General features: G+C 62.5%; 106 protein-coding genes and 1 pseudogene (2 of these 107 cut by a window edge). 62 read left to right on the forward strand and 45 right to left on the reverse strand.

Features of this window, described 5'->3' with window-relative positions:
* The 6 genes from YU3_RS0102170 to YU3_RS0102195 all read right to left on the reverse strand — a co-directional run.
* Positions 1-73 carry the 5' portion of a DegT/DnrJ/EryC1/StrS aminotransferase family protein gene (locus tag YU3_RS0102170; RefSeq protein ID WP_027164693.1) on the reverse strand. The gene continues 1028 nt to the left of window position 1, outside the view, so the window shows 73 of its 1101 coding nt (coding positions 1-73); it begins with the start codon at positions 71-73; its stop codon lies off the left edge, out of view.
* Positions 74-75: 2 nt separating this feature from the next.
* The gene (gene gmd, locus YU3_RS0102175) at positions 76-1164 is read right to left on the reverse strand and encodes a GDP-mannose 4,6-dehydratase (RefSeq protein ID WP_027164694.1); all 1089 of its coding nucleotides are present in this window, start codon (positions 1162-1164) and stop codon (positions 76-78) included.
* A 47-nt stretch (positions 1165-1211) separates the two neighbouring features.
* Positions 1212-2186: a GDP-mannose 4,6-dehydratase gene (gene gmd, locus YU3_RS0102180; RefSeq protein WP_027164695.1), complete on the reverse strand. Its 975-nt coding sequence runs from the start codon at positions 2184-2186 to the stop codon at positions 1212-1214.
* 86 nt (positions 2187-2272) lie between these two features.
* A complete protein-coding gene (locus tag YU3_RS0102185) occupies positions 2273-3685 on the reverse strand; it encodes a mannose-1-phosphate guanylyltransferase/mannose-6-phosphate isomerase (protein ID WP_027164696.1) in 1413 nt (470 codons plus the stop codon).
* Complete coding sequence (locus YU3_RS0102190) at positions 3682-5103, reverse strand: phosphomannomutase (protein ID WP_027164697.1); 1422 nt, start codon at positions 5101-5103, stop codon at positions 3682-3684. Before YU3_RS0102190 ends, YU3_RS0102185 begins: the two co-directional genes overlap by 4 nt.
* Positions 5104-5194: 91 nt before the next feature.
* Complete coding sequence (locus YU3_RS0102195) at positions 5195-5539, reverse strand: VOC family protein (RefSeq protein ID WP_027164698.1); 345 nt, start codon at positions 5537-5539, stop codon at positions 5195-5197.
* 216 nt (positions 5540-5755) lie between these two features.
* On the opposite strand from YU3_RS0102195, the gene ppdK reads away from it, so the two are divergent.
* The 4 genes from ppdK to YU3_RS0102220 all read left to right on the forward strand — a co-directional run bounded on the left by ppdK (position 5756) and on the right by YU3_RS0102220 (position 11913).
* Positions 5756-8440 carry a pyruvate, phosphate dikinase gene (gene ppdK, locus YU3_RS0102205; protein WP_027164700.1) on the forward strand — a complete coding sequence of 895 codons (2685 nt, stop codon included), beginning with the start codon at positions 5756-5758 and terminating at the stop codon, positions 8438-8440.
* Between the two features lie 135 nt (positions 8441-8575).
* Positions 8576-9679 (forward strand): glycosyltransferase family 9 protein, encoded by a 1104-nt coding sequence (locus YU3_RS0102210; protein ID WP_027164701.1) that lies wholly within the window; start codon positions 8576-8578, stop codon positions 9677-9679.
* A 242-nt stretch (positions 9680-9921) separates the two neighbouring features.
* The gene (locus YU3_RS0102215; protein ID WP_027164702.1) at positions 9922-11025 is read left to right on the forward strand and encodes a glycosyltransferase family 9 protein; all 1104 of its coding nucleotides are present in this window, start codon (positions 9922-9924) and stop codon (positions 11023-11025) included.
* A gap of 144 nt (positions 11026-11169) precedes the next feature.
* Positions 11170-11913 (forward strand): polysaccharide deacetylase family protein, encoded by a 744-nt coding sequence (locus YU3_RS0102220; RefSeq protein ID WP_027164703.1) that lies wholly within the window; start codon positions 11170-11172, stop codon positions 11911-11913.
* Positions 11914-12088: 175 nt separating this feature from the next.
* Here the strand turns inward: YU3_RS0102220 and YU3_RS0102225 are convergent, their stop codons facing one another.
* Together YU3_RS0102225 and YU3_RS0102230 are read right to left on the reverse strand one after the other, a co-directional pair.
* A complete protein-coding gene (locus YU3_RS0102225) occupies positions 12089-12478 on the reverse strand; it encodes a DUF427 domain-containing protein (RefSeq protein ID WP_027164704.1) in 390 nt (129 codons plus the stop codon).
* A gap of 202 nt (positions 12479-12680) precedes the next feature.
* Positions 12681-13037: a hypothetical protein gene (locus tag YU3_RS0102230; protein ID WP_027164705.1), complete on the reverse strand. Its 357-nt coding sequence runs from the start codon at positions 13035-13037 to the stop codon at positions 12681-12683.
* Positions 13038-13227: 190 nt separating this feature from the next.
* On the opposite strand from YU3_RS0102230, the gene YU3_RS0102235 reads away from it, so the two are divergent.
* Entirely contained in the window at positions 13228-14856 is a 1629-nt protein-coding gene (locus YU3_RS0102235; protein WP_027164706.1) for a fatty-acid--CoA ligase, read from the forward strand.
* A gap of 82 nt (positions 14857-14938) precedes the next feature.
* Entirely contained in the window at positions 14939-15724 is a 786-nt protein-coding gene (locus YU3_RS0102240; protein ID WP_027164707.1) for a DUF1499 domain-containing protein, read from the forward strand.
* A gap of 2 nt (positions 15725-15726) precedes the next feature.
* Here YU3_RS0102240 and YU3_RS0102245 read toward each other — a convergent pair whose 3' ends face one another.
* A complete protein-coding gene (locus YU3_RS0102245) occupies positions 15727-16635 on the reverse strand; it encodes an MBL fold metallo-hydrolase (RefSeq protein WP_027164708.1) in 909 nt (302 codons plus the stop codon).
* Positions 16636-16838: 203 nt separating this feature from the next.
* Here YU3_RS0102245 and YU3_RS0102250 point away from each other — a divergent pair, with 203 nt between their 5' ends.
* The 7 genes from YU3_RS0102250 to YU3_RS0102280 all read left to right on the forward strand — a co-directional run bounded on the left by YU3_RS0102250 (position 16839) and on the right by YU3_RS0102280 (position 24082).
* Entirely contained in the window at positions 16839-17429 is a 591-nt protein-coding gene (locus YU3_RS0102250; RefSeq protein WP_027164709.1) for a biotin transporter BioY, read from the forward strand.
* Between the two features lie 245 nt (positions 17430-17674).
* The gene (gene rfbA, locus YU3_RS0102255) at positions 17675-18565 is read left to right on the forward strand and encodes a glucose-1-phosphate thymidylyltransferase RfbA (RefSeq protein WP_027164710.1); all 891 of its coding nucleotides are present in this window, start codon (positions 17675-17677) and stop codon (positions 18563-18565) included.
* Positions 18558-19112: a dTDP-4-dehydrorhamnose 3,5-epimerase gene (gene rfbC / locus YU3_RS0102260; protein ID WP_027164711.1), complete on the forward strand. Its 555-nt coding sequence runs from the start codon at positions 18558-18560 to the stop codon at positions 19110-19112. Before rfbA ends, rfbC begins: the two co-directional genes overlap by 8 nt.
* A gap of 14 nt (positions 19113-19126) precedes the next feature.
* Complete coding sequence (rfbB, locus tag YU3_RS0102265; RefSeq protein WP_027164712.1) at positions 19127-20209, forward strand: dTDP-glucose 4,6-dehydratase; 1083 nt, start codon at positions 19127-19129, stop codon at positions 20207-20209.
* Positions 20206-21090, forward strand: coding sequence for a dTDP-4-dehydrorhamnose reductase (gene rfbD, locus YU3_RS0102270; protein WP_027164713.1), 885 nt, complete (start codon positions 20206-20208; stop codon positions 21088-21090). The genes rfbB and rfbD overlap by 4 nt, the downstream gene beginning before the upstream one ends.
* A gap of 340 nt (positions 21091-21430) precedes the next feature.
* Positions 21431-23452 (forward strand): nucleoside-diphosphate sugar epimerase/dehydratase, encoded by a 2022-nt coding sequence (locus YU3_RS35865; RefSeq protein ID WP_051333818.1) that lies wholly within the window; start codon positions 21431-21433, stop codon positions 23450-23452.
* A 93-nt stretch (positions 23453-23545) separates the two neighbouring features.
* A complete protein-coding gene (locus YU3_RS0102280) occupies positions 23546-24082 on the forward strand; it encodes a lipid carrier--UDP-N-acetylgalactosaminyltransferase (RefSeq protein ID WP_036257802.1) in 537 nt (178 codons plus the stop codon).
* Between the two features lie 67 nt (positions 24083-24149).
* On the opposite strand, the gene YU3_RS0102285 is transcribed toward YU3_RS0102280, so the two are convergent.
* A complete protein-coding gene (locus tag YU3_RS0102285) occupies positions 24150-25079 on the reverse strand; it encodes an NAD-dependent epimerase/dehydratase family protein (RefSeq protein WP_027164715.1) in 930 nt (309 codons plus the stop codon).
* Positions 25076-26368 (reverse strand): O-antigen ligase family protein, encoded by a 1293-nt coding sequence (locus tag YU3_RS0102290; RefSeq protein ID WP_036257682.1) that lies wholly within the window; start codon positions 26366-26368, stop codon positions 25076-25078. The genes YU3_RS0102285 and YU3_RS0102290 overlap by 4 nt, the downstream gene beginning before the upstream one ends.
* Positions 26369-26825: 457 nt before the next feature.
* On the opposite strand from YU3_RS0102290, the gene cysD reads away from it, so the two are divergent.
* Genes cysD through cysQ form a run of 3 tightly spaced genes read left to right on the forward strand, consistent with a single transcriptional unit; the run spans position 26826 to position 30461 of the window.
* A complete protein-coding gene (gene cysD, locus YU3_RS0102295) occupies positions 26826-27731 on the forward strand; it encodes a sulfate adenylyltransferase subunit CysD (protein WP_027164717.1) in 906 nt (301 codons plus the stop codon).
* Positions 27732-27733: 2 nt separating this feature from the next.
* Entirely contained in the window at positions 27734-29671 is a 1938-nt protein-coding gene (cysN, locus tag YU3_RS0102300) for a sulfate adenylyltransferase subunit CysN (RefSeq protein WP_027164718.1), read from the forward strand.
* 10 nt (positions 29672-29681) lie between these two features.
* Positions 29682-30461: a 3'(2'),5'-bisphosphate nucleotidase CysQ gene (gene cysQ / locus YU3_RS0102305; protein WP_027164719.1), complete on the forward strand. Its 780-nt coding sequence runs from the start codon at positions 29682-29684 to the stop codon at positions 30459-30461.
* A 216-nt stretch (positions 30462-30677) separates the two neighbouring features.
* Here the strand turns inward: cysQ and YU3_RS0102310 are convergent, their stop codons facing one another.
* The 4 genes from YU3_RS0102310 to YU3_RS0102325 form a co-directional block, all read right to left on the reverse strand.
* Positions 30678-31847 (reverse strand): DegT/DnrJ/EryC1/StrS aminotransferase family protein, encoded by a 1170-nt coding sequence (locus tag YU3_RS0102310; protein WP_027164720.1) that lies wholly within the window; start codon positions 31845-31847, stop codon positions 30678-30680.
* Between the two features lie 305 nt (positions 31848-32152).
* The gene (locus YU3_RS0102315; protein WP_027164721.1) at positions 32153-33076 is read right to left on the reverse strand and encodes a carbohydrate kinase; all 924 of its coding nucleotides are present in this window, start codon (positions 33074-33076) and stop codon (positions 32153-32155) included.
* Complete coding sequence (locus YU3_RS0102320) at positions 33073-33519, reverse strand: RbsD/FucU domain-containing protein (protein WP_027164722.1); 447 nt, start codon at positions 33517-33519, stop codon at positions 33073-33075. The genes YU3_RS0102315 and YU3_RS0102320 overlap by 4 nt, the downstream gene beginning before the upstream one ends.
* Positions 33520-33521: 2 nt before the next feature.
* Positions 33522-34745: an ROK family transcriptional regulator gene (locus YU3_RS0102325; protein WP_027164723.1), complete on the reverse strand. Its 1224-nt coding sequence runs from the start codon at positions 34743-34745 to the stop codon at positions 33522-33524.
* A 246-nt stretch (positions 34746-34991) separates the two neighbouring features.
* Between YU3_RS0102325 and YU3_RS0102330 the strand changes: the two genes are divergently transcribed.
* From YU3_RS0102330 to YU3_RS0102385, 12 genes are all read left to right on the forward strand, one after another.
* Entirely contained in the window at positions 34992-35990 is a 999-nt protein-coding gene (locus YU3_RS0102330) for a sugar ABC transporter substrate-binding protein (RefSeq protein WP_036257683.1), read from the forward strand.
* An 85-nt stretch (positions 35991-36075) separates the two neighbouring features.
* A complete protein-coding gene (locus YU3_RS0102335) occupies positions 36076-37161 on the forward strand; it encodes an ABC transporter permease (RefSeq protein WP_027164725.1) in 1086 nt (361 codons plus the stop codon).
* Complete coding sequence (locus tag YU3_RS0102340; RefSeq protein WP_036257686.1) at positions 37158-37946, forward strand: ATP-binding cassette domain-containing protein; 789 nt, start codon at positions 37158-37160, stop codon at positions 37944-37946. Before YU3_RS0102335 ends, YU3_RS0102340 begins: the two co-directional genes overlap by 4 nt.
* 142 nt (positions 37947-38088) lie before the next feature.
* Positions 38089-40551: a glycogen/starch/alpha-glucan phosphorylase gene (locus YU3_RS0102345; RefSeq protein WP_027164727.1), complete on the forward strand. Its 2463-nt coding sequence runs from the start codon at positions 38089-38091 to the stop codon at positions 40549-40551.
* 104 nt (positions 40552-40655) lie between these two features.
* A complete protein-coding gene (gene glgB / locus YU3_RS0102350; RefSeq protein WP_027164728.1) occupies positions 40656-42869 on the forward strand; it encodes a 1,4-alpha-glucan branching protein GlgB in 2214 nt (737 codons plus the stop codon).
* 64 nt (positions 42870-42933) lie between these two features.
* Positions 42934-44202, forward strand: coding sequence for a glucose-1-phosphate adenylyltransferase (glgC, locus tag YU3_RS0102355; RefSeq protein WP_027164729.1), 1269 nt, complete (start codon positions 42934-42936; stop codon positions 44200-44202).
* Positions 44203-44360: 158 nt separating this feature from the next.
* The gene (glgA, locus tag YU3_RS0102360; protein WP_027164730.1) at positions 44361-45806 is read left to right on the forward strand and encodes a glycogen synthase GlgA; all 1446 of its coding nucleotides are present in this window, start codon (positions 44361-44363) and stop codon (positions 45804-45806) included.
* 3 nt (positions 45807-45809) lie between these two features.
* Entirely contained in the window at positions 45810-47438 is a 1629-nt protein-coding gene (locus tag YU3_RS0102365) for an alpha-D-glucose phosphate-specific phosphoglucomutase (protein WP_027164731.1), read from the forward strand.
* Between the two features lie 267 nt (positions 47439-47705).
* A complete protein-coding gene (locus YU3_RS0102370) occupies positions 47706-48311 on the forward strand; it encodes a nucleotidyltransferase domain-containing protein (RefSeq protein WP_245273396.1) in 606 nt (201 codons plus the stop codon).
* Complete coding sequence (locus YU3_RS0102375; protein ID WP_027164733.1) at positions 48304-48720, forward strand: hypothetical protein; 417 nt, start codon at positions 48304-48306, stop codon at positions 48718-48720. Before YU3_RS0102370 ends, YU3_RS0102375 begins: the two co-directional genes overlap by 8 nt.
* A 175-nt stretch (positions 48721-48895) precedes the next feature.
* On the forward strand, positions 48896-50896 hold the full coding sequence (glgX, locus tag YU3_RS0102380) for a glycogen debranching protein GlgX (RefSeq protein WP_027164734.1): 2001 nt from the start codon (positions 48896-48898) through the stop codon (positions 50894-50896).
* A complete protein-coding gene (locus YU3_RS0102385) occupies positions 50896-52539 on the forward strand; it encodes an alpha-glucosidase family protein (RefSeq protein ID WP_036257688.1) in 1644 nt (547 codons plus the stop codon). Before glgX ends, YU3_RS0102385 begins: the two co-directional genes overlap by 1 nt.
* Before the next feature lie 7 nt (positions 52540-52546).
* Here YU3_RS0102385 and YU3_RS0102390 read toward each other — a convergent pair whose 3' ends face one another.
* Together YU3_RS0102390 and YU3_RS35870 are read right to left on the reverse strand one after the other, a co-directional pair.
* A complete protein-coding gene (locus tag YU3_RS0102390) occupies positions 52547-54289 on the reverse strand; it encodes a pilus assembly protein TadG-related protein (RefSeq protein WP_027164736.1) in 1743 nt (580 codons plus the stop codon).
* A gap of 146 nt (positions 54290-54435) precedes the next feature.
* The gene (locus YU3_RS35870; protein WP_245273397.1) at positions 54436-55005 is read right to left on the reverse strand and encodes a TadE/TadG family type IV pilus assembly protein; all 570 of its coding nucleotides are present in this window, start codon (positions 55003-55005) and stop codon (positions 54436-54438) included.
* A gap of 169 nt (positions 55006-55174) precedes the next feature.
* On the opposite strand from YU3_RS35870, the gene YU3_RS0102400 reads away from it, so the two are divergent.
* The 4 genes from YU3_RS0102400 (at position 55175) to YU3_RS0102415 (ending at position 60606) form a co-directional block, all read left to right on the forward strand.
* On the forward strand, positions 55175-56767 hold the full coding sequence (locus tag YU3_RS0102400) for a peptide ABC transporter substrate-binding protein (protein ID WP_027164738.1): 1593 nt from the start codon (positions 55175-55177) through the stop codon (positions 56765-56767).
* Positions 56768-56944: 177 nt separating this feature from the next.
* Complete coding sequence (locus tag YU3_RS0102405) at positions 56945-57868, forward strand: ABC transporter permease subunit (protein ID WP_027164739.1); 924 nt, start codon at positions 56945-56947, stop codon at positions 57866-57868.
* The gene (locus YU3_RS0102410) at positions 57861-58985 is read left to right on the forward strand and encodes an ABC transporter permease subunit (RefSeq protein ID WP_027164740.1); all 1125 of its coding nucleotides are present in this window, start codon (positions 57861-57863) and stop codon (positions 58983-58985) included. The genes YU3_RS0102405 and YU3_RS0102410 overlap by 8 nt, the downstream gene beginning before the upstream one ends.
* 1 nt (position 58986) lies before the next feature.
* Complete coding sequence (locus tag YU3_RS0102415; RefSeq protein ID WP_027164741.1) at positions 58987-60606, forward strand: ABC transporter ATP-binding protein; 1620 nt, start codon at positions 58987-58989, stop codon at positions 60604-60606.
* 25 nt (positions 60607-60631) lie between these two features.
* On the opposite strand, the gene YU3_RS0102420 is transcribed toward YU3_RS0102415, so the two are convergent.
* The 16 genes from YU3_RS0102420 to YU3_RS0102495 form a co-directional block, all read right to left on the reverse strand.
* Positions 60632-60967 carry a hypothetical protein gene (locus tag YU3_RS0102420; protein ID WP_027164742.1) on the reverse strand — a complete coding sequence of 112 codons (336 nt, stop codon included), beginning with the start codon at positions 60965-60967 and terminating at the stop codon, positions 60632-60634.
* A 273-nt stretch (positions 60968-61240) separates the two neighbouring features.
* Entirely contained in the window at positions 61241-61696 is a 456-nt protein-coding gene (locus YU3_RS35875) for a hypothetical protein (RefSeq protein WP_051333819.1), read from the reverse strand.
* Positions 61697-61701: 5 nt separating this feature from the next.
* On the reverse strand, positions 61702-63690 hold the full coding sequence (locus YU3_RS0102430; RefSeq protein ID WP_027164743.1) for a conjugal transfer protein TraG: 1989 nt from the start codon (positions 63688-63690) through the stop codon (positions 61702-61704).
* A 23-nt stretch (positions 63691-63713) separates the two neighbouring features.
* The gene (locus YU3_RS0102435; RefSeq protein ID WP_027164744.1) at positions 63714-65453 is read right to left on the reverse strand and encodes a VirD2 family relaxase/mobilization nuclease; all 1740 of its coding nucleotides are present in this window, start codon (positions 65451-65453) and stop codon (positions 63714-63716) included.
* Positions 65454-65696: 243 nt separating this feature from the next.
* A complete protein-coding gene (locus YU3_RS42070; RefSeq protein WP_280794774.1) occupies positions 65697-66323 on the reverse strand; it encodes a lytic transglycosylase domain-containing protein in 627 nt (208 codons plus the stop codon).
* A gap of 150 nt (positions 66324-66473) precedes the next feature.
* Positions 66474-66809 carry a DUF736 domain-containing protein gene (locus YU3_RS0102445; protein ID WP_027164746.1) on the reverse strand — a complete coding sequence of 112 codons (336 nt, stop codon included), beginning with the start codon at positions 66807-66809 and terminating at the stop codon, positions 66474-66476.
* A gap of 69 nt (positions 66810-66878) precedes the next feature.
* Entirely contained in the window at positions 66879-67424 is a 546-nt protein-coding gene (locus YU3_RS0102450) for a S26 family signal peptidase (RefSeq protein ID WP_027164747.1), read from the reverse strand.
* Complete coding sequence (locus tag YU3_RS0102455; RefSeq protein ID WP_027164748.1) at positions 67421-67939, reverse strand: DUF2840 domain-containing protein; 519 nt, start codon at positions 67937-67939, stop codon at positions 67421-67423. Before YU3_RS0102455 ends, YU3_RS0102450 begins: the two co-directional genes overlap by 4 nt.
* Before the next feature lie 99 nt (positions 67940-68038).
* A complete protein-coding gene (locus YU3_RS0102460) occupies positions 68039-68320 on the reverse strand; it encodes a helix-turn-helix domain-containing protein (protein WP_027164749.1) in 282 nt (93 codons plus the stop codon).
* 128 nt (positions 68321-68448) lie between these two features.
* Positions 68449-68991, reverse strand: coding sequence for a DUF2285 domain-containing protein (locus YU3_RS39020; RefSeq protein ID WP_084507892.1), 543 nt, complete (start codon positions 68989-68991; stop codon positions 68449-68451).
* Positions 68891-69214 (reverse strand): DUF6499 domain-containing protein, encoded by a 324-nt coding sequence (locus tag YU3_RS39025; RefSeq protein ID WP_198021632.1) that lies wholly within the window; start codon positions 69212-69214, stop codon positions 68891-68893. The genes YU3_RS39020 and YU3_RS39025 overlap by 101 nt, the downstream gene beginning before the upstream one ends.
* A gap of 121 nt (positions 69215-69335) precedes the next feature.
* A complete protein-coding gene (locus YU3_RS0102470) occupies positions 69336-69596 on the reverse strand; it encodes a DUF2285 domain-containing protein (protein ID WP_027164751.1) in 261 nt (86 codons plus the stop codon).
* A 185-nt stretch (positions 69597-69781) separates the two neighbouring features.
* Positions 69782-70108, reverse strand: coding sequence for a DUF736 domain-containing protein (locus tag YU3_RS0102475; RefSeq protein ID WP_027164752.1), 327 nt, complete (start codon positions 70106-70108; stop codon positions 69782-69784).
* A gap of 518 nt (positions 70109-70626) precedes the next feature.
* Positions 70627-71562: a DUF2493 domain-containing protein gene (locus tag YU3_RS0102485; RefSeq protein WP_027164754.1), complete on the reverse strand. Its 936-nt coding sequence runs from the start codon at positions 71560-71562 to the stop codon at positions 70627-70629.
* Between the two features lie 352 nt (positions 71563-71914).
* Positions 71915-72979: a toprim domain-containing protein gene (locus YU3_RS0102490; protein ID WP_027164755.1), complete on the reverse strand. Its 1065-nt coding sequence runs from the start codon at positions 72977-72979 to the stop codon at positions 71915-71917.
* Positions 72979-73938, reverse strand: coding sequence for a zincin-like metallopeptidase domain-containing protein (locus YU3_RS0102495; RefSeq protein WP_027164756.1), 960 nt, complete (start codon positions 73936-73938; stop codon positions 72979-72981). The genes YU3_RS0102490 and YU3_RS0102495 overlap by 1 nt, the downstream gene beginning before the upstream one ends.
* A 695-nt stretch (positions 73939-74633) precedes the next feature.
* Between YU3_RS0102495 and YU3_RS35890 the strand changes: the two genes are divergently transcribed.
* The 13 genes from YU3_RS35890 to YU3_RS0102560 all read left to right on the forward strand — a co-directional run bounded on the left by YU3_RS35890 (position 74634) and on the right by YU3_RS0102560 (position 86528).
* Positions 74634-75947 carry a tyrosine-type recombinase/integrase gene (locus YU3_RS35890; RefSeq protein ID WP_051333820.1) on the forward strand — a complete coding sequence of 438 codons (1314 nt, stop codon included), beginning with the start codon at positions 74634-74636 and terminating at the stop codon, positions 75945-75947.
* Positions 75948-76138: 191 nt separating this feature from the next.
* Entirely contained in the window at positions 76139-76336 is a 198-nt protein-coding gene (locus tag YU3_RS0102505) for a DUF680 domain-containing protein (protein ID WP_027164757.1), read from the forward strand.
* Between the two features lie 554 nt (positions 76337-76890).
* Complete coding sequence (gene trbB, locus YU3_RS0102510; RefSeq protein WP_027164758.1) at positions 76891-77874, forward strand: P-type conjugative transfer ATPase TrbB; 984 nt, start codon at positions 76891-76893, stop codon at positions 77872-77874.
* Positions 77871-78203: a TrbC/VirB2 family protein gene (locus YU3_RS0102515; RefSeq protein ID WP_027164759.1), complete on the forward strand. Its 333-nt coding sequence runs from the start codon at positions 77871-77873 to the stop codon at positions 78201-78203. Before trbB ends, YU3_RS0102515 begins: the two co-directional genes overlap by 4 nt.
* A complete protein-coding gene (locus YU3_RS0102520; RefSeq protein WP_027164760.1) occupies positions 78203-78484 on the forward strand; it encodes a VirB3 family type IV secretion system protein in 282 nt (93 codons plus the stop codon). The genes YU3_RS0102515 and YU3_RS0102520 overlap by 1 nt, the downstream gene beginning before the upstream one ends.
* Before the next feature lie 10 nt (positions 78485-78494).
* On the forward strand, positions 78495-80951 hold the full coding sequence (gene trbE, locus YU3_RS0102525) for a conjugal transfer protein TrbE (protein WP_027164761.1): 2457 nt from the start codon (positions 78495-78497) through the stop codon (positions 80949-80951).
* A complete protein-coding gene (gene trbJ / locus YU3_RS0102530) occupies positions 80948-81706 on the forward strand; it encodes a P-type conjugative transfer protein TrbJ (RefSeq protein WP_027164762.1) in 759 nt (252 codons plus the stop codon). Before trbE ends, trbJ begins: the two co-directional genes overlap by 4 nt.
* Before the next feature lie 11 nt (positions 81707-81717).
* A complete protein-coding gene (gene trbK-alt, locus YU3_RS35895; protein ID WP_051333821.1) occupies positions 81718-82041 on the forward strand; it encodes a putative entry exclusion protein TrbK-alt in 324 nt (107 codons plus the stop codon).
* Positions 82042-82043: 2 nt separating this feature from the next.
* A complete protein-coding gene (gene trbL / locus YU3_RS0102540) occupies positions 82044-83420 on the forward strand; it encodes a P-type conjugative transfer protein TrbL (RefSeq protein ID WP_027164763.1) in 1377 nt (458 codons plus the stop codon).
* A 3-nt stretch (positions 83421-83423) separates the two neighbouring features.
* The gene (gene trbF, locus YU3_RS0102545; RefSeq protein WP_027164764.1) at positions 83424-84113 is read left to right on the forward strand and encodes a conjugal transfer protein TrbF; all 690 of its coding nucleotides are present in this window, start codon (positions 83424-83426) and stop codon (positions 84111-84113) included.
* Complete coding sequence (gene trbG / locus YU3_RS0102550; RefSeq protein ID WP_027164765.1) at positions 84110-85171, forward strand: P-type conjugative transfer protein TrbG; 1062 nt, start codon at positions 84110-84112, stop codon at positions 85169-85171. Before trbF ends, trbG begins: the two co-directional genes overlap by 4 nt.
* A complete protein-coding gene (locus YU3_RS0102555; RefSeq protein WP_027164766.1) occupies positions 85168-86313 on the forward strand; it encodes a TrbI/VirB10 family protein in 1146 nt (381 codons plus the stop codon). The genes trbG and YU3_RS0102555 overlap by 4 nt, the downstream gene beginning before the upstream one ends.
* Positions 86314-86315: 2 nt before the next feature.
* Entirely contained in the window at positions 86316-86528 is a 213-nt protein-coding gene (locus YU3_RS0102560) for a DUF2274 domain-containing protein (RefSeq protein WP_027164767.1), read from the forward strand.
* Positions 86529-86537: 9 nt separating this feature from the next.
* Here YU3_RS0102560 and YU3_RS35900 read toward each other — a convergent pair whose 3' ends face one another.
* Positions 86538-87497, reverse strand: a complete 960-nt coding sequence (locus tag YU3_RS35900; protein ID WP_051333822.1) for a LysR family transcriptional regulator — start codon at positions 87495-87497, stop codon at positions 86538-86540.
* Between the two features lie 142 nt (positions 87498-87639).
* Here YU3_RS35900 and YU3_RS39030 point away from each other — a divergent pair, with 142 nt between their 5' ends.
* The 7 genes and pseudogenes from YU3_RS39030 to YU3_RS39040 form a co-directional block, all read left to right on the forward strand.
* Positions 87640-87888: a helix-turn-helix transcriptional regulator gene (locus YU3_RS39030; protein ID WP_027164768.1), complete on the forward strand. Its 249-nt coding sequence runs from the start codon at positions 87640-87642 to the stop codon at positions 87886-87888.
* A gap of 299 nt (positions 87889-88187) precedes the next feature.
* On the forward strand, positions 88188-88847 hold the full coding sequence (locus YU3_RS0102575) for an ABC transporter permease subunit (protein WP_027164769.1): 660 nt from the start codon (positions 88188-88190) through the stop codon (positions 88845-88847).
* Between the two features lie 12 nt (positions 88848-88859).
* Entirely contained in the window at positions 88860-89609 is a 750-nt protein-coding gene (locus tag YU3_RS0102580) for an ABC transporter permease subunit (protein ID WP_027164770.1), read from the forward strand.
* 52 nt (positions 89610-89661) lie between these two features.
* Positions 89662-90510 (forward strand): transporter substrate-binding domain-containing protein, encoded by an 849-nt coding sequence (locus YU3_RS0102585; RefSeq protein ID WP_027164771.1) that lies wholly within the window; start codon positions 89662-89664, stop codon positions 90508-90510.
* 78 nt (positions 90511-90588) lie between these two features.
* Complete coding sequence (locus YU3_RS0102590; protein WP_027164772.1) at positions 90589-91839, forward strand: CapA family protein; 1251 nt, start codon at positions 90589-90591, stop codon at positions 91837-91839.
* Between the two features lie 167 nt (positions 91840-92006).
* Complete coding sequence (locus YU3_RS41585; protein ID WP_280794777.1) at positions 92007-92390, forward strand: helix-turn-helix transcriptional regulator; 384 nt, start codon at positions 92007-92009, stop codon at positions 92388-92390.
* Positions 92391-92471: 81 nt separating this feature from the next.
* Positions 92472-92708 (forward strand): annotated as a pseudogene (locus tag YU3_RS39040) (acetyl-CoA C-acyltransferase); the annotation flags it as partial.
* A 692-nt stretch (positions 92709-93400) separates the two neighbouring features.
* Here the strand turns inward: YU3_RS39040 and YU3_RS0102600 are convergent.
* The 3 genes from YU3_RS0102600 to YU3_RS0102610 are packed head-to-tail and all read right to left on the reverse strand — an operon-like array spanning position 93401 to position 96286.
* A complete protein-coding gene (locus tag YU3_RS0102600) occupies positions 93401-94339 on the reverse strand; it encodes a dihydrodipicolinate synthase family protein (protein WP_051333824.1) in 939 nt (312 codons plus the stop codon).
* Entirely contained in the window at positions 94332-95318 is a 987-nt protein-coding gene (locus tag YU3_RS0102605) for a Gfo/Idh/MocA family oxidoreductase (RefSeq protein ID WP_027164775.1), read from the reverse strand. Before YU3_RS0102605 ends, YU3_RS0102600 begins: the two co-directional genes overlap by 8 nt.
* Complete coding sequence (locus YU3_RS0102610) at positions 95315-96286, reverse strand: Gfo/Idh/MocA family oxidoreductase (RefSeq protein ID WP_027164776.1); 972 nt, start codon at positions 96284-96286, stop codon at positions 95315-95317. Before YU3_RS0102610 ends, YU3_RS0102605 begins: the two co-directional genes overlap by 4 nt.
* Before the next feature lie 91 nt (positions 96287-96377).
* Between YU3_RS0102610 and YU3_RS0102615 the strand changes: the two genes are divergently transcribed.
* The 8 genes from YU3_RS0102615 (at position 96378) to YU3_RS0102650 (ending at position 105222) form a co-directional block, all read left to right on the forward strand.
* Positions 96378-97115 (forward strand): FadR/GntR family transcriptional regulator, encoded by a 738-nt coding sequence (locus tag YU3_RS0102615; protein WP_084507894.1) that lies wholly within the window; start codon positions 96378-96380, stop codon positions 97113-97115.
* Positions 97116-97135: 20 nt separating this feature from the next.
* Positions 97136-98722, forward strand: a complete 1587-nt coding sequence (locus YU3_RS0102620) for an ABC transporter substrate-binding protein (protein WP_027164778.1) — start codon at positions 97136-97138, stop codon at positions 98720-98722.
* A 76-nt stretch (positions 98723-98798) separates the two neighbouring features.
* The gene (locus YU3_RS0102625) at positions 98799-99758 is read left to right on the forward strand and encodes an ABC transporter permease (protein WP_027164779.1); all 960 of its coding nucleotides are present in this window, start codon (positions 98799-98801) and stop codon (positions 99756-99758) included.
* A gap of 17 nt (positions 99759-99775) precedes the next feature.
* The gene (locus YU3_RS0102630) at positions 99776-100648 is read left to right on the forward strand and encodes an ABC transporter permease (protein WP_027164780.1); all 873 of its coding nucleotides are present in this window, start codon (positions 99776-99778) and stop codon (positions 100646-100648) included.
* 14 nt (positions 100649-100662) lie between these two features.
* On the forward strand, positions 100663-101580 hold the full coding sequence (locus tag YU3_RS0102635) for a dihydrodipicolinate synthase family protein (protein ID WP_036257699.1): 918 nt from the start codon (positions 100663-100665) through the stop codon (positions 101578-101580).
* Positions 101522-102592: an ABC transporter ATP-binding protein gene (locus YU3_RS0102640; protein ID WP_084507895.1), complete on the forward strand. Its 1071-nt coding sequence runs from the start codon at positions 101522-101524 to the stop codon at positions 102590-102592. Before YU3_RS0102635 ends, YU3_RS0102640 begins: the two co-directional genes overlap by 59 nt.
* 2 nt (positions 102593-102594) lie before the next feature.
* Positions 102595-103560 (forward strand): ABC transporter ATP-binding protein, encoded by a 966-nt coding sequence (locus YU3_RS0102645; protein ID WP_027164783.1) that lies wholly within the window; start codon positions 102595-102597, stop codon positions 103558-103560.
* Between the two features lie 660 nt (positions 103561-104220).
* Complete coding sequence (locus tag YU3_RS0102650; protein WP_036257702.1) at positions 104221-105222, forward strand: hypothetical protein; 1002 nt, start codon at positions 104221-104223, stop codon at positions 105220-105222.
* Here the strand turns inward: YU3_RS0102650 and YU3_RS41155 are convergent.
* From YU3_RS41155 to YU3_RS0102685, 7 genes are all read right to left on the reverse strand, one after another.
* Positions 105209-105409: a LodA/GoxA family CTQ-dependent oxidase gene (locus tag YU3_RS41155; protein ID WP_027164785.1), complete on the reverse strand. Its 201-nt coding sequence runs from the start codon at positions 105407-105409 to the stop codon at positions 105209-105211. The two genes, YU3_RS0102650 and YU3_RS41155, sit on opposite strands and share 14 nt — an antisense overlap.
* Entirely contained in the window at positions 105406-105672 is a 267-nt protein-coding gene (locus YU3_RS41590) for a hypothetical protein (RefSeq protein WP_027164786.1), read from the reverse strand. The genes YU3_RS41155 and YU3_RS41590 overlap by 4 nt, the downstream gene beginning before the upstream one ends.
* 371 nt (positions 105673-106043) lie before the next feature.
* Positions 106044-106538 carry an RES family NAD+ phosphorylase gene (locus YU3_RS0102665; RefSeq protein ID WP_027164787.1) on the reverse strand — a complete coding sequence of 165 codons (495 nt, stop codon included), beginning with the start codon at positions 106536-106538 and terminating at the stop codon, positions 106044-106046.
* 11 nt (positions 106539-106549) lie between these two features.
* Complete coding sequence (locus YU3_RS0102670) at positions 106550-106900, reverse strand: antitoxin Xre/MbcA/ParS toxin-binding domain-containing protein (protein ID WP_027164788.1); 351 nt, start codon at positions 106898-106900, stop codon at positions 106550-106552.
* A 205-nt stretch (positions 106901-107105) separates the two neighbouring features.
* Positions 107106-108524 (reverse strand): hypothetical protein, encoded by a 1419-nt coding sequence (locus tag YU3_RS0102675; protein ID WP_036257705.1) that lies wholly within the window; start codon positions 108522-108524, stop codon positions 107106-107108.
* Positions 108514-109713 carry an MFS transporter gene (locus YU3_RS0102680; protein ID WP_084507896.1) on the reverse strand — a complete coding sequence of 400 codons (1200 nt, stop codon included), beginning with the start codon at positions 109711-109713 and terminating at the stop codon, positions 108514-108516. The genes YU3_RS0102675 and YU3_RS0102680 overlap by 11 nt, the downstream gene beginning before the upstream one ends.
* 112 nt (positions 109714-109825) lie before the next feature.
* Positions 109826-110716, reverse strand: coding sequence for an AraC family transcriptional regulator (locus YU3_RS0102685; protein WP_027164791.1), 891 nt, complete (start codon positions 110714-110716; stop codon positions 109826-109828).
* A gap of 266 nt (positions 110717-110982) precedes the next feature.
* Here YU3_RS0102685 and YU3_RS35905 point away from each other — a divergent pair, with 266 nt between their 5' ends.
* Entirely contained in the window at positions 110983-111981 is a 999-nt protein-coding gene (locus tag YU3_RS35905; RefSeq protein ID WP_051333825.1) for a class I SAM-dependent methyltransferase, read from the forward strand.
* 138 nt (positions 111982-112119) lie between these two features.
* A complete protein-coding gene (locus YU3_RS0102695) occupies positions 112120-113055 on the forward strand; it encodes a LysR family transcriptional regulator (protein WP_027164792.1) in 936 nt (311 codons plus the stop codon).
* A gap of 395 nt (positions 113056-113450) precedes the next feature.
* On the opposite strand, the gene YU3_RS0102700 is transcribed toward YU3_RS0102695, so the two are convergent.
* Positions 113451-114617 carry the 3' portion of a tyrosine-type recombinase/integrase gene (locus tag YU3_RS0102700; RefSeq protein ID WP_245273399.1) on the reverse strand. The gene runs 246 nt beyond the window's last position, so 1167 of the gene's 1413 nt are visible here — the last part of the coding sequence; its start codon lies off the right edge, out of view; the stop codon is at positions 113451-113453.

The following is a 114617-nucleotide window of genomic DNA, read 5'->3' on the forward strand; positions in this document are numbered from 1 at the left end:
TCGTCAGGCACTCATTGACATACGCCGATACGTTTCCGCCAAGGAAGGGCTCATATACTGGAATTCGTGCCATGACTATTCTGCGCGATCAAAGCGCTGATACCCGTGCTCTGCCAGCAGTTGTTCCCGCCGCGCATCCTTGAGGTCCTCGCGAGCCATCTCTTTGACAAGATCGACGAATTTGATCTTGGGTTCCCAGCCAAGCTTACTCCGCGCTTTACTGGCATCACCAAGGAGTGTTTCGACTTCCGTTGGTCGGAAGTAGCGAGGGTCGACCTCCACAATGCATTTCCCGGTTCTGGCGTCGTAGCCTTTTTCGTCGACGCCATTTCCCTCCCATCGCATATCGAGGTCAAGCTCCGTGGCCGCCAGCGTCACAAACTCACGCACCGAGTGCTGCTCGCCGGTTGCGATGACAAAATCCTCAGCGATCTGCTGCTGAAGCATGAGCCACTGCATTTCGACGTAGTCCTTGGCGTGGCCCCAATCGCGTAGGGAGTCGAGATTTCCCAAGTAAAGCCTTTCCTGAATTCCCAGTTTTACGCGCGCAAGAGCGCGTGTAATTTTGCGCGTGACGAAATTCTCTCCTCGCATGGGAGACTCGTGATTGAATAGTATTCCATTGCATGCATATACGCCGTAAGCCTCTCGATAATTTACTGTAATCCAATACGCATACAATTTGGCCACGGCGTATGGAGATCTTGGATAGAATGGCGTGGTCTCTTTTTGGGGTGTTTCTTGCACAAGCCCGTACAGCTCGGACGTAGAAGCCTGATAGAAGCGGACCTTCTTCTCCATGCCAAGAATGCGAATGGCTTCCAAAATTCTCAAGGCCCCGAGAGCATCGGAATTTGCGGTGTATTCGGGTTCCTCAAATGAAACGGCTACGTGGCTCTGTGCCGCCAGATTGTAAATCTCATCCGGCTGCACGAGCTGAATGATGCGCATAAGACTTGACGAGTCGGTCAGATCGCCGTGGTGCAATGTCAAGTCCACACCCTTCTCATGCGGGTCGTGATACAAATGATCGATGCGGTCCGTGTTAAAAAGGGAGGTGCGGCGCCTTAGGCCATGCACCGAATATCCCTTTTTTAGCAGAAACTCCGCCAGATAAGCGCCGTCCTGCCCCGTAATGCCGGTTATCAATGCTGTCTTTTTCATCGCCGCTCTCGATATGTCCTGATAGTTGCTCCCCCGAGCCCTGCGTCTTAGTCACCGATCCTAACTAGGTCCGCATTCACCATCTCGCGGATCATCTCTTCCAGCGAGATCGTGGCTTCCCAGCCCAGCTTCGCTTTTGCTTTGGCCGGATTGCCAAGCAAAATCGGGACGTCCGCCGGCCTGAACAGATCGGCATCGATGACAAGATGGTCGTCCATCTTCAGCCCTACGTGCTCAAACGCGATCCGGCACATGTCGCGCACCGTCGTCGTCCTGCCCGTGGCGACGACATAGTCGTCGGGCTGATCCTGCTGCAGCATCAGCCACATGGCGCGGACATAGTCTTTGGAGTGGCCCCAGTCGCGCTCGGCGTCGATGTTGCCCAGGCGCAGTTCCCTTGCCAGGCTCTTCTTGATGCGCGCGACGGCGTCCGTGACCTTGCGTGTCACGAATTCGATGCCGCGAAGTGGCGATTCGTGATTGAACAGGATGCCGCTCGAAGCGTGCAGGCCGAAGCTTTCGCGATAATTGACGGTGATCCAGTGACCGTAGACCTTCGCCACCGCATAGGGGGAGCGGGGATGGAAGGGCGTGGTCTCCGACTGCATCGGCTCCTGGATAAGGCCGAACATTTCCGACGACGAAGCCTGGTAGAAACGCGCCGCGGGGGTTTCGAGGCGCAGCGCCTCGAGCACATTGGTGACGCCGATGCCGGTGACGTTGCCCGTCAGAACCGGGTGCTGCCATGAGGATTTGACGAAAGACTGCGCGGCAAGATTGTAGACCTCGTCCGGCCTTACGTCGCGCATGGTTCGAGCCAGGCCCGACAGGTCGGTCAGGTTGCCGTCCACGATCCGCACGTCTTTCTCGATGCCGAGCCACTTCAGGCGCGTGGTGTTGACGTCGGCCGTGCTCGAACGCCGCGCAAGCCCGTGGACCTCATAGCCTTTCGCGAGCAGGAGCTCGGCCAGATAGGCGCCGTCCTGCCCGGTAATGCCGGTTATCAATGCTGTCTTGGTCACCAATGCTCTCAGTATGTTTTGATAATTTCTCCCCAAGCCCCGGTTTGCGTAATTGCCCGCCCCAGCCCTGCGGACCAAATCAATCGCTATGCGCGACCATATACGTCGTCGAAGCGCACGATGTCATCCTCGCCGAGATAGTCGCCGCTCTGAACTTCAATGATCACCAGATCGATCTTGCCCGGGTTCTCCAGCCGATGCTTGTGGCCGCAAGGAATGTAGGTCGACTGGTTTGTCGCCAGGAACAGTTCCCGATCGCCGTTGACCACTTTCGCCGAGCCGCTGACCACCACCCAGTGTTCCGACCGGTGATGATGCATCTGAAGGCTCAGCCGCCGCCCGGGCTTCACCTCGATACGCTTGATCTTGAAGCGGTCGCCTTCCTCCAGAACCGTGTAGGTTCCCCACGGCCGGTGCACGGTCGAGTGAAGCAGATGCGCCTCATGCCCTGAAGCCTTGAGCCCTTCGAACAGTTTCTTGACGTCCTGGACGCGGTCGCGGGATGCCACCAGCAACGCGTCCGGTGTATCTACGATCACCAGATCGCTCACGCCGACAGTGCCGATAACGCGCTTGTCCGAACTGATGTAGCTGCCGGAAGTGTCCACCATGTGGACATCCCCGCGTATCCTGTTCCCGCCACCGTCCGCCGGGGTCAATTCCGCCATGGCGTTCCACGATCCGATGTCGTTCCATTCCATCTGGCACGGAACCACCGCAAGATTGCGCGCCTGCTCCATCACCGCGTGATCGAGCGAGATGCGAGGCGCGAGCGCGAAATGTTCGGATGAGAGCTCGACCTTGTTGGTATCCCCGTTGCTGAACAGGCCGTGTTCGTAACTTGCGGCAACCGCCTCAAGGACGGCAGGGCAGTGCGCGGCCATCGCATCGAGCATCGTCTGAGCCTTGAAGCAGAAAATGCCGGCGTTCCAGAAGAAACGCCCCGATGCAAGATATGTCTTGGCCGCGTCGAGGTCCGGCTTCTCCACGAAACGGATGACCTTCTCGCCATCGGCCTCGATGTAGCCGAAAGCGGTGTCCGGCCGGCTGGGCAGTATGCCGAGCGTGGCGATCAATCCTTGTTGCGCATGTTCGATTGCCCTGCCCATGACTTGTGTGAATGCGGGCAGGTCGCCGATCATGTGGTCCGCCGGGAAAACGCACAAAATTGCGTCCGGACCCTGTGTCGCGTTGGCGTGGATGACAGAAGCGGCAACCGCGGCGGCCGTGTCCCGCCCCTCTGGCTCAAGCAGGAAAGTATGCGGCGGCACCGCCGGATAAAGTTCGTCGAAATCGTCTTTTGTCAGGAAAAGATGATCCCTTGACGTTACCGCGACAAGCTCAGCGACATCCTTCAGCGAAGCGGCGCGCAGCACGGTATGCTGGATCAGCGAATGTCCATCCCCAACCTTGAGGAAGGGCTTCGGATGCGACTGCCGCGACGCCGGCCAGAGCCGCGATCCGGCTCCGCCGCTGATGATGACAGGAACCACCTTCATTGCACGGCCTCTGATTCATTTGTGGTGTCCCGCGCCCGTTCGAGGGCTATTGCCACAATTTCAGTCGCCCTGTCATGGCTGGCGGCCTCGGCATAGCAACGAAATTCGGGAGCGTTGCCGGAAGGCCGCAGGTGGATGATCTCGCCGCTGGCCATTCGCGCCCTGAGACCGTCCGTCTCATCGACATCCGCGACGGAGCCAAAGGGGGCAAGGAATAGCTGCAACGCATTGCGGTCGGCGAGCCTTCGCATCAAGCCGCGCGATGTCTCGACCGGGAAGTTCTCGAGCCGCTCGCTGGCGCAGACCGGAAGGTTCCAGGTTTCGCGCAGGTTGGACAGCGACTTTCCGGTCGATGCCATCGTGCCCAGCACGGCCAGGATCGGCAAAAATGAATCCCGTGTCGGCAGCGCGGACAAAACCCTGCCGTTCACCGGGCAGTCCGATCCCAGAAGAACCCCGCCATTGGCTTCGAAGCCGACGACGATGCCACCCGCCTGCCGCGCGGCGTCCATTCCCTCTATGACGAAAGGCGACCCCACCTTCGTTCTCTTGACGCTGAATCCGAAAGCCTCGGAGATGCCTGAGTTGGAGGTGACCGGCGTCACCACGACGTCGGCCTTAAGGAACAGGGCCGTCGCCAGCCCGATCAGGTCGCCGCGGAACAACTCGCCATTTTCGTCGATGACAAGAGGACGATCCGCGTCGGCGTCGGCCGAGAGCATGGCGTCGAATTTGAACTCGCGCACCCAGTCTTTCACCTTCGCCATCGTTTCCTGGCCGACGGCCTCCGTATCGACCGGCACGAAAATCTCTGTTTTCCCGACCGGGATCACCTCCGCGCCATAGGATCGCAGGACCTCGACCAGCAGGTCCGCCGCGACGGTGCTGTGCTGGTAGACGCCGAGCCTCATCCCGGAGAGGGCGCGTGGGGCAAGAATAGCGTCGACACGGTCTCGAAAAGCCGCGAGCGCCTGTTGATGGTCGGTCGGCCAGTCCGCATGGGCCGGTGGCCACGGATATTGGTCCGACAGTTCAGCGACATGAAAGGTGATCGCGGCCTCGTCCGCCTTGTCGATCTCGCCCTTCGGCCCATAGAACTTGATGCCGTTGCGGTCGGCGGGAATATGCGATCCCGTCACCATGAGCGCTGCGGCGCCGTGCCGGCGGGCGTAAAAGGCAAGCGCGGGTGTGGGGATGGCGCCGCAATCGACCGGCTGGAACCCGGCTGCGGCCAGCGCCGCCATGCAATCGTGGGCGATTGCCGGACTGCTGTCGCGCAAGTCGCGCCCTACGAAGACCTTGCCTTGCTCAAATCCGATCGACCGCAAGCGCCGGGCAAAGCCTTCAGTATAAAGCCCGCTTGGCCTTCCAACCAATTCGGAAGCCAAACCCCGAACGCCGCTTGACCCGAATTTCATCAGTCTGCTTCTGCTGTTGGAAGATCGCCGCTACTTATTGGAGTGAGCCCGCCTGTCAACAGCAAAAAATAGCTCGAAATCTGCGTCTTTTCTAATATCCCCAGACGGCCAGTTCGTTGCCGGCCGGATCGGTGAAATGAAATCGCCTGCCGCCGGGAAAGGAAAAGATCGGCTTGACGATGGTGCCGCCGGCGTTCTCGACGGCTTGAAGCGTTTCCTCGAGATTTTCGCAGTAGAGCACCGGTAGCGGCTTGGCCGGCGCCTCGCCGGCATCGGCCTGGAAGCCACCGTCGAGCCCTTCGGCAAAGGCGGAATAGGTCGGGCCGTAATCGGTGAGCGACCATGAAAAGGCGGCGCTGTAGAAGGATTTGACACCGTCCAGCGTGCCGCCTGTCGCCGGCAGTTCCAGATAGTCGAGTTTTCCGTTGAGTTTCATCACGCTACTCCACTATGTTCCCTTTATGTTCTATATCGCGCCACGCCCTCCGGCAAGTCTTTTTGACGCAGCTTTTGCTTAATCGATTGTAGCGGCGGCGCTTGCCTGCCGGTGCCTTGCCTTTCGCACTGCAGCATCCTATCGCTCGGATAGGAGAAGGCGGGGAACCGGGCTGCGGTCCGGATGTTTCTATCTTCCACGAACTGGAGGGCAAGCATGACCAAGTGGGTTTACACCTTCGGCGACGGCGCCGCCGAAGGCCGTGCCGGCGACCGCAACCTTCTCGGCGGCAAGGGTGCCAATCTGGCCGAGATGTGCAGCCTCGGGCTGCCGGTGCCGCCCGGTTTCACCATCACCACCGAAGTCTGCAACGCCTATTACGCCAACGGGCGCACCTATCCCGGCACGCTGGAAGCCGATGTCGTCTCTGCGCTCGACCATATCGGCCGGATTACCGGCCGCCGTTTCGGCGATCCCTCGAAGCTGCTTCTGGTCTCCGTGCGCTCCGGTGCCCGCGCGTCGATGCCGGGCATGATGGATACCGTGCTCAATCTTGGCCTCAACGACGAGACGGTCGAGGCCCTGGCCGCCGATTCCGGCGATGCCCGCTTCGCCTATGACAGTTACCGCCGCTTCATCCAGATGTATTCCGACGTCGTCATGGGCCTCGACCATGAGGTGTTCGAGGAAATCCTCGAGGACCGGAAGGCGAGCCTCGGTCATGAGCTCGATACCGAGATTTCGGCCGGAGAATGGCAGGACGTGATCGGGCTCTACAAGGCCAAGGTCGAGGAAGAGCTCGGCAAGCCGTTCCCGCAGGATCCCCAGGAGCAGCTCTGGGGTGCCATCGGCGCCGTGTTCTCAAGCTGGATGAACAGCCGCGCCATCACCTATCGGCGCCTGCACGACATTCCGGAAAGCTGGGGCACGGCCGTCAATGTCCAGGCCATGGTGTTCGGCAATATGGGCGACACATCCGCAACCGGCGTCGCTTTCACGCGCAATCCCTCGACCGGCGACAGGCAGCTCTACGGCGAGTTCCTGGTCAACGCCCAGGGCGAGGACGTGGTTGCCGGCATCCGCACGCCGCAGAACATCACCGAGGCGGCGCGCATCGCCGCCGGTTCCGACAAGCCGTCGCTGCAAAAGCTGATGCCCGACGCCTTCCGGGCCTTCGTCGACATCTCCGACCGGCTGGAAAAGCACTACCGCGACATGCAGGACCTCGAATTCACCATCGAGCGCGGCAAATTGTGGATGCTGCAGACCCGCTCCGGCAAGCGCACCGCCAAGGCGGCGCTGAAGATCGCCGTCGAGATGGCGAAGGACGGGCTGATCACCAAGGAGGAGGCGGTCGCGCGCATCGATGCGGCCTCGCTCGACCAGCTCCTGCATCCGACCATCGATCCGAAGGCCGCACGTGATGTCATCGGCATGGGCCTGCCGGCCTCGCCCGGTGCTGCCACCGGCGAGATCGTCTTTTCCTCCAGCGATGCCGAGGACGCCAAGGCGCAAGGTCGCAAGGTGATCCTGGTGCGTATCGAGACCAGCCCGGAAGACATCCACGGCATGCATGCAGCCGAAGGCATCCTCACCACGCGCGGCGGCATGACCAGCCATGCCGCGGTGGTGGCGCGCGGCATGGGCAAGCCTTGCGTGTCGGGCGCCGGCTCGTTGCGCGTCGACTACAAGGCCGGCACGCTGCTCTCGATGGGCCAGACCTTCCGCAAGGGCGACATCATCACCATCGACGGCGGCAACGGCCAGGTGCTCAAGGGGGCGGTCGCCATGCTGCAGCCGGAGCTGTCGGGCGACTTTGCCGCCATCATGGAATGGGCGGACGCCGCGCGCCGCATGAAGGTGCGCACCAATGCCGAAACGCCCCTTGATGCGCGCATGGCGCGGTCTTTCGGCGCCGAGGGCATCGGCCTTTGCCGCACCGAGCACATGTTCTTCGAAGGCGACCGCATCGTCGCCATGCGGGAGATGATCCTGGCCGACACCGAGAAGGACAGGCGCGCGGCACTCGACAAGCTCCTGCCGATGCAGCGCTCGGATTTCCTCGAGCTGTTCGAGATCATGGCCGGCCTGCCGGTGACGATCCGCCTGCTCGACCCGCCGCTGCATGAATTCCTGCCTAAGACCGAGGCGGAGCTCGCCGAAGTCGCGACCGCCATGAATGTTTCGGCGGACAAGCTGAGGCAGCGCACTGAAGCGCTGCACGAATTCAACCCCATGCTCGGCCATCGAGGCTGCCGTCTCGCCATCTCCTACCCCGAGATCGCCGAGATGCAGGCGCGCGCCATTTTCGAGGCCGCTGTCGAGGCTGGCAAGAAGGCCGGCGCGCTGGTGGTCCCCGAGATCATGGTGCCGCTGGTCGGCTTGGTGAAGGAACTCGACTATGTGAAGGCGCGCATCGACGCGGTCGCGCAAAGCGTCATGCAGGAGACTGGCGTCAAGATCGACTACCTCACCGGCACGATGATCGAACTGCCGCGTGCCGCGATCCGCGCCCATGTCATCGCCGAATCGGCCGAATTCTTCTCCTTCGGCACCAACGACCTCACCCAGACCACTTTCGGCATCTCGCGCGACGATGCAGCCTCGTTCCTGGAGACCTACCGCCAGAAAGGCATCATCGAGCAGGATCCATTCGTCTCGCTCGACATTGACGGCGTCGGCGAACTGGTGCGCATGGCTGCGCAAAAGGGCAGGGCAACCCGGCCGGGCATCAAGCTCGGCATCTGCGGCGAGCATGGCGGCGATCCGGCATCGATCCGCTTCTGCGAGGAAGTCGGCCTCGACTACGTCTCGTGCTCGCCCTACCGTGTGCCGATCGCCAGGCTGGCGGCCGCGCAGGCGGCCGTGGCGGCGGCGAAGGGCACCGCAAAACGCGCCTGAGGGTCGTTCCGAGAGCGGCTCGGGGTACCTTACGGTTTTGTATGGAATGTCACGCGAACGTGCGTGTGACGGCCCCGAATCTCGACATCGTTCCAAGGAAGTATCCGACACCGAATTTATTGGTGTCGGATACCCATGTTGCAGATTTCCCCAACCGCATTCCGGTCGATCCTGATCCTGCAGACCAAGTTCATCGGCGACATCGTGCTTGCCTCGGCGCTGGCGAAGAACCTGCAGCTTCAATATCCGGGTGTCAGGATCGTGTTTCTTTGCGAAGCGCATTTCGCCGGCTTCCTGACGGCTCACGGCATTGCTGCCGAGGTCGTCCCCTTCAGCCGCGCCAAGATGCGTGGCTCGCCGCTCGAGCGGGGACGCGAGCTCTTCCGCATGGTGCGCACATTGCGGCGGCATCGGTTCGACATGACCATCGACATTGCCGACTCCAAGACCTCGCGGATCATTTCCGAACTGGTCAACGCTCCGGTCAGGGTCGGCTATTCTCCGACGGAGCGGCCTCTGCGCTGGCATGAGCGCCAGCCCGCCAATGTCAGGATGAAGCCCTTCGGATTCGGCAAGAAGCATCACCTCTACCGCTATCTGTCTCCGTTGGAGGCGCTTGGCGTCGACTTGCGCGTCACGGCGCCGGCCATTCGACCGCTGCCCTTCGAGACGACGCGCGCCCTGGCTTTGCTGGCCAGGCACCATATCCGGCCGAACGCCTTTGTCGCGGTTCATGCCGGAGCAAGTTTCGCCGGGCGACGCTGGCAGCCGGAGCGCTTTGCCGAGGCCATCGACAGGATCGCCGGCGAAACAGGCCTGCGTGTGGTTCTGGTCGGTGGCCCGGACGAAAACGAGGCGACCGAAAGGATCATGGCGCTGGCGAAGACGCCTGTCGTCAATCTGGTGGGCACGCTGCGGCTGGAAACGCTGCTGGCGCTGCTCAAGGAGGCGCGGCTGTTTCTCGGCAACGAAAGCGGGCCGATGCATATGGCCGCCGCCGCCGGCACGCCCGTCGTCGGCCTGTTCGGCCTGACCAACCCGATCCGCTGGGCGCCGGTCGGCGTGCCCAGCATCTCGTTGCGGCCATCCATGCCTTGCGACTGCGTCGGCGGCGATCTGTGCCGGCGGACCGACCCGAGCAAGGCATGCTGCGTCTGGCGCCTGGAGGTCGATCCGGTGGTAGACGCGGCGCTGGAGCTCCTGGCGCGCACCGAGATGGTTCTGGAAGCCGCGGTCTGATTTCGCGGGAAATTCCGTGCCGCCCGTCGACCGCGTCGCGCCTGTTGAGGCAATTCCATGAAAATACAGCGTTTTCGCCGTTTCCATGACACGGTGGAAACGCTCTATCGGCACGCGAGAGTCGCTATGGTCCGCGACCTTGCCGTCTTGTATATAAGGTCACGCGAATGGGCGCGTGATGGTTCCACATGTCGACGTCTCAATCCAGTTTGGTGGAATCCGACTCCCGTGCCCGGGCACGGATGTTGCAGGTTCGCTCCGGCCCCGTCCGCTCGATCCTGATCCTGCAGACGAAGCACATTGGCGATCTCGTTCTTGCCTCGGCGCTGGCGAAGAATCTGCAGCTCGAATACCCCGGCGTCCGCATCGTCTTCCTCTGCGACGCCAGCTTCGCCGGTCTCCTCACGGCCAACGACATCGCCTCGGAGGCCGTGACCTTCCGCCGTTCCCGTATGCGCGGCACACCGCTGCGGCGTGCGCAAGAACTCGTTCTCACGCTCGTCAGATTGCGCCGCCATCGTTTCGACATGTCCATCGACATCACCGACACGAAGACGTCGCGGTTCATCTCAGGACTGGTTGGCGCACGGGTTCGCGTAGGATACCACGCGCGTAAAAGGCTCCTTCGCTGGTTCCAGCTCAAACCTGCCAATGTGAAGGCAAATCCGTTCGGCTATGGCGAGCGGCACTTTCTCTATCGCTATCTTTCGCCGCTGGAGGCGCTCGGCATAGATCTGCGCGTGCGTGCTCCCGCCATCGAGCCGCCACCGTTCCAGGCGACGAAAGCCTTGGCGCTGCTGGACAAGTTCCAACTCCGGCCGAACGAGTTCGTCGCGGTGCATGCCGGGGCAAGCTTCCCCGGGCGCCGCTGGCAGCCCGAGCGCTTTGCCGCCGCAATCGACCGGATATCGGCCGAAACCGGTCTGGACGTCGCCCTGGTCGGCGGTCCGGATGAGAAAGATGCGGTCGAAAAGATACTGGCGACTGCGAAGACGCCGATCGTCAATCTGGTCGGAGCGCTGCCGCTCGAAACCTTGCCGGCGCTGTTCAAGCAGGCGCGGCTGTTTCTCGGCAACGACAGTGGCCCCATGCACATGGCGGCAGCGGCCGGCACTCCCGTCGTCGGCCTGTTCGGCCTGCAGAGCCCGTCCAAATGGGGGCCGATCGGCGCGCCGAGCATCCCGGTGCGGCCGTCCATGCCTTGCGACTGCGTCGGCGGAGACCTGTGCGAACGGCCGGACCCCAACAAGGCGTGTTGCGTCTGGCGCCTGGAGGTCGACGCGGTCGTGGCGGCCACGCTCGAACTCCTGGCGCGGACGGGGACTGCCCTGGAAGCCACGGCGTAAGGCGAAAGCAAATTTTCGCGATTGCCCTTTTGGCGCTGTTGCCGTCCCCATTTTCGCCTAAATGCCAGTCTGTTGAGACAAGTCTTGTAGAGGCTTTCTTGGCACGATGCGGCGAACGGCCGGCGTGCCGGCTTGGATTGGATGATGGGTCTGCTTCGAAATTCTCTTTGCGCGGTGGCGCTGTCGCTGTTCGCGGCGTCGGCAGGCAATGCCGCGACGTTGGTCGAGCCGACGCTGCATCTGAAACCTCAGGGCGCTGAAGCTGGCGGTCGCGTCGCGCTGACGCTCGATGCCTGCGGCGGGAAGACCGACACAAGGATCCTTTCGGCCCTTGTCGACAACCGGATACCGGCGACCATTTTCGTGACCGGCATCTGGCTGAAGCACAATGCCGAAGCTGTTGAGATCATGCGGGCGCATCCTGATCTGTTCGAACTGGAAAACCATGGTGGCCGCCATATTCCGGCGGTCGATACGCCGCAGAAGATTTATGGCATCCGCAGCGCCGGCAGTCCTGACGCTGTGCAGACCGAGGTCGAATCCGGCGCCGCCGCCTTGGCCAGTGCGGGCGGGCCGGCGCCGAGATGGTTTCGCGGCGCTACCGCCGAATATAGCCCTTCGGCGATCGCCATGATCCGCAAGCTGGGCTTCAAGATCGCCGGCTTCTCGGTCAACGGCGACGGCGGCTCGCTGCTCGGCGCGAAGGAGACGGCACGCCGCATTGGCGCCGCCAAGGACGGCGACGTCATCATCGCCCATATCAACCAGCCGACCCATGCGGCCGGCGAGGGCGTGGTTCAGGGGCTGCTTGCCTTGAAGCAGAAGGGCATGACCTTCGTTCGCCTGGACGATGCCGAGGACGTGGGCAACGACGGCACGACGGATTGAGAGCGCGGTGCGAGGCCGTAGCTGCCGCTGAATTTTAGCAGCCACACCTTCCGAGATTGACGTGAACGCCCATCCCTTCGTCATCCACGGGCGAAGCAAGGAGCGCAACGACGGATGACGACGTTCCGGCTTCGCCTGTATCGGCCGGCGCCAATGGCCGCGCCGGATCAGGAACTCAGTCCGGCGTGGCTTCGACCGTCACCTTGTTCGCATAGAACGCGCCGTGACTGCGGATCTCGGTCATTTCGTCGAACGGCAGTTCGTAGGCCCACATCGCATTCTTGCCGGCTTCGCCGGGCTGCTGGACGCTCCAGTAGCTGGCGTTGCCCTTGTAAGGACAATGCGTCGAGTGCTCGGTGCTGACGAGCTTGCTGAAATCGATGTCGTCGAACGGGATGTAGAAGGCCGCCGGATAGGGCGGTTCCGACAGTACCTTGGCCCGGTTCGACCTGGCGATGACGGTGTCGCCGGCGCGCACAGTGACACTGCCGCGATAGGGTTCGACGGTGATCACCTTGTCGGGATTGCGCTGAAAGCCGGGGGCTGGATTGGCGAGTTTGTCCATGAATGGTCTCCTTGCGGGAGATTTAAATGTGTCGGGCGGGCGCGTCGCGCAAGCCCACGCGGCGCGAGGCGTCATCACCATTCATTGAACGTCTGTCGCCCAACGCGGTTCGGCGTTTGATAGGCACGCCGATCCGCTCCAACTCTTATTTCCACGCAATTCCGGACGGAAAACCGCACTTTTCCTGGAATTGCTCGAGCCGTCAGGCGGCCGTCTTGAAGGCATCCATGAGGCCGGCATAGGCGGCGGCAATGCCTGCGACCGGATTGGTGCTTCTTGCCGCGGTTTCGACCTTCAGCGCGCCGCCGGAGGTCGGCAGCGTTAGCAGCAGGAACTGGCGATTGCCGGCGTCGCCGATGCAGGCGGCGGCGACATGCTCGCCGTCGGCGCCGTTTTCGACGCGCATCTTGAACAGCAACGTTCCGCCGACGGCTTCAAGTGCGCCGCCGACGACTTCGGCAAATTCATCTTCGGAAACGGTTTTGGTGTCCGGCGTCAAATCGTCCAGACTGTCGGCAAGCGTGCTTTCGAGGGCTTTATCGTCGAGCTGCGCGTCCATGCGAACCTCTCCATCCGCCAATCTCACCCAGCCCGTTAATGAACCTTAACGGCGACGATGGCCGGATTATGGCGGCTTTCCCAGGTCCTTCGATCCATCCACCGGCTTCGACTTATGACGGCTGGACAATCTGCCGGTTCGTTCCACAATGCGTGAAACAACGACGCGAATGCGCAAAGGGGAGGAACAGATGCTCGGATTGATGCAGGAATGGCCGCTGCTTTGCCACAAGCTGATCGACCATGCCGAACGCCAGCACGGCAGCCGGGAGGTGGTGTCGCGCTCGATCGAAGGCCCGATCGTGCGCACGACCTTTGCCGAAATCCATCACCGGGCGCTCAAGGTGGCGCAGCGGCTGGATCGCGACGGCTTCAGGCTCGGCGACCGCATCGCGACCCTTGCCTGGAACACGGCACGGCATATCGAGGCCTGGTACGGCATCATGGGCATCGGCGCGATCTACCACACGCTCAATCCGAGGCTGTTTCCCGAGCAGATCGCCTGGATCATGAACAATGCCGAGGACAAGGCGATCTTCGTCGACCTGACATTCGTGCCACTCTTGGAAAAGATCGCCGGCGCGGTCCGATCGCTGAAGCTGGTGATTGTTCTCACCGACCGGGCAAATATGCCGCAAACGTCGCTGGGGAATGCCGTCGCTTACGAGGAATGGCTGGCCGAGGCCGATGGCACCTTCACCTGGAAGACGTTCGATGAGAACACCGCCGCCGGCATGTGCTACACCTCGGGCACGACAGGCGACCCGAAGGGCGTGCTTTACAGCCACCGTTCCAATGTTCTTCACGCCATGATGGCCGCCATGCCCGATGCCATGGGCATATCGACCCGCGATGTGATCCTGCCGGTTGTGCCGATGTTCCACGCCAATGCCTGGGGTCTCGGCCAGAGCGGGCCGATGATCGGCGCTAAGCTGGTGATGCCTGGCTGCAAGATGGACGGCGCTTCAATCTACGAACTGCTCGACACTGAAAAGGTGACGTTCAGCGCCGCGGTGCCGACCGTCTGGATGATGCTGCTGCAATATCTGGAGGAGACCGGCAAGAAGCTGCCCCATCTGAAGAAGGTCGTCATCGGCGGGGCGTCCTGTCCGCGCGCAATCACCGCCAAATTCCAGGACAATTACGACGTGCAGGTGGTGCATGCCTGGGGCATGACCGAGATGTCGCCGCTCGGCACGCTCTGCACGCTGAAGCCGCAATATGAGACGCTGGCCGGCGAGGCGCGCCTGGATGTCCAGGGCAAGCAGGGCTTTCCGCCTTTCGGCGTCGAAATGAAAGTGACGGACGACGACGACAACGCGCTGCCCTGGGACGGCAAGACCTTCGGGCACCTCAAGGTGCGCGGTCCGGCGGTGGCCCGCGCCTATTATGGCGGCGTCGGCGCCGCGCAATTCGATGCCGACGGCTGGTTCGACACCGGCGATGTCGCCCATATCGACGCTAACGGCTACATGCAGATCACCGATCGCGCCAAGGATGTCATCAAGTCCGGCGGCGAGTGGATATCGACCATCGATCTGGAGAATCTCGCCGTCGGCCACCCGGACGTGGCGGAGGCGGCGGCGATCGGCATCCCGCATTCCAAATGGGGCGAGCGGCCCTTGCTCGTCGTCGTGCGCAAGCCCGGCAGAGAGCCGAGCAAGGGCGACATCCTTACCTTCATGAGCGGCAAGGTGGCGAAATGGTGGATGCCGGACGACGTCGCCTTCGTCGGCGAAATTCCGCACACCGCCACCGGCAAGATCCAGAAGACCAGTTTGCGCGACCAGTTCAAGGATTATCGCCTGCCGACCGATTGACGAAAAATGTTCAATCTTTTGGCTTCAAGCCCGCGCTAAAAACAGCTAACTCTCGGCCCGGGTTGGGACGATACGGCAAACAATGGCATCTATTCCTGAACGGCAGACGTCACAGGCGGCCGGCTGGTCGCGGCGGATCGGGGCATTCTCGCTCGTCCTTTTGCTCACCGTCGTTGCCGCTTACCGGCTCGATCTCGTCGAGACACCGCCCTTTCTGTGGGTGCTCGCGGTCGTCGCGCTACTTGCCGCGCTTGCCCTGTTTCTGGCGGGCCTCGGCCTGTCGCGGGTCTGGAGTTTAGGCGATCGCGGCGGCCGCGATCTCAGCATCGGCGCGCTGCTGGCGCTTCTGGTGCTCGCACCCTACGGCGTTGCCGTCTACTGGGCGACGATCTATCCGCCGCTGCGCGACATTTCGACCGATCTCGACGATCCGCCGGCGCTGGATACCAGCGACCGCACCGGCGACATGAACGAGTTGCCGCCGCCGACGCCGGGCGAACAGCGCCTGCAGGCCGATGCCTATCCGCTGGTCAGCGGGCGCAGCTACAATTTGCCTTTCGAAACCGTCGTCGACGCTGTCGAAACCGTGCTTGATCGCCGCGACTGGCAGTTGACGGCGCCTTATCCCGATATCAACGGGCAGAGCGAGGCGACAATCAATGCGCTGGCCAGGGGCTTTGTGCTCGGACTGCCGGCCGACGTCGCCATTCGCGTCACCGATGACGGCGAGCAGGTCATCGTCGACATGCGCTCGGCCTCGCGCTACGGCCGCTACGATCTGGGCGACAATGCCGCCCGCATCACGGATTTCCTTGGCGAGCTCGACCAGCAGGTCGCCGGGCAGGTCGGCGCGGCGCCGGCCGAATAGACCTAGCCGGCAGGCACGAAAACGCCGTCGATTGCAGGCTCGCCGTTGGTTGCGACAAGGCCGCGCGCGACCATATCCTCGAGGTGGGCGAGCACCGAAAGCCCAGCGGCGCCGTGCAGCCGAGGATCGGTGTCGCGATAGATTGCGGCGACCATTTCCTTGATCGTGCGGTCGCCGGCGCGGATGCGCTCCAGGATCGCTCTTTCACGCATCTTGCGATGCGTCTTCAGGCCGCGCATGAACCTGCCTGGCGCAGTCACGGGTCCGCCATGGCCGGGCAGCAGCAAACGACCGTCGCGCGCCAAAAGCTTGTCGAGGGAGCGCATATAATCGGCCATGGCGCCGTCCGGCGGCGCGACGATCGAGGTCGACCACGCCATGACATGGTCGGCTGAAAACAGGGTGCCGGTTCCCTCTAGGGCAAACACGGCATGATTGGCGGTGTGCCCGGGCGTAAGCACCGTGCGGATTGCCCAGCCGTCGCCCTGGGTCAGCGCATTGTCGGCCAGCGCGACATCGGGAACGAAAGCTAGGTCGGCGCTGGCGTCGAGCGGATTGACCTCGCCGATGCGCAAGGCGCGAGCCGGCCGATGCGGGCCTTCGGCAAGCATTGGCGCGCCGGTATGCTCCTTCAGCCGCGCCGCCAGAGGCGAATGGTCGCGATGGGTATGGCTGACGAAGATGTGGCTGACCGGGCGGCCAGCGATCGCCGCGAGCAGCGTTTCGAGATGGGCGTCGTCTTCCGGCCCTGGATCGATCACCGCCAGCGTATCGCGGCCGACGAGATAGCTGTTGGTGCCGTGGAAGGTGAATGGGCCGGGGTTTCTGGCGGTGATGCGCAGCACATCCGGCGCGACCGTGACCGCCCGGCCGTGAGCCGGGTCGAAGCTGGTGTCGAATTCAAGCGCCATGCCGGACTCCGTTACAACGTGGCAAAATGATTGCCGCCCGAGACGGAAGCCAATATAGGAAAATCAATGCATGTCGCCCAAAAGTGCGCAGCGGTTTTGGGAGAACGACATGCATCGAGACAAATTTTTAAAGCGCGTCGCCTGAATCCGTTTCTGCACGATGCGCTTTAAAAGCCAGCCAATCAGCCAGAATGGGGAAGACCATGGCAACTGCAATCACGATGCGCCCGCTTGTTTCTCTCACCCTGCCGGATCGGGGCGCCGCGCGGCTCGCCACGCAGCTCTTCCTGGCGCTCGCCGGAACCCTGCTGCTTACGCTTTCAGCCAAGACGAAGGTGGTGCTCGGCCCGGTCGACATCTCGCTGCAGACGCTCGCCGTGCTGTTGATCGCCTCGGCATTCGGCCTGCGGCTGGCGGTCGCGACGCTCCTTCTCTACCTCGCCGAAGGCGCTTTTGGCTGGCCAGTCTTCCAGGGCACGCCGGAAAAGGGCATCGGCATCGCCTATATGCTGGGCTCCACCGGCGGCTATCTCGCCGGCTTCGTGGTCATGGCGGCAATCGCCGGCTGGGCCGCCGATCGCGGCTGGGACCGCAATCCGTTCAAGCTGTTTGGCGCCATGCTGACCGCCGAGGTGATCATGATGGCCATGGGCTTTGCCTGGCTGGCGATGCTCATCGGACCGGAAAAGTCCTGGCAGTTCGGCGTCCTGCCCTTCATCGTCGGCGACCTGATCAAGGTGGCTTTGGCCGCCAGCCTTGTGCCGGCCGTGTGGGCGCTGATCAAGCGCAGCTGATCGCGAACGACAAAAAAGCCGGCCGGCTGAACCTCGCCTGCTTTTTCGTGCCTGGCTTGCGTGGCGCGTCTGATCGATGACCGCCCCGCCCATACTTGCCGATTGTGGATCGGAAGCGACTATAACGAGGGCATTAAATCCGATATTAGTACATGGTGCGGCATAAACGAACGAGCTGATACACGAAACTCTACCGCGGGCGGCTCGACAGCCGGGCATGCCCCGGCAGCTCGACGGAGAGCCTGTTGAAGGGAATAATCCTGGCCGGCGGGAGCGGAACGCGCCTCTATCCGCTTACAATAGCGGTTTCCAAGCAAATCCTGCCAATCTACGACAAGCCGATGATCTATTACCCGCTGAGTGTGCTGATGCTCTCGGGAATACGCCAGATCATGGTCATCTCAACGCCGCGCGACTTGCCGGTCTTTCAGGCTCTGCTCGGGGACGGCTCGGAATTCGGGCTTGAGCTTTCCTATGCCGAGCAACCGCAACCCAATGGCCTCGCCGAAGCTTTCATCATCGGCCGCGATTTCATCGGCAAGGACAATGTTTCGATGATCCTCGGCGACAATATCTATTTCGGTGATGGGCTGTCCAAGCTCTGCCGGATGGCGGCCTCGCGCGAGAGCGGAGCCTCGGTCTTCGCCTACCATGTCGAGGACCCGGAACGCTACGGCGTGGTCTCGTTCGACAAGGCGACCGGCAAGGCGCTGACGATCGAGGAAAAGCCGCTCAAGCCAAAATCCAACTGGGCCGTCACCGGGCTCTATTTCTACGACAACAGGGTTGTCGACATCGCCTCCACGATCCGGCCGTCAGCGCGCGGCGAGCTCGAGATCACAGCGGTCAACAATGCCTATCTGGAACGCGGGGAGCTGCAGGTCCACCGGCTTGGCCGCGGCTATGCCTGGCTCGATACCGGCACGCATGACAGCCTGCATGAAGCGTCATTCTTCGTGCGCACCATCGAACATCGCCAGGGCATCAAGGTCGCTTGCCCCGAGGAAATAGCTTTCGAGCAGGGCTGGCTCGGCGCCGACAAGGTTCTGGAACGCGCGGCGCGCCTCGGCAAGAACGAATATGCCGCCTATCTGCGCAGGCGGGTCGCCGATCTGATGGAGGATCAGGGTGCTTGAGGTCAGGCCGCTCGGCCTCGACGGCGTGCTGGAGATCGTGCCGAAGCGGCACGGCGACGCGCGCGGCTTTTTCAGCGAGACCTGGAATGCCGAACGCTTCGCCGAAGCTGGCATCGATCTCGTCTTCGTGCAGGACAACCATTCCTATTCCGCTGCGGCTGGCGTGTTGCGCGGGCTGCACTACCAGCTGCCGCCGCGCGCCCAGGACAAGCTGCTGCGCGTCGTGCGGGGCAGTGTCCTCGATGTCGTCGTCGATATCCGCCGCTCTTCGCCGACCTTTGCAAAATGGTCGGCGCTGGAGGTCTCGGCCGAGAAGGGAAACCAGATTCTGGTGCCGAAGGGATACGCGCACGGCTTCGTCACGCTCGTGCCGGACACCGAGATTCTGTATAAGGTCACTGATACCTATTCGCCGGAGCATGACCGGTCGATCCGTTTCGACGACCCCGCCATTGGTATTGCGTGGCCGTCGCTTGCCGGCGGCTTCCAGCTCTCGGATAAGGATCGCAACGCGCCACTGCTCAGCAGTGCGGAGGTTTTCGCGTGAGGCAAGAGGGCGGGCTGAATTTCCTGGTCACTGGCGGCGCTGGCTTCATTGGCTCTGCCGTCTGCCGGCATCTGTGCGCCAACCCGGCCTATCGCGTCACCAATCTCGACAAGCTCACCTATGCGGGCAATCTTGCGTCGCTTCGGCCGATCGAGAACGCCCACAATTACCGTTTCCAGCAAGCCGACATCTGCGACGAGCGCACGATGCTCGACATTTTGCGCCATGACGACATCGACATCGTCATGAACCTCGCCGCCGAAAGCCATGTCGACCGTTCGATCGACGGCCCCGGCGCTTTCATCGAGACCAACATCGTCGGCACCTATCGCATCCTGAATGCCGCGCTGGAATATTGGCGCGGGCTGCCGGAGGCTCGCCGAGGCAGCTTCCGCTTCCATCATGTCTCGACCGACGAAGTGTTCGGCGACCTTCCTTTCGATGGCGGCATGTTCGTCGAGGAAACGCCTTATGCGCCGTCTTCGCCCTATTCGGCGTCGAAGGCCGCCTCCGACCATCTGGTGCGGGCCTGGCATGAGACCTACGGCCTGCCGGTGGTGCTGTCCAACTGCTCGAACAATTACGGCCCCTATCACTTCCCGGAAAAGCTGATCCCGCTGGTCATCCTCAACGCGCTCGACGAGAAGCCGCTGCCCGTTTACGGCGCCGGCGCCAATGTGCGCGACTGGCTGTTCGTCGAGGATCACGCGCGGGCCCTTGAACTGGTCGCCACCAGGGGACAGCCGGGTGAGAGCTACAATGTCGGCGGCAATTCCGAGCGCACCAATCTCTCCGTCGTCGAGACGATCTGCGACCTGCTCGACCTCAGGCGCCCGCGCGCCGGCGGCGCAAGCTACCGCGGTCTGATCACCTTCGTCACCGACCGCCCCGGCCATGACCGCCGCTATGCGATCGACGCCTCCAAGATCGCGCGAGATCTCGGCTGGAGCCCGCGCGAGAATTTCGACAGCGGCCTGGCCAGGACCGTCGACTGGTATCTCGACAACAAATGGTGGTGGGGGCCGATCCGCGAACAGCGCTACGCCGGCGAGCGGTTGGGCCACGGCCAGGCTGAAGGCAGGAAGGAAACTGCGTGAGGCTCGCCGTCACCGGGCGAGACGGGCAGGTGGCAGCCAGCCTTGTCGAGGCGGCCCGTGGTGACGTCGAAGTCGTTGCCGTAGGTCGACCGGCGCTGGACCTTGCGCGGCCCGACACGGTATTTTCGGCGCTGGAGGCGGCAAGACCGGATATTGTCGTTTCGGCCGCCGCTTACACCGCCGTCGACCAGGCCGAGGACGAGAACGATATGGCCTTCGCCGTCAACGCCGTTGGCGCCGGCAAGGTCGCCGAGGCGGCAAGGAAGCTCGGCGTTCCCGTCATCCATCTGTCGACCGACTATGTCTTCGACGGCACCAAGGACGGCGCCTATGTTGAAACGGACACAACGGCGCCGCTCGGTGTCTATGGCGCCTCCAAGCTCGCTGGCGAACAGGCTGTCGCGGCGGCCAATCCGCGCCATCTCATCCTGCGCACGGCCTGGGTCTACAGCCCGTTCGGCAAGAACTTCGTCAAGACGATGCTGAGGCTCGCTGGCGACCGTGACGAGATTGCGGTGGTCGCCGATCAGTGGGGCAATCCGACATCGGCGCTCGACATTGCCGACGCGATCCTGCAGGCGGCGGTTATCCTCGATCGGGAAAAGGACACCACCTTCGGTGTCTATCACCTGGCCGGTACCGGCGAGACCAACTGGAGCGGCTTTGCCCGTCACATCCTGGATATGAGCCGGGCGCTTGGCGGTCCGCATGCCCACATCCGCGATATCGCCACAGCCGATTATCCGACAAAGGCACGGCGGCCGTCCAACTCGCGGCTGTCGAACGCGAAATTCGCGGCAGCGTTCGGTTGGAGCGTGCCGGATTGGCGGGAGTCGAGCGGAGCTGTCGTAGCTCGTATCATTGCCGACAGTGCGGTTTAGGGACCTCAATGGAGGGCTCGTGCCACAGGCATCGTGAAGGGATAGGCTCACAGCAATCTGACACCATGAAAAGACAGCTCAAGGCGATGAATCAGCCAGGAGAGGCGTCGGGAACGGCGGTTTCAAGGTAGACGCGGGGCCCGCAGATGGCAGCGTCTGGTCGCTTCGTCAGCTCTACGACGCAATATGAACAAAAAACCTCTGGCGATGCGCCCGACTCCGCGCTATTGCGATACGGGGTATGGGGGTCAGGGACTTGCAATCTAGAGTGGCGGCGGACGCTGTTGATCCGGCGCTGTTCGGGTGGCTGTGTCCCGCGCCTGGAGTTCAGTGCCACCCTATGACGTCCTATGTAGAAGCCGTATCGGGACTCCGACCGAAGATGCGGCGCGCCATCATCATGATCCAGGATCTCGTCATGGTCCTGGTCGCTGTGGCGCTGAGTCTGATCCTGTCGCAGTCGCGGCTTTCGTTTGACGCGCTGTCCTATGGCGGGCTCGCCTGCTGGACGGTCATCGTACTTGTCGCCCATCTGCTGTTCAGATATTGCGGCCTCTACAACACTGTGTGGCGCTTTGCTTCCACGCCCGATTTCTTCAACATCCTGAAGGGCTGCGGAATACTGACGGTGGTCCTCTATTTGACCTCGCTCGCCTTCCGCTCGTTTTTGCAGCCCGTCTCCGGCCTCAACGAACGCCAGTTCATTGTCTTTTTCCTCGTCTCCTTCACTATTATTTCGGCGCCGAGACTTTACTACCGCTTCCTTCGCGATGGCGCGAGCTGGCGCATCCTGCGCCGCGCCCCCGGTGGCGCGCCGATCCGCCAGGCGCTCTTTATCGGCCGGCTGAGCGAGGCTGACGTGATCGTCCGCTTCACCCGCGCGGCCGTGCCGGCGGAGTATGCCATCGCCGGCATCATGGCGACCGAAAGCGATGCTCCGCTCGGCACGCAGATCCAGGGCGTTCCCGTTGTGGCGGTCCGCCCGCGCCTGGTCGATGTTCTGGAAGAATATGTCAGGGGAACGGACAATCTCGACTTCGTCATCTTCGGCAAGGGCGCCGAGCGCGAGATCGAGGACTATGCCGAGCTGGTGCGTGTTGCCCGTCACAGCGGCATCACCGTCGTTCAGTTTTCCGGACTTTCCGAGCTGGGGCAGGGCGGCAAGCTGGTTCTCGATACGGTCGAGATGGAAACGATCATGCGCCGTTCGGCCGTTGCCACCGACATCGAGCGCATCGGCGCCTTCGTCGAGTGCAAGCGCGTGTTGGTGACGGGCGGCGCCGGCTCCATCGGCCGCGTGCTTGTCAAGCGCTCGCTGGAGCTAGGGGCCGAGGCGGTGCTGGTGGCCGACAATTCCGAGTTCGGCATTTTCCAGCTCGATCAGATGGTCGAGGAAAGCGAGCGTAACCGGCTATCCAGCCGCATCGTCGATGTTACCGACCGGCGCCAGATGATGCGCCTTGTCAGGGAGTTCGAGCCCGCGATCATTTTCCATGCCGCCGCGCTGAAACATGTGCCGATCCTGGAAGAGAACTGGGAGGCGGCGATCGAGACCAACGTTTTCGGCACGCTTGCATGCGCCGAAGTCGCCGCCAAATGTGGCGTCCCGCAGTTCCTGCTCATCTCCAGCGACAAGGCGGTGGATCCGACGTCGGTGCTTGGCATCACCAAGCGGGCGGCCGAGCAGATCGTCGCCTCGCTGCATGAGACGCACGCCGCGCATCCGTCCGCGTCGAATGGCGGCCGACTGAACGGCAATGATGCCACGGGTCGCCATCCAGGTACCAAATTCATCGCCGTGCGCTTCGGCAATGTCTTCGGCTCCAACGGCTCGGTGGCGACCATCTTCCAGGCGCAGATCGAGGCTGGCGGGCCGGTCACCATCACCGACCGGCGCATGACCCGCTATTTCATGACCGTGGCCGAGGCCGTCGATCTCGTCATCATGTCGGCCGCCGATGCCGAGCAGCGCCAGGGCAGGGACGACTACGCCATCTACATGCTCGACATGGGCAAGCCCGTGCCGATCCTCGAAGTCGCGGAAACGATGATTCGCATGGCCGGCAAAAGCCCCTACACCGATATTCCGATCCGTTTCACCGGCATCAGGCCCGGCGAGAAGCTGCACGAGACGCTGCATGGCGAGAACGAAGAGGTCGTCAAGCTCGACATCGCCAAGATATTCGGCCTCAGGAGCGAGGTCGTGGGTTGGCCGAAAATCCAGGCGGGGCTGACCGCGCTGCAGGCAGCCATCCGCGATCAGGACAAGGCAGCGGCGCTCGCGGTGCTGGCAGGCCTGTACCAGGACCGGAACATTCCCGAGCCCAACGTGCCGAAAGCAGCGGCAGGGCAAACGGCTTAGCCTGTCTTGCCCATGCGCAACCGCCAGAAGAGCGTACCCGAATATCGGCAGGATGCGCCGCTCTTGTTCCGCTTGCGCCATCGGATATGGACCGTGACGGCAAAGCGGGCCCTTGATCTCAGTGTCGCGGCGGTGATGTTGGCGGCGACGTCGCCGATTGTGCTTGTCGCCGTGCTGGCGATCCGGGCGACGTCGCCCGGCCCCGCCATCTTCTCGCAAATCCGCGTCGGCCGGGACGGCGCGCTTTTTGCTTGCCGCAAATTGCGCACGATGCGCCGGGAAACGCCGTCCTTGCCCACCCACGAGGCGCCGGCCGGTTCGGTGACCGCGGTCGGCAAGGTGCTGCGCGCAACCAAGATCGACGAATTGCCGCAGCTCTGGAACGTGCTCAAGGGCGAGATGAGCCTTGTGGGGCCGCGTCCATGCCTGACGACGCAGACGGAACTGATCGAGCGGCGCAGGGAACTGGGCGTGCTCGCCGTGCTGCCGGGCATCACCGGGCTGGCGCAAATCAAGGGGATCGACATGTCGGATCCAAAACTGTGCGCCGAGACCGATGCGGCCTACATCAAGGCGGCCTCCATCGGCCTGGACCTCAAGATATTGCTGGGTACGTTCTACCGCGCATAGAGCGTCCCACGGAAACGGCGAACCGCTCTATTCTTGTTTGACGCAATTTCGGACGCTTGCACGTTTCCTAACCGGCCTGTCGTGCCAGTTCCTCGAGCCGGCCAAGCGTGCCGGTTTCCGGCATCCAGCCCTCCGAGGCCAGCAGCGACGGGTCACAGATCTGTGTCGCCATCAAAGCCTGCCACGACGCCTGCCGGCCGAGCAGCGTAGCCAGCAGCCGGAACGGCCACACCGGTATGGGGACAAGCCTGGCCGGCCGGGCGTATCCGCGCCGGAATGCGGTGGCGATTTCAGACATCGCAACCGGGCAAGCATCGCCCAAAATGTAGGTTGGACGCGGCGGCACGGGGCGGGTCAGCAGATGCGCCACGGCGCCGGCCACAGCGTCGACCGATATCAGCGAGCGAACCGCCGTCAAGGCGGCTGCGGGCAGCGGCAAGCCGGTGTCTGCGAGCCGCATCAGCCCGCGCAGATTTCCCTTCATGCCTTCGCCATAGACCGGCGGCAGCCGCAGCGCCGTCGCGCCGTCGCGTCCAGCCTTTGCAAAAGCCTCCAGCATTGCGATCTCGCCTTCGCGCTTGGAGCGCCCGTAGGCGCATTGCGGGTCAGGGGGCGTGGCCTCGTCGACAGTGCCGTTGAAGCCCGCACCCGCGACGGCGCGGATCGAGGAGAGATAGATGAAGCGCCCGCCGGTGCGCGCGGCCGCTGCCTGGGCAAGCCGTCCGGTCAATGTGGCATTGACGGCCTGGAAGCCGGCCTCGGCGGCGCTTCGATCATTGTTGAGCGCCGCGCAGTGGACGACATGCGTCACATCGCGCATCAGCGCCAGAAAGGCTTCTTCCGGCGCATCGGCGCCCGGCAGCGCGGCTGCATCGTCCGCGCCCGCCAGCCGTTGCGGCAGGCGCGACGCGATGCGTATGTCAAATCCGTCCTCGCGCAACCGGCTCACGATCCGGCGTCCGACGAAGCCTGTTGCGCCGGTGACCAGGACCTTCATGGTTGCGGGCTGGCGCCCGGCGCCATGGCGGGCGCGCTCTTCCCGGTCGGTGCTATCATTCGCCCGGACGCAAGATAGGTTCCCGAAATCAGGAACACCATCAGCGTCGCGTCGAGGATATCGTGGCCGATGAGGATGCCGGTCATTCCGCCGGTGAGATAGGTGATGACCGCGACAAGGACCATCGTCGCGCCGAACCGCTCCACCGGATCGGCACTGAGGCGTAAAGTCCTTGCCGCGTTCCAGGCGGCAACAACGAAGATCGACGCCAGGGCGAGCGCTCCCAGCAGGCCGGCCTCGACCAGCGCCGTCAGGAAGCCATTGTGGAAATGGCTGAAACCCTGGCGCAGGCCGAACTGGTCCTGAAACCCCTGCTTCATCAGCGCCCGGCTGGCCGAAATGCCATGACCGAAAATCGGCATCTCGCGAAACGCGCTGACGCCCATTTCCCACATCGCCACCCGCAGACCGAGCGCCGTCGAATGGTCGCCATTGGCGTTCAGCGCATCCCAGTCGCTGACCAGGAAGTCGGTTCGATCCAAGATGACGCGGGAGCCGACCGCGGCAATCACCAGGGCGACCGCAACGCCGATCACCGCGAAGCGCGCCACGCTGGCGTTGGTGAACCGGCGGCGATTGACGAAAAGGACGACGATGCCGGCAATCGGCACGGCCACCCAGATCATGCGCGACGCCGAATAGACGATCGCCATGGCTCCGGCCATCGCCGCCAGGACCAGCAGCTTCCAGCGCTTCTCGATGCCTGACAGCGCGCCGGCCAGGCATAGCATGACGGCAAGGCAGGTAACGGTCGCAAAGACGATCGCATTTCCGGCACCGCCCTCGGCCCTCGTGCCGAGCCCATAATACTGGGCGACGGCGATCGCCAGCGCGCCGAAGCAGGCCGCGGTGCTCGCCAGAATGGCGATGCGCGCCAGCGTGGCCTTCTCGGTGATGCTCCATGTCGAATAGGAGATGGGGAAAAGCAGCAAGGTAATCAGCGGCAGGAACAGCCGCAGATCGGCCGCCAGCGTGCCGTTGACGATCGAAGCGAGGATCATGGCCGCGCAATAGGCATAGATCGCCACCGTCAAGGCGAGCATCGGCCGGTCGATGTTGAAGCGCCGCCGTTTCGTGGCGAGCAGCATCGCGGACCACACGCCACCGGCATTGAAAGCGATGCTGACCAACGATCCAAGCACCGGCGGCGAAAAGAAGCAGACGATCGAGAAATAGAAATTGATCTGTGCGGGCGTGAGATGGCGCCGGAGCGTTGTGAACGGGTTCAAATGCTTGCTTCGCAATTTCCAGGTTGCGCCCGGCTCCGTGATGTCAGCCCGATGGCTGCCTAGACAGACTCCGTTTGCCGCGCCTTGCCCGTTCCCCGAGCCCGTATAGCGGCTGGCGCCGTTCTGCGAAAGGGCGGCCGCCGATGTTCCGACAAAAATCCTCGACCTGGGCAAAGAGCGGGGACAGATGGGGACTGGCCGGAAAGCCGCGGCTTTTCCTCGCTTCCGCGTTTGGACCGCCCTGGCAGGATTTTCCTGTTTGCCGCCCTCGCTTGGAAAATTCGTTCCTTAATCCCCCCGCGCCGTGCGCGTCTTGCATTGTTATCGCCAGCGCCGATCTGTTAGAACGCCCGCACGAAACAGTTTGTCCAAAGTGAAATTTGCGCCCGGGCGGCATAAGATTGCGCCTGCGACGCAAGATTTCCGCCCGACGGCACGAGAGAACGCTCGACAGTCCATGAATATCGCGCTCACGCATCTGCAGCGGCTCGAGGCCGAATCCATCCACGTCTTCCGCGAGGTCGCGGCGTCTTTTTCCAAGCCGGTGATGCTTTATTCGGTCGGCAAGGATTCCTCGGTGCTGATGCATCTGGCGATGAAGGCATTCTACCCCGCCAAGCCGCCGTTCCCGTTCCTGCATGTCGACACCACCTGGAAGTTCCGCGAGATGATCACGTTTCGTGACCAGATGGCGCAGAAGCTCGGCTTCGACCTGCTCGTCCATGTCAACGAGGACGGCGTTCGCGACGGCATCAATCCATTCGACCACGGCTCCAACACCCATACCCATGTGATGAAGACCGTGGCGCTGCGCCAGGCGCTCGACAAATACGGCTTCGACGCCGCTTTCGGCGGCGCCCGCCGCGACGAGGAGAAGTCGCGCGCCAAGGAACGTATATTCTCTTTCCGCAATGCCCAGCATGTCTGGGATCCGAAGAACCAGCGGCCAGAGATGTGGAAGATCTTCAACACCCGCATCGCGCCGGGCGAATCGATCCGTGTCTTCCCGCTGTCGAACTGGACCGAGCTCGATATCTGGCAGTACATCCTGCAGGAGAACATCCCGATCGTGCCGCTCTATCTCGCCAAGGAACGGCCGGTCGTCGAACGCGACGGCATGCTGATCCTGCGGGACGACGAGCGCATGAAACTGCGCCCCGGCGAAATCGTACAGGATCGGCTGGTGCGCTTCCGCACGCTTGGCTGCTATCCGCTGACGGGCGCCATCGAATCCGAAGCCGACACGCTCGAAGCCATCGTCGGCGAGATGCTGACCGCGCGCACCTCCGAACGGCAGGGGCGCCTGATCGACCGCGACGAAGCGGGCTCGATGGAAAAGAAGAAGCGCGAGGGGTATTTCTGACCATGCGCCACATCATGGCCAAGAGCCTCGCCCCCACCGACGGCGTTCGCGATTATCTGGCCGCGCAGGAGAAGAAGTCGCTGCTGCGCTTCCTCACTTGCGGCTCTGTCGACGACGGCAAGTCGACGCTGATCGGCCGCCTGCTCTCCGACACCAAGCAGATTTTCGAGGACCAGCTCGCCGCGCTCGAGAAGGACTCGCGCAAGCACGGCACCACCGGCGACGACATCGACTTCGCGCTGCTGGTCGACGGGCTGGAGGCGGAGCGTGAGCAGGGCATCACCATCGATGTCGCCTACCGCTTCTTCGCCACGCCGAAGCGCAAGTTCATCGTCGCCGACACGCCCGGCCACGAGCAGTACACCCGCAACATGGCGACCGGGGCCTCGACCGCCGACCTCGCCATCGTGCTGATCGACGCGCGCCAGGGCGTGCTGCGCCAGACCCGGCGCCATTCGATCATCGCCTCGCTGCTCGGCATCCGCCACATCGTGCTCGCCGTCAACAAGATCGACCTCGTCGGCTTCGACAAAGGCGTGTTCGACCAGATCGTCGCCGACTACGGCGCGTTCGCGCAGGCGCTCGGCTTCGTGAGCGTCGTCCCGATCCCGATGTCGGCGCGCTTCGGCGACAACGTCACCAGCCGCTCGGAGCGCACGCCCTGGTATTCCGGACCGTCGCTGATCGAGCATCTCGAAACCGTGTCGGTCGACGAGGCCGCGGTCGAGCTGCCGTTCCGCTTCCCGGTGCAATATGTGAACCGGCCGAACCTCGACTTCCGTGGCTTTGCCGGCACCATCGCCTCGGGCAGGGTCGCGCAGGGCGACGAAGTCGTCGTCGCCAAGTCCGGCAGGGCGTCGCGCGTCAAACGCATCGTCGCGCAGGGCGGCGACCTGGAGCAGGCCGTCGCCGGCCAGGCGATCACGCTCGTTCTCGAGGACGAGGTCGAGGTGTCGCGCGGCAACATGCTGGTGTCGCCGGCGGCGCGGCCGCAGGTCGCCGACCAGTTCGCCGCCAACATCGTCTGGTTCGATGAGCAGGCGCTGCTGCCCGGCCGCTCCTACATCCTGCGCACCGAAACCGACCAGGTCAGCGCTACGGTCACTGATCTGAAATACCGGGTCAACGTCAACGATTTCGCGCATGAGGCGGCGAAGTCGCTCGACATGAATGGGGTCGGCGTCTGCAACATCTCGACCAGGGCGTCGATCGCTTTCGATCCTTTCGCCGAGAACCGCACCACCGGCGCTTTCATCCTGATCGACCGCATCACCAACGCCACCGTCGGCGCCGGCATGATCCTGCATTCGCTGCGCCGTGCGGAAAACATCCACTGGCAGTCGCTCGACGTCGGCAAGCGCGGCCGCTCGGACCTGAAGAACCAGCGCCCGGCCGTGTTCTGGTTCACCGGGCTCTCCGGCTCCGGCAAGTCGACCATCGCGAACCTCTTCGAGAAGAAGCTGTTCGCGTCCGGCCGTCACACCTACATCCTCGACGGCGACAATGTCCGCCACGGCCTCAACCGCGATCTCGGCTTCACCGATGCCGACCGCGTCGAGAACATCCGTCGCGTCGCCGAAGTGGCCAAGCTGATGGCCGATGCCGGCCTGATCGTCATCGTCTCCTTCATCTCGCCCTTCGCCGCCGAGCGACGCGTGGCGCGCGAGCTGATGGCCGAGGGCGAGTTCGTCGAGGTGTTTGTCGACACGCCGTTCGAGGAATGCGCCCGCCGCGATCCGAAGGGCCTTTACGCGCGTGCCTTGAGCGGCGAGATCAAGAACTTCACCGGCGTCGATTCGCCTTATGAGGCGCCGCAGAATCCGGAAATCCATCTGAAGACGCTCGGCAAGAAGCCGGAAGAGATGGCGGAAGCCCTGGAGCATTGGCTGAATGAGCGCGATATTGCCGAGGACCAGTACGACAATGGCGGCGGTATCTGACGACGAGGCCATGCTCGGCGTGTTCGAGCGACTGGCGCTCGATGCCGGGCGCGAGGTGATGCGCGTCTTCCATGACGGCTGCGCCGTCGACAGCAAAGCCGACTCCTCGCCGGTGACGGAAGCCGACCGCGAAAGCGAGAAGATCATCCTCGCCGGCCTTCGTGCCGCCTATCCGGACATCCCTTGCGTGGCAGAGGAAGAAGTTGCGGCGGGCGTCGCCACGCCCGATCTCGACGGCGCCTTCTTCCTGATCGACCCGCTCGACGGCACCAAGGAATTCGTCAACCGCCGCACCGATTTCACCGTCAACATCGCGCTCGTCCGCAACGGCGTGCCGGAAATCGGCGTCGTCTACGCGCCTTGCACTGGACGCTTTTTCACTGGTCGGCCCGGCAAGGCCGAGGCACTGGAGATCGACGGCGACTATCGCATTGCCGGCCGTCGGCCGATCGGCGTGCGGGCCGGGGTCACGCCGCTCGCCGTCGTCGCCAGCCGCTCGCACAACACGCCGGAAACCGACGCCTTCATCCGTGATCTCGGTGTCGCCGAGATCGTCTCGGTCGGCTCGTCGTTGAAATTCTGCCTGCTCGCCGCGGCGGAAGCCGACGTCTATCCACGCTTCGGCCGCACCATGGAATGGGACACGGCGGCCGGCGATGCGGTGCTGCGCGCCGCCGGCGGCATGACCCGCACGCTGGACGGCGAGCCGCTGGTTTACGGCAAGCGCAACCAGGCCAACGACAGCGATTTCGCCAACCCGCATTTCATTGCGAGCGGGAAGGTGACGTAATTCTTAACGTTGCTAATTATTGATGCCGGCGGGACAGCGCCCCTCTCTGTCCTACCGGACATCTCCCCCACGAGGGGGGAGATGAGATGTCATGCCGGCTTTCGCCAACCTTCAACGATGAAAGAGTAAGCGGATCGCTGAAGCTGCCAATCTTCCCCCTTGAGGGGGAGATGTCCGGCAGGACAGAGGGGGGTGCCTGGCGCTGACTTTTCAGGCTTACGCCGCCGCGACATGCGCCGAGTTCGAGCCGATATAGTTGCGGATCGTCTCGATGATGCGGTCCTGGTCGGCTTCGCTGAGATAGGCGTGCATCGGCAGGCAGAGGATCTGCTTCGGCAGCTCTTCCGAGACGGCGAGGCCGGTCGGCGTGCGCGGATAATCCTTGTAGGCGATCTGCTCGTGCAGCGGCTTCACGTAGTAAATTACCGACGGAATGCCCTTTTCGCCAAGATGCGCCTTCAGACCGTCGCGCTTCGGCGTCTCGATCGCATATTGCGCCCAGGCCGAGCGGCCATGGCCGAGATTGCGCGACGCCTTGACGATGTCGCCAAGCCCCTTGGCATAGCGGTCCGCGACCGCCTGGCGCGCCACCATCTCGTCCTCGAGGATGGCGAGCTTTTCGATCAGGATCGCTGCCTGCAGCGTGTCGAGGCGCGAATTGATGCCGACGCGGACATTGTCGTACTGCGTCTCGCCCTTGCCGTGGAAGGCGAAGGAGCGGAGCTTGTCGGCAAGCGCGCCGTCATTGGTGAACATCGCACCGCCGTCGCCGTAGCAGCCGAGCGGCTTTGCCGGATAGAAGCTCGTCGAGCCGACATGGCCGAAGGCGCCGCACATTTTGGCGTCGGCGGAACCGCCGATCGACTGGCCGTCGGCCGAACCGCCCATCGACTGCGCGGCGTCCTCGATCACCAGGAGGTTCTCGCGCCTGGCGATCTCCATGATCGCACCGTAGTCGGCGGCAAGCCCGAACAGGTCGACCGGGATGATCGCCTTCGGCTTCAGCCGGCCTTCCTTCTTGATCATCTCGATCGCTGCTTCGAGGCTGGCGATGTCGATGTTGTAGCCGTCGCGGTCGACGTCGACGAAGACCGGTTCAGCCTTGGCCAGCGCCACCACTTCGGCCGTCGCGGCGAAGGTGAAGCTCGGCACGAACACTGCGTCGCCCGGACCGATGCCGGCGGCAAATAGCGGCAGAAGCAGCGCATCGGTGCCGTTGGCGCAGGCGACGACATGCTTGACGCCGATATAGGCCGCAAGCTTGTTTTCGAATTCGGTAACTTGCGGTCCCAGGATATAGCGCCCGTCCTCGACGACGTGGTCGATAGCGGCCTTCAGCCGGTCGCGGATACGTTCGCGCTGCGCGCCAAGATCGATGAACTGCATGTTGGCCTCGAATGGGTTCACAAAAGTCCTGGAGCGTACTTTTGTGCGGCCCGCGGACGCACGTCGCTCCAATAAAACCGGTCCGCTGGTAACAGACTTGGCGCGGCTGAGAAAGCCGGCCGGGTCCGAGGCAAATTGCCGATGTGTCGCAGCCTGTTACCGGTTTTGCCGGCGCAATGCCTGAAAAAGCCGGAAATCCGAGCCTTGCGAGGCGTTTCCGGCGTCTCTTGTTGCACCATTCCGTAGTTGGGAAACATAAAGTGATTGGTCGGCGAGGGCGGTTTCACGCCCATTCCGATGCTGGATCAGGCGATTTCGTGCCGCCAGGGCGGGTTGGCGCCGGCCCGTGAAACCGTCACGGCCGCCGCCTTGGCGCCGAGTTCCAGCGCCTTGCGGATCGAGTCCTCAGGCAGGTTGCCGATGGCCGCCTTGGTGAGCAGGCCCTGCTCGTGCAGCGAGGCGAGGATGCCGGCATTGAACGTGTCGCCGGCGCCGACGGTATCGACCACCTTGACCCTCCGCGGCACGACCGTGACCTTGTGCGCCTTGCTGTAGCCGACGGCGCCTTCGCTGCCATGGGTGACGACGATCAGCTTCGGCCCGCGGTCCAGCCAGTTGCGCACCACGTCCTCATGCGAGCCGGCTTCGTCGAACCATTTGAGGTCCTCGTCCGAGAGTTTCACGATATCGGCCATCGCCATCATCTCGCGGATGCGCCTCAGATGCCTGGCTTTGTCCGGAATGAAATTCGGCCGGATGTTGGGGTCGAGCATCATCACCCGGCCATCGTGCTCGCGCCGCATGAATTCCTCATAGGCCGATCCCGCCGGTTCCGAGATCAGGCTGATCGCGCCGAACAGCATCGCCTCGATCTCGGCACCCAGATTCGGCAGATCCTCGACGGCGAGCATGCGCCCGGCGGTGTTCTCGTCATAGAAGGTGTAGGTCGCCTGGCCGTTGTTCAACCGCACGAAGGCGAGCGTTGTGGGCTTTGGCGACGTGTGCGCGTAGGTAGAGCTGACCTTGTTCGCGCCGAGCGCCTCGCGAAGCTGGCCGCCAAACAGGTCCGAGGACAGGCCCGAAAAAAAGCCGGCCGGTGCGCCCAGCCGGCCGAGCGCGATCGCCGAATTGAACAGCGCGCCACCGACATACGGCGCGAAGGCCAGTTCGCCTTCGGTCGTGGTGCGCGGCAGCATGTCGATCAGGGCTTCGCCACAGCAAAGGATCATGTCGTCTTGGTCTCCGGCGGATGGATCACGCCCTTGCGGATGATGATGTTGGCAAAGAGCCGGGGTTCGCTGGTCGCCACGATCGCATGCGCGGCCTTGACGCGTGCATAGAAGTCGGACCCGGCCAGCGCAACCACCTTGTGGCCCGGCGCGCGCTTGGCGCAGACCGCTTCCATCTCACGGTGCACAGGATCGGCCAGCGCTGGGTCGCCCTTCACCGAGGCACGGAATAAAGCCTCCGGCACCGCCTCATCCACCGGCAGCACGCTGAGCACGGCGTCGAGGACGGCAATGACATCATGGCCGTCCGCGCGTATCAGCCGCCGCGCCTGTTCCTCGGCCGGATAATTGCCATCGACGATCGCGATCTCGTCGCCATGGCCCATTGCCCGCAGTGTCGCCAGGAACTGAGGGCCGAGCAGCGACGGGATGCCGATCAGCATGGTCAGGCGCCCCAGGACGTGTTCGGCCCGATCAGGAAGCGCTCGGAAAGCGGCAGGCTCGCGCCGCCCAGCGCCCGGGCATGGATCCCGACGGTGCCCTCGCGCACGAAGGGCAGCTTCAGCCCCTCGGCGTCGATGCCGGCGATGGCCTGCCTGATTGCCTCGACAAGCCGGCGTCGAATGTCGGGCGGCATCCAGCCGTCGATCACCGCCGCTTCGAAATCAATGACGGACGAGGCCGCGACGATGGCATAGGCAAGCGCCCGCGAGGCGCTGGCGATCCACTTGTCAAGCTCGGCACCGATGTCGCCCCATTCCTGCGGCGAGGTCCACAGATAGGAGCCGTCGATGCCCTTGGCGGAAAGCGCCTTCTCCAGCATCGCGATCGAGGCGACGTCGATGAGCTGCGTCGGCTTGCCGTCCGGCCCCGGCACCGGCATCGATCCGAGCGCGCCGGCGTTCCCCTTCGGTCCGCCGTAAAGACGGCCGTTGAGCACGATACCGCCGCCGGCAAAGGCGCCGATGTAGAAATAGACGAAATCGCGCGCCGCGCCCGCCTGGCCGAAGACGAGCTCGGCGCCGCAGGCCGAAGTCGCGTCGTTCTGCAGGTAGACGGGGAACTCGCATTGCGCCTGGATGTCGGTGCGGATGTCGCGATGGCGCCATTCCTCCATGATCTCGCGCGGTGCGCCGGCCGTGTCGGCCCAGTTCCACAGTTCGAACGGCATGGCGATGCCGAGCCCGGCAATGCGCTTGTCCTGCGACGGCGTCAGCTCGTTGCGCATCGTCTTGATGCCGGCGGTGACGAACTCGACGGTCTCGCGCGGTGCGGGATAGCGGTAGGAATGCTGCAGCATGGCGCGCACATTGCCGAGGAAGTCGATCAGCACGAGCTCGGCCGAGCGTCTGCCGATCTTGAGGCCGATGAAAAAGGCGCCTTCCGGGTTGAGCGCCATCGGGATCGAGGGCTGGCCGATCTTGCCACGTTGCGGCGCCTGGCGCACGAGCAGCTTGTCTTGCTCGAGCTCGCGCATGATGACCGACACGGTCTGGGCCGAAAGCCCGGTCATGCGCGCAATGTCGGATTTGGCCAGGCTGCCATGCTGGCGCACCAGTGACAGCACGAGCCGCTCATTGTGGTCGCGCATGCCGCTCTGGTTGGTGCCGCGATGCAGCCGGCCTTCCAAAGCCTCGGGCGAACCGTGCCTCGCAATGCCGGTCTCCACCCTGTTCCTCCCGTCAGTTTCCCTTGATGGCTTTTCGTTCAGAATGAGTGAACGACGCAAGCCTGTCAATAATAAATAAGAGTGATTTAATTATTGACAGGCGCCTCGGACTGGTGTTTTTTGAGGTGGCGTCCAGGCTGGGAGAAATGGTTGGATGCACTTGAGGCGCCGGGTGCCGGCGTCCGGAATGGTTCCACTGGGAGGAAAATCGTGACTAAGAAATCACTGCTTAAGTCCACCGTGTTCATGGCGGCCGGGTTGGGCCTGATGGCGTTCGCTTCGTCCGCATCGGCCGCCGGCGTCGGTGCCTGTCTGATCACCAAGACCGACACCAACCCCTTCTTCGTCAAGATGAAGGAGGGCGCGAGCGCCAAGGCCAAGGAACTCGGCGTCGACCTCAAGTCCTATGCCGGCAAGGCGGAAGGCGACAATGAAGGCCAGGTTGCGGCGATCGAATCCTGCATCGCCGATGGCGCCAAGGGCATTCTGATTACCGCCACCGACACGGCGGCGATTGTGCCGGCGGTGAAGAAGGCGCGCGATGCGGGGGTGCTGGTGATTGCGCTAGATACGCAGCTTGAGCCCGCCGACGCCGCCGATGCAACGTTTGCGACCGACAATTTCAAGGCCGGCGAGCTTATCGGCACCTGGGCCAAGGCCACCTTGGGTGACAAGGCCAAGGATGCCCACATCGCTTACATGGATCTGATCGCCAGCCAGCCCTCGGTCGACGTGCAGCGCGACCAAGGCTTCATGAAGGGCTTCGGCATCGACCTCGGTGATCCCAAGAAGATCGGCGACGAAACCGACGCACGCAACGTCTGCCACGATCTGTCGAGCGGCAATGAAGATGGCGGCCACACTGCTATGGAGAACTGCCTGCAGAAGGATCCGGATATCAATGTCGTCTACACCATCAACGAGCCGGCGGCGGCCGGCGCCTACCAGGCGCTGAAAGCGGTCGGCAAGGAGAAGGACGTGCTGATCGTCTCGGTCGACGGCGGCTGTCCCGGCGTCAAGAATGTTGCCGAGGGCGTGATCGGCGCCACTTCGCAGCAATACCCGCTGCTGATGGCCTCGCTCGGCATCGAGGCGATCGCCGCTTTCTCCAAGGACGGGACGAAGCCCAAGCCGACCGAAGGCAAGGATTTCTTCGACACCGGCGTGACGCTGATCACCGACAAGCCTGCCGCGGGCGTAGAATCCATCGACACCAAGGAAGGCCTCGCCAAGTGCTGGGGTTGATTTGATCTCCTAATCGGCTCAATTTCAAAGCAACAATAAAAATGTGGGGCGGTCTCGGCCGCTCCACAAAAGGCGGGAGGCCGTATTGACCGTTGAAGCGACCGGGGGCAAAGGACCACAGGAATTCGAGACGGTTCTAGCCGCAAGCGACAGCAGCGTCGCTTCATTCGATACGCATCATTCCCGCTCGACGCTGGAGAGCATCCAGCACCGCCTGCATAAAAGCCCGGCCATGGTGCCGCTGATCATCCTGATAATCTCGGTGATCCTGTTCGCCATCGTCGTCGGCGGGCGCTTCTTTTCTCCCTTCACCCTCACGCTGATCCTCCAGCAGGTGGCGATAACTGGCATGGTCGGTATCGCGCAGACGCTGGTGGTGCTCACTGCCGGTATCGACCTGTCCGTCGGCGCCATCATGGTGCTGAGTTCGGTCGTCATGGGGCAGTTTGCCATGCACTACGGCGTTCCGGCGCCTGTGGCCGTTGCCGTCGGGCTGCTTGTCGGCGCGATTTGCGGCCTGATAAACGGAATCCTTATCGCTTGGGTGAAGTTGCCGCCCTTCATCGTGACGCTTGGCACATGGTCGATCTACGCGGCCATCAACTTCATCTATTCCGGCAACGAGACCATCCGCAGCCAGGATCTCGAGGCGACGGCGCCGCTGCTGCAGTTTTTCAGCGGATCGTTCAAGATCGGCGGCGCCGTCTTCACCTATGGCGTGCTGTTGGTGCTGATCATGGCGGCAATCGCGTGGTATGTGCTCAACCACACCGCCTGGGGCCGGCATGTCTACGCGGTGGGCGACGACCCGGAGGCCGCTGAATTGTCAGGTGTGCGCGTCAGCCGGATGCTGGTCGCGGTCTACACGCTGACGGGCATCATTTGCGCCATCGCCGGCTGGGCCTTGATCGGGCGTATCGGATCGGTCTCGCCGCAGGCCGGGCAATTCGAGAACATCAATTCGATCACCGCCGTGGTGATCGGCGGCACCTCGCTGTTCGGCGGCCGCGGTTCCATCCTCGGCACCATCTTCGGTGCCCTCATCGTCGGCGTCTTCGCGCTGGGCCTCAGGCTCTGGGGAACGGACCCGCAATGGACGCAATTGTCCGTCGGCGCCCTCATCATCATCGCAGTTGGTATCGACCAGTGGATCAGGAAGATCTCGGCATGACCCAGGCCCAGGAACCCATCCTCACGGCGCGCGGCCTGGTCAAGCGCTATGGCCGCGTTACCGCCCTCGACAATGCCGATTTCGACCTCTATCCGGGCGAAATCCTAGCCGTCATCGGCGACAACGGCGCCGGCAAGTCATCGCTGATCAAGGCGATTTCCGGCGCCGCCGCGCCCGACGAAGGCGAAATCCGGCTTCAAGGCAAGCCCGTTGCCTTCAAGTCGCCCATGGAGGCCCGCGAAGCCGGCATCGAAACCGTCTACCAGAACCTCGCTCTGTCGCCGGCGCTGTCGATCGCCGACAACATGTTCCTCGGCCGTGAGATCCGCAAACCCGGCGTTCTGGGTCAATGGTTCCGCATGCTCGACCGTCCTGCGATGGAAAAGCGCGCCCGCGACAAACTTACCGAACTCGGCCTGATGACCATCCAGAACATCAGCCAGGCCGTGGAGACACTCTCAGGCGGCCAGCGCCAGGGTGTGGCGGTCGCGCGCGCCGCTGCCTTCGGCAGCCGCGTGGTGATCATGGACGAGCCGACAGCCGCGCTTGGCGTCAAGGAAAGCCGTCGCGTGCTGGAACTGATCCTCGACGTCAAGAAGCGCGGCCTGCCGATCGTGCTCATCTCACACAACATGCCGCATGTCTTCGAGGTGGCCGATCGCATACACATCCACCGGCTTGGGCGGCGTCTCTGCGTGGTCGACCCCAAGCAGATTTCCATGTCGGATGCCGTTGCCCTTATGACTGGTGCCAAGAAACCACCGGAAGACGCGCTGGCAGCCTGATCTCCGTCCACGTGTAAATTGCCGCAGGAGAACCGGATGACAGAGCAATCTAAATCGATTGAATGTATGCTGCAATGCAGTAATGTGGGGTAGGAGGAACGGCGAAAACCGGTATGATCGTGGCAACATCACGAGAGGCAGCATGACATCCGCCATGACGATCGAAGTCCCTGTTCTCGACAATCCGGATCCCAAGACCCTCGCCGAAGAGGTCTTGATGTCGCTCAAATACCGGGTCGGCAAGGACACCACCGTTGCCACGCCCTATGACTGGCTGACGGCCTCGATCAAGGTCGTGCGCGATCGCATCGTCGATCACTGGATGCAGGCGACCAAGGAAGCCTATGACCAGCAGGAAAAGCGGGTCTATTACCTTTCGCTCGAATTCCTGATCGGGCGCCTGATGCGCGACGCCTTCTCCAATCTCGGCCTGATGGAGAACATGCGTGAGGCGCTCTCATCGCTCGGTGTCGACCTCGACCTGATCGCTGGCCTCGAACCGGACGCGGCGCTGGGCAATGGCGGCCTCGGCCGTCTCGCCGCCTGCTTCATGGAAAGCATGGCCACCGTCGATATCCCCGCCCATGGCTACGGCATCCGCTATGCCAACGGCATGTTCCGCCAGGAAATCCAGGGTGGCTGGCAGGTCGAGCTGCCGGAGACCTGGCTCGACCACGGCAACCCCTGGGAGTTCGAGCGCCGCGAGCGCTCCTTCGAGGTCGGTTTCGGCGGCTCGGTGGAATCGATCACTTCCAAGGACGGCCGCCTCGAACGCCATGTCTGGAAGCCGACCGAGCATGTGCTCGCCGTCGCCTACGACACGCCGGTCGCCGGCTGGCGCGCCAGGCGCGTCAACACGCTCAGGCTCTGGTCCGGCATGCCGATCGACCCGATCCTGCTCGACAGGTTCAACGCCGGCGACCACATCGGCGCGCTGGCCGAGAGCAACAAGGCGGATGCGCTGTCGCGCGTGCTCTATCCGGCCGATTCCCACATGGCCGGGCAGGAACTCCGGCTCAGGCAGGAATATTTCTTCTCCACCGCTTCGTTGCAGGACATCGTCCAGCGGCATTTGAGCCAGTATGGCGATTTAAAATCGCTGCCCGACAAGGCGGCGATCCACCTCAACGACACCCATCCCGCGGTCGCCGTGCCGGAGCTGCTGCGGCTCCTGATGGACGTCCACGGCATGGATTTCGACCAAGCTTGGGACGTCACCAAGCGCACCTTCGGCTACACCAACCACACGCTGTTGCCTGAGGCGCTTGAAAGCTGGCCGGTGCCGCTGTTCGAGCGCCTGCTGCCGCGCCACATGCAGATCGTCTACGCTATCAATGCGCAGGTCCTGCTCGAGGCCCGTGCCACCAATCAGTTCTCCGGCGAGCAGATCGCCCGGATCTCGCTGATCCAGGAAAATGGCGACCGCCGCGTGCGCATGGGCAATCTGGCCTTTGTCGGCTCGCATTCGATCAACGGCGTTTCGGCCCTGCATACCGAGCTGATGAAGGAGACGGTATTCGCCGATCTCCACAAGCTCTATCCCGATCGCATCAACAACAAGACCAACGGCATCACGCCCAGGCGCTGGCTGATCCAGTGCAATCCCGGCCTGACGGCACTTGCCCGCGAGGCGATCGGCGATCGCTTCATGGACGACATCGAGGCGATCAAGGGGCTCGATCCTCTCGCCGACGACGCCGCTTTCCGCGAAAAATTCGCCGCCGTGAAGCGCCAGAACAAGGCAAGGCTCGCCAACCTCGTCGCCGAGCGGCTCGGCATCAGGCTCGACCCGTCGGCGTTGTTCGACATCCAGGTCAAGCGCATCCACGAATACAAGCGCCAGCTGCTCAACATCCTGGAGGCGATCGCGCTGTACGACCAGATCCGCTCGCATCCCGAGCGGGACTGGATGCCGCGCGTGAAATTCTTCGGCGGCAAGGCGGCGCCCAGCTACCACAACGCCAAGCTGATCATCAAACTGGCCAATGACGTGGCAAAAGTCATCAACGGCGATCCGTCGGTGCGCGGCCTGCTCAAGGTGGTTTTCGTGCCGAATTACAATGTCAGCCTGGCCGAGGTGCTGATGCCGGCCGCCGACCTCTCCGAGCAGATCTCGACCGCCGGCATGGAGGCGTCGGGCACCGGCAACATGAAGTTCGCCATGAATGGCGCGCTGACCATCGGCACGCTTGACGGCGCCAATGTCGAGATCAAGGAACATGTCGGCGACGACAACATCTTCATCTTCGGCCTCACCACCACCGAGGTCGCCGAGCGGCGCAACAATGGTTACAATCCGCGTGAGATTATCGAAGGGTCTCCCGAACTGGCGCAGGCGGTGTCGGCGATCTCCTCCGGCGTCTTCTCGCCCGACGATCCGGACCGCTATCGCGACCTGATGAACGGCCTCTACCAGAGCGACTGGTTCATGGTGGCGGCGGATTTCGATTCCTACGCCGCCTGCCAGCGCGAGGTCGATGACGTGTGGCGCGACAGCCCCGAGTGGAACGCGCGCGCCATCCGCAACGTCGCCCGCGTCGGCTGGTTCTCGTCCGATCGCACAATCCGCCAATATGCGAAAGAAATCTGGAACGTGCCCGTCTGATATGATTGCATGAGGCTACGAACAATGTGGCCCAGGTGTATTCTGTCCAATTGCGCTGGGCGGGTGCACCCAAAACAAAGCTGCCCGGGGAGGGCGACCGCTTGATGAGGAAGCCGCGCGCGACCGCTGCGACAAGCGGGCCGGACGGACTGGCGCCAGCCGGCGATGTCGCGGCGATTGTCGCCGGAACGCATGGCGATCCTTTCGCGGTCCTGGGCGTGCAGGAAGCCGGCAAAGGTTTCGTGGCCCGCTGCTTCGTGCCCAACGCCGAATTCGTCACCGCTTACACGCTGACCGGCAAGGAAGCCGGTGAGCTTTCCCGCCGCGACGACGCCGGCTTCTTCGAGGGCAAGGTCTCGATCCGCAAGCGCCAGCCGCTGCGCTATCACGCCAAAAATGCCGGCGGCGACTGGTGGCTGACCGATCCCTATTCCTTCGGTCCGGTGCTCGGTCCGCTGGACGATTATTACATCGCCGAGGGCTCCCATTTAAGGCTCTTCGACAAGCTCGGCGCCCATATCATCGACCATGAAGGCGCGACCGGCGTGCATTTCGCCGTCTGGGCGCCCAACGCCAGGCGCGTCTCCGTGGTCGGCGCCTTCAACGACTGGGACGGCCGCCGTCACACCATGCGCGACCGCCGCGACACCGGCATCTGGGAATTGTTCATCCCCGATATCGGCGCCGGCCGGCCCTACAAATTCGAGATCATCGGACCCGATGGTGTGCGCCTGCCGCTCAAGGCCGATCCGTTCGCCTTCGAATCGGAACTGCGCCCGGCGACCGCCTCGGTGACGGCGCCGCCGATTGCGCATCAATGGGGTGACGAGGCGCATCGCGGCTTCTGGCGAAAGGCCGATCCCAGGCGCGAGGCGATCTCGATCTACGAGGTCCATGCCGGTTCCTGGCAGCGCCGCGACGACGGCACCTTCCTCTCCTGGGACGAGCTCGCCGCGCGGCTGATCCCATACGCGGTCGACACCGGCTTCACCCATATCGAGTTCCTGCCGATCTCGGAGCATCCCTACGATCCGTCCTGGGGCTATCAGACCACCGGCCTTTACGCGCCGAGCGCCCGCTTCGGCGATCCGGACGGCTTCGCCCGTTTCGTCGATGGCGCGCATCGCGCCGGCCTCGGTGTCATCCTCGACTGGGTGCCGGCGCATTTCCCGGTCGACGAGCACGGGCTTGTCCATTTCGACGGCACCGCGCTTTACGAACATGCCGATCCGCGCCAGGGGTTTCATCCCGACTGGAACACCGCGATCTATAATTTCGGCCGCCGCGAGGTGGTATCGTTCCTCGTCAACAACGCGCTGTTCTGGGCCGAGAAATACCATGTCGACGGCTTGCGCGTCGATGCGGTCGCCTCGATGCTCTACCTCGATTATTCGCGCAAGGCGGGCGAGTGGATCCCCAATGAGAAGGGCGGGCGCGAGAACCTGCAGGCCGTCAGCTTCCTGCAGAAGATGAACAAGGAACTCTACGGCCACCATCCCGGCGTCATGACCATCGCCGAGGAATCCACCTCATGGCCGAAAGTATCGCGCCCGGTGCACGAAGGCGGGCTCGGCTTCGGATTCAAGTGGAACATGGGCTTCATGCACGACACCCTGGAGTATTTCTCCAAGGAGCCGATCTTCCGCAAGCACCACCACAACGACATCACGTTCGGCCTGACCTACGCTTTCTCAGAGAATTTCGTGCTGCCGCTCTCGCATGACGAGGTCGTGCACGGCAAAGGCACGCTGCTCAACAAGATGGCCGGCGACGACTGGCAGAAATTCGCGACGCTGCGCGCCTATTACGCCTTCATGTGGGGTTATCCCGGCAAGAAGCTTCTGTTCATGGGCCAGGAATTCGCCCAGCGCCGGGAATGGAGCGAGGAGCGCGCGCTCGACTGGAACCTGCTCGAATTCGCGCCGCATCGCGGCGTCTGGCAGACGGTGCGCGACTTGAACTACCTCTACCGTTCGCGCCCGGCGCTGCATGCGCGTGACTGCGAGCCGGAGGGGTTCTCCTGGCTGATCGTCGACGACCGCGACAACTCGGTCTTCGCCTGGCTGCGCAGCGCGCCGGACGGCAACCCGATCGCCGTCATCTCCAATTTCACGCCGGTGCCGCGCGAGAACTATCGCGTGCCGCTGCCGAAGGCGGGAAAGTGGCGTGAAATCATCAATACGGACGCCACGGTCTATGGCGGCTCCGGCATGGGCAATGGCGGCACGGTCGAAGCGAGCGGGGAAGGGGGCGGCATATCGGCGACAGTGCTTCTGCCGCCGCTGTCGACGACCATGCTGGAATTCGTCGCGGACTGAAGCAAGTGAAGTCTCGTCTCTCGCTCTTGCAACGGCCTGGGCAGCTTATTTGGGAGGGTAAAAAATGGCAGAGATCAAAAGAACCCAGCCGCTGGCACGCGATGCCATGGCCTATGTGCTGGCCGGCGGCCGCGGCAGCCGCCTCAAGGAGCTGACCGACCGGCGCGCCAAGCCCGCCGTCTATTTCGGCGGCAAGACGCGCATCATCGACTTCGCGCTCTCCAATGCGCTCAACTCCGGCATCCGCCGCCTCGGCGTCGCCACCCAGTACAAGGCGCATTCGCTGATCCGCCACCTGCAGCGCGGCTGGAACTTCCTGCGGCCGGAGCGAAACGAAAGCTTCGACATCCTGCCGGCATCGCAGCGCGTTTCGGAAACGCAATGGTATGAAGGCACGGCGGACGCCGTCTACCAGAACATCGACATCATCGAGGCTTACGGGCCCGAATACATGGTCATCCTCGCCGGCGACCACATCTACAAGATGGACTACGAGCTGATGCTGCGCCAGCATGTCGATGCCGGGGCCGACGTCACCGTCGGCTGCCTGGAAGTGCCGCGCATGGAGGCGACCGGCTTCGGCGTCATGCATGTCGACAAGAAGGACAACATCATCGCCTTCGTCGAAAAGCCGGCCGATCCGCCAGGCATTCCCGACAAGCCGGAGTTCGCTTTGGCATCGATGGGCATCTATGTCTTCAAGACAAAGTTCCTCATGGAGCAGCTGCGCCGCGATGCCGCCGAGCCCGGCTCCAGCCGCGACTTCGGCAAGGACATCATCCCCTATATCGTCCAGCACGGTAAGGCGATCGCGCATCGCTTCGCCAAGTCCTGCGTGCGCTCCTCGCATGAGTCCGAGCCCTACTGGCGCGACGTCGGAACGGTGGACGCCTATTGGGAAGCCAATATCGACCTCACCGACATCACGCCCGAGCTCGATCTGTACGACCGCGACTGGCCGATCTGGACCTACGCCGAATTGAAGCCGCCGGCAAAATTCGTGCATGACGAGGATGGCCGCCGCGGCGAGGCGATCTCCTCGCTGGTATCGGGCGACTGCATCGTCTCCGGCGCCTCGCTGCGCCGCAGCCTGATCTTCACCGGCGCCCGCATCAATTCCTACTCCAAGCTCGAGGAAGTAGTGATGCTGCCCGACGTCCAGGTCGGCCGCAACGCGCGCCTCAATCGCGTCGTCATCGACCACGGCGTGCATATCCCGGAGGGGCTGGTGGTCGGCGAGGATCCGGCGCTCGACGCCAAGCGCTTCCGCGTTTCGGAAAAGGGCATCTGCCTGATCACGCAGGACATGATCAACAAGCTGTCGACCCCGTAGGGTCGATCAACAAGCTGTCAACCTGATAAGGTTGATCAGTTGTCGACCCCGTAGGGTCGATCAACAAGCTGTCAACTTGATAGGTTGATCCGCAGGCTGTCAGGCGATCAACAAGTTGTCACTTTGACCTGTCACTTTGAGATCGGAATGTGGAGCGCATGCAGGTTCTGTCGGTCACGCCCGAAATCTTCCCGCTGATCAAGACCGGCGGGCTTGCCGACGTTACCGGCGCCTTGCCGATCACGCTTGCCGGCAAGGGCGTGGCGATGCGCACGCTGATCCCCGGCTATCCCGTGGTGATGGCGGCTTTCGCCAAGAAGAAGGCGGTCTACAAATATCCGCTGCTGCAGGGCGGCAAGGCTTCGATCCATGCCGTCAAGATCGGCGACCTCGATCTTTTCGTGCTCGACGCGCCGCATCTTTTCGATCGCCAGGGCGGCCCTTACGGCACCGCTTCCGGGGCCGACTGGCCCGACAATTGGCGGCGTTTCGCGGCGCTCAGCCAGGCCGGCGGCGACATCGCGGGCGGCGCCATCTCCGGCTACCAGCCCGATATCGTCCACGCCCATGACTGGCAGTCGGCGATGACGCTCGCCTACATGCGCTACGGCAAGGCCGTCGGCGTGCCGTCGCTGATCACCGTGCACAACCTTGCCTTCCAGGGCCAGTTCGGCGCCGGCATCTTCGGCGAGCTCGGCCTGCCGGCCGTGGCCATGCAGCTCGACGGCGTCGAATATTATGGCGGCGTCGGGTTTCTCAAGGCCGGGCTGCAGGCCGCCTGGGCGATCACGACGGTGAGCCCGACCTATGCGCAGGAAATCCGCGCGCCGGAATTCGGCATGGGTCTCGACGGGCTGATCAACATGCGCGCCACCGATCTCTACGGCATCGTCAACGGCATCGATGTCGACATCTGGAACCCCGGGACGGACAAGCATCTTGTCGCCAATTATTCCGCCGACACGCTTGCAGCGCGCGCCAAGAACCGCAAGGCGGTCGAGGAGCGCTTCGGCCTCGAGGCGGACGGCAGCCCGATCGTCTGCGTCGTCAGCCGGCTGACCTGGCAGAAGGGCATGGATATTCTGGCCGCGGTCGTCGACGGCATCGTCGCCGCCGGCGCTCGGCTGGCGATCCTGGGCTCGGGCGACGCCGGTCTCGAGGGCACGCTGCTTGCCGCCGCCGCCCGTCATCGCGGCCGCGTCGGCGTCGTCGTCGGCTACGATGAGGAGCTTTCGCACATCATGCAGGGCGGCTGCGATGCCATCGTCATCCCGTCGCGCTTCGAACCCTGCGGCCTCACCCAGCTCTATGGCCTACGCTATGGCTGCGTGCCGGTCGTCGCCAGGACCGGCGGTTTGGCCGACACCATCATCGACGCCAACGAGGCGGCGGTCTCGGCTGGCGTCGCCACCGGCTTCCAGTTCGCGCCCAACAATGGCGGCGCGATGCTGTATGCCATCCAGAGGCTGGTCGAGCTGCACGCCAAGCCCGCAACCTGGGCCTCGATCCAGCGCCAGGGCATGAAGGCCGATGTCTCCTGGGACAAGAGCGCCGAAAAATATGTCGAACTCTATCGCTTGCTGCTTTCGAAAAGGGCTGCCTGAGGCATGATCAGAACCGTCCCCACCAAACCCTATCCCGACCAGAAGCCCGGCACCTCCGGCCTGCGCAAGAAGGTGCCCGTGTTCCAGCAGGAGCACTATGCCGAGAACTTCATCCAGTCGATCTTCGATGCGCTGGAAGGCTTTGAAGGCAAGACGCTGGTGATCGGCGGCGACGGCCGCTTCTACAACCGCGAGGTCATCCAGAAGGTGATCGCCATTGCCGCCGGCAACGGCTTCGGCAAGGTGATGGTGGGGCAGGGCGGCATCCTGTCGACGCCGGCCGCCTCCAACATCATCCGCAAATACAAGACATTTGGCGGCATCATCCTCTCGGCCAGCCACAATCCGGGCGGCCCGCATGAGGATTTCGGCATCAAGTACAATGCCGGCAATGGCGGCCCGGCGCCGGAGAGGATCACCGACGCGATCTTCGCCAAGTCGAAGGAGATCAAGAACTTCAAGATCGCCGACATCGGCACCGTCGATATCGACAGGATCGGCACGGTCCAAGCCGGCGGCATCACGGTCGAGGTGTTCGACTCGGTCAAGGATTACGCCGAGCTGATGGAAAACCTGTTCGACTTCGATGCGCTGAGGGAGCTGTTCAAATCGGGCTTTCGCCTGCGATTCGACGCCATGCACGCGGTGACCGGCCCTTACGCCAAGGAGATTTTCGAGCACCGGCTCGGCGCGCCGGACGGCACTTGCCGCAACTTCAAGCCGCTGCCCGATTTCGGCGGCCATCATCCCGATCCGAACCTGGTGCACGCAAAACATCTCTATGACGAGATGATGGGTCCCGATGCGCCGGACTTCGGCGCGGCCTCCGACGGCGACGGCGACCGCAATTTGATCATCGGCAAGGGCATCTTCGTCACCCCGTCGGACTCGGTGGCGATGCTTGCCGCCAATGCCCGTTTGGCGCCGGGCTACAAGGACGGGCTGAAAGGCATTGCGCGTTCGATGCCGACCAGCGGCGCGGCAGACCGCGTCGCCGAAAAGCTCGGCATCGGCATCTACGAGACGCCGACCGGCTGGAAGTTCTTCGGCAATCTGCTCGACGCCGGCATGGCGACCATCTGCGGCGAGGAAAGCGCCGGCACCGGCTCCAACCATGTGCGCGAGAAGGACGGCCTGTGGGCCGTGCTTTTGTGGCTCAACATCCTCGCCGCGCGCGCAGAGAGCTGCAAGCAGATCGTCACCGAGCACTGGGCGACCTACGGCCGCAACTACTATTCACGCCACGATTACGAAGAAGTCGAGAGCGATCGCGCCAACGCATTGGTCGACGAGCTGCGCGCCAAGCTGGGCTCGCTGCCCGGCACCAGCGTTCGCGGCCTGAAGGTCGCCAAGGCCGATGACTTTGCCTATCACGACCCGGTCGACGGCTCGGTGAGCAAGAACCAGGGCATCCGGATCCTGTTCGAGGGCGGCTCCCGTGTCGTGCTCCGCCTCTCCGGCACCGGCACGTCCGGCGCTACGCTGCGCGTCTATATCGAGCGCTACGAGCCGGACAAGGCGAGGCACGACCTCGACACGCAGGAGGCGCTTGCCGACTTGATCGCCGCGGCAGACGATATCGCCGGCATTAAGAGCCACACGGGCCGCAACAAGCCGAGCGTGATTACTTGAGGGTGCAACAGGGGCGCCGCTTCTTCCACTTGTGGGAGAGGGTCGCCGAGCGAAGTTCGGCCAGATAAGGGTGCCAGCTTGGCGCAGACCTGCGCATTTAATGGCAACCGCCACCCGATGGCACTTCGAAGGGCGCTATCATTGACAACGTCAATATGCCCGAATATCAAGTAAATTAGCCAGACATCAAGGCAATTGACCAGATATGGAGGCGGGCTCTTGGCTCGTTCGGAAAGGGAAAGCGCGATACGAAGGCCACTTACTGCCATGCTCGGCGTCGACTCGAACCTTAGGGTTCTCCGCACGCTGGTGGAGCATGGTGGCCTGCTTGCGGCCTCGGAGATCGTTCGCAGGAGCCGGCTATCTCGGGAAAGCGTACGGCTCGGACTTGTCGCGCTCGAAACCCTGGGGATTGTGGTCGCATCGGGATCGGGGCATTCGAGGCTGTACCGCTTTGATGACAGCCACTATCTCGCCCCTACGTTGGCGGCCCTCTTCAAAGCCGAGAGCAACCGTTTTACGGCGATCCTGGACGCTGTGCGCCAGAGTGCGGCGCAAAGACCCGTCTTCAGCCTTTTCGTCTATGGCAGCGCAGCGCGCGGGGATGACGGTCCAGACAGCGACCTCGACATTGGCCTCATTGCCCGAGCGGATGATCTTGCCCAAGTGGTGGAAGGCCTCCGGGAAGCGCTCAGGGATCCGGCGGAGAGGCTGGTCTTCCTCCCCAACGTCGTCGGCCTCGACTTCGATGATGTCCGACGCCTCGCGAGGGACAAGGATCCGTGGTGGGAAAACGTCAAGCAGGACGCGATCGTCCTTGCTGGAAGCCGCCCCGAAGACGCAGTGTCATTGCAAGAGGCGTTGCATGGCTAGGGTCAGATCCACCAAAAAGAAGGACGCTGCTTATGTCACTAGCAGGCTCCTGATCGCCCGTGGGTTCCTTAAAGATGCACGAAACAGCAACCTCATTGCTGATCCAGGTGACATCGGAAACCCTTCCATGTCGACGGTCATCAACTGTGCGATAGCCTATTCCGATGCCTTGACGGCCAAGCTCCGCGGCGAAATCAACCAGGACGACCACCAGGCCGTCGTCAAGCTCTTGCGGGCGGCTCTGGGCAAGGCTCTCCCTGCGAAGCAGGAGGCGCGTCTGCGTGCACTTCTGGAGCAGAAGGACGAGGTCCAGTACGGATCAAGGGCCATGACTCGAAATGATGCCGAAAAGGCTTTGGAGCGCCTAGAAGAGTTCGCCGCATGGGCCGAGCAGCAACTCGCTCTTTGAGATGGACCGGTAATGCCGTTTTCTGCCGTCCTCGCAGTGTGTTGGCGGCGGTTGCTACCGAATTGCGCAGACCTGCGTTCAACTCCCTAATGCCTCATTCCTTCCAAAACCCCTCATCCGTCTCGGCGCTGCATGCCAATCCGGCTTCTCCGGCAAGGGGAGAAGGGAGGTGCCCGTGAGCCAGCTCGGCGCCATCGTCACCAGCGAAGGCATTCGCTTTGCGGTGTGGTCATCGTCGGCGATACGCTCGTGGGTCGCTATCTTCGATGGCACCGGCGCGTGCGAGGTCGAACGGCTGGAGCTCAGGCCGGAAGGCGAGGGCGTCTTTGCGCTGTTCGCACCCGGCCTTGCCGCTGGCACGCTCTATGGTTTTCGCGCCGATGGCGACTACGCGCCTGAACGCGGCCTCTGGTTCGACCCGGGTAAGCTTCTCACCGACCCCTACGCCGTCGAAATCGACCGGCCATACCAATATCACTGGCGACTTGCAGCCAAACGCAACGAAGGTGCCGATACCGCTCCCTTGATGCCGAAGGCGATAGCATGTCCGCTGCCCAAGCCGCTGCCTTCGAAGCCACCGCTGTTCCAGCCCGGCGGCCTGATCTACGAACTCAATGTCCGCTCCTTCACCAAGCTGCATCCAGATGTACCCGATGCGCAGCGCGGCACCATCGCGGCGCTTGCCCATCCGGCTGTCGTCGAACACCTGAAGCGTCTCGGCGTCTCCGCCGTCGAGCTGATGCCGATCACCGCGTCGATCGACGAGCGGCATCTGCCGCCGCTGGGCCTGAGCAATGCCTGGGGCTACAACCCCGTCACCTTCATGGCGCTCGATCCGCGCCTGGCGCCCGGCGGTCTCCAGGAACTGCGCGATACCGTCGCCGCGTTGCGCAAGGCCGGCATCGGCACCATCCTCGATCTCGTCTTCAACCACACCGGCGAAAGCGACCGGCTCGGGCCGACGCTGTCGCTGCGCGGGCTCGATGCGCTGGCCTACTACCGGCATCAGCCGGACGGCAGGCTGGTCAACGATACCGGCACCGGCAACACCGTCGCCTGCGACCATCCGGTGATGCGCGAGATGGTGCTCGACACGCTACGCCACTTCGTCCACTTCGCCGGCGTCGACGGCTTCCGCTTCGATCTGGCGCCGGTGCTCGGACGCGTCGACGGCGCCTTCGATCCGGAAGCGCCGCTGCTTCAGGCCATCGCCGGCGATCCCGTGCTCGCCGACCGCGCGCTGATCGCCGAACCCTGGGATATTGGCCCGAACGGCTACCAGCTAGGCAATTTCCGGCCGCCATATCTGGAATGGAACGATCGCTACCGCGACGATGTCAGGCGCTTCTGGCGCGGCGATACCGGTGCGATCGGCGCTTTGGCCACCCGGCTTGCCGGCTCCTCGGATGTCTTTGGCAGAGAAGGGCAACCTGTCAGCCGCACGGTCAATTTCATCGCCGCGCATGACGGCATGACGCTGGCCGACATCGTCGCCTATGAGCGCAAGCACAACGAGGCCAATGGCGAGCAGAACCGCGACGGCCATAACGACAATTTGTCCTGGAACAACGGCGCCGAAGGCGAGACGGATGACACCGAAATCGCCAGGGCCCGCTTCAACGACCAATGCGCTTTGCTGGCCACGCTCTTTGCCTCGCGCGGCACCATCATGCTGACCGCCGGCGACGAGTTCGGCCGCACGCAGAAAGGCAACAACAACGCCTATGCGCAGGACAACGCCCTCACCTGGCTGGACTGGGCAGGCCGCGATCTGGCGCTCGAGCAATACACCTCGTCGTTGGCCACGCTGCGCCGGGCTTTTCCCGCGCTGGCGGATACACACTTCCTGACCGGAGAGCCTGCCGATGGCGCGGAACTTCCCGACGTGGCCTGGCTGACCGAGACCGGTTCGCCGCTCGGCGAGCCCGACTGGAACGATCCTGGCCGGCATCGCCTCGTCATGCTGCTTGGCGATACCGAAGGCGACCGTCTGGCCGTCGCGATCAACGGCGACCGCCGCCAATGTGTCTTCTCCTTGCCGCCGCGGGACGGATTTGAATGGCGCCCGGCAATCGAGGCGCAGCAGGTCGACCTTGCGCGGCCGCTGCCCGGCCGCAGCGTCAATTTCATGATCGAGCGGCGTGCCGCTAAATCGCGCGGCAGGAAGGGTTCGTGATGGCTGGCGACAATCCCGGGCAAGGAGCCGAATGGTGGCGCGGCTGCGTGATCTACCAGGTCTATCCGCGCTCCTTTCAGGATACGAGCGGCGACGGCAGCGGCGACCTGACGGGCATCGCCGCACGGCTCGCTTATATTGCTTCGCTCGGCGTCGACGCGGTCTGGCTGTCGCCCTTCTTCAAGTCGCCGATGGCCGACATGGGCTACGATGTGTCCGACTATCGCGACGTTGATCCGATGTTCGGCAGCCTGGAAGATTTCGACGCGCTGGTCGCCGAGGCGCATCGGCTCGGCCTGAAGCTCATCATCGACCAGGTGATCTCGCATTCTTCCGACAAGCATGAATGGTTCGTCGAAAGCCGGGCCAGCCGCGACAATGCCAAGGCCGATTGGTATGTCTGGGCCGACGCCAGGCCAGACGGCAGCGCGCCCAACAATTGGCAATCGCTATTCGGGGGCCCCGCCTGGGAGTGGGACGCCACCCGCCGGCAGTACTACATGCACAATTTCCTGTCCGCGCAGCCCGACCTCAATTTCCACACCCCGGAGGTGCAGGACGCGGTCCTTGACACCGTGCGCTTCTGGCTCGAGCGCGGCGTCGACGGCTTCCGGCTCGACACGGTCAACTACTATGTCCATGACCGTTGGCTACGCGACAACCCGCCCTTGGCGTCAAGCGTCGCCGGCACCAACGGCGCGACCAGCACCTATGCTTTCCAGGAGCATCTTTTCGACAAGACGCGTCCCGAGAACCTCGACTTTCTGAAACGCCTCCGCGCGCTGCTCGACGAATATCCCGGCCGCGCCGCGGTCGGCGAGGTGGGTGACGAGGAGCGTTCCTTGCAGACGCTCGCCGCCTATGTATCCGGCGGCGACAAACTGCAGATGTGCTACACGTTCGACCTGCTCAGCCCGCAATTTTCCGCCGCCCATGTGCGCGGCTGCGTCGAGGCTTTCGAGAGCGCCGTCGCCGACGGCTGGGTCTGCTGGGCTTTCTCCAACCATGATGTCGTGCGCCATGTCAGCCGCTGGACATGGCCAGGCGGAAATCCCGACACGGTGGCGAAATTTTCGATCGCGCTGCTTGCCTGCCTGCGCGGCTCGATCTGCCTCTATCAGGGCGAGGAGCTAGGCCTCGAGGAAGCTGAGCTCGCCTATGAGGATCTGCGTGATCCCGTCGGCATCCGCTTCTGGCCGGGCGTGAAGGGCAGGGACGGCTGCCGCACGCCGATGGTCTGGGAGGCCGAGGCCGAGAATGCCGGCTTCTCGACGGCCAAGCCCTGGCTGCCGGTGCCGCAAGCGCATCGTGCGCGTGCGGTCGATGTCCAGGACGGCTGGGACGGTTCCGTTCTTTCCGCCTATCGATCGATCCTGGCGCTGCGCAAGCATCATCCGGCGCTGGTCGGTGGCTCGATCCGGTTTCTTGATGCCGAAGGTGACCTGCTTGTCTTTGTCCGCGAGGGCGGTGGAGAGAGGCTGCTTTGCGCCTTCAACTTCGCCGGCGAACCGGCAGGCTGGACGCTGCCGGCGGAGTTCGGGCAGGTCGAGGCGATCGACCTTGCAGTCGATGCGTCAGGCTCTCTCGGAGAGGGGGGGCTCGCCTTGCCGCCGCTTGGTGGTTTCCTCGCGCGGATTGCCTGACGGCAGCTTACTGAACTAGCACCGAGCGCCCGCAAGTCGCGCCGGTCACGCGCACGTCGGCTTCCCCGACGCGCACGCCGAGCGCTCCGAGCACATTGTAGACCAGGCTGTCGACCGGCGCGGTCACGCCGTTGAGCAGCGTCGTGACCGCCGGCTTCACCGTGCCGAGCAGGGCGGTCACATCGAGGCCGAGCCCCAGCGCATTGACCGAGAGCGACAGGTTGTTGACCAGCGACGTCGTCAGCGACTGCGTCAGGTTCTTGGTCGACACCGTCTTGATCGCCTTGTTGGCGATGTCGGTGGCGTTGTAGGTCAAGGTGGTCGGTGTCATGTTGGTGACCGCAAAATACGACGATCCGTTGATCTGCAGCAGGTTGAGCTTGATCAGCAGCAGCTTCAGGCTCACATCCGCGATCTCCGCATCGGAGAAGGATTGCGACTTGGTGAAGTCGGCGAAGCCGCTGGCGCTGCTCTTGGCCAGATGAGCCTCGACGACACCCGGCTGCGCGGCGATCGAAACCTTGACGCTGGAGGGGCCGGTCGGGCAGCTGATGTCGGTCAGCTTGGCCTCCGCATAGGCGACTTCGACATTCAGCGGCAGGTTGACGGCAAGCAGTTTGATGCCGCCACCGAGATTCGCATTGCCGAGCGTAACGCTGGCGTTGAGCTTGATGCGGGTCTGCGCCGTGCGCACCACGGTGCCCAGTTCTCCGACAGTCAGCCAGGCTGAATTTTGCATCGGCTCACCGATGGCAATAGCAAGCGTCGTCGATGTCAGCCCCGGTATCGTGGCGCCGAGATTGACCGCGACCTCATTGCTGCCATTGGCCAAAGTGGCCGCCGCGGTGAGCATGCTGAGCGCGCTGGCTGTCACATTAAGCCCGGCCGGCTTTTGCCCGATGCCGAGATCGCCGACGGAGCCGAGGTCGATAAAGGTGCTGAGCGGAATCTTGACGGTGTTGGTGGCGCTGGAAGCCATCGTCTGCAAGGCGATCTTGGCCGTGCGGTCCAGCCCGGGCACATTGGCCATGGCAGTGGCGATCTGGCCGATCGTTGCCTTGGAGGTAAGCACGTCGGTGTAGGAAACGCCGGTCAGATGCAGTTGCGTCGCCAGCGCATCGGTGAAGGAGAGTACATCGACATCGGCTGAGATCAGCGAATTGTAATCCATCACGCTGAGCGAGATGTTGCCGCCGAGAAGGCCGCCGAGAAGCACATTGAGAATGCCGCCATTGAGGCTGGCGAGCCGCGAGCCGACCGAAAAAGCCGCTTGCGGCTGCGCGCTGGCGATAGCGGTCGTGCCGAGAGTGGGCGGTGACATGATCGAGCCGGCGAAATAGAGCGTGCCTTGCTTCTTCAGCGACACCTGCACGGCGTTGTAGGGCAGCTTGCCCGCCTCGAACCGGCTGCCGGCAGCAACGGTGCTGACGCCCGTGTAGCGCCCTGGCACGATCTGGACGACCGCCTTGCTGGCGGTTGGCGCCACGGTTGTGCCCTGCTGCTGCACGGCGACCGAGGTGATGCCGTTGTCGCTGAGCGTGGTCAGCACCGCCTGCTGGGCGTTGGTGATGTTCGAGGCCGCGCTGATGGCGGCAAGGTCGACGATCGACTGCGCGGCGCGGCGCTCGTTGTAAAGCGAGCCCTCGTCGATCGCGAAGGCGCTCAGCGCCAGCGCCACCGGCGTGCACAGCGCCGTCATGATGGCGAAGTTCGCGCTTCGGTCGGCAAGCAGCCGTCGCGTCGCCGCCATGAAAGCAATTCCAGGAAAAGTGCGAAGCGGTTGGGTTCGGCGACTTCGCCGTAGCCTTCCGTCCGGAATTGCGTCAAAGCAATCAGATAGAGCGGTTTGTCGTTTCCGGGAAACGATGAACCGCTCTAGTCCCCCCTTGCTGGGCATCATATGCCTCCGACGCGGATCGTCGATTGACTGTGGATCGTCGTGGCCGGCAGCGGCAGCGTCCGGAACAGGTTCCAGATGGGCAGGTTGCGCGCATCGTAGGTGACCGAGACAACGAACTGGCTGCCGTCGGCGGCACTGTCCTGGGCGTTGACGGTCAGCTTGTCGGGATCGACGAAGGGATAACCCGAGACGTCGTGAGCAATGAAATCGGTAACCAGCGCCTGCCGCTCTGTCTGGTTGAGGCCGGCAATCGCCGTGCGCGCCGCATCGGCGGCGATCTGCTGGACCGAATGGCTGGCGCCGAAATAGATCCCGTATGCAACCATGCCGAGCAGAAGCAGGATGAAGATCGGCGCCAGCATGGCGAATTCGATCGCCGACGTGCCCGTGGCGTCAGCCCGGAAACGACACCACGAAACGTGGAATTTTCGGTTTTTCAGCATGATACGGACAATGCCAAAACCTGCCTGCAAAAACAGAGAACACATCGAACAACCGGCAGATGTGCCAAGTTGAAAACAAGCTATAAGCTTTAGGTTTCGCTGTTTTAGCGTGGTGACGCTCACTTTGCGTCAAGCAGGCAATGGTTGAAATAAGATTTCGCTCTGTCTAGTCTCCCGCCACCAGCTGCCGGGAGGGACCGGCGGCGCGCTCAAAAGGAGCCCGTTGAGCAGCTCCGGGGCGTTTAACACTCAAAGGCGTGGTTGAGGGGCCGCGCCGAAAGGGAGAGACTTCATGCTGAAGAACATGCTGAAGGCGACCGTGTTCGCCACAACCATGGCTTTGTCGACCGGGGCCTTCTACACGCACGCCTATGCCGAGACCGTCTACAATCGCGGGTCCGCTGCCGAGGCGGAGACGGTCGATCCGCACAAGACGTCGACGGTCTACGAAGCCGATATTATACGCGACCTGTTCCAGGGTCTCGTCATGCATGACCAGAAGACGAACCTCATTCCGGGCGCCGCCGAAAGCTGGACCGTGTCCGACGACGGCACCGTCTACACCTTCAAGCTGCGCAAGGACGGCCTCTGGTCGGATGGCAGCCCGGTGACGGCGGACGACTTCGTCTATTCGTTCCATCGGCTGGAGGATCCGGCCACCGCCGCGGAATACGCCTCCATGCTCTATCCGGTGAAGGGCGCCGAGGACTTCAACACCAAGAAAGGCAAGGCCGAGGATATGGGCGTGAAGGCGATCGACGCCAACACGCTTGAAGTCACGCTCAAGGCGCCGACGCCCTACTTCCTGGAGATGCTGACCCACCAGGCGACCTATCCCGTCAACAAGGCTTCCATAGACAAGCTCGGCGCCGACTGGATCAAGCCGGGCAAGCTGGTCTCCAACGGCGCCTATACGTTGGCGGAGTGGGTTCCCAACGACCATATGAAATTGGTCAAGAACCCGAAGTTCTGGGACGCCGCGAGCGTCAAGCTCGACGTGGTCAACTACATCCCGACTGAGGATCGCTCGTCTGCGATGAAGCGCTTCGAGGCCGGCGAGCTCGACAGCTATGGTGACCTGCCAACCGAACAGCTCGCCGATCTCAAAACCAAGTTCGGCGACCAGGTCCGCGTCGGTCCATATCTCGGCACCTACTACTATGCGATCAAGACCGACAAGGCGCCGTGGGACAATGTCGAGCTGCGCAACGCCATCTCGATGGCGATCGACCGCGACTTCCTCGCCGAAAAGGTCTGGCAGAACTCCATGCTGCCCGGCTATTCGATGGTGCCTCCGGGCATCGAGGGCTACACGCCGGCGCTGGCCAAATACGCCGACATGCCGCAGATCGACCGCGAGGACGAGGCCAAGAAGATCCTGGAAAAGCTGGGTTACACACCCGAGCATCCGCTGAAGATGGAGATCCGCTACAACACCTCGGAAAACCATAAGAACACGGCGGTTGCCATCCAGGAACAGCTGAAGCCGCTCGGCGTCGAGGTGACGCTGCTCAACACCGACACCAAGACCCACTACGGCTTCCTCGAGCAGAAGGGCAATTACGACGTCGCCCGCGCCGCCTGGATCGCCGACTACAAGGACCCCGAGACCTTCCTCGGCATCTCGCGCAAAGCGAGCGGCAACAACTACTCGAGCTACAACAGCCCGGCCTATGAAGCCGCGATGGACAAGGCAGCCGCCGCCGGCGGCAAGCCCGAGGAGCGCATGAAGGACCTCGCCGCCGCCGAGCGCATCCTTGTCGACGACGTCGGCGAGATCCCGCTGCTCTACTACAGCTACCACGACATCGTTTCTTCGAAGCTGCATGGCTTCGACGACAATGTGATGGACATTCATCCGTCCCGCTTCGTCTCCAAGGACTGACAAGAAACCTTGGCCGTGCCGCCGCTCTCTTTTTGGGAGCGGCGGTCGCGGTCTGTCGTCGTGCCGGGCCGAAAGTCGGGTTGGATTTTTGGCGGTGCCGGTGCGAAGATCAGAGATGTCAGCGCGCCACGGATCTTCGACTGGAGAGCCTGTCGCCCTGGCTGAAGCGGGGCGCCGATGCTGCGTTATGTCTTCCGGCGGCTGTTGACCGCCATTCCGACGCTGTTCGTCATCGTGACGGTAGCGTTCTTCCTGATCCGCGTCGCCCCAGGCGGCCCGTTCAACCAGGAGCGGGGCTTGAGCCCCGAGATCAGAGCCAATCTCGAAGCCCAGTTCGGCCTCAACGATCCGCTCTGGCTGCAATATGTCCACTATCTCGGCAATCTTTTGCGCGGCAGTTTCGGCCCGAGCTACAACCTGCCGGATTTCACCGTCACCGAGCTCTTCGCCAAGGGCCTGCCGATCTCCATCCAGATCGGCACCTCGGCGCTGCTGCTGGCGCTGCTGCTGGGTTCCATCCTGGGCACCATTGCCGCGCTCAACCAGAACAAAATAGGCGACTATTCGGTGATCGCCCTGGCCACCGCCGGCAGCACCATCCCGACCTTCGTCATCGCGCCGGTGATCCAGCTCGTCTTCGGGCTGTCCTGGAAGCTGTTGCCGATCGGCGGCTGGGGCGACGGCGCCTTCATCAACAAGGTCGGTCCGGTGCTGACGCTGGCCTTGCCGCAGATCGCCATCGTCGCCCGCCTGATGCGCGGCTCGATGATCGAGAGCCTGCGCTCGCACCATATCCGCACCGCCCGCGCGCTCGGCCTGTCCGACTGGTCGGTGGTGGTCAAGCATGCGCTGCGCGGCGCCGTGCTGCCGATCGTCTCCTTCACCGGCCCGGCGGCGGCCGCTCTGTTGACCGGATCGATCATCGTCGAGACGATCTTCTCCATCCCCGGCGTTGGCCGCTACTTCGTCGATGCCGCGCTCAACCGCGATTACACGCTGGTCATGGGAACCGTGGTGGTGATCGCGCTCTTCACCATCGTCTTCAACCTGATCGTCGACCTCCTCTATGCGGTCGTCGACCCGAGGGTGCGCTATGACTGACCTCGCCGTCGCCGTACCCGAGCCGATCGTCGGCCGCTCGCTGTGGGGCAATGCCTGGGCGCGGCTCAGGCGCAACCGCGCCGCGATGCTCAGCCTCTATTACCTGGCCTTCATCGCCGTCATTAGCATTTGCGGTCCGTGGGTCGTACCGCATGAATACACCACCATCTATGGCGACTATGTGCGCATGCCGCCGAGCCTTTCGGCCTATCCAAAACCTGACATGATCCAGGGTGCGCTCACCGACGCCATCAAGCGCATGCGCGTCGACATCAAGGAGTGGCACCAGGATGGCAGCCGCGTGATCGTGACCGTCACGTCCAAGAAGCCGGTCGACGACCGCAACATCCGCTATCTCGACCGCTCCGACGCTTTCGACGACACCAGGATCGAAAGCAAGTCGCCCGACGGCCTCGAAATGACGATGAGTTCCGCTATCAAGCAGCAATATTTCATCTTCGGCACCGACAACACCGGCCGCGACCTGCTCTCGCGCACGCTGATGGCCGGGCGCATATCCCTGGCTATCGGCCTGCTTGCCGGCGTCGTCGCCGGCGTCATCGGCGTCATCTACGGCGCGACCGCGGGCTTCTCCGGCGGCAGGGTCGACGAGGTGATGATGCGCATCGTCGACGTGCTCTATTCGCTGCCCTTCATCTTCTTCGTCATCATGCTGGTGGTGTTCTTCGGCCGCAACTTCGTGCTGATGTTCCTGGCGGTGGGTGCTGTGCTGTGGCTCGACATGGCGCGCATCGTGCGCGGCCAGGCGCTGTCGATCCGCAGGCAGGAATATGTCCAGGCGGCGGAAGCCATGGGCGTCGGCCAGCGCGGCATCCTGTTGCGCCATGTCATCCCGAACCTGCTTGGCCCTGTTGTCATCTACATGACGCTGCTGGTGCCGCAGGTCATCATCCTGGAGAGCTTCCTCTCCTTTCTCGGTCTCGGCGTGCAGGAGCCGATGACCAGCTGGGGCGTGCTGATCTCGGTCGGCGCCAAGAACATCGGCTACGCCAACTGGCTGCTTCTGTTCCCGGCCTTCTTCCTCGTCTCGACGCTGTTTGCGCTGAACTTCGTCGGCGACGGCCTGCGCGACGCGCTCGACCCCAAGGACCGCTGAGATGACCGCTCCCGAAACGATCCTCAGCGTCAAGGACCTGCGCGTCCGCTTCCAGACCCTCGACGGCACCGTCGAGGCGGTCAAGGGCGTCAACATCAAGGTCAGTGCCGGCGAGACGGTCGCCGTCGTCGGCGAATCCGGTTCCGGCAAGAGCCAGACGATGATGGCGGCGATGAGCCTGCTCTCATCCAATGGCGAGGCCACCGGCCAGGTAGACTATCGCGGCCGCAATCTTTTGGAGATGACCAAGAGCGAGCTCAACAAGGTCCGGGGGCGAAAGATCAGCATGATCTTCCAGGAGCCGATGACCTCGCTCGACCCGCTCTACACCATCGGCAACCAGCTCATCGAGCCAATTCGCCGGCACCGCGGCCTGAATGGACAGGCGGCGCGCGAGGAGGCCCTGAAGCTTTTGCGGCTGGTGCATATCCCGGACCCCGAGCGGCGGATGAAATCCTATCCGCACGAAATGTCCGGGGGCCAGCGCCAGCGCGTCATGATCGCCATGGCCTTGGCCAACGATCCCGACATCCTGATCGCCGACGAGCCGACGACGGCGCTCGACGTCACCATCCAGGCGCAGATACTGATGCTGCTTGCCGAACTGCAGCGCAAGGTCGGCATGGCCATCGTCTTCATCACCCACGACCTCGGCATCGTGCGCCGCTTCGCCGATCGCGTCTATGTCATGCGCCAGGGCGAGGTGGTGGAGGAGGGCAACGCCGAGGCGCTTTTTGCCAATCCGCAGCATGCCTACACCAAGATGTTGCTTGCGGCCGAGCCGACCGGCACCAAGGCGGCGCCGCCCGCCAATTCTCCCGTGCTGCTCGAAGGCCGCAATGTCGAAGTCGTCTTCAGGATCGGCGGCGGCTTCCTTGGCGGCGAGCCGCTGATGCTGCGCGCGGTGGACAGGATCTCGATCCGGTTGAAGCGCAACCAGACGATCGGCATCGTCGGCGAGTCCGGTTCAGGCAAGTCGACGCTCGGCCGCGCGCTGCTCAGGCTCTTGCCGAGCGACGGCGTCATCCGCTTCGGCGATCGCGACATATCGGAAGCCGACCGCCAGGCGATGCGGCCGCTCAGGCGCGAATTGCAACTCGTCTTCCAGGATCCCTTCGGTTCGCTGTCGCCGCGCATGACCGTCGGCCAGGTGATCACCGAAGGCCTTTTGGTGCACGAGCCCTCGCTCACCGGCAAGCAGCGCGACCAGCGCGCCGTCGAGGCGCTGCGCGAGGTCGGCCTCGATCCCAACGCGCGCAACCGCTACCCGCATGAATTTTCCGGCGGCCAGCGACAGCGCATCGCCATTGCCCGCGCCATGATCCTGAAGCCGAAAGTGGTGGTGCTGGACGAGCCGACCTCGGCGCTCGACCGCTCCGTGCAGAAGCAGATCGTCGAGCTGCTGCGCAAGCTGCAGGCCGATCACGAACTGTCCTATCTCTTCATCAGCCACGACCTCGCGGTGGTGCGCGCGATGGCCGACTACATCATCGTCATGAAGCAGGGAAAGATCGTCGAGGAAGGTCCGACGCAGGAAATCTTCGACAATCCGCGCGAAGCCTACACGCAGACGCTGATGAACGCCGCGATCGATACGACAAAGTTCCGCATGAGCGCTTGAAGCCGGGCAAGCCTGATCGGTTCGGCTACTGCGAGGCCGGGCACCTCTGCCTCCGCGTAGCGACGATCACCTGCTGCTGTTGCTGCAGCCTGTCGATCCGGGCGGTTTCGCGATTGGCCACCACGCTCTTCACGCGCTCGCCGCCGAGCAGCCAGCTCGGCACGCTGGTGTTGGCGACCTTGCCGCGGCTGATGGCAGTCCGTGAAATATCGGTGGCGGTGTCGCCGAGCGCCCTGTTGAGCTCGGCGCAATTCATCTTGTCGTATTTCGCCGGATCGAGAGATGCGGCGGTCGATGAGCAACCTGCGGCGAAGAGCAGCGCCGCGATTACAGGCAAAATGGCTGTCAATGTGAACTTCATTCTCTCACCTGGTCTCGCCGTCCCCGATCGTTTCAGCTAGGTCGCCATTAGGCCAAGATAAGGGCTCCCCGTCGAGCACAATGATCGGCAACAGCTTCAAGCTTATTGTTCAGTACTCGACGTTGACGAAAGGCGGGAGCGACAAGCGCCCAAGTGCTTGTTTTTTCTGGTCGCAGTGATCCATATCGGACGTCAGGTTCTTGATGGCGGCCGGTGGCTATCCTGGATCGTCATTCTGAAGCAACGCCGCGGGCGCCTGGCGCGCGCCAGAACCTACATTCCGGCCGGGGACGGCATTCCCTTGTCGCCAACTGGATCGATATCCTCCGATATCTCCTGCCGCAGTTTCGGTCCCTTGGCCAAACGCCTGCCCAAGGCAGAGACGAAAGCCTCATAGCGTTCGGCCGCCTTGGCTCGAGCCGCCTGGGCCGCAGGTTCCGGCAAGGCGGGAGTGGTCGCCAGCCAAAAGCGGACAAACACTGCAAGTGTCTCGACCGCGATGCCTGTGTCGCGCTCCTGCCGGCCCAGCCGCCGATCGACCTGGTCGAGGCGTTTGACGATCGCCGCCTCGAGACGCTCATCCGCGTCCGGCGACAAGAACGACGCGATCGCCGCCTCCGCGATCATGGACTGGGATTGTCCGCGCCGCGTCGCGCAATCCTGAAGCATCTTCATGACTGCCGGATCGAGATAGACAGAGATCTGCACTTTTTTCTTTCGATTGGTCATGGCACCTACAATCCCATGCCGTCATCGGGGTCGAGCGAGACCTGCCGCGCTGTGCCCTTCATGAGGCGCGCCAGGCGCCGGTTTCTGACAGCTTCGCCATCGTCAGTATCGTCGGCCGCCTCGATACCGAACTCGTTCTCGATAGGGCCCGCTTTCTCGATCGGGCTCACGCGGTTCAGTTCGGGTTGTTGGCGCTGCTCGGACTCGGTCGGATCTTCATCTCGCTCCTGGAGCGTGCCGGGAGCTTCGTCGACCTCGGGCTGTTTCAGGATCGGCAGGCTACTCCAATCGTTAGGACGAGCTTTTTCGGATCGCGCCAGCTCGGGCGGCGACAGGACGCGTTCGCGCAAGCGGATATCCTCGTAATAGCGTGCCTTATTCGCCCTGATCGGTGATGTGCCTGACACCATGACGATCTCGTCGGTCGGCGGAAGCTGCATGATCTCGCCAGGTGTCATCAACTGGCGGGCGGTCTCTTGCCGCGACACCATCAAATGTCCGAGCCAGGGTGAAAGCCGGTGGCCGGCATAGTTCTTCATCGCCCGCATCTCGGTTGCAGTGCCGAGCGCGTCAGACACACGTTTGGCGGTCCTTTCATCATTCGTTGCGAAGCTCACGCGCACATGACAATTGTCGAGGATGGAGTTGTTCGGGCCGTAGGCCTTCTCGATCTGGTTAAGCGACTGCGCGATTAGGAAGCTCTTCAGCCCATAGCCAGCCATGAAAGCCAATGCAGTTTCGAAGAAGTCGAGGCGGCCGAGCGCAGGAAACTCGTCGAGCATGACCAGAAGCCGATGCCGATTGCTCGTCGCATGAAGCTCCTCGGTCAGGCGACGCCCAATCTGGTTGAGGACAAGGCGAATGAGCGGCTTGGTCCGATTGATGTCCGAAGGCGGCACCACCAGGTAGAGTGTCGCTGGTTTGATGGCGCCGACCATGTCGCTGATCCGCCAATCGCAGCGGCTCGTCACCTCGGCAACGACGGGGTCGCGATAGAGACCGAGGAAGGACATCGCCGTGGAGAGCACGCCCGAGCGCTCATTGTCAGATTTGTTGAGCAGTTCGCGCGCCGCACTGGCGATGACCGGGTGCGGGCCTGCTTCTCCCAAATGGGCGGTCTTCATCATTGCCGCCAGCGTGGACTCGATCGGACGCTTCGGATCCGAAAGGAAGGCGGCCACGCCGGCGAGCGTCTTGTCCTTCTCGGCGTAGAGGACGTGAAGGATCGCGCCTACCAGCAATGCGTGACTGGTCTTTTCCCAATGGTTTCGTTTTTCCAGGCTGCCTTCCGGATCGACCAGAATGTCGGCGATGTTCTGGACGTCGCGCACCTCCCATTCACCACGACGCACCTCCAACAAAGGATTGTAGGCCGACGATCTCGAATTGGTGGGATCGAACAGCAGGACACGACCGTGCAGAGCACGGAATCCGGCGGTGATTTGCCAATTCTCGCCTTTGATGTCGTGGACTATCGCTGAGCCCGGCCAGGTTAACAGCGAAGGCACCACCAGGCCGACGCCCTTGCCCGAACGGGTTGGGGCGAAGCACAGCACATGCTCGGGCCCATCATGGCGAAGGTAATGACGCTGATAGCGCCCTAGCACCACACCGTCGGCGCCGAGCAGCCCGGCAGCCTTTACCTCTCTCCTGTTGGCCCATCGCGCCGAACCGTAAGTCACCACGTTCTTGGCTTCACGTGCGCGCCACACAGACATGGCGATTGCAACAATGACAGACAAGAAGCCGCCCGACACGGCGATCAGTCCGCCTTCCATGAAAACGGCAGGGGCATAGGCGTCGTAGAAGTACCACCACCAGAACAGGGCGGGTGGATGGTAGACAGGCAGGCCGGCGACTTCGAACCAGCTCGGTCCGAGTTGCGCCTGGAACCCAAGCCGCCATGCGGTCCATTGCGTCGCCGTCCAGGTCGTCAACAGGACGATCAGGAAGACGGCGAGGATCTGACCCCACAGGATCTTCGTTGCGGACATGGCCTCATCCTTTCTTTTAGCTGTCAGAGACCGAGCCCGCGCTTGCGGGCAAAGCTCCAGTCGATGCCGCCGTCACCACGAGCAACCCCGCAGACATGCTGGCCGCGATGTTTTTCGAGGGAGGGCGTCCAGGGTACAAGTTGGAAGCCAAATCCGTCGTCGATCATGGCGAAACGGCCGGAGGCGAGAGACAGGCGTTGACCATAGGCACCGGCGACATAGTCGCCGCTGGCGGCACGGTTGAAGGGCCGTCCTCTATCGGCCGCGAGCTTGTCGCCAATCACCTCCAGTTCGCGACGGCGCAGCGTATCGAGCAGGTTCGCGCTGAAGATGATCCGGTTGCCTTGCCTCTCAGCGAGCCCTTGGTTGACCAGATGTTCGGCCCGGCGGTCCAAGGCATCGCCGACCTCGGCGCCGAAGCCCCCCTTCGCCAGTGCGGCAGGCCGGCCAGCAATAGCCTGGCGGTCGAGCCAGGTCGCGCCCGGTGCGGTAACCTGTTCATCCACGCTAAGATCGCAGCACACCGCAAGCGTGACGCGACGCTGGCCGCGCCCATCATCGAACTTGCGCAGCTCGACAATCGATCCCGTCGGGCCGTCGCCGGCGGCATCTAGAGTACAAAATCTGATGTGATGGATACGTCCGTCAATGCCGTCGACAACCGCGTAGGCCGCACCGCTCAGTTCATCATCGGGTCCGCGATCGACCAGCCGGCCGACGATGGGAGTATCGAGACTTTCGGCGGCCAACACATAACTGGCCGAACCCCGTTCGATCCCTCGCATGGTCAGTGCGCGATGCATGCGCTTTATGATGTCGCCACGCTCGCCCAACTCGCGCAGCCTCGCTTCGGCCTGGTCGTCGAGGACCCATTGGCCCGGGCCGATCTGGTCGGCGAGACCAAGCGCTTCGAGCTTGCGCAGACGGCCGATCTTGAGCGCATGATATTCGTCGGGCTGATAATGAGGGCGTCGGGCCAAATCGATGACCCCGCTGTCGCGGCTGTTGCGAAGTAACTGGCGATCGAGCCCGGTCCAGCGTTCGGACCGGATCTGGCTTTCGAGTGAGCGACGGATGTCGAGATCGGTTCGCGGCCCCAGTTCCTGAGTGATCAGGTCGCGAGCCCGGTCCCGCATGCCTTCCTTGATGTAATCGCGCGCAATGACCAGGTCCTGGCCGTCGTCGCGCACGCCGCGCACGATCAGATGAACGTGCGGATGCTCGGTGTTCCAGTGATCGACCGCGACCCAGTCGAGCCCAGTGCCGAGGTCCTTCTCCATCTGCCCCACCAGATCGCGGCTGAAGGATTTGAGGTCCGCCATCTCGAGGGCGTCGTCGGGAGAGACGATGAAACGGAAATGGTGCCGATCATCCTTGGCGCGCGCGGCGAAGGCCGCGCCGTTGGCATCCTCCGTCTGCGGCCCGAACAACCGTGCCTTGTCTCCGTCCCGGGTCACGCCCTCCCGGCGCAGATAATTGAGATGTGTGGCCAGTGAGGCAGCGCTCGCGCTACGACGTACAACGCGAGCCTTTACGACTGCGCCGCGCGATCGCGAGGTGATGAGGCGGTTCGCCTGGATGCTGGCGCGCTGTCCGTGACCAAACCTGGAGCGGTTGCCGTAAACGACTTTTCCCGAGCGAGAGACGCCACCGCCAGCTTTTTTCGCCGCCGCCAGCGCTTGGGCGATGAAGGGCCGTGCAGCTTGAGCGCGGGTCGAGCGGATGCGACCTGGCCGAATGCGGAACGCACGCTCATCGGTCATGGCGCTGTCCCGCAATGTGGAAAGGACGACGCTCATACAAGGCTTCCGGCGATCGACGCACATTGCCCATAGGGGCTGCAATGTGCGCCGTGGGCCCAAAAACCTGGCAAATCCTACCGTCCGACCGGCGCGCAATGTGCGCCCTTTTATCCTGCCATCGCTCGATCGGACTGCGTTGATCTGCCCCGACCGTACGCCATGGCACGCGGGAGCACGATGTGAGGCGAAGAGCATCATCGCAGCTCATGGCACGGACTTCTTGCTCGCTTTGGGAACGAACAGACCGGTCGATCGAGCTGCGGCGTCGGCCAATCCTTGCCTGGACGCAGCGTTTGAAGCGTCATCGTGGGATCGATCCGGTTGTGTCGGACGCTCGCCCGGGATGCCGCTCGGCTGCGCGGCGAACAGCGGAGCGCTCTTCCAGCCATAACGTTCGGAGAATGCCTGGTTGTTCGCTTTCGTTGCACCAGCGTTGCCGATGGCGGACGTTACGATCGCGACATAGGCAAGCGTTTCCCGAGGCAGCCGCCTGCCTTGCAGCGACGCCTCGTAGCGCCCAGGGCCAGCATTGTAGGCGGCAATCCAGCCGGGCGATCCGTAGCGATCAGCCAACTCGCGGATATAGGCCGAGCCCGCGATGATATTGTCGTGCGGGTCGTAAGGATCGGCGCCGAGTCGGTACCGAACTCGCAGGTCGGACCAGGTGTTTGGCACGATCTGCATCAGCCCCATGGCGCCCTTGCGCGATGTGGCGCGCTGGTCGCCTGCGCTTTCGGCGCCAAGGACGGCGCGGATCCAGGTCGGCGGAAGGCGAAAGCGCTTCGCGGCTTCCGCGATGTGAGCGTCATAACGATTGCGCGCCGGCGGCATGATGGCAGGCGGGCTCTGCGCCAATGCGGCAGCGGGAACCAAGCAAGTGATGCAAAGCCCGCCAAGTAGAATGAGTGCCGAGCGCCATATCGCACGAGGCAACGTGTGCGATATGGCTTGGCTCGCCGGCCGACGGCGCGCTGACATCGCCTAGTCCTTCTCGGCGCGGTCACGCTGGCGCGACCAATGCAAAGACCAGGACTTCTTGTCGTCGCCGTTCTGAAACAGATAAGCGCGGATCGGCTGCGCGAAAGTCGGGTCGTCTATCTGCAGTGATACGAACTCGCCGGCCTTCTCGCTGGAGTGTTTCCAACCGGCCCCGATCGTGCTGCCGTCTTCGCTGTCGGCATGCACCCGATAGTCGGGCCCATTGTCCGCATCGCTCGCCTCGGCCGCGACGATCGCGACCTCAAGGTTGAGAATGAGCGTCTGAATTCTTCCAGAATAACCGGTCTGATGGCTGATGAATTCTCCGATTTGTGGCATGTGCTTTCTCCCGTCTTTGATGTGCGTGCTGACAATGGGCGGCACGAAAGGGCGCCGCCCGTGACGCGCTCACCGCGCTGAAGCGCGCCATTGGAAGCGGCCGTCGCCCTGCTCGTCGGTCCACAACGGGACCGCGCGGCCGATGATGTGATCGGTGGAGATGAGGCCGAAGTAGCGGCCATCGAAGCTGTCGCGAACCTGGCGGTTCATGAGGAAAACGGCGCCGACTGGAATGCGTCGGCAGCCCTGCCAGGTAGGCAGGCCGCGGCCGATGCGATCTTGCTCAAGCGCAACGCCTACGGCACCGCCATCGATCGAAATCGTGAGCTTGTTCCGGCAAACGGTTTGACCGGGGATTGCAAGGATATGCTTCAAAAGCAGCACGTCCATCGGCAGGTAGCCGCGGTCAGCCAGGAACGTTGCAAGCGTTTCAGGCGGCTCGACGGCGACCAGGTCACCGGCTCCGAACGGCCCCCTGGCATCGATCCGATAGAGGCCAATCGGTGCGCTGGCCGACGCGTTCCAGACAAACTTCGGCGGCACTGGCTCGAGGACTGGGCACAGCGCTGCCATGGTCGCCAATGCCGTCACCAGGACAATCGGTGACCGCATCATGGCTGGATCCGCTGACGCAGGAGGTAGGCTCGGTGAAGATCCAGCGTGTAATTGCGAGGTGCCTGCCCAACCGTCATTCGGTTGTGGACGTGCCGCCAGTGATCGGGCGAGACTTTTGCCGGATCGATGCCGAGTTGCTCGATGCCGTCGATCGTCTGCAGTACGCGCTCGACCCTGGGCCAGTCTTGAGCCGTGAGCAAAATGGCACCGCCGGGCCGCACGAACGGCAGCGTCTGATGCGCTTCGCCCTCGGCGACCGCGCGCACGATATCGACGCGCGAGATGATCGTGCCGAAGTCGTTTGCTGCCCATCGGACGAAGGTGAAGATGTCACCGGGACGAAACGAAACGATGCGTCGGCGCCGATCGATCACCTTCTCCCGAGCGATCGAACCGAAGCGGATCCGGTACTCGATCTTTTTCTCGACCCAGGTCAGTTGGACATGAGTTAAGCCTTCGCCGGCAACAGGGCCTGGCGCCGATCGGCCTGAAGGGAAGTCAACGACAGTGCCCATTGGCTGTCTCCTGACCTTGCGGAAAGCATGTGCGGTGCATGGTTGGTGGTGGTTGCGCCAGCATGAGCATGAGCGGCGCCTTTGCATGGCTCTCGTAACTCAGCGCACGTAGCGCCCGGTCGGTGTGAAAGCAGCCGGCGGATGGCGCTTGGCGGGAAGCACGGAACCACGAGGGTCAGAAGTCGAATTCACTGCGCCGCGCTGAGCCCAGGCCTGGAGATCGTCAACGGCATAGACGACGCGGCCGCCAAGCTTGCGGTAGGCAGGACCCGTGCCATAAGTGCGGTGTTTTTCGAGCGTGCGCGACGACAGGCTGAGGAACTCGGCAGCTTCCTTGGTGCGCAGAAAGCGGGGCGGCAAAACGGCTAGATCAGGTCGCATTTGTCGGGCCTCCGTGGGGCTTCGGTGAACCGCTGGCGCTCAGCGGCGGACGGCGATCACGGTGGCGGAAAAGAGGCTTCGTGAGGGATGGGGAAGATTGGGGGGTCGAATATTCCCACCCCAGGGCGCTAGGCCCGCTTGCGATGGCGCAAGAGTTGCAGATAGCCACCGGAAATCATGGCACCGCCGCCCTTGACGAGACCGATCACGGTGTCGCGAAGGGGCGAGGTTTTCCACGGATCGGAGGCAACACGCCCTGTCCCATAGAAGACGGTCGCGATTTCACGGTAGCTGGCGCCGCTTTTGCGGCCATCGGCGGCCTGCATCATCAGGCGCAGGCGGCGCCGCTGCTGATCGGTCATTCGTGTATCCGGCGGCACGGGCCGCCCATGACAGGAGCGCCAGAAACGGACGAGGGCCTCGACCCGTCCAAGCGCCTGGGAATCGAGCGGGATCAGGGCCGCGAGGGATCGGCTCGCCGCGCTCCCGGGAAGCAAGAGCAGTTGTGTCGCAATCCCACTATCGCGGATGGCATGAAATCCCTGTGGGCTCTTGTGCTGTTTGCCAACCTCAACGGACGATGTGGAAGATTCGCCTGACAGGAAATCTGGCGATGCCATGAGGGTCATCACCGCTGGGTTGGCCAGCGGTGACCACAAAACGTCTTGCATCAATGCCGACAAGTCGGGTCGGGCCGCGAAATCGCAACCCCCAGCGTTTCTGCGCTTCGGTTGGGAAGGGATCTCTTTCAAATCCCTCACGCACAAGGGCCAGATAGTGCCGTTGATAGGAGTCTGAGCGGCGCAGACACTCCCAAGCCAGGCCTTCGACTGGCAGGTCGTCGAAGAAGTCGTAGCTGCTGTTGTCTCGCCAATGCGACGTGTCGGGCTTCATCGTGCAGCTCCTCGCTAAAACTGCAAGTTGCGCACGAATCGATTCCCGACTCTGGCGACCGGCGGAAGGCCCCTAAGGTGCATGGCGTGGTGCTCAAAAAGCATCACCCTGGAAATATTCGCTAGGCGTCATCTTGGCGCAGAAGGTGGCGGTAACCAGTGCGCGTCATCCAGCGCGCCCGCGCCAAGTGGGTATCGTGGACATGTCGAGCGCGCTGCGGCTCCTTTGCCGGGTCGATCCCGAACAGAACTTTGACCACCTCACGCCAATCAGCACCGTCGGCATCGGCGTCGAACAAGCGCATGTAGAGCTTAATGTGGTTGCGGTCATAGTCTGTGAGTTCGTCCCCCGTGGGAGCGATGTGGTCGAACGGCCCGATCATGATTTGCACTTCCCCAACATGCGAAACCTAAAACACGATCCTTGCAGATGTCATCTTAGCGGTGGAGGAGATCAATGAGCATTACGCGATGTTGTGCTGGCATCGCTCCGGCTGCCCGCGCTGCCTTTGCAGCTGGTGACTTGAGGCTCCGCCCGGTTGGCCGGGCGGAGCCTCTTGTTTGCCTCCTATTCTTTGTTACGGCGGCTCGGGCGGGACCAGATCAGGCTGTAGCCCTCACCGTCTTCGTCGTCGAAGAGGTTTGCGAAGATCGGGGCGGTGAAGCTCGGATCGTCGAGCTTGAGGCCCAGATAGTTGCGGCCTTCGTTGGACTGCTTGGCCCAGGCGGCGCCGATTTCCACTCGGCCGACGAAGACCCGGTGGCTGGGGGCATTCTCACCGTTGGCTCGGTTTTCGGGGACGATGCGGACGCCGCGGGCCTGGGCGCTGAGCGTGACGATTTCGCCAGTGAACTCGTTGTTGCCGGACTTCTTAAAGGTGCCGATGGTAGCCATTGTGGTTCTCCTTGATCCTGTCTGTCTCGAGCCCGCACCATTGCGGTCTCGATGGTGATCGACAGGCCGAAGGCGATCGCCGGCGCACCCTTGGGCCGAAGCGTCAGCGGAGGATGGCGTGGGACCGACTTTGTTGCTTGGCGAGGAATGACGGCGCAGCCGTCAGGGGAAGAAAGTCGGTCCCACGCCATTGCGTCAAAGGCGATCGAGGCGAAGCCGTCCTTCGGCCAGATACATCCATCGATGAGACCGCTTAGGTGCGCTCGGGTGGCGGCCGTGATCAGATGGGCCGAGCGGCTACCCATTGCAACCTCCGCTAGCCGGCAAGCGGGTTCTCAGCCGATCGTCTCGCTACAGGATTATTGCAAACCGCTTCACCTGCGGGTGCAGGTATTCGAAGCGTCTACGGGCATGCCCGCCGATACGAGTGCTCGGCCGGACTAGATCAGGCTGCAGTCTCGCCCTCCACATCATTGCCGAGGTTGCTCGGTCGGTCCGGCTCCTGAAGAAGGCGGCGCTCACGCGCCGCTCGACTCAAATCGATAAACGGGGATACCGAGCCTGCGGGCCTTGTCTGCGAGATTGTCCTGGATGCCGGTGCCTGGGTAGACGATGACGCCAATCGGCATTGCGTCGAGCATTGCGTCATTGCGTTTGAATGGTGCGGCCTTGGCGTGCTTCGTCCAGTCGGGTTTGAAGGCGATCTGAGGCACCTTGCGGTTGTCGGCCCATTTTGCGGCGATCAACTCAGCGCCCTTCGGCGAGCCACCATGCAACAGCACCATGTCGGGATGCTTGGCGCGGGCCTGGTCGAGCTTTGCCCAGATCAGAGCGTGGTCGTTGAAGTCGAGGCCGCCGGTGAAGGCCACCTTCGGGCCGGGTGGCAGGAAGACCTGATTGTCAGCGTGCTTCTTGGCGGCAAGGAAATCGCGGCTGTCGATCATAGCGGCAGTCAGGTTGCGGCGGTTGATCATGGAGCCGGTACGCGGACGCCAGATCGAGTGGGTGTGACGTTCAAAGTGTTCGGCGGCCTGATCGCGCATCAGTTCGAAGGCGTTGCGGCGTTCGATGAACGTCTGCCCCTGGGCGGTAAGGAGCTCCAACTCCACGGATTTGACCTCGGAGCCGTCCTGTTCGCGCTGCAGGCGCCGCTGAGCGAGTTCGTTGTCATCGAGTTCGCGTTCGATCCGATCGGTTGCGCGATGGAAGAGGTTTACCGTGCCCCAAAGTAGTTCCTCGAGGTCGGGCTCGAGGCGCGTGTCGGACAGCGCCACTACCAGGGCGTCGAAAATGTCGCAGATGCTGGCTGCGATTACGTGACCCTCAGGAAGCGGTCGCGGATCTGGTTCGTCTTCGAACGGACGGTAGCCGTAGAGCTGGAGTTCCTGGAGGACGTGATCAGTTGGGGACGACGCGTGTTGCGGTTCGAAGTCGGTGTCGTGCTGGTTGCTCATGGCGGCTTGCTTCGGCGGGTCGGCCGCGCCCATCGCGGCCTTCATGGCGACGAAGGCGGCGGACGGTCCGGACTTGCACCCGCAGCATCAGCGCAGGGCCGGAACGCCAGTGGAGGATGGCGAAGCCCGGCTATTTTGTTTGGCGATGGAAAGGCCCGAAGACGGGGTCCCATGCGGCCCGCCGCATGGGGTGGAAAGGGCCGCCGGAAAATAGCCGGGCGAAGCCATTGCCGGTCCGGACCGGCTGTCGCCCGATCGCCCTCTGGAAGGCCGTGGGCCGGTCCTTTCCAGACGAAGGAAAGCACCATGAGGGCAAGGACAGCGGCATGCCGCTTGCCGCTCTGTCCTCTCGTCAGACCGCGAGCATCATGAAGCGGGCGACGTCGCGCGGTGCGATCTGAACCCGCAAGTTTGCCCTGAGGGCATCGGGACCGAGCAGACGAAGATCCTCGTTGAAGTCGCCGAGTTGCGGCGTCAGCACGATCGCCTCTATGCCGGCCGAGCTGGCGCGTTGCATGAGGGCCGCGGTTGCCCTTTTCCCCGCCCGATCGTTGTCGCGGGCGATGTAAAGACGCCGCAGCGTCTCAGGAAAAAGAATGGCAGACAGATGTCCCGCGGACAGGGCTGCGATTACCGGCATTGCGGGCAGCACCGAGCGCTGCGACAGCATGGTCTCGATGCCTTCGCCGGCGACCATCACGTCGCAGGCGACGCCGAAGCGTACTCCGTGCCCCAAAAGTTCGCCCATGGCTCGCCTCGGCGTGTCGATTGGAGCTCGGCCGAGACAGATCTCACTGAAACCGCTCGGATCGAGCCAGGTGCGATGCGCGCCGGTGAGTCTGCCGTCGAGGTCAGTAACGGCCGCGATCATTGCAGGCCAGGTTTCGGTCTGCCCGTCCTCATCGCGCCGATAGTAGCAGCGCGGATGAAAGCGAAGGCTGCCGGTTTCGTGGAAGGCCGTTATACCGCGTCCACGCAAATACGTCTCGACAAGTGTTCCGGAGATTGGCCGCGACATGGCAACCAGCCGTCTCGCCGCATCGGCAAAGCCTGCTCCAGCGCGAGATGCTGGCGTTTTGCATCCGGCTGGGTGAGGCGGTAGCTGATGAGGCATGGACAAAAAGCTGCGCGCTTCATCGGCAACGTCCCTGAAGTCGACCAAGCCAAGTGATTCACGGATCACGTCGAGCAGGTCACCGTGCTCGCCAGTGGCGGCGTCGGTCCACTTGCCTGCCGCGCCCTTGCCGAAATCCGGTCCCCCGAGGCGCACAAACATGGAGCGCCCCGAGGCATTGCGAGCATCGCCAACCACCCAATAGCGACCCACGCGACGACCATTGGGAAGATAGCGTCGGCACACCGCCTCGGCCTGTCGGCCGAGACAGGATGCCAGTTCGGAGGCATCGTGCCGCGACATCAGGCTGCCCTCCTGTTCTGATCGACATCCACCTCGATGGGCAGCGCGACTTCTTCCGGCAGATGACTGAGGAGCCAGTCGGTCGCCTTGCCGGCCAGGCTGGCGGCGCGCACGACAGCGCGATTGTCCTGCCGCAGCACCTCCAGCCATGATCCGATGTAGTCGGCATGCCGCACGGTCGGAACGATGCCCAAAGCAGCGCACGAGAAGGCGGCGCTGATCTCCGCCACCAGTTCCTCGAACGCATACTTTCTGGTTCCGAAGGAGCCGGAGAGGTCGCGCGCAAGACGTGAGGGATGGCCCGTAGCATGGCCAAGTTCATGCAGCGCCGTGCGATGCCAGTTGATAGGCTCGAAGAAGGCTTGAGGCGGCGGTACTTGAATGCGGTCCTGGGTTGGCAGGTAATAGGCTCGATCGCCGCCGATGCGGAATTCAATGCCTGTGGCCTTGATCAGGGCCTCCACACGTGGCTCGATCAGGGCCGGGTCCGGTAGCTGGGAGACTGCCATGTTTTCCGGCAAATCTTCACATTGCTCGGCATTGAACACGGTGAACTTCTTGAGGAACGAGACCGGCCGGGCATCTTCGCCAGTATCTCTGGCGCGTTTCTTCTCATCGTGAGGAACAAAGCGATCAGCATACACGACGGTTGTGCCGTGCTCGCCCTTGCGAACGTTTCCGCCAAGCGCGAGGGCCTGGCGGAAAGTCAGCCAGTTTTGGGCCGTATAGCCCTGCTCGACGACAGCGCCCCACAGGATAAGCACATTGATGCCGCTATATGCTCTGCCGGTGCTGGCGTTCCGGGGCAGCGATAGCGGCGCCTTGGCCGCCGCACTCCCCCAGGGCTGAACCCAAGGAAACCGACCCGCCTCCAACTGCGAGATGATCTTGTCGGTTATCTCGTCATAGAGGTTCGCCCGGCCGGCAGCGACTGCGGGTCGGTGATGGTGATTGGACATCGTGATTTCTCCGCGACAGGCGCTGGAGGACTCTCCCCAGCTTTCGACCCGTCGTGGAAAAGCCAATCCACACTCTGACTCTATCGCGGTGACGTCGCCGCAATATCGCGGCCTTGGCCGGCACCGCACGAGCAGCTCATTGGCGATACCTTCGTGAACCGTCTTGTTGGGCGTTCAGGGCGTCGTCGAAGTTGCCAAGTTCTCCCTGACCTATATGCCGCCGTTTCTTACGCAAGAGCGTCCTAACCACCGCATAAGGGGTCTAGTGCCGTTCACATACGGTTCTTGGATGCGTACTTTTCAAACGCATAACCACCTGGTGGTGAGAATGAACTCGGGACAGCGCCAGCTATGCCCTAGCTGTTTGATACCGATGGATCCTGCGCTTGCTGGCGAAAGATCTGGGTCACATCGGGCAATTGTCTGGCCATTGCCCGATCATCAGGCTCAAGCACTAGCCGATGACGCTGAGATTGTTCTACGGCGTCAAACGAGAGGCATGCAATGAGCATCCCAGAGCAGTTGGACGACAATGTGCCGCTCCGCCTCAACGTTGCTGCCGAGATAGCGTTCCCGGACGGTTCTATTGGCGCGGCAGGGTTGCGAAAGGAACGAGATGCTGGCCGCCTGCAGACAGAGCTGATCGCAGGCAAGGAATACGTGACTTTGGCAGCGATCGCTAAGATGAGAGAGCTATGTCGCGGACGTCGAAAGGGGCGCGCCTGGTCTGGCGCGCTGAAAGCAGAAAGCAGAACGGAGCCTTGCGCAACGGAGCTGGCTGGTACATCCGCGACGGTGCAACCTTCATCAGCGCTTGCGGTGGCACTGGCGACCGCGAACGCGCTGAGAAACGGCTCGCCCAACACATCATCGAAAAATACCGGCCACCGGCCCGCGAGCGCGGACGCGATCCGGCCACCGTCCCGGTAGCCGACGCCGTTGGCGTTTATCTTACCGAGGTAGCGCCCTTACACGCCAAACCAAAGCAAACCGCCGAACGGCTGATCGTTGTGCTGAAGTGGTTCGGCAACACGAAAATCGGCGACATCAATGGCAAGGTCTGTCGCGACTACGCGAAGGTGCACGGCAATGGCGCCGCTGCCAGACGTCAATTGGAGGATCTGCGCGCAGCACTGAACCACTATCACCGAGAAGGCTATGTAACCTCGACCCCTACGATCGTGCCGCCAGCGAAGCCTCTACCGCGCGACCGCTGGCTGACCCGCGATGAGGCCGCAGCATTGCTTCGCGCCGCGTGGCGCATGCGCCAGTCATGGAAGGGCAAGCCAAGCGACCGTCGCACGGGACGCCACGTCGCGCGCTTTATCCTCGTTGCTCTATACACCGGCACCCGGTCGGCCGCGATCTGCGGAGCAGCCATCGGGCCAACAGAGGGCGCCGGGCATGTCGACCTCGAACGCGGCATTTTCTACCGCCGCGCCACCCGCCGCCGCCAGACGAACAAACGCCAACCGCCGGTCAGGTTGCCTGACCGGCTGCTTGCACATGTGCGTCGCTGGGCGGCAACACCGTTGGAGATCAAGACCAAGGGCCGCGGGAAGAGCGCAAGCATCGGCCGCATGATCGCGCACGACTACGTCGTAGAGTGGAACGGCAAACCGGTGCAATCGATCAAGAAGGCCTTCCGCTCAGTGGTCGAGGCGGCCGGGCTCGGCTGGCATGACGACGTGGCAGCACCTGACGGTAGCATTCGGCGCGTATTCCGCACTGACATCACGCCGCACGTCTTCCGCCACACAGCTGCGACCTGGCTGATGCAACAGGGTTCCGATCCCTGGGCAGCCGCCGGCTTCCTCGGGATGACCGTCGAGATGCTGATTGAGACCTATGGACACCATCACCCCGATTTTCAGACCGAAGCCATCCGGGCGATCGTCTCCAAGTCTCGCTCGCCAAACCTGCACAAAAAGACAGTCAGGATGCTTGCGGCACAGAAAGAGAACATTTCCGAATACCCCACAGTTACCCCACAGAATCGCTGGAAATAAACGTGAACAAAGGCCGTCTGGCGTCACGAGAAATGGCGGAAATCCGGACTTTTTCTGGCCAACCCGCTCGTTCGGGACGAGGGGGTCGCAGGTTCAAATCGTCATCCTTGCGGCGGCGAGCTTACCGAAAGTGATTTTGCGGTCGGTGCATGAGGGGTTACTCTGCGTCATCGACGAATAAGGAGGATCGGATGAAAACCTTCCTTGCGACGGTCGCAGCATTGGGCCTGTCGATGTCGGGCGCAGCCGCAGAGTGCGCGTATCACCAATCAATGGCATCAGCAGCACAGGTCGACACGACCAAAACGGCCAGCGTTGAAAAATCCGACGTGGCGAAGACAACTGACGCGCAGCAGATCAAGAAACCAGCGCCGCCCAAGACGGAATAGCGGCTTGCCTGAAACAGTGGAGCGGCGAAGTTCAGAGCTCTCCGCAATATCTAGCCTGTGAGGTTGCCGCTAGAATTTCTGCCAGCGCTGGTCGGGTATGACTGATGAAGGAGCCGTAGTGCCAGAACGCGACAGCCGAGACAGCGGCGGCTTTTGATTGCCAAGCGTCTCTTGCGTGAGGTCGGCCTTGCCGGCGGGCGCGACGCAGGATGGCGCCGAGTTGCTTCTCGTTGCGTGCGATCTGGCCGGTCACGATAAGCCTCCGGAGGGCCGTACACGCATTCGCGTATTTCTTGTCAATATACGCTATCAAGTATGGTGCGGCTTATACGTAGATACGTATGATATGCCCAATATACGCGATCGCGTATTGAATCTGCCATTGCGTCCCAACCTCACGGAAAGGCTGTGCGCGCGAGCGCCGTCCATCTCCTGTATTTACACGCCACGCTACGACGCCTCGATAAACCTGTTGCAGCAGCTAAGAATACCGTTCTCTTAATCATCCCCGACCGGGGACCGCCTGCATTGTTCCCGACCGAAACGGGGACAAAATGGCAGCTTTGCACAACGACACCGAACGACGCGCGCGCAGTTCGCGCATGCTGCGCACCGCGCTCGGTCAAGCCATCAGCCGGTTCCTCGACGATCCGGCAATCGTCGAAGTGATGTTGAACCCCGACGGCCGAATCTGGGTGGATCGGCTTTCGGAGGGTCTGGCTGACACGGGCCAGATGCTGCCGGCCGCCGATGGCGAGCGCATTGTGCGTCTGGTCGCTCACCATGTTGGCGCCGAGGTGCATGGCCGTTCTCCGCGCGTCTCGGCTGAGTTGCCGGAAACCGGCGAACGCTTCGAGGGGCTGCTTCCGCCCGTCGTTTCAGCGCCCGCCTTCGCGATCCGCAAGCCGGCAGTCGCTGTGTTCACGCTCGAGGACTATGTCGCGGCGGGCATAATGACCGCCGGCCAGAAGGCCACGTTGCGCGCCGCAGTAGTGGGCCGCGCGAACATCCTTGTGGCGGGCGGCACGTCCACCGGCAAGACGACGCTGACCAATGCCCTGCTCGCCGAAGTGGCGAAGGGGTCGGATCGCGTCGTCATCATCGAGGACACGCGCGAACTGCAATGCTCCGCGCCCAACATGGTCGCCATGCGCACCAAGGATGGCGTCGCATCGCTCGCCGATCTGGTCCGCTCCTCGCTCCGCCTTCGTCCCGACCGCATCCCCATCGGCGAAGTGCGAGGCTCGGAGGCGCTTGACCTTCTGAAGGCTTGGGGCACCGGGCATCCCGGCGGCATCGGCACCATCCACGCCGGCTCCGGCATCGGCGCCCTGCGGCGTCTCGAGCAACTCATCCAGGAAGCCGTCGTCACCGTTCCGCGCGCCTTGATAGCCGAAACCATAGACATGGTCGCCGTTCTATCCGGACGCGGTTCTGCGCGCCGGCTCACCGAGCTCACCCGGGTCGAAGGACTTGGTCCCGACGGCGACTATCGCACTTCCCAAGCCAGCCAGAACAATGAAGGAGACAATTCATGATCCGCGCTCTCTCGCGAGGCTACCGGCGTATCGCCGCTTCAGGCACGACGCTCTTCATCAGTCTCATTGCCGCCTCGGCCGCCAATGCCGCCGGATCGTCAATGCCGTGGGAGCAGCCGCTGGAGAAGATCCTTCAGTCGATCGAAGGTCCGGTCTCCAAGATCATTGCCGTGATCATCATCATCGTGACCGGACTGACGCTCGCCTTCGGCGATACTTCCGGAGGTTTTCGGCGACTGATCCAGATCGTCTTCGGCCTCTCGATCGCCTTCGCGGCGTCCAGCTTTTTTCTGTCGTTCTTCTCATTTGGCGGCGGAGCGCTGATCTGATGGCGACCGCTTTCGAACAGATCGACGCGGTGCCGGGATATGTGGTCTCCGTTCACAGAGCTCTGACCGAGCACATCCTGCTCGCCGGCGCGCCGCGTTCGATAGCGATCATGAACGGCACCCTCGCAGGCGCGGTCGGCCTCGGCCTGCGGCTGTGGCTGGTCGGTCTCCTTCTCTGGGCGCTCGGACACTTCACGGCGGTGTGGGCCGCAAAGCGCGATCCGCTCTTCGTTGAAGTCGTCCGGAGACATCTGCGCCTTCCCGCCCACCTGTCGGTTTGAGGGCGCGGCCATGATGAACCTTGCTGAGTTTCGCCGGGACGCCAGCCGCCTGGCCGACTATCTGCCTTGGGCCGCGCTCGCGGCGCCTGGTGTGGTGTTGAACAAGGACGGGAGCTTTCAGCGCACCGCAAGGTTTCGCGGTCCGGACCTGGATTCCGCCGTGGCGGCAGAACTGGTGGCGGTCGCCTCGCGCATCAACAACGCCTTTCGTCGTCTGGGCTCCGGTTGGAGCATTTTCGTCGAGGCGCAGCGCCATGAGGCGGCGACCTATCCCGACAGCCAATTTCCCGATCCCGCCTCCGGCCTGGTCGACGCCGAGCGCAAAGCCGACTTCGAGGAGGAGGGCATCCACTTCATATCGAGCTACTTCCTCACCTTCCTCTACCTGCCGCCGGCTGAAGATGCGGCGCGGGCGGAGACTTGGCTCTACGAGGGGCGCGAACAGTCCGGCGTGGATCCTCATGAGATCCTGCGCGCGTTTGTCGACCGCACCGATCGTGTTCTCTCGCTTCTCGACGGCTTCATGCCGGAATGCCAGTGGCTCGACGATGCCGAGACGCTGACCTACCTGCATTCGACTGTCTCGACGAAACGCCATGGGGTGCGCGCCCCGGAGACCCCGATCTATCTCGATGCGCTGCTGGCGGAGCAGCCTTTGACTGCCGGGCTCGAGCCGCGCCTTGGCGACCAGCATCTGCGCGTTCTCACCATTGTCGGCTTTCCGACCGCAACGACGCCAGGCCTGCTCGACGATCTGAACCGGCTCGCTTTTCCCTATCGCTGGACGACACGCGCGATCCTGCTCGACAAGTTCGACGCTACCAGACTGCTGAGGAAGATCCGACGGCAATGGTTTGCCAAAAGGAAGAGCATCGCCGCGATCCTGAAGGAAGTCATGACGAACGAGGCGTCCGTGCTCGTGGACACGGACGCCGCCAACAAGGCCGCGGACACCGACATCGCCTTGCAGGAACTCGGCGCTGACGTTGCGGGCGTGGCCTACGTCACCGCGACCATCACGGTCTGGGACGCCGATCCGCATTTGGCGCAAGAAAAATTGCGCCTTGTCGAGAAAGTCATTCAGGGTCGCGACTTCAGCGCCATGCTGGAAACGGTCAATGCCGTCGATGCCTGGCTTGGGTCATTGCCCGGGCATGCCTACGCCAATGTCCGCCAACCGCCCATCTCGACACTCAATCTCGCCCACATGATCCCCCTCTCTGCCGTGTGGGCGGGGCCGGAACGGGACGAGCACCTTGGTAATCCTCCCTTGCTATATGGCAAGACCGAGGGCTCGACCCCGTTCCGGTTGTCCTTGCATGTCGGCGACGTCGGCCACACCCTGGTGGTCGGACCCACCGGCGCTGGCAAGTCCGTGCTGCTTGCGCTGATGGCGCTGCAGTTCCGACGCTATCTGCACAGCCAAGTCATCGCTTTCGACTTCGGCGGCTCGATCCGCGCCGCAGCACTCGCCATGGGCGGTGACTGGCACGATCTCGGGGGCGGGCTCACCGAGGGGAGCCAGGCTTCCGTATCGCTCCAGCCTCTCCAGCGCGTCCACGACACCTACGAGCGCGCCTGGGCGGCCGACTGGATCGTGGCGATCCTTGCACGCGAAGGCATCCCCATCACCCCCGATGTCAAGGAGCACATCTGGACCGCGCTGACATCGCTCGCCTCAGCGCCGGTCGACGAGCGCACCATCACTGGCCTCAGCGTGCTCTTGCAGGCGAACGACTTGAAGCAGGCCCTGCGGCCTTATTGCGTTGGAGGCCCATACGGCCGGCTGCTCGATTCCGAAGCCGAGCATCTCGGCGCGGCATCCGTGCAAGCCTTCGAAATCGAGGGTCTTATCGGCACCGGAGCAGCACCTGCTGTTCTGTCCTACCTGTTTCACCGCATAGGCGACCGGCTCGATGGACGGCCGACTCTTCTGATCATTGACGAGGGCTGGCTCGCGCTTGATGACGAAGGTTTTGCCGGCCAGTTGCGCGAGTGGCTGAAGACGCTGCGCAAGAAGAACGCCAGCGTCGTCTTTGCCACCCAGTCATTGTCCGACATCGACAGCTCCGGCATCGCGCCGGTGATTATCGAAAGCTGCCCAACCCGGCTGCTGCTGCCCAACGAACGCGCGGTCGAACCGCAGATCACGGCGATCTACCGCCGCTTCGGCCTCAACGACCGCCAGATCGAGATCCTGGCGCGCGCGACGCCAAAGCGCGACTACTATTGCCAGTCGCGCCGCGGCAACCGTCTCTTCGAGCTCGGCCTTTCCGAGGTCGGTCTCGCGCTCTGCGCCGCTTCGTCCAAGACCGACCAGGCTCTCATTGCCAGTGTTGCCATCGAGAACGGCCGGGACGGTTTCCTCGCGGCATGGCTGCGCGCCAGAAACGTCGCCTGGGCCGCCGACCTCATCTCCGCCCCGCAAATCTCTGCCCCGCAACCCAAAAAGGAGCCCCAAACATGATTACCCGTCACGCCCGCGCACGCGCCCTTACGCTGGCCGCGGCCATGCTCGCCTTGCCCCTTTCAGTATCGCCCATCGTTGTCAGGCCGGCGCACGCTTTCATCGTGTTTGATCCATCGAACTATGCCCAGAATGTGCTGACGGCTGCCAGATCGCTCCAGCAGGTCACCAACCAGATCACCTCGCTGCAGAACGAAGCCCAGATGCTGATCAATCAGGCCCGCAATCTGGCGAGCCTGCCCTTCTCCTCGCTCCAGCAATTGCAGCAATCGGTGCAGCGCACCCAGCAACTGCTCAACCAGGCGCAAAACATCGCCTTCGACGTCCAGCAGGTCGACAAGGTCTTCCAGCAGCAATACGGCAGCGTGTCCCTGTCCACGTCCGATCAGCAACTCGTCGCAGATGCGCGCTCGCGCTGGCAAAACACGGTTGGCGGCCTCCAGGACGCCATGCGGGTTCAGGCCGGGGTCGTTGGAAACATCGACACCAATCGCGCCCAGATGTCTGGGCTGGTCGGCGCCAGCCAATCGGCGATCGGCGCGCTCCAGGCGACGCAAGCCGGCAACCAGCTTCTGGCGCTTCAGGCTCAGCAACTCGCAGACCTCACGGCCGTCGTCGCCGCGAACGGCCGGGCAGCGGCACTGACAGAGGCCGAACGCGCCGCGGCCGCCGAACAGGGTCGTGAGCAGCGGCGGCGCTTCCTCGTCCCGGGATCGGGCTACCAGGCCGGCAATGCGGCGATGTTCAACCGCTGAGGTCCGGGATCATGGATGGCAAGACCCTCGTTCGCATCGCCGGCATCATCTTCGTCGCGTTCGCCGTGACTGCGACCGCGCTCGAAATGACCCGCAAGAAGGAAACATCGGCTGGATCCGTCCGCCCGCCAGCGTCCATAGCGCCGAGTGCGCTTCGCGAGGGTCTTCGCCGCTGCCAGAGCCTCGGCGAGGCTGCCTTGCTCGATCGCGATTGCTCGCGATTGTGGGCCGAACAGCGCGATCGCTTCCTTGGCTTCAATCCGCCATCGGGTAACGCCGCGCCAGGGTTGGCCTTGCCGCATTCGCCGGATGCGACCGGGCAGGGGGCGCGATAGGCATGGGTGGCACCGGCGTCATTGATCAGTTCCTCGGCACATTTACCCGTTACATCGACAGCGGCTTCGGCCTGCTTGGCGGCGAAGTCGCATTCATCGCCACTACGCTCATTGTCATTGACGTGACGCTCGCCGCACTTTTCTGGAGTTGGGGCGCCGATGACGACATCCTCGCGCGGCTCGTCAAGAAGACGCTGTTCGTGGGCGTCTTCGCCTATCTGATCTCCAACTGGAACAGCCTTGCCCGCATCGTCTTCGAGAGCTTTTCCGGCCTCGGCCTGAAGGCGAGCGGCACCGGATTCTCGGTTCAGGATCTGCTGCGGCCTGGCAAGGTGGCGCAGACCGGGCTCGACGCCGGACGACCATTGCTCGAGGCGATCTCGGGGTTGATGGGCTACGTTTCCTTCTTCGAGAATTTCATTCAGATCGCTTGCTTGCTGTTTGCCTGGGCGCTCGTCCTGCTTGCCTTCTTCATCCTGGCTGTGCAGCTCTTCGTCACGCTGATCGAATTCAAGCTGTCGACGCTGGCAGGCTTCGTCCTGATCCCGTTCGGCCTCTTCGGCAAGACGGCCTTCATGGCTGAACGCGTGCTCGGCAATGTCATTTCGTCCGGTATCAAGGTGCTTGTTCTTGCCGTAGTCATCGGCATCGGCTCGACGCTCTTCGGCGAGTTCACCCAAGGTTTTGGTGGCGACAGCCCTACCATCGATCAAGCCATGGCGATCGTGCTGGCGGCACTGTCGCTGCTCGGTCTGGGCATCTTCGGTCCTAGCATTGCCAATGGTCTCGTCTCCGGCGGACCGCAGCTTGGTGCCGGCGCCGCGGTTGGCACGGGCCTTGCCGCTGGCGGCACGGCGCTTGTCGCCGGCGGCGCTGCTGGCCTTGCAGTCCGGGGCGGGGGCGCCGCTTTCTCCGGAGCGGCTTCCGCGACGCGAAGCGGCGCGTTCCTGGCGGGCGGGGCGTCAACTGCCTATTCCCTCGGCTCCGCCGGCCAGACCGGTGCTGCCGCTGTTACCTCCGGGCTGAGCGGCGTTGCAAGCGCAAGTGCATCCGCTGCAGCCTCGCCGCTCAAGCGCGCGGTCGCGCGTGCCAGTCAATCAATGAAGTCAAGCTTCGCTTCAGGCGTCAGTTCCGCCGTTGAAGCGACTGGTGGTTCTTCGACACTGGGGACGGTCGCAGGTGCTGCCGAGCCCGCCAGCGATCCATCGTTTGGTCGCGGTGGCCAAGCGAGCGGCGCAGCACAAGGCCCGCCTGACTGGGCTAAACGCATGCAGCGATCCCAGCGCCTCTCCCACGGCGTCCAGACCGCTGCTCACGCCGTGCGCTCCGGCGAGGCCCACGGCAGCGGAACCTCCATTTCCCTCTCTGAAGGAAAGTGATCGATGAACATCTTCCGACGACCGGCCGTTCACTACGGCAAGACACCTCAACTGGAGACGCCCTACCAAAAGGCAGCGCAGGTTTGGGACGAGCGCATAGGCTCTGCGCGCGTGCAGGCTAAGAACTGGCGCTACATGGCCTTTGGATCGCTGATCCTGTCGGCTGGCCTCGCCGGCTCCCTTGTGTGGCAGTCCGCCCGAGGCTCGGTCGTACCCTGGGTGGTTGAGGTCGATAAGCTCGGACAGGTGCAGACAGTTGCACCGGCGGCCGCCGACTACAGGCCAACCGATCCGCAAATAGCATGGCATCTCGCCCGTTTCGTCGAACAGGTCCGATCAATCCCGGCCGATCCGATCATCGTGCGCCAGAACTGGCTGCGCGCCTATGAATGGACGACCGACCAGGGCGCAGCGGCGCTCAATGACTATGCCCGTGCCAACGAACCGTTCTCCAGAATCGGCAAGCAGCAAGTCACGGTCGAAGTCTCTTCGGTCATCCGCGCTTCTGCCGATTCCTTCCGCGTCGCCTGGACCGAGCGTCGTTACGAAAACGGCCAGGTCTCCACTACCGAGCACTGGACCGCCATCCTGACAATCGTGGTCCAGCCGCCGGCCGATGCCGAACGGCTGCGGGCTAACCCGCTTGGCATCTACGTCAACGCCGTCAACTGGTCCCGGGAGATGAGCCAATGAACATCGGATTGGATGGCATCACCACCACAGCCGCTCGCGCGTACACGTTCGCCGCGTCGCTCTTGTCAGCGTCTTTGCTCACGGGCTGTGCAACGCTGCAGAAGCCCCCACAATTCGCCTACGACACCTATGTGCCGCCGTTACCAACGGTTCCAGCTGTCGCGACTGATGAGAAGCCGAAACCGTTACATAACCCGCCGAGTTGGTCCCCGACGCGTGGCGGTGCCACCGGTAATACACCAACAGCGCGTGTCGAGAATGCCAACGCGGCGGCTCGCGTCCAGCCGCGGCGTGAGGGCTATTACAACGCCATCCAGATATATCCCTGGAGCGAAGGCGCGCTTTATCAGGTCTATGCCGCGCCCGGGCAGATAACGGACATTGCGCTCGAGCCCGGCGAGAGCCTGACCGGCACCGGCCCGGTTGCGGCGGGCGACACCGCACGCTGGATCATCGGCGATACCGAAAGCGGGTCGGGCATCACCCGGCGCGTCCATGTTCTGGTTAAGCCCTCGCGCGCGGACATCACAACCAATCTCGTCATTACCACGGACCGGCGCAGCTACATGATCGAGTTGCGGGCGGATGAGAAGCCCTACATGCCGGCCGTGGCGTGGGCATATCCGGCCCAACCGGTCGGCCGGCGACAGGCAATTCCCGCAACGCCATTGATCCCCGACGTTGCTGCGCGCAACTACCGCTATCGCCTTACCGGCGACACGCCGCCATGGAGGCCCGTCGCCATCTACGACGACGGCAGGCGCGTCTACGTCGAGTTTCCGCGCGGGATCGTGCAGGGCGAGATGCCGCCGATCTTTGTCATTGGTCCGGACGGCGAACCGCAGGTCGCCAACAGCCGTGTCTACCAGAACGTTCTGATCGTCGACCGGCTCTTCGGCGCTGCTGAACTGCGTCTTGGCAGCGGCAAGCGCCAACAGATCGTCAGGATCTTGCGTAGTGATGGGGCACCAACCCGTCGACTGCCGCCGATGCCAGGCTTCGGTGCGGCGCCGAAAGTCACGAACGTACCGAGACAACGGGGAGGGCAGGGGGCATGAACGAGAACCAAACCGCCGCTCAGCCGATGCGGCTGCGCGCCGAGCCGGCGCGTGTGACCCGGCTGTCACGCAAAGTGCTCGCAGGCATTGGTTGCGTTGCATCGCTCGGCGTCGGAGGCGCACTGATATACGCGCTTCAGAGCCGCGATATCGGCACCGACGGCAAGGAGCTCTACTCGACCTCCAATCGACAGCCCGCCGACGGCCTGGCTGGGCTGCCACGCGATTATACCGGCCCCGTCCTTGGGCCGCCGCTGCCCGGCGATCTCGGGCGGCCGATACTCGACGCCCAGAACAAAGGGCAGCCCGTGGTGCCGCCAAGCATCGCGCCCCCCACGGTCGACGAGGCAGAGCAACGCCGGCTGGCTGAAGAAGAGGCCGCCCGGACGTCGCGTGTCTTTTTTCAGACGGGAGCGGTGGCCGCAGCCGCGACCGAGGGGCCCGGCAATAGCGCAGTGCCGGACCTCTCCGGAGCCGGCATGGCAGGAGGCCAGACGGCGCAGGATCGCCAACTGGCATTCCTGAACGCGGCGGCCGACCGACAGACGGTGACGCCCGATCGCGTCATGCCTCCGGCATCGCCATATGTTCTTCAGGCTGGCGCCGTCATCCCAGCGGCTCTGATAACTGGCATTCGCTCCGACCTGCCCGGTCAGATCCGCGCGCAGGTGACGGAGAATGTCTATGACAGCCCAACAGGCCGGGCGCTTTTGATCCCGCAAGGGACGCGCGTCATCGGTCAATACGACAGCGGGGTTGGTTTCGGGCAGCGTCGCGTGCTGCTCGTTTGGAGCAGGCTCATCTTCCCGAACGGCCGCTCGATTGTTCTAGAGAGGCAACCTGGCGCGGACGGGCAGGGCTATGCCGGCCTGGAGGACGGCGTCGACTACCACTGGAGCGAGCTCTTCAAGGCGGCCGCTCTCTCGACCATACTCAGCGTTGGGGCGCAGGCTGGCTCGTCCGGTCAGGAGAGTGACATCGTGCGCGCTTTGCGAAGCGGCGCTTCCGACAGCGTCAGCCAGGTCGGCCAGCAGATTATCCAGCGCCAGCTCGAAATAGCGCCGACGCTCACCATTCGGCCGGGATTTCCGGTTCGCGTGATCGTCACCCGCGATCTTATGCTCGAATCCTATAGAGGTTGAAAATGGCCAAGCTGAAACTCGGACCAATCGTCGACGACAAACCAGTCAAAGTCACCGTGGAACTGCCAGCACCACTGCATCGCGACCTTACCAGATATGCTGAGCTCCTTGGACGCGAAGTGGGGCAGCCGTCTGCCGATCCCGTGCGCCTGATCGTGCCGATGCTCGAGCGCTTCATGGCGATGGACCGCGGCTTTGCAAAAAGCAAGGCATGAGCGAAACGCTTAGCGTCGGATCGCTAGTGCAGGCCGAACGATATCGGGAGCTATATCGTTTGCCGGGAGACAATCTGCGAAAGCCGATCGGATCGCGTCGAGAGCGACCTCAAGGTTGCTGGAAAACGGCCTGCCTCTCTGCCAGATGGCGACGTAGTGATAGAGCGCTGATGGGTCGACCGGTCTTGCTTCCAACTCGAACGCTGAATATTCACGCGCGATTATCTCATTGGTGATCGAGACGCCGAGGCCGGCCGAAACGAATCCGACCTCGTAGCCGTTGGAGTCATACTCGACCAGTATGTCCGGCTCGACACCAGCGAAGCGCAAGGCGTTGAAGTTCATTTGATGCGACGCGAATTCGGGGTCGATATCAACGATCGTTTCGCCTGCCAGGTCGTTCGCTTCGACACAAGCCTGCTTTGAGAAGCGGTGCTTTGGATGAAAGATGCATACGTTGCGCGCCGAGCCGAGCGGCGCCCACTCAAACAGGCAAGGATCCAAAGGCAGCCGAGAGATGCCAAGGTCCGCTCGACCGGACAGGATGTGCTCGCCCACCTGGTGATAGTTTCCTGAAATTGATCGGACGCTCGAACCGGTCTTCGAATGGATTGTTGCGACGACCTTCGGCAAGGTCACGAAACCGAAGACCGCGGGTGCGGCGATTGCCACTTGTTGCCTCTCGTCGTTCTTCATCGCGAAGATCGACGCTTCCAGACGATCCAGGGACGTCAGCGCAAGTTCGACATTGCGCAGGAGTTCCCAGGCCTCTCGCGAAGGAAGGATGCGATTGGTGGATCTCTCAAACAGCGCGATGCCGAGTAGCGCCTCAAGCTGTTTGATGTGTTGACTCACCGCAGGTTGGCTAATCCCGAGCGCGATAGCTGCTTGCCTCGTTGATCCGGCCCGCAGCACCGCGCGAAAGACCTGCAATTGTCGGAGCTTCAGGCCGCTCTGCAGCAACTCCATTTCTTTGACCGCCACTCCTACTTTTTCTCAAGCCTGCCGTCTGGGACGAGCTCGAAAATTAATCACGGCCCCGTTCCCTCCAAGCTCGTTTGTAGAGAATACTCCGTGGTGAAATACTCTTCAAGGCGCTGCTCTCGGATACATGGAAATCCGAGAGGTGTTTGCGAGAAACCTAAGAACCTTGCGGCAGGCCAAAGGCCTGTCACAGGAAGAACTTGCACACCAGGCTGGGCTCGATCGGACCTATATCAGTGCTTTGGAACGAAACGTCTACAACGCCAGCATCGATGTCGTTGATCGGCTGGCTGAAGTGCTGGGCGTGGATGCAACAGAATTACTGAAACGACCCAAAGCAGAGCTCGGGAGATCGAAGTCTGGGCCAGGCGAATAACAGGTCAAAGTGTTCTGCTGGCTTAGGTCACAACATCTAAGCAGACTCCAACGCTGCCATCGCGATCCGGTCGCGCCTGACAATCGGCTCTATGCTGGGCGTGTATAACCGCCCGTTATAGCAAAATTTCTGGAAATTATAGATTGATAAAAAAGTGCTGGCCGATAGCATAGAGAAAATCTGCAAAATTGTTGGCGGGTTTCCATAAATTAAATTCGCAGCCATAGGCGATAAACCGAAGGTGCCGCGCTGAAAGAAGCGCCGTACATTGCGGAGTTGCGAGCTGGTGGACGAACTCAATGCACGGTTTTACTGCTCAGTTTGCTACCGCCTTTATGGTTACGGTCAGTCTCGGCCTTGTTAGCGGGTCTCTTGGCACGGTGATTGGGCTGCTGTTGGCCATGTCGAAGAGCTCTCCGGCTTCCCGTTTCAAGGCTGCGGTGACGGCCTACACGACGGTCGTTCGCGGTGTTCCAGAACTCCTCATCATCCTGCTCATCTACTTCGGGGGGACCACCCTTGCCAGCAAGATCGCCGGCCGATATGTGGAAGTGAATGCCTTTACCGCTGGGGTAATTGCGCTCACGGTTGTCTTCAGCGGCTATGCCACTGAAGTCTTCCGTGGGGCGATTGCGGCCGTCCCTGCGGGACAGACTGAGGCGGCGAAGTCGCTGGGATTAAATGCTTGGCAGCGGTGGGCCTTTATCATTGGCCCGCAGATGCTGCGACTGGCCTTGCCCGCCTATGGCAATCTTTGGATATCGCTCTTCAAGGATACCGCCCTGGTCTCGATCGTCGGCCTGACCGACATCATGCGTGTTGCCTATGTGGGCGCTGGATCGCTGCGCGCGCCGTTGGCATTCTATCTAGCGGCATCCGCGCTTTATCTCTCTCTGACGACGTTCACCTTGCTGTCGATCCGCTTGGCGGAGCGGCGCTACCCCGCTCTTGGTCGATAGGGGCGCTCCGCGATGAACCTCAGCTTGATGTTCGAGGCCATGATGGTGCTGCCGTCGGGTGTTGGCCTCACCCTGACCCTGACGGTCCTGTCGCTGGCAGCGGGCTTCATGTTGTCAGTTCCCCTGGCCTTTGCCCGCGCGTTTGGTCGGCCCGGCCTGTCTCTCGCAGTGCTGGCCTACACCTATGTCATTCGCGGAACGCCCATGCTCGTACAGCTCTTCCTGCTCTATTACGGCCTGGGCCAGATCGAAGCCGTTCGAGCGAGCGTCTTTTGGGTTGTCCTGCGCGATCCGTTCTGGTGCGCCTTGCTTGCTTTTTCACTGAACAGCGCAGCGCACACGACCGAAATTCTATGCCGGGGCCTCCAGTCCGTGCCGAAGGGCGTCGTGGAGGCCGCCGTAGCGCTTGGCCTGAAACGCATCCAAATCGCTCGCCTTGTCACTTTCCCGATCGCTTTCAGGATATCGCTCCCGGCTTACGGAAACGAGGTGGTGGGGATGATCAAGGGCTCGTCCCTGGCGAGCACCGTAACGCTGCTCGAGATAACCGGCATGGCGCGACAACTCGTGTCGTCCACGTTCGCACCCTACGAGGTCTTTATTGTTGCTGGAGCGATCTATCTGGCGCTCACGACACTCGCTGTGAAAGCGACCCAGTTTCTGGAACGTCGACTTTCCTCCGGCGACCATTCAAAGCAACGACGCAAGGCGCGGTTCCGACCGGCCTTGCCGAGACACCGGATCACCACGCCAGTGCCGTGACGCCGCAGCTTTGCGGCTGCCTTCCCACCGACCCAAACAAATGAGGTGCCTCATGCGCATTCGTCTAGCCGTTGCCGTTTCCATCGCCGGCTTGATTGCAGCAATCCCAGCCCGGGCCGGGACTGAAAGAACGATATCGATCGCCACCGAAGGCGCATCGCCGCCCTGGGACGGGACCGATGAGAACGGCAAACTTTACGGGTTCGATGTCGATGTCGGTCTCGAACTGTGCAATCGCATGAAGGTCAAATGCAGCTTCGTCGCACAGGATTGGGACGGGATCATTCCCGCACTGCTGGTCGGCAAGTACGACGTCATCATGTCCGGCATGGCCATCACCGACAAGCGCAAGCAGCAGATCGCCTTCTCGATCCCCTACGCCAGCGGCTTCAACCAATTCGTCGTGCGCAAGGAGCTTGGGCTCGATGCCGGCGACACCAAGGAACAGGTCAATCTCTCGACCATGGGTGACAAGCAGAAGACGACTATTGAGCGTGTCAGATCGACGCTAAGCGGCAAAGCCATTGGTGTCCTTCGTTCATCCAACTCGGAGGCTGTTGTAAAGCAGCTCCTCGGCGATGTCGTGAGCATTCGCAGCTATGACAGCCTCGACAATTTGAAGCTCGATCTTGCTGCCGGGCGCGTCGACGGCGGTCTGGCTGACTATTTCACATGGCGCGACTTCCTGGAGACTCCTGATGGTTCCAGTGCCGAGTTCTTCGGTCCGGAACTCAAGGGTGGTCTTTGGGGGCCGGGCGTCGGCGCCGGCATGCGCAAGGACGATACCGAGCTGGTCAACAAGTTCAACGCGGCGATCGAGGCGGCAACCAGGGACGGAACAATCAAGGCGCTGAGCCTGAAGTGGTTCAAGGCCGATATCGCCCCAGCCGTATCGAAGTAGCTGGAACACCGGTTCCGCTTCGATCTGGCGCTCAAAGCGTGTCAGCCCCACACCTTTATAATCCACAGAGCGAGTTCAATGAGAGACCCTTTTTGCGCGGTCGTCACCGGCCAATCGTTGATCACGCATGACATCCGTCATGTCCAAGCCGAGCGGTTCCCCGAGATCGGACGCTTCCTCCAACAAGGTGACGTCGTCTTTACCAATTTCGAATCGACGATCCTCGGCCAACATGGCGGTTGGCCGACCAAAGGCAAATACTTCGGTTACTCCAGGCCAGAGATGCTCGACGCCTTGCAAGACATCGGCTTCAACGCGCTTGCCTTGGCGAACAACCACGCATTTGACCTCGGCCCTTGCGGCATCCAGTCCACGCTGGAGGAAGTTGAGGCGCGGGGGTTCCTGCACGCTGGGATCGGCATCGACGAAACACATGCTGCGAAGCTCGGCCGGCGCCATCTGGGTAATCGACAGGTTTCTCTGCTTGCGGTCGATGCAGGCCCTGGCCCGGCCAACATGTATGCAGCAAACCGTACCCCTTCCCGACCGGCTCGTCCTGGCGTCAACCGGCTGACCACAGTGCGCAAGATTGCGGTGCCGGACGGGCATTTCCGGAGACTGGCTAGGCTTGGCGACCACTTGCAAAGTTCGCACTTCGAACTGACCAACTATGCGCAGCCGGACGATCCCCCTGAAGTGGCGGGCCAGGAGATCAATTTCTACGGCACCGTATTCTCTCAGGCAGCCGACTTCGGTCGCCTGATCGAGATAGACCCGCAAAGCGCGGAGATACATTTGCGCGCCATCGGGCAGGCGGCCTCGCAAGGCGACTTCGTCATTGCCTATCTGCACCACCATCATTGGGAACCCGGTTGGCAGGATGTGCCGCGCTGGGTGCAGGCCTTTGCCCGGATGTGCGTCGACGCCGGCGCTGACCTCTTCGTCAGCCACGGCGCCCCCGTGCTCCAGGCAGTGGAAATCTACAACGGCTCGCCGATCTTTTATGGTCTCGGCAATTTTCTCTTCCACGTCCATCCCGACGAGGACGAATGGAGTCCGCCGGAAGTGTGGCAAAGCATTGTCGCAGCATGTCGTTACGATGCAAGCGGATGCCTCCAAACGATAGACCTTCTGCCCGTCGTGATTGGTGGAGGAGATCAGGCTGTCGGATCCGGAACAGGTAGATTGGTTCCAGTCGCCGCCACCGGAAATGTAGCGCGAGATATTCTCGACGGTTTCGCGATCCGCTCTCGGACCTTTGGCACCGCAATCGCAATTTCCGGATATTCCGGCACCATCGTTGTGCCGCCTGCGCGCAAATTCCGCTGAAGATCGACACCAACCAGTTCCGCCTGCGACGATCCTTTAGCCGAGAATGGCTTCGTGGAGCATCGAAAGCATTGTCGAAGCCGAAACGCTCGAGACCAGCGCCAAAGATCGGGCGCGACCCTCACCCGGTCGATCTTCATGTCGGCAGACAGATCGCGACTGTTCGCGTGCAGTCGGACGTATCGCAGGCTCAGCTTGCCCGATCGATAGGTATCAGCTGTCAACAGCTCCAAAAATACGAGAATGCAACAAACCGCGTAAGTGCGTCCATGATCTACGAGATCGGCAAGTCACTGGGCGTGCCGGTTAGCCGTTTCTTCGAAGGCCTGCCGCAGTATGGGGGGAGGGATCATGAACCTTCACAGCTGCCGGTCGATCGGATTGGCTTCATTGCCAGCCCGGAAGGTCGGCGCCTTATCGAACGTCTCATTCAACTGTCTCCGCGGGTGCGAGCCCGCGTATCTGCTCTGATCGCCGCGGTCGGGGAAGAGTTGAGTGTCCCTCAATGCGATGAAAAGCAACGAGACGGCCGGCGAACAGGCGCCGGCTAAACGCAAGATGTTGCGTGGGGAGCCAGTTCGATCGAACCTGTTGCAGGGCAGCACCCATGACGCCGTCACTTCCCCGGCATCGAGCTCTTCGCGGTTCCGGGTATCTATTGCCGCGGTCGGCTGGGCATCCCAATGATAGGCTCAACGTCAATGGCGGGGCAATTTCTATTGGACATCCCTATGCTTGTCGGGCGCGCGACTCGTCGGTCGCGCACTATTGAGGCCCGGCGACGCAATGTGAAATACGTTGCCGTGACCATGTGCGTTGGCGGCGACATGGGCGCTGCCGGCCTTTTCGAAGTCTGCCGGCCCCCATGACCACGTGCGTGCGCGTGGGCCCAGGTAAGGCTGCCTGCCTGTCATTTGAGTAAGGGTTTCGCCGAATGTAACGGCCTGTTGTTGTCATCCATTCTGCCGTCTTGAGACGGTAGAGAACGTCGCGCGGGAGGCTCCCCGGTCTGGAGCTTTTCACTGCTGCGATACTTGCAGGGCACCTTACGCCCATCGACCCGACGCGCACAGATGTCGGTTATTCGCCCATGTGGGCAGATGGCGCCGCATCGCGCCGCTTGTGAACGTCGTCGACCCGCTCCGCGGCTATTAGTCTCGCGGCATTGCAAATAGATCCCAGGCGTTTGCGAATAGTCTTCGTCCCTGTAGCATTCGACCTGTCGTGGAGAGACATTCATCGCCGCGCTCGCTCTTTTCTAGCCTATTCCGCCGCCGCGGGCCGAGGTTTCGCCCCGCTCGAAACGGTTCTGCCAGTGTCTCGGCGCCACAACGGGTCCGTCTTCGACCGGCGACGATTTGCTGCCCGTAGCGCCGGGGTATTCTCAATGAGGTTGCGGCACAGGACGCCTGTGGCGCGAACATATTGTTCCCTGCGGCCCTTCCGGGTCCGGGAAGGTCGACTCGCATCCGCTGCATCAGCACAATCCGATTGGGAATTTACGCGAGGGATTTTTCAGCTGTCCGCCTTCTCCCGAACGGATCGCGATAGAGGCAGTCCTCTACCACCACTCCGGGAATATTGTACGCGCCGCCGTCGCCAACCGTGGGATTTCCGCATCGGGGACGGAAGAGTATGGCCACAACAGGCGTGGACCGATATTGCCCCAGCCGCCGGCCGCAGCCATCGCCTTGTCCAGCGCGGCGTCGCTGACCTGATAGCGCACTCGGAAGGGCAATACATGATCGGTCAGAAACGCCTGGATGCGTGCCTGGATCTCCGCAGCATTCGATGCACCGCTCACTATATGCCGCCACCACGATAACGCCCCCTTTGGACTGAGGCAGGCAACGTTGGAATAGCTGCCGTGAGCGCCTTGAGCATATCCTGTCGCCAGCGTGTGGCCCGGCACGAATACCGAGAAGCCGGGCAGGAGGCGTCGCATCTCATCGAACCAGGCTGCGTCGCCTCCCGGTAGCTTGGCGCCGATCAATGTCGGCACTTCTTCGCGAAGGCGCGCGATACCCTGCAGCGTGAGCCGTCGTTTCGCATGCGGCGGGCTGTAGAGGACAAGGGGGAGGCTTGGCGCCGTCTCGGCGAGGCCCTCAGCGAAGCGCCTAATCTCATCGTCGCTCGGCGGCCACCAGTCGGGCAGGGTGAACTGCACGGCGGAAGGTGACTGCTCCACTACGCGCCGCAGACGCTCGCGCGCTACGCGCGCATTGGACTGGCTGATGCCTATCTGGAAAGGAACGCCGGCACGATCTGCCTCCTGCGCGACCAACGCGTTCAGTGTGTCGAACTCGTCCTCGGTCTGACAGTGGAACTCGCATGCCGTGCCGTTCGAATAGATGCCGTCGACGCTGGAAGCGCACAGGCTGGCAATGGTTTCGCGCGTCGCGCTCCAGTCGATCTCGCCATCTTGGCCGATAGCAAGCAGGACGGCGCCCCAGATGCCCCGCGGCGCGTTGGCAGGCAGGGCGGCGAGATGGTCAGGCAAGTTCTTCCTCCCTGCGGCTTTCGTTCGACCGGTATGCAGCCTCGATGATGGCGATGATCTTGCGGCTGTAGTCGCCGGTCACGGTGACCGGCGCGTCGTTCAGGATCGCGTCGCGCATATGCGTCCATTCGCGGATTACGGCATTGTGCATCCAGTTTGGCTCGAATGAGTTCGGCAGATCGGTCCATCGGGCGCCACGACCGAGCGAGGTGCCCCGGTCCATGTCGATCCTGAGCGTTCCACGCTCGCAGATCAGATCCATTGCAAAGCTGGCGGCGCCGTCGCGATAGCCGACGCTTTGGACCTGACCGATGCCGCCGCCTGCGAAGCGGAGGCTGAGCATCGAGGCATCGTCCGCCTCCTGGTCATGGAATTTGGCACCGAGCATGGCGCCGACCGAGACGACGTCGTCATCCATCAACCAGACCAGACGGTCGAGCGCGTGAATGCCCGCGGTCATGAGCATTCCGCCGCCGGTCCCATAGCGGAGATGCCAATCCTGCCGGTTCTGCTCCATCCACAACTTGATCATCCAGCTTGAAGCGATCAGCGGGCGGCCGAGCGAGCCCTCGGCGAGCGCCTCCTTTGCCGTCATGCAAGGGCGCGAGAAGTGCATCAGATGGCCGACCATCAGCTTGACGCCTTTCGCCGCGACCGCCGCATTGATCGCGTCGCAGGCAGCGGCGGTCGGAGCCATCGGCTTCTCCAGCAGGATGTGCTTCCCGGCCTGAGCCGCGCCGATCGCCATCTCCGTGTGCAGATGGTGCGGCGTGGCGATAAGAACGGCATCGACATCCCTGTCATCGATGAGCGCGCGCCAGTCCCTGTAGCCGCGGCCGCCGTGCTCGGCGGTGAAGGCGCCAAGCGCGGGCTCGTCGTTGCGGCATGCCGCGACAAGGCGGACGCCATCTACCTTCTCGATCGCATGCGCGTGCGCGGCGCCAAAATGCCCGGCGCCGATAATCCCAACTCCAATCATTCTCTTCCCTTGCGGTAAGCGGTATCGATCAGCGACATTGCCGCGACGTAGTCATTGAGACAGATGGTCGCCGGCTCGTTTCGCGCCAGCCGGTCGAAAGTGTCGCGCATGCAGAGGCGATAGCGCGTCGCCGGCGGTTCCGGCGTGAGTTCCGTGCCCGCCCCATCATCGAGGCTGGCCGAGATCGCCTTGTCGCCGTGATCAATCAAAGTCGCGTTGGCGCTGACGATGCGCCATTCGAAATCACCGCCGGGGCGCATGGATGCAAAGGTATAGCCCGCCTCGACGGTGAACATCGCGCCGGCCTCATCTTCGAACACCAGCAGCGCATAGTCTTCGACAGGTGAATTGTGGATGCGGTTGCCCACGCATGCCGTTCTCAGCCTGAGGCGGCCGGTTGCAAGGTCGAGCGCGGCGTCGATGCCGTGGATGCCCAGATTGCGCAGCGCGCCGCCACCGCCGATTTCAGGGTCGACCATCCAGGCCACTCCATCCTGCGCATATCGTTGAGGCGGGCCGTTGACGATCCGAAAATGGCCATGCGCGATCGTGCCGGCGCGCCCCTGCTGCTGCAGCTTCCGGAATGCGACCACCGCCGGCCCGAAACGGTTGGGGAAGGGCACGCTCACGAAGGCATTTCGTCGCCGGGTCAGTTCGAGCAGCTCCGACAAGATTTCGGTGCTGCTTGCCGCCGGCTTCTCAAGGATCAGCGGAATGCCTGCGTCGATGATCCGACGCGCTCGCCCCGGTACGCTGCGGGGATGTCCCATCAGAAGAATGACGCCGGCTCCGGCAGCGAGCACATCGTCGAAGCGATCGATCGAGCGCAGCGAATTCGACCGCGCAAACATCTTTGCGTGTTGTTGATCCTCGTCCCAAACGCCGATGATTTCGCCGCCGGCGGCACGGGCAGCGTCCAGGTGCATTCCGGCGTGCCAGTGGCTCGAACCGGCAAGGATGATCTTCATGTGCAGGCGCTTTCCTTTACTGCTTGCAGGATATCCTACAAGTCGCTATCAGTACAAGCCGACAGCGCTCATTTCGTGGAAGCATGCGGAAATGGCCAAGGAGGAAGGACCAAACGTGCAGGCGATGAAGTCGCTCGAGCCACTCAACCGCCCGCCCTTGCTGCATGTCACGGTGCAGGAGAGCCTCAGGAGCTACATCGAGGCGAACAGGCTCAAGGCTGGGGACGCGCTGCCGCCGGAAACATTCCTCGCCCAGCAGCTCGGTGTCGGACGCAACTCCGTTCGTGAAGCCATCAAGGCGCTGGAGTCGATCGGCATCTTGGAGACGCGCCGGGGCATCGGCGTCTTCGTCAAGGAGTTCTCCTTCAAGCCGCTGCTCGACAATCTCGCTTATGGCTTGCAAGACTCGCTGCGCGACGTCGAGGAGCTCCGCGAAATGCGGCGCGTGCTTGAGACAGGGCTCATCGGCAAGACGGTCGAGATGATCAGCGCCGAGGACATCGCAGCTCTGCGCGGCTTGACCGAGGAAATGCGCCGGCGCGCCGAGAGAAACGAAAGCTTCGCCGCCGAGGACCAGCAGTTCCACCAGGCGCTGTTCCGTTGCCAGAACAACCGCATGCTGAGCGCGCTGATCAACATCTTCTGGATCGCGTTCAACAAGGCATCAAACTTCGCGAACCTGGACAATCCGACGCCGCTCGCCACCTGGCGGGACCATCACGAGATCGTCGAGGCCGTGGCGGCCAAGGATGTCGAGCGCGCGCGCCAGCGCCTCGACGATCACTATCGAGGAATCCAGCAAGTCATAGCCAAAAACCGAAACACGTGAAAACGCCAAGGGAGGAAATCATGGGCATAAGTAGAACCGCACGTCGTCTGGCCCTTGCCGGGCTGCTGATCGCCGGCACCGCTTTCGCCACGGTCGCCGAGGCACAGTCCGGCAAGACCATCACCGGCGGCTTCGATGTCGGCCCGGGCGGCCTGCCCAAGAATTTCAACCCGCTCGTGTCGACCGCCGGCTTCACCTGGCTCAGCACCTATTTCGAGCCGCTGGTCGTCTGGAACGCCGAGCTGACCGAGCTAAAAGGCAGTCTTGCCAAGGACTGGAAGGTCAGCGACGACCAGCTGACCTATACATTCAACCTTGCCAAGGAGACCTGGCACGACGGCAAGCCCTTCACCTCCAAGGACGTGAAATTCACATTCGATCTTGCGAGGAACAAGGCGTCGGGCAGCCTGTTTGCCGCCCGCCTGGGCGATATCCAATCGGTCGAGACGCCGGACGACCGCACGGTGGTGATCAAGCTGTCGAAGCCCAATGGCTCCTTCCTCGCCGTCATCACCCAGGTGCTGATCCTGCCCGAGCACGCACTTGCCGGCATCGCGCCCGAACAGCTGGCCAACAGCAAATGGTGGTCGACGACGCCGGTCGGAACCGGTCCGTTCAAATTCAAGCAATATGTGACGGACCAGTATGTCGAGCTCTCCGCGGATGACGACTACCGCGGCGGCAAGCCCAAGGTCGACACGCTCATCAACCGCTATTTCGAGAATCCGGCGGCGGCCGTCGCCGCGCTTCGTGCCGGCGAAATCCAGTTCACCTATGTCGAGTCGGACGACGCCGCCACATTCAAGAACGACAGCAACTTCACGCTGATCGAAGGTGGCTCCTACGTGGTCAACTACATCGGCCTCAACCAGAAGGTGGACCTTTTCAAGGACCTGAAGGTACGCCAGGCAATCATGTATGCGATCGATCGCAATGCGATCGTCGAGAGCCTCTATGGCGGTGCCGCCAAGGTCGCGAACTGCGGCTACGTCGCGCCGCATCTGGTGCCGGAAGGGCTGGAGCCCTACGCCTACGATCCGGAAAAGGCCAAGGCGCTGCTCGCCGAGGCCGGGTGGGACAAGATCAACGGCGACAAGCCGATCACCTTGCTGACCTATTACGGCTCGCCGCAGGCAGCCAACGTCATGGCGGCCATCCAATCGATGCTCGCCCAGGTCGGCGTCAACATCGTGCCGCGCGTCGTCGACACGCCCACCTATAACGGCATCGTCTATAAGCAAGGCACGCCGGACTGGAATGCGTTTCCGATGATCTATGCCGGTCTGCAGAATGGTCCGAATCCGGCGGGGCTCAATCCTGGCCTCAACAAGTCGCAGCTTCCCCCGGCGGGCTTCAACACCATGCGCATCGAATTCGACGATCTGAGCGCAGCGTTTGATGCCGCTCTCGGGCAGACCGATCCGGCCAAGGTCAACGCCTCCTGGCAGGATGTCTGCAAGGCGATGAACAAGGACCTGCCCTGGGCGACCTTGTGGGTAGCAAACCGCTACGGCGTCGCTTCCAAGAAATTGAAGGATTTCGTGTGGACGCCGGCTCCGGCGGGCGGCCCCTATGCGGCCCATCCCGAACTCTGGGACATCCAGTGAAATAGATAACTTCGCCATTCGGCCGAGGCCGGCATCACCGTGGTGCCGGCCTGGTCAGTCGCCAGACGTGAAAGCCATGCTGAGCTTCATCGCCCGCCGCAGCGCCGCAGGATTGTTGATGGTGCTCGCACTGAGTGTCCTGATCTTCCTCCTGCTGCGGCTCGCGCCCGGCGATCCGATCGACGCCTACATCAATCCGTCGGTGCCATTGTCGCCGCAAGATCTGGAGGCACTGCGGTTGCGCCTCAGCCTCGACCAGCCATTGCCGATCCAGTATCTCGGCTGGCTTCGCGCCGCCCTGTCGGGAGATTTCGGCTATTCGATCCAGCGGAGCGGCGTTGCGGTGCTTCCGCTAGTGCTGGGACGCGTCGGTCCGACGGTGCTTCTCATGGGGACCGGCCTCGCAATAGCGATTGTCGTCGGAATTGCCGGTGGCATCGTCAGCGCTGTTCGACGCAACGCAGGGCCCGACATTTCCCTTTCGGTGCTGTCGTTTGTCGGCATTTCCAGTCCGGCGTTCCTGACCGCGTTGCTGGGCCTGTATTTCTTCTCGGTTCTGCTGCGCTGGGCTCCATCCGGCGGCATGCAGACGCCCGGGACGCCATTCTCGGTATTTGACGTGCTTACACATCTCATTCTTCCCGCCTGCCTGCTGTCGATCGGCCATGCGGCCATGATCATGCGGTACATGCGTTCCTCGCTGCTTGAGGTTCTCGGTCAGGATTATGTGCGCACGGCGCGGGCCAAGGGCGTGCGCGAGTTTTGGGTGATCATGAAACATGCGACGCGCAACGCCCTGCTTCCCGTGATCACCTTGATCGGCTCGACCATCGGCATCGCGGTGGGCGGGGCGATCTTTCTCGAGAGCGTCTTCAACTGGCCGGGCATGGGGCTTTTGCTGGTGAACGCCGTCGGCACCCGCGACTATCCGGTCATCATGGGCGCGACCCTGGTGGTGGGCGCCTGCGTCATCCTCGTTAATCTTCTCACCGACATCGCCTATGCGTTTGTCGACCCGCGCGTTCGGGTGTCGTGATGGCCCTGACCACAAGCATGGGAGAGGGAGTGCCACGGACAAAAGGTCCACTGCGTCGCGCATTTGGCCGCTTCATCGCAAACCGTGCGGCACGCGCCGGCCTCGTTATCCTGATCCCGATCCTGCTTGCAGTCTCGACCTATCACCTGTGGTGGCCGATCGGGCCGAACGCAATCGATCTCAGGGCAATGAACAAGGGCCCGTCGACTGCGCATTGGCTGGGCAGCGACGGGGTCGGCCGTGACGTCATGGCCCGTGTCCTGCAGGGCGGCCGCATCTCCCTGATCGTTGCTGTGGGTTCGGTCGCAATCTCGACAGTCATTGGCTTTCTGGTCGGTGCGATCGCAAGTTTCGGCGGCCGGGTGGTCGACAGCACCGTCATGCGCCTCGTCGATCTCGCAATGACCTCGCCGCCGGTGATCTTTCTCCTGGTGCTCGCCTCGATCGCGGGGACGGGGATCATGCCGACCATTCTCGTCATCTCACTGCTGTCTTGGCCGGTGCTCTCGCGCATGGTCCGCGCGCGCCTCATGGAGTTGCGCGAACGCGATTTCGTCGTCGCGGCGCGCGGGATGGGCGCGCGCATGCCGCACCTCCTGTTACGCCATGGCTTGCCGAACTCGATCGACATACTGGTCGTCTACGCCACCTTGCAGATCGCCAACGCGATCCTGCTGGAGGCAGGCCTCTCCTTCCTTGGGCTCGGCATACCGCCGCCCGAGGCCAGTTGGGGCAACATGCTCAACCTCGCCCGCTCGACCATCGTGCTGGAGCAGTATCCCTGGCAATGGATGTTTCCCGGCGCGGCCCTCGTGCTCACCGTTCTGGCCATCAACTTCATCGGCGACGGCCTGCGCGACGCCTTCGACCCCAGATCCGATCTCAACTGACCAAAAGGTTCAAAATGCCTCTCTTTACTGGCGTCGTGCCACCCGTCGTCACCCCGCTCAATCCCGATTTCAGCGTCGATTTCCCGTCCTTCACACGGGGTGTCGAAAATCTCCTGGATGGTGGCGTGCACGGCCTGTTCGTGCTCGGCTCGACCAGCGAGGTTGTGTTCCACGATGAAACCGCCCGCCAGGCGATCGTCGAGCATGCGGTCAAGGCCAACAACGGGCGAGTGCCTCTCTTCGTCGGCGTCATCGACCCGACGACAGATCGCGTCATCAAGCATTCCCGGATCGCCAAGGCGGCCGGTGCCGATGCCATCGTCGTCACCGCGCCGTTCTACACACGGACCAGCCAGCCCGAAATCATCGACCACTTCCGCTACATCAAGGATGCGGTCGATATCCCGATCATAGCCTATGACATTCCGGTCTGCGTCCACGTCAAGCTGGAGCGCAAGACGATCGTGACCATGGCCAGGGAAGGGATCGTGGCCGGATTGAAGGACTCCAGCGGCGACGACGGCAATCTCCGCTACGTGCTACAGGATATGGCCAGCGATCGCAGCTTCTTCGGCATGACCGGGTCGGAGATCATGGTCGACACCGCGCTGTCGATGGGCTCCCATGGCGTTGTTCCGGGGCTCGCCAATGTCGACCCGCGTGGCTACGTCAAGCTCTGGAACCTCTTGCAGGCGGGTGACCACAAGGCTGCTCGGGCCGAACAGGAGCGCCTCTTGAAGCTTTTCGAGATCGTGACGATCTCGCTTGGCCGCACAAGCGCCGGCTCGGCCGGCGTCGGCGCCTTCAAGTCGGCGATGCGCAGCCTGGGGATCATCGCCTCGCACACGATGGCGCGCCCGCAGCGCACGTTGAATGACGAAGAGGCGGCGAAGATCGACGTCATCCTGCGCGACGTCGGATTGCTTGGCTGAAGTCGTGGGCGCGCCTACCCTCGCCGTCTCCGGCCTGCGCGCCGCCTTCCGCATCGCCGGACGCGAGATCGCCGCCATCCAGGATGTCGGCCTGACGATCGCGCCGGGCGAAACCGTCGCGCTCGTCGGCGAGTCAGGATCCGGCAAGTCGGTGACGAGCCTGTCGATCATGGGCCTGCTTCCGCGGCGCGTCGGCAAGATCGTCGAGGGATCGATCAGGCTCAGGCGCAAGGACGGCACCGAAACTGAACTGACCACACTCGATGCCGGAGGGTTGCGACGCATCAGGGGAAACGACATCGGCATGGTGTTCCAGGAGCCGATGACCAGCCTCAACCCGGTCTTCACGGTCGGCGAGCAGATCGCGGAGCCGATCCGCGTCCATCTTGGCAAATCGCGACGCGAGGCTGCGCTGGATGCCGTGCGACTGCTGGTGCAGGTCGGCATCCAGGATCCCGAACGGCGGGCGCTCCAATATCCGCACGAGTTGTCGGGCGGCATGCGCCAGCGCGTGACAATCGCCATGGCGCTTGCCTGCGACCCGACGCTGCTCATTGCCGACGAGCCGACGACGGCGCTCGACGTGACCATCCAGGCACAGATCCTGGAGCTTCTGCAAAAGCTGCAGGTCGAGCGCGGCATGAGCATTCTTTTCGTCACCCACAATCTCGGCGTCGCGGCCGAGATCGCCGACCGGGTCGCCGTCATGTACGCCGGACGCATTGTCGAATCCGGACTGGTGGCGGAGGTGTTTTCGCATCCGCGTCACCCGTATACGGCCGGCCTTATACGCTCGGCGCCGCGCCTCGGCGAGGCGACCGCGCTGAAGGCCGCCGGCACTCCGCTGCCCACCATCGCCGGCAATGTTCCCTCGCTGGCCATGCTGCCGAAGGGCTGTGCCTTCGCGCCACGCTGCAGCATGGCGATCGATGCCTGCCGGACCGCCGTGCCGCCGCTCCATCAGGTGCCGCCGAGCCAGGAGAGCCGGTGTCTCAGATGGGAGGAGCTCTAGCGATGCCGGCCCCCTATCTTTCTGTCCGCAACCTGACCAAGCACTTCGCGCCCCAAGCCTTTTCACGTGGTCCGGTGGTCAAGGCACTTCAGGATGTTTCATTTGATATCGGGCGTGGCGAAGTCGTCGGGCTCGTCGGCGAATCCGGCTCCGGCAAGACAACGATTGGTCGCTCGGTGCTCCGACTCATCGAGCCGACCTCAGGCGAGATCAGATTCGAGGGGGCCGACATCACCAAGCTCGGCGCGACCGAGTTGCGCCGACAACGGCGCAAAATGCAGTACATTTTCCAGGATCCTTTCGCCAGCCTCTCGCCTCGCATGACGATCGGACAGATCCTGACCGAAGGGCTCGATATCCAGGGCATCGGCAGCAAGGCCGAGCGGCGCGCGCGAGCGAAGGAGGCTCTCCTAGCGGTGGAGCTGCCCGCGGACGCGTTCGACCGCTATGCGCACGAATTCTCCGGCGGTCAGCGGCAGCGCATCGGCATTGCCCGCGCTCTCACGCTCGAGCCGGAATTCATCGTCGCCGACGAGCCGGTATCGGCGCTCGACGTCTCGATCCAGGCGCAAGTCGTCAATCTCCTGCACGACCTCAAGCTTCGCCTTGGTCTGACGATGCTGTTCATCTCGCATGACCTCGCCGTGGTCGAATATATCTGCGACACGGTCGTGGTGCTCTATCTCGGGCGGATCATGGAAGTGGCCCCGGCCGCTGAGCTCTATGCGAGACCGCGACATCCCTACACGCGGGCTCTGCTCTCCGCGATCCCCTCGCTCGACACCGCCGTCAAACGGCAGCGACAGGTTCTCAAAGGCGACATACCGAGCCCGGCAAATCCGCCGTCGGGCTGCGTTTTCCGCACACGTTGTCCGTACGCCATCGATGGCTGCGCAGTCGCGGCGCCCGTCTTGACTGAGGTCGTTCCCCGGCACCTAAAGGCTTGCATCCGCGACGACATCGAGTGAAGCGAGGGAAGCAGGCCGCGCCCGCCGAGCATGAACCCGATTGCAATCGCGTCAAGTGCCTCGTAATTCGTTCAAGCGCTTTGGCGAGCGGCGTCTGGCGGCCTATCGTTCGCGCGAGGGCACGACATTCGCGCCTTTTCGGACGAACTGGCCGACAAGCACTGGCAGCTTGCCGAGATCGAACAGTTCTGGGGCGCGACGTCGATGGTGTTAGGCCCGAGGAACCGCGGGCAGCGCCCACCTAGCTCAACCGATCCGGTGCTCGTCGTCGATCAGTTCGAGTGAGGATGGGCAGTGTCATCCCATCGCCATAGAACGCGATTCAAGTAGCCGATTACGGCGCCCTTGGCGAAGTTCGGCACGAGCAGGCCATTATAGCCATGCGCGACGAGCTCGCGGGCACTTGGTGTGTATGTCCATAGCCATGGTCTCTCATCTGATCGCGCCATGTCGGGTCGGCGAGGGCCTAAGTCCATTGCGGCAAGAACAGTGGCATCGCCCGCATCCGTCGCGCCATCTTGACAGAGGGTAGACCCCATAAAAGTGAGAGTTTGCTGTGATTGGTCCTCCCAAGCGTCGCTACGCCTATTGGGACCGGCCGACGGAACGAACGGTACGCGTCCTGAATTTCTGGAGGATGCAACTGTCGCCATCTCTTCCATGACGCTTCTCGTCCAGCCGCGCCTGGTGAACGAGCCGTTTTCTGACCCGGGACTGCTTCTCGACTTCCGCTTCGGCGACAGGGCAGTCCTGTTTGACCTCGGCGATCTGTCGGCGCTTTCGCCACGTGAGATCCTTCGGGTTTCGCACGTGTTCGTGTCGCACATGCACATGGATCACTTCAGCGGGTTCGATCGTGTGCTCGGGGTGTCGCTCTATCGTGACAAGCAGGTCCATATCATCGGTCCGCCCGGACTGGCCGATGCCGTTGAGGCCAAGCTGAGGGCTTACACGTGGAACCTCCTCAATGAGCGTTCGCAGGACTTTACGATCTTCGCCTCTGACTGGACAGAAGAAGGCTTTGCCACCGCAGCCGCCTTCCGGGCGCGCAGGGCTTTCGCGCGGGAGGACTGGCAGAACCCGGGCACTCAGTTCCCCCTGGACGATCCGGAGTTCGTGATCGAAGCAGTTACGCTCGATCACGGTATTCCTTGCTTGGCCTTTGCCTTCCAGGAAAAACTGCGGGTGAACGTGCACAGGTCGCGTCTGGACGAACTTGGTCTTCCCGTCGGACCGTGGCTCACAAACGCCAAGCGGGCGGTGCGACGCGGCTCCGATGCGGCTACCGAGTTCACGCCGAGTGCGGGCAAGAAGATGACGCTTGGGGAACTGCTGCGGGCTCAGGCACTGGTCTGTGCGCCTGGCCAACGCATCGCCTATGCAACCGATTTAGCCTTCGGTCCGCAGAACGTCGCACGTCTCGCCAACTTGGCGCGCGGCGCCGATCAGCTTTTCATTGAAGCCGGGTTCCTGGAGGAAGACCGAGACCTCGCAGCGTCGAAGAAGCATCTGACCGCCGCGCAGGCAGGCGCGATCGCCAGGCAGGCCGGCGTGATCGCCGCCCACCAGATGCATCTTTCGCCGCGGTATCTCGGACGCGAAGACGAGCTGCGGGCCGAATTCGAAGCTGGATTTTTCGGAGCTTCCGTTACAGCGAGATAAGGCTCGCCCCCTCGTGAGGCCCAGCACGGTAGGAGCAAGTTAGCGCCTGCGAACTGGATGCACCTTCGGTGACGCGCGAGTCGATGGCGGCAGCGAAGCCTGCATCCATCTCGTTGATGAAAATGCCCGCCGCCCATTGCCGCAACAGGAAGAGCTGCGTGTCGGTCAGACGCAGGAACTTGCTCACTGCATGTTGGTGATCGGGTTGTCGCCGGCAGGCAGCGGCATCAGCGGCAGGTGATAGGTGCGCGCCGCTGGATTGGCGTCGAGCCGGAACAGGTTCTCCTCGCCGGGCTTGAGCAGCAGGTCGAAAAGATACTGGCGTGCGGGACGACCCTGATCGGTGGTGGCGTCCTTAGCTGCCGCGGCAAGCGCGCAGGTCCAGCAACTGGCCGCGCGTTCCAGGCGCGCACGTAGCTCCGGTTTGTCTTCGCCGAGATACGGGCTCATCACCTCGGTCCCGATCCGGAAGCGCTCGTAGAGATAGGTTCGTCCGTTGCGCTGTCGCGCCTCGATGGTGCCGACCAGATAGGAGGCCTTTCGTTGAGATGAAGACGCAGCAGGTCCTCATAGGCCACGACAGCCGGACGACTGTGAGCTACAATTTCCATGTCTCTCTATTACGCGCCATGTGTGCATCAAAAAAATACTGATGCACACGGCCATCCCTTCGAGAGGCATAATCTTCGATATTCTGGATACGCCTTGAAAAACACCGATCGGATGAGAAATCGCCGCCCTGCCGCTTCATGGAACGACCGTTCCTCGGCCTGCCGCTCACTGCGGTCCTCATGGTAGTTCCGAGGAACTTGTCACCTAGATCAACCGAGCCGGTGCTCGTCGTCGATCAACTCGAGCCTGGACGGGGCAGTGTCACCCCATCGCCATAAAACGAGATTCAAGTCGCCGATCGCGGCGCCCTTGGCAAAGCTCGGCACGAGCAGGCCATTATAGCCTTGCGCGACGAGCTCGCGGGCAAATCGCTGTGTATGCGCCTCGCCATGGTCTGTCATCTGATCGCGCCATGTCGGGTCGGCGAGGGTCGACGCATCTAGGCCCATTGCGGCAAGAGCAGTGGCGTCGCCCGCATCGAAGACGGCCTCGATCTCGGCACGATAGCCAACCAGTGTTGTCGGCTGCAGATCGCCAACCTGGTTGGCTTCGCGCAAAGCCGTCAGGACCGAAGTCGACGCATAGAGTGCCGGCACCCCTTTGGCGTTGAAACGCCCTCCATAAAGTTCGGCACCGCGTCCCGACATGGGCTCGCGGGCATACACTGGGTTGAGGGCGCGGTAGAGCCGGCCCGAATAGGAGATCGCGACGATGCTCAGGCGTAAACCCCCGCATCAACCGCGTCGATAAAGTTGAGGACCTCATCGGCCCGTCCCTCACGAACGAGCTGCATGGCCGTCTGCCCCGAAAATCCCGGCAGCGGCTCGGAGCGATACCAAGCATAGGCCATGAGCGCGGAGCCAAATCGTGGCTCGACTTTGTTCACGATCTCTACCATCTCGCGCAGGCGGCGCTGCGTCTTGTCTGAACGCACCCGCTCTCGGCGCTGAACCGCGTCTTTCCCTAGACCCGCGGTACGCGCGATCTCCTCGCTCGTGGTTCGGAAAGCGTCCGCGATCTTCTTGGGCGCGAACAACCCGTCATCCGCATACTGTGCAAGGCCCATTGGGGTATCTCCGTACAATGCCAACAATTATGACGCAATATAGCGTCATCATCACCGGCATTGCAAGGCCCTGTCAGACATCTTCGCGTCACGATGGGTGTTCGAGCGGCGTGGGCCCACTCTTCACTATCTCCGATCTTCAACAATTGGCAGGCCTTGGATTGAAAGGCGCGCCGCTAAAACCTCTGCAGGAAGGGAGCCTTCATCAGGACGCAGCAAACCGCCATTCCGCATCAGTGGGCGCGACCGTTCGATCTTGAAGTCGTCTGTGAAGTTCGAGCCAAGAAGGGTCGGAAACAAAGCTCCTCATGCTTCCGCACACGTTCATGAGCGAGACATCACCGATCCGCTCGATCATATGGCTGGTCTCTTTGCAGTTTGTGTCGCGCAAACAAGCCAACGGATCATCTTCGCACTCAATTACCCTGTGCCCCCACGCTCCCGGCAAATCGTCCGTTGCCAGCGCATGTCGAAAATCCGGATCGGCGTTCGAGGCCGTGAGCGCGCGACACAAAATGTAGCGCATCAGAGGATAGTAAATAGGCTGATGACTTCCTCCGAGCGCGCGCACGCCGGGCAGGATCGACAAGACGAGGAAAACGAGGAAAAGGTTGGGGATCAGGCTGCGGTTTGCAAGTCGCTCAAGAATGTCTGGGGCCGCGAATCGGGCCACCTTCATTCCCGTCGCCAGGTGTACGAGCTCCCCGCCCCGCAGCCGCAGCGGCAGGCGCTTGCCGTTTTCATAAAGCCAGAAGAAATCGGTACCGCGTGCAAGCCACCCGCTCCAGGGGCTGGCCGCCAGCCTGTCGGTCTCGGCCAGGATATTCGAAGCGAGCTTCGGGTCTTCAATCAGCCTCTTTCGTAGCCAGGAATCCTCGTCTGATAGATGGTCTGCCACCAAGTCGGCGATATCCTCGTCGTCCATCTGGAGGAAGGCAATCCGGCTTCCGAACAGCTTCGGCCAAAGGCTGAGATTGGCTGCCTTGATGGCATGTGCTGGCCGCTCGAATTGCGATTTCGGCAGAAGGCTGCGAAGCAGCGCGAGTGCGTCTCCTTCAGCGTTCGGTTTCGCAGGAACCATCTCGAAACGGTAGGATCCCGGCCCGGCCAGAAGGCTGTATCCGATCATCCGGCTTCGGCTGAGGCCGAACACGTTGATAGGTTTCCCATCGAAGGTGAGCCAGCCTGGCCCCTTGCGCGGTTTTTCAACCAGGCTCACCGTCGAAACGGCGTAGGAAACATAGGTCGAGCAGCCATGGACCGACAGGCCGAGGAGGCTGAAGAGATGCGTGTAGTAGGCTTCGGGCTCCATCAGGAGAAACAAATGTGGACCTGTTTGCAACACGCGGCGCTTTTCGAAATCCCTGCAGATTTCCGCGGCGGTGTCCCTCGACAAGCCGTTTCGTCGCGCCGCCTTCCTGATGAGGTCGAGCAGTTTGGCGAAGGACCGGAGCCGGATTTCTGGCATGGGACCCGCAGCCGGCGTTTCGAAGAGGCGGAACGCATAGTCGCGGACCGGTCGGGACTGAAAAGGTCTCGTCCACGGGTAGAGCGCTGCCAGCGACCCGAAGATTGCCCGTTTGGCGTCGGCGTCTGTTGCTAGCTCGTCCACCTCACGGTTCATCCTTTTGCTGCGCGACACTTCTGCTCAAAAAAGAAGCACTGATGAGGAGCGCCACTCCGAAGCCAAAGAAGACTGTCGAAGGAGATACATGATCTCCCACAACCGCAGTGATGCTGAAAATGAACAATCCCAACGTCACAGCGAAACTATGCATGACGCCTTTGGCTCTGCCTAATGCACTATCGCATACTCGCGACTGCAATGTGACCTCAACGCTGACACGCCCAAGATTGTACAGAACCCCAAGTGCGGCGAAGACGATCAGCGACCACGGCAGGGGCATAACTAGCAATGCCATCAGCGAGAGCGCAGATGCGCCCAAAAGGGCGAAATGCAGTCCATGAGCACTGACTATTCGTGTCAGCTTAGCGGCAAGAACTGCTCCGATCAGCGAGCCAAGCGACCATGTCGCTTCGAGGTGGCCGAAATCGGCAGCGGTGCCCCTTTGTTCTTCGAAAATGAAGGCTGATCCCATCACGCTGACCAGGACCGCGCCAGCGTATGAGAGCGCATACACCGCAAAGAGGCGCAGTAGCCCCGCGTCAATGTCCAGGGCGGGGCTTCTGGCCCTTATGAAGCTGCCCGACGCCGGCTCGAGCCGTATCATGGACAGGCTGATTGCTGAAACAAGGAAGAAAACAGCAAGGACGGTGAACGCCAGGGCAGGGGAGCGTTCGCTGAGCAAGGGTCCGCAAAGCAGAGCCGCCCCGAGGCAGCCGAATTGCATGACGAAAAAAACAATGGAATTTGAGGCCACGAGATCGCCGCCTCGCGCCATGGCGCGAATCACCGACTGCGAACCGGTAAGAGCGACACGGTCACAAAAGGCGAAGAGGACCGCCGAGAGGCAGATTATTAGAAACGTTGCTTTGTAGGGAAGGGCGCAAGCTGTGGCGAGCAATATCACAAAGCGTGTGAGGTCTGCCGCGATAATCAGATGCCGCCGGTCAAATCGGTCCGTCGCCACGCCGACGAGAGGGCTCGCCACGAGTTCGGCCAAACTGACGATCGCAAGCACCGTCGCCACACTGGTGCTTCCGCACCCCGCCTCGACAAGGATCCAAGCGGATGCAACGTAATAGCCGTTTCGTCCGACAGCCGCCGACAGCGTACTGATCAGGAATCCGAGGAACGCCCGGGACCGGACTGACGGCCTTTGGTTACAACAAACTTGGCATGCCTCTGACATGGGCGGCGCGTCCAACCATTCGGCCGCTTCTCATACATGCTGCTGCCAAGTTTGCTTTACAGCGATGCCGGACTTTTCAATTCCTTGCTCAAATCAGCCAAACCGTCGGGTTCTATGTCTTGCACTTGCGTCGAAATTCGATCGGATTGGCGCCGAACGCGCGCTTGAACGCGATTGTCAAATGACTTGAACTGGCAAAGCCGCATTCCATCGCGATCCTGGTTGCCGACAAGTTGGTCGATCGAAGCATCTCCGCGGACTGCTCCAGTCGACGCCGTGCGATGAATGCATGTGGGGTCATCCCCGTGGACTGCTTGAAAGCCCTGCTGAAATGATATCGGCTAATACCAAGCTCTCTTGCCAGCTCGGCCAGCGTGAGCCTTTCGTCCGACAACGATTCAATCATTGCCAGCACTCGCTTGAGATCGAAAGCCGAAAGACCGCCCTTTGCCGGCTGATGGGCGGCTCGATTCAACCTGACCATCTGCACGAACAATTGCGCGACCTGACCCTCCACCATCGTCGCGCTGATCGGATCGGGATATCTGAGCTCGGCGGCTATTCTCTGCAGTGCCGCTTCTATGGTGCTGTCACGAAAACCGATCCATGGTGGCAGTTCCGCCGCGCGGCAGAATGTTGATCCTCCAAAAGTCTGTTCGGCAAATTCCCGTTCGATTGATACCAGCAGGTAGGATGCAATTGCGTCGCCCTCATCCCAGCCGGTCCACTCGCTCTCGGCGGGAATGTAGACTATCGAACCTGGCCGCCTTGCCGAGAAAGAAATCCGACGTCCATCGATGAAGTCTTCTCCGCGGTGCGCAGCACCTTTTAGGTTCATTAGGAACATATGCCGGGGATGAGAAATCCTTGTCTCCTGTCGTTTTAGCCCCGTCCTGCTGACTAGGTCGGCTCGTATGTTTCCCCAGCTCTCATACTGATGGGCCAGCGTCTGGTGCCGTGAAGGGCGCATCTTGTTCGGGTCCAGGCAAAAGGTTTCCGCCAATCGAAACGGCCTCCACATTGCGAGAAGATCGCCTGATGCTTTGTGCCGAACCATAGGTTGCCGGACAAATCACAAATAATTCTGGGTTGGTAGAAGATGTGGCTTTAGAGAAAAAACGGCACTCGGATGAAAGCCGTCTGCAACATGCCGGTCTATGCGTCCATCCCGCCTATACTCGACTGCTTGGAATATTAAGTCGAGCTAATCTTTACTTCTCCGTCGAGCTTAGGCGTCTCACCGAAAAACGGTTGTGGAGGCATACTGCAATGCGCGGACTCGATGGGTTTCTGGCTGAATGCGACCGCGGACCGCGGATCAACGAGCTCAAAGACTTCTTTGCGGCGACTGCCGCCGGCCAAAACGGAATGCCTATCCGCAAGCCGGCGGTCGATTCTCGGCTGCTGCCTAGCGACGAGCTTCTTCGCGGTCTTGTCGGCCTGCACGCGGCCCGACAAGGCTTTTTCGACCAGCACTATCACGGCAGCATTCCTTATCGGTTGGAGGAGGAATGCCGAATGGCATACGCCATACTGAAATACGCGCGCTACCGCGAAGCGCCGCTGTCGCTATACAGCCTTGGGACAGCGGAGGGCACCATGGCCAGGACCCTGTCCGAGTTGTCCGGTGGAAGGATCCGCAGCCTCTCGTGCAGCCCCAACGCGGAAAACTACAAGTGCTTCATGGCATATGGCGAGCCGCCGGCTGCCGAGTTCTTCGTCGGGCCCTTTCATCGGCTGACCAAGGACGTTCTTAGCTCAGACGTGCGGCTGGCAAAGTTCGCGTCCGGATTCGATTTCATTCTGGAGGATACTACCTTCCAAATGTACTCGCCAAACAGAGTGAAGCAGATCGAGTTTGTGGCCCAGCATCTCAAGGAAGGAGGTATCTTCCTTTTCGTCGAAAAGTTCCGTGCGGCTGACGAGAACGACTACAAGCGCCGCGAGCGGCAGAAGGATTTCGGCTTCAAGACGCGCTACTTCCCGCAAGACGAAATCGAGAAGAAGAAGGACGCAGTGCTAAAGACGATGTTCAACAACGAAGTGACGCTGAAAGAGATGTTCGACGCGGCGGGCGCGCGTTTCAATCACTGCGTGATGACCTGGAATAGCGGAAATTTCTGCAGCCTTGCTGCGAGCAATAATAGTCAAAATCTCAACATGTACCTTTCGCAGATGGCAGACCCCGCCATTCCAAATGAGTATGTTTACGAACCCGGCTTATATCAGGCCACCGCCGACTACACTGCCGCCTTGCAGCAAAGGTGATGCTCAGGCGATGCCCCCTCCAGACCGACCCAGTCATGCGCGCAAATGCAACCTCATTGGCGCGATGCGTATGGAGGACGACCCGAACACGTTTCGCCTAAACAGACATGATCGTGACGATATCCGCAGAGGGCCCTCATGACGAATACCGGCAACGCCCTTCAGTTGCTGGCCTGCGCCTTTGTGGCCGCTGACTGCGGTAGTCTGCGGCGGGCTGCAACCGTGCTGAAAGTCGGTGAATCCAGCGTAAGTCGCAACGTCGTCAAACTCGAACAGCTCTTGGGGATGCAGTTGTTCGAGCGCGACGTTCGCGGCGTGCGATTGACCGAGGCAGGGCGCGCCTGGACCGACCTCGCTCGGACACATTACGACGGTTTGCAGCAAGCTTTTCGGGACGCCCGCAACCATAGGGACGCAGAGACGCTCAGGATTGGGCTGTGCGCAGTGGGGGGTGGAGAATTCCTGAAGCGCCTTATCGATCGCTTCCGCAAATCCTGTCCAAATGTCAGTTTGGCCATTGAGGATATTGTACGCGAACAATGCCTGACGGCCGTATGCCGTCGGCACTTCGACATCGTGTTTGCGCCAGGGCTCGGCAACGTCACCTCTTGCCGCGCCGAGTTGTTGTGGCAGGAGCGTATCTTCGTTCTAGTAGCTGCTGGTCATTCGCTTGCCGAAAAGCGGGTGGTCACGTGGGCAGATCTTGCGGGGATGCAACTGCTCGTGCCGGCCGCAACGAGCGGACCGCTGCTGGATTTCACCACGCTGGAAGGTTTCGTTACCGACGGACGCCGCCCAACTGTCAATATGTGCCAAGGTGGCCAGGCGAGTGTCATCTTCAATGTGCAGCTAGGTCGAGGCATCACGCTGGCGGGTGAGAGCTTCGCACGAAACGTCACCATTGATGCGACGGCATGGAAACCTCTTGATGGCCATAACAGTCTCTGTTCAATCAAAGCTGTCTGGCTTGAATCAAATCCGAAACGTGCCGTTTTGCGGCTGATTGGCCTTGCCAGAAGGATGGCGAATACGATTGCGAGTCCAACACACTCACAAAGCGCAAGCTTTCGTTAGACCCATTCCAGCAACTCGCGCATGGATTTTTATCCGACAGTGCATAAGACAACGGGGCCAGCGGCGTGTGTGCCAATGGCCAAAGGAGCACAAGCGGCAGTGACTGCCGCCCTAGCAGAACGAGTTGGACGCTATCACCCTTTGACGCATCACTTGCTTGAGGCGTGCTACTCGAAGGAAGCAATCCAGTGTCCAGCCGATAGATGGTTACCCTTTGAACCGGATACATGGGTTACAGTTACAGTTTTCCCCCTGAGTTGGTGTCCGCCGCAGCGCCATCTGGTCGGGGTTGGATGGGCTGCGGCGGACCAGTTTCTTGTGTCTGCCGTCAATGATGTACATCGGCATCCCGAACACGGCCTCCGGCATTTCATGTCATGGCTGGCGGCTTCTGTTCACCTTTGTTTGCGACTTAACCGTGGAGTTTTCTGTGGGGGAGTGGCGGAGGCGTTCGCCTTCTGTCCATCGCGCCATATCCTCACGACGTTTTTTGGGAGGCTTGGCGAGCGCGCCTTGGAGACGATCGCTTCGGCGGCATCTGCCTGGAAGTCGGGGTGATGGTGGCCATAGGTCTGGATCAGCATCTCGACGGTCATCCCGAGGAAGCCGGCGGCCGCCCAGGGATCGGCACCCTGCTGCATCAGCCAGGTAGCTGCCGTGTGGCGGAATACATGCGGGGTCACGTCCGTGCGGAACAAACGCTTGACGCTGCCGTCGGGCGCTATGGCATCGTCGTACCAGCCAAGCCCGGCAGCTTCGACCACTGAGCGGAAAGCTTTCTTGATCGACTGGACGGGCTTGCCGTTCCACTCCACGACGTAGTCGTGAGCGATTATTCGGCCGATGTTTGCACTTTTTCCGCGACCCCTGGTCTTGATCTCCAGCCGCGTGACCGCCCATCGCCGTAGATGGGCAAGCAGGCGATCGGGCAGGCGCATCGGCGGCTGGCGTTTCTTCGTCTCGAGGCGACCTACTGCACGACGATAAAAGACGCCGCGTTCGAGATCGACATGGGCTGCTCCGTCAGTCGGTCGGATGGCCGCGCCGCAGATCGCGGCCGAACGAGTGCCGGTATACAGAGCGACGAGGATAAAGCGCGCGACGTGGCGTCCCGTGCGACGGTTGCTGGGCTGCCCTTTCCAGGACTGACGCATGCGCCAAGCGGCGCGAAGCAATGCTGCGGCCTCATCACGGGTCAGCCAGCGGTCCCTCGGCGCGGACTTCGCTGGCAACACGATCGGCGGCGTCGAGGTTACATAGCCTTCCCGATGATAGTGGTTCAGCGCTGCCCGCAAGTCCTCCAGCTGCCGCCTCGCGGCGGCACCGCCGCCGTGCGCTTTGGCATAGTCGCGGCAGGTCTTGCCGTCGATGTCGCCAATCATCATGTCGCCGAACCAGTTCAGCACCGCGACCATACGGTTAGCGGTTTCTTTCGGCTTGGCGTGGCCGCACGCGACGTCTGTCAGGTAGACACCAACGGCGTCAGCTATCGCGACGGCTGTCGGATCACGACCGCGGGAGCGGACCGGCTTGTACTTTTCGGTGATGTAACTGGCGAGCCG

The organism is Mesorhizobium sp. WSM3224, assembly GCF_000427725.1.
In the GTDB taxonomy this organism is placed as follows: domain Bacteria; phylum Pseudomonadota; class Alphaproteobacteria; order Rhizobiales; family Rhizobiaceae; genus Mesorhizobium.

What these genes read in the sequence shown, in the direction of transcription:
- gmd (WP_027164694.1), bottom strand. Translation starts at nt 1,164, where the DNA reads ATGAAAAAGACAGCATTGATAACCGGCATTACGGGGCAGGACGGCGCT.
- YU3_RS0102185 (WP_027164696.1), bottom strand. Translation starts at nt 3,685, where the DNA reads ATGAAGGTGGTTCCTGTCATCATCAGCGGCGGAGCCGGATCGCGGCTC.
- YU3_RS0102190 (WP_027164697.1), bottom strand. Translation starts at nt 5,103, where the DNA reads ATGAAATTCGGGTCAAGCGGCGTTCGGGGTTTGGCTTCCGAATTGGTT.
- YU3_RS0102195 (WP_027164698.1), bottom strand. Translation starts at nt 5,539, where the DNA reads ATGAAACTCAACGGAAAACTCGACTATCTGGAACTGCCGGCGACAGGC.
- ppdK (WP_027164700.1), top strand. Translation starts at nt 5,756, where the DNA reads ATGACCAAGTGGGTTTACACCTTCGGCGACGGCGCCGCCGAAGGCCGT.
- YU3_RS0102210 (WP_027164701.1), top strand. Translation starts at nt 8,576, where the DNA reads ATGTTGCAGATTTCCCCAACCGCATTCCGGTCGATCCTGATCCTGCAG.
- YU3_RS0102215 (WP_027164702.1), top strand. Translation starts at nt 9,922, where the DNA reads ATGTTGCAGGTTCGCTCCGGCCCCGTCCGCTCGATCCTGATCCTGCAG.
- YU3_RS0102220 (WP_027164703.1), top strand. Translation starts at nt 11,170, where the DNA reads ATGGGTCTGCTTCGAAATTCTCTTTGCGCGGTGGCGCTGTCGCTGTTC.
- YU3_RS0102225 (WP_027164704.1), bottom strand. Translation starts at nt 12,478, where the DNA reads ATGGACAAACTCGCCAATCCAGCCCCCGGCTTTCAGCGCAATCCCGAC.
- YU3_RS0102230 (WP_027164705.1), bottom strand. Translation starts at nt 13,037, where the DNA reads ATGGACGCGCAGCTCGACGATAAAGCCCTCGAAAGCACGCTTGCCGAC.
- YU3_RS0102235 (WP_027164706.1), top strand. Translation starts at nt 13,228, where the DNA reads ATGCTCGGATTGATGCAGGAATGGCCGCTGCTTTGCCACAAGCTGATC.
- YU3_RS0102240 (WP_027164707.1), top strand. Translation starts at nt 14,939, where the DNA reads ATGGCATCTATTCCTGAACGGCAGACGTCACAGGCGGCCGGCTGGTCG.
- YU3_RS0102245 (WP_027164708.1), bottom strand. Translation starts at nt 16,635, where the DNA reads ATGGCGCTTGAATTCGACACCAGCTTCGACCCGGCTCACGGCCGGGCG.
- YU3_RS0102250 (WP_027164709.1), top strand. Translation starts at nt 16,839, where the DNA reads ATGGCAACTGCAATCACGATGCGCCCGCTTGTTTCTCTCACCCTGCCG.
- YU3_RS35865 (WP_051333818.1), top strand. Translation starts at nt 21,431, where the DNA reads ATGACGTCCTATGTAGAAGCCGTATCGGGACTCCGACCGAAGATGCGG.
- YU3_RS0102285 (WP_027164715.1), bottom strand. Translation starts at nt 25,079, where the DNA reads ATGAAGGTCCTGGTCACCGGCGCAACAGGCTTCGTCGGACGCCGGATC.
- cysD (WP_027164717.1), top strand. Translation starts at nt 26,826, where the DNA reads ATGAATATCGCGCTCACGCATCTGCAGCGGCTCGAGGCCGAATCCATC.
- cysN (WP_027164718.1), top strand. Translation starts at nt 27,734, where the DNA reads ATGCGCCACATCATGGCCAAGAGCCTCGCCCCCACCGACGGCGTTCGC.
- cysQ (WP_027164719.1), top strand. Translation starts at nt 29,682, where the DNA reads ATGCTCGGCGTGTTCGAGCGACTGGCGCTCGATGCCGGGCGCGAGGTG.
- YU3_RS0102310 (WP_027164720.1), bottom strand. Translation starts at nt 31,847, where the DNA reads ATGCAGTTCATCGATCTTGGCGCGCAGCGCGAACGTATCCGCGACCGG.
- YU3_RS0102315 (WP_027164721.1), bottom strand. Translation starts at nt 33,076, where the DNA reads ATGATCCTTTGCTGTGGCGAAGCCCTGATCGACATGCTGCCGCGCACC.
- YU3_RS0102320 (WP_027164722.1), bottom strand. Translation starts at nt 33,519, where the DNA reads ATGCTGATCGGCATCCCGTCGCTGCTCGGCCCTCAGTTCCTGGCGACA.
- YU3_RS0102330 (WP_036257683.1), top strand. Translation starts at nt 34,992, where the DNA reads ATGGCGGCCGGGTTGGGCCTGATGGCGTTCGCTTCGTCCGCATCGGCC.
- YU3_RS0102340 (WP_036257686.1), top strand. Translation starts at nt 37,158, where the DNA reads ATGACCCAGGCCCAGGAACCCATCCTCACGGCGCGCGGCCTGGTCAAG.
- YU3_RS0102345 (WP_027164727.1), top strand. Translation starts at nt 38,089, where the DNA reads ATGACATCCGCCATGACGATCGAAGTCCCTGTTCTCGACAATCCGGAT.
- glgB (WP_027164728.1), top strand. Translation starts at nt 40,656, where the DNA reads ATGAGGAAGCCGCGCGCGACCGCTGCGACAAGCGGGCCGGACGGACTG.
- glgC (WP_027164729.1), top strand. Translation starts at nt 42,934, where the DNA reads ATGGCAGAGATCAAAAGAACCCAGCCGCTGGCACGCGATGCCATGGCC.
- glgA (WP_027164730.1), top strand. Translation starts at nt 44,361, where the DNA reads ATGCAGGTTCTGTCGGTCACGCCCGAAATCTTCCCGCTGATCAAGACC.
- YU3_RS0102365 (WP_027164731.1), top strand. Translation starts at nt 45,810, where the DNA reads ATGATCAGAACCGTCCCCACCAAACCCTATCCCGACCAGAAGCCCGGC.
- YU3_RS0102370 (WP_245273396.1), top strand. Translation starts at nt 47,706, where the DNA reads ATGCTCGGCGTCGACTCGAACCTTAGGGTTCTCCGCACGCTGGTGGAG.
- YU3_RS0102375 (WP_027164733.1), top strand. Translation starts at nt 48,304, where the DNA reads ATGGCTAGGGTCAGATCCACCAAAAAGAAGGACGCTGCTTATGTCACT.
- YU3_RS0102385 (WP_036257688.1), top strand. Translation starts at nt 50,896, where the DNA reads ATGGCTGGCGACAATCCCGGGCAAGGAGCCGAATGGTGGCGCGGCTGC.
- YU3_RS0102390 (WP_027164736.1), bottom strand. Translation starts at nt 54,289, where the DNA reads ATGGCGGCGACGCGACGGCTGCTTGCCGACCGAAGCGCGAACTTCGCC.
- YU3_RS0102400 (WP_027164738.1), top strand. Translation starts at nt 55,175, where the DNA reads ATGCTGAAGAACATGCTGAAGGCGACCGTGTTCGCCACAACCATGGCT.
- YU3_RS0102405 (WP_027164739.1), top strand. Translation starts at nt 56,945, where the DNA reads ATGCTGCGTTATGTCTTCCGGCGGCTGTTGACCGCCATTCCGACGCTG.
- YU3_RS0102410 (WP_027164740.1), top strand. Translation starts at nt 57,861, where the DNA reads ATGACTGACCTCGCCGTCGCCGTACCCGAGCCGATCGTCGGCCGCTCG.
- YU3_RS0102415 (WP_027164741.1), top strand. Translation starts at nt 58,987, where the DNA reads ATGACCGCTCCCGAAACGATCCTCAGCGTCAAGGACCTGCGCGTCCGC.
- YU3_RS0102420 (WP_027164742.1), bottom strand. Translation starts at nt 60,967, where the DNA reads ATGAAGTTCACATTGACAGCCATTTTGCCTGTAATCGCGGCGCTGCTC.
- YU3_RS35875 (WP_051333819.1), bottom strand. Translation starts at nt 61,696, where the DNA reads ATGACCAATCGAAAGAAAAAAGTGCAGATCTCTGTCTATCTCGATCCG.
- YU3_RS0102430 (WP_027164743.1), bottom strand. Translation starts at nt 63,690, where the DNA reads ATGTCCGCAACGAAGATCCTGTGGGGTCAGATCCTCGCCGTCTTCCTG.
- YU3_RS0102435 (WP_027164744.1), bottom strand. Translation starts at nt 65,453, where the DNA reads ATGACCGATGAGCGTGCGTTCCGCATTCGGCCAGGTCGCATCCGCTCG.
- YU3_RS42070 (WP_280794774.1), bottom strand. Translation starts at nt 66,323, where the DNA reads ATGCCGCCGGCGCGCAATCGTTATGACGCTCACATCGCGGAAGCCGCG.
- YU3_RS0102445 (WP_027164746.1), bottom strand. Translation starts at nt 66,809, where the DNA reads ATGCCACAAATCGGAGAATTCATCAGCCATCAGACCGGTTATTCTGGA.
- YU3_RS0102450 (WP_027164747.1), bottom strand. Translation starts at nt 67,424, where the DNA reads ATGATGCGGTCACCGATTGTCCTGGTGACGGCATTGGCGACCATGGCA.
- YU3_RS0102455 (WP_027164748.1), bottom strand. Translation starts at nt 67,939, where the DNA reads ATGGGCACTGTCGTTGACTTCCCTTCAGGCCGATCGGCGCCAGGCCCT.
- YU3_RS0102460 (WP_027164749.1), bottom strand. Translation starts at nt 68,320, where the DNA reads ATGCGACCTGATCTAGCCGTTTTGCCGCCCCGCTTTCTGCGCACCAAG.
- YU3_RS39020 (WP_084507892.1), bottom strand. Translation starts at nt 68,991, where the DNA reads ATGCAAGACGTTTTGTGGTCACCGCTGGCCAACCCAGCGGTGATGACC.
- YU3_RS39025 (WP_198021632.1), bottom strand. Translation starts at nt 69,214, where the DNA reads ATGAAGCCCGACACGTCGCATTGGCGAGACAACAGCAGCTACGACTTC.
- YU3_RS0102470 (WP_027164751.1), bottom strand. Translation starts at nt 69,596, where the DNA reads ATGATCGGGCCGTTCGACCACATCGCTCCCACGGGGGACGAACTCACA.
- YU3_RS0102475 (WP_027164752.1), bottom strand. Translation starts at nt 70,108, where the DNA reads ATGGCTACCATCGGCACCTTTAAGAAGTCCGGCAACAACGAGTTCACT.
- YU3_RS0102485 (WP_027164754.1), bottom strand. Translation starts at nt 71,562, where the DNA reads ATGAGCAACCAGCACGACACCGACTTCGAACCGCAACACGCGTCGTCC.
- YU3_RS0102490 (WP_027164755.1), bottom strand. Translation starts at nt 72,979, where the DNA reads ATGTCGCGGCACGATGCCTCCGAACTGGCATCCTGTCTCGGCCGACAG.
- YU3_RS0102495 (WP_027164756.1), bottom strand. Translation starts at nt 73,938, where the DNA reads ATGTCCAATCACCATCACCGACCCGCAGTCGCTGCCGGCCGGGCGAAC.
- YU3_RS35890 (WP_051333820.1), top strand. Translation starts at nt 74,634, where the DNA reads ATGTCGCGGACGTCGAAAGGGGCGCGCCTGGTCTGGCGCGCTGAAAGC.
- YU3_RS0102505 (WP_027164757.1), top strand. Translation starts at nt 76,139, where the DNA reads ATGAAAACCTTCCTTGCGACGGTCGCAGCATTGGGCCTGTCGATGTCG.
- trbB (WP_027164758.1), top strand. Translation starts at nt 76,891, where the DNA reads ATGGCAGCTTTGCACAACGACACCGAACGACGCGCGCGCAGTTCGCGC.
- YU3_RS0102515 (WP_027164759.1), top strand. Translation starts at nt 77,871, where the DNA reads ATGATCCGCGCTCTCTCGCGAGGCTACCGGCGTATCGCCGCTTCAGGC.
- YU3_RS0102520 (WP_027164760.1), top strand. Translation starts at nt 78,203, where the DNA reads ATGGCGACCGCTTTCGAACAGATCGACGCGGTGCCGGGATATGTGGTC.
- trbE (WP_027164761.1), top strand. Translation starts at nt 78,495, where the DNA reads ATGATGAACCTTGCTGAGTTTCGCCGGGACGCCAGCCGCCTGGCCGAC.
- trbJ (WP_027164762.1), top strand. Translation starts at nt 80,948, where the DNA reads ATGATTACCCGTCACGCCCGCGCACGCGCCCTTACGCTGGCCGCGGCC.
- trbK-alt (WP_051333821.1), top strand. Translation starts at nt 81,718, where the DNA reads ATGGATGGCAAGACCCTCGTTCGCATCGCCGGCATCATCTTCGTCGCG.
- trbL (WP_027164763.1), top strand. Translation starts at nt 82,044, where the DNA reads ATGGGTGGCACCGGCGTCATTGATCAGTTCCTCGGCACATTTACCCGT.
- trbF (WP_027164764.1), top strand. Translation starts at nt 83,424, where the DNA reads ATGAACATCTTCCGACGACCGGCCGTTCACTACGGCAAGACACCTCAA.
- trbG (WP_027164765.1), top strand. Translation starts at nt 84,110, where the DNA reads ATGAACATCGGATTGGATGGCATCACCACCACAGCCGCTCGCGCGTAC.
- YU3_RS0102555 (WP_027164766.1), top strand. Translation starts at nt 85,168, where the DNA reads ATGAACGAGAACCAAACCGCCGCTCAGCCGATGCGGCTGCGCGCCGAG.
- YU3_RS0102560 (WP_027164767.1), top strand. Translation starts at nt 86,316, where the DNA reads ATGGCCAAGCTGAAACTCGGACCAATCGTCGACGACAAACCAGTCAAA.
- YU3_RS35900 (WP_051333822.1), bottom strand. Translation starts at nt 87,497, where the DNA reads ATGGAGTTGCTGCAGAGCGGCCTGAAGCTCCGACAATTGCAGGTCTTT.
- YU3_RS39030 (WP_027164768.1), top strand. Translation starts at nt 87,640, where the DNA reads ATGGAAATCCGAGAGGTGTTTGCGAGAAACCTAAGAACCTTGCGGCAG.
- YU3_RS0102575 (WP_027164769.1), top strand. Translation starts at nt 88,188, where the DNA reads ATGCACGGTTTTACTGCTCAGTTTGCTACCGCCTTTATGGTTACGGTC.
- YU3_RS0102580 (WP_027164770.1), top strand. Translation starts at nt 88,860, where the DNA reads ATGAACCTCAGCTTGATGTTCGAGGCCATGATGGTGCTGCCGTCGGGT.
- YU3_RS0102585 (WP_027164771.1), top strand. Translation starts at nt 89,662, where the DNA reads ATGCGCATTCGTCTAGCCGTTGCCGTTTCCATCGCCGGCTTGATTGCA.
- YU3_RS0102590 (WP_027164772.1), top strand. Translation starts at nt 90,589, where the DNA reads ATGAGAGACCCTTTTTGCGCGGTCGTCACCGGCCAATCGTTGATCACG.
- YU3_RS0102605 (WP_027164775.1), bottom strand. Translation starts at nt 95,318, where the DNA reads ATGATTGGAGTTGGGATTATCGGCGCCGGGCATTTTGGCGCCGCGCAC.
- YU3_RS0102610 (WP_027164776.1), bottom strand. Translation starts at nt 96,286, where the DNA reads ATGAAGATCATCCTTGCCGGTTCGAGCCACTGGCACGCCGGAATGCAC.
- YU3_RS0102615 (WP_084507894.1), top strand. Translation starts at nt 96,378, where the DNA reads ATGGCCAAGGAGGAAGGACCAAACGTGCAGGCGATGAAGTCGCTCGAG.
- YU3_RS0102620 (WP_027164778.1), top strand. Translation starts at nt 97,136, where the DNA reads ATGGGCATAAGTAGAACCGCACGTCGTCTGGCCCTTGCCGGGCTGCTG.
- YU3_RS0102625 (WP_027164779.1), top strand. Translation starts at nt 98,799, where the DNA reads ATGCTGAGCTTCATCGCCCGCCGCAGCGCCGCAGGATTGTTGATGGTG.
- YU3_RS0102630 (WP_027164780.1), top strand. Translation starts at nt 99,776, where the DNA reads ATGGGAGAGGGAGTGCCACGGACAAAAGGTCCACTGCGTCGCGCATTT.
- YU3_RS0102635 (WP_036257699.1), top strand. Translation starts at nt 100,663, where the DNA reads ATGCCTCTCTTTACTGGCGTCGTGCCACCCGTCGTCACCCCGCTCAAT.
- YU3_RS0102640 (WP_084507895.1), top strand. Translation starts at nt 101,522, where the DNA reads ATGACGAAGAGGCGGCGAAGATCGACGTCATCCTGCGCGACGTCGGAT.
- YU3_RS0102645 (WP_027164783.1), top strand. Translation starts at nt 102,595, where the DNA reads ATGCCGGCCCCCTATCTTTCTGTCCGCAACCTGACCAAGCACTTCGCG.
- YU3_RS0102650 (WP_036257702.1), top strand. Translation starts at nt 104,221, where the DNA reads ATGACGCTTCTCGTCCAGCCGCGCCTGGTGAACGAGCCGTTTTCTGAC.
- YU3_RS41590 (WP_027164786.1), bottom strand. Translation starts at nt 105,672, where the DNA reads ATGAGCCCGTATCTCGGCGAAGACAAACCGGAGCTACGTGCGCGCCTG.
- YU3_RS0102670 (WP_027164788.1), bottom strand. Translation starts at nt 106,900, where the DNA reads ATGGGCCTTGCACAGTATGCGGATGACGGGTTGTTCGCGCCCAAGAAG.
- YU3_RS0102675 (WP_036257705.1), bottom strand. Translation starts at nt 108,524, where the DNA reads ATGAACCGTGAGGTGGACGAGCTAGCAACAGACGCCGACGCCAAACGG.
- YU3_RS0102680 (WP_084507896.1), bottom strand. Translation starts at nt 109,713, where the DNA reads ATGTCAGAGGCATGCCAAGTTTGTTGTAACCAAAGGCCGTCAGTCCGG.
- YU3_RS35905 (WP_051333825.1), top strand. Translation starts at nt 110,983, where the DNA reads ATGCGCGGACTCGATGGGTTTCTGGCTGAATGCGACCGCGGACCGCGG.
- YU3_RS0102695 (WP_027164792.1), top strand. Translation starts at nt 112,120, where the DNA reads ATGACGAATACCGGCAACGCCCTTCAGTTGCTGGCCTGCGCCTTTGTG.